Origin of the sequence: Acinetobacter sp. V89_4 (assembly GCF_029967875.1) — a bacterium.
GTDB classification, from domain to species: domain Bacteria; phylum Pseudomonadota; class Gammaproteobacteria; order Pseudomonadales; family Moraxellaceae; genus Acinetobacter; species Acinetobacter oleivorans.
Genome location: NZ_JASCAI010000021.1, coordinates 1 through 115,343 on the forward strand (window position 1 = coordinate 1; position 115,343 = coordinate 115,343).

At 38.9% G+C, this 115,343-nt stretch carries 104 protein-coding genes and 7 tRNA genes (1 of these 111 running past the window's edge); 62 read left to right on the plus strand and 49 right to left on the minus strand.

Annotation, left to right across the window (positions count from 1 at the left end):
• Positions 1 to 446: SPOR domain-containing protein (locus QLG01_RS08605; protein WP_282496249.1), on the plus strand; the 446-nt coding region annotated here is incomplete at its 5' end.
• 28 nt (positions 447 to 474) lie between these two features.
• Here the strand turns inward: QLG01_RS08605 and QLG01_RS08610 are convergent.
• From QLG01_RS08610 to QLG01_RS08620, 3 genes are all read right to left on the minus strand, one after another.
• Positions 475 to 1,053, minus strand: coding sequence for a dual specificity protein phosphatase family protein (locus QLG01_RS08610; RefSeq protein ID WP_282496250.1), 579 nt, complete (start codon positions 1,051 to 1,053; stop codon positions 475 to 477).
• Positions 1,050 to 1,862 (minus strand): MBL fold metallo-hydrolase, encoded by an 813-nt coding sequence (locus QLG01_RS08615; RefSeq protein ID WP_282496251.1) that lies wholly within the window; start codon positions 1,860 to 1,862, stop codon positions 1,050 to 1,052. The genes QLG01_RS08610 and QLG01_RS08615 overlap by 4 nt, the downstream gene beginning before the upstream one ends.
• Before the next feature lie 315 nt (positions 1,863 to 2,177).
• Positions 2,178 to 2,819, minus strand: coding sequence for a peroxiredoxin (locus QLG01_RS08620; protein ID WP_002116558.1), 642 nt, complete (start codon positions 2,817 to 2,819; stop codon positions 2,178 to 2,180).
• Positions 2,820 to 3,224: 405 nt separating this feature from the next.
• Between QLG01_RS08620 and secA the strand changes: the two genes are divergently transcribed.
• The gene (gene secA / locus QLG01_RS08625) at positions 3,225 to 5,945 is read left to right on the plus strand and encodes a preprotein translocase subunit SecA (protein WP_013196872.1); all 2,721 of its coding nucleotides are present in this window, start codon (positions 3,225 to 3,227) and stop codon (positions 5,943 to 5,945) included.
• 132 nt (positions 5,946 to 6,077) lie between these two features.
• Complete coding sequence (locus QLG01_RS08630; RefSeq protein ID WP_004789183.1) at positions 6,078 to 6,521, plus strand: hypothetical protein; 444 nt, start codon at positions 6,078 to 6,080, stop codon at positions 6,519 to 6,521.
• 68 nt (positions 6,522 to 6,589) lie between these two features.
• Here the strand turns inward: QLG01_RS08630 and QLG01_RS08635 are convergent, their stop codons facing one another.
• Both QLG01_RS08635 and QLG01_RS08640 read right to left on the minus strand, forming a co-directional pair.
• Positions 6,590 to 7,900, minus strand: a complete 1,311-nt coding sequence (locus tag QLG01_RS08635; RefSeq protein WP_282496252.1) for an MFS transporter — start codon at positions 7,898 to 7,900, stop codon at positions 6,590 to 6,592.
• Positions 7,901 to 8,034: 134 nt separating this feature from the next.
• Positions 8,035 to 8,676 (minus strand): hemolysin III family protein, encoded by a 642-nt coding sequence (locus QLG01_RS08640; RefSeq protein ID WP_107881311.1) that lies wholly within the window; start codon positions 8,674 to 8,676, stop codon positions 8,035 to 8,037.
• 128 nt (positions 8,677 to 8,804) lie between these two features.
• On the opposite strand from QLG01_RS08640, the gene QLG01_RS08645 reads away from it, so the two are divergent.
• Positions 8,805 to 10,016: an SAM-dependent methyltransferase gene (locus QLG01_RS08645; protein ID WP_282496253.1), complete on the plus strand. Its 1,212-nt coding sequence runs from the start codon at positions 8,805 to 8,807 to the stop codon at positions 10,014 to 10,016.
• 12 nt (positions 10,017 to 10,028) lie between these two features.
• Positions 10,029 to 10,448 carry a GNAT family N-acetyltransferase gene (locus QLG01_RS08650; protein WP_282496254.1) on the plus strand — a complete coding sequence of 140 codons (420 nt, stop codon included), beginning with the start codon at positions 10,029 to 10,031 and terminating at the stop codon, positions 10,446 to 10,448.
• Between the two features lie 29 nt (positions 10,449 to 10,477).
• Here the strand turns inward: QLG01_RS08650 and QLG01_RS08655 are convergent, their stop codons facing one another.
• From QLG01_RS08655 to QLG01_RS08675, 5 genes are all read right to left on the minus strand, one after another.
• Positions 10,478 to 11,338 (minus strand): patatin family protein, encoded by an 861-nt coding sequence (locus tag QLG01_RS08655; RefSeq protein ID WP_282496255.1) that lies wholly within the window; start codon positions 11,336 to 11,338, stop codon positions 10,478 to 10,480.
• An 11-nt stretch (positions 11,339 to 11,349) separates the two neighbouring features.
• Positions 11,350 to 11,607 (minus strand): hypothetical protein, encoded by a 258-nt coding sequence (locus QLG01_RS08660; RefSeq protein WP_017392457.1) that lies wholly within the window; start codon positions 11,605 to 11,607, stop codon positions 11,350 to 11,352.
• 164 nt (positions 11,608 to 11,771) lie between these two features.
• Positions 11,772 to 13,907 (minus strand): 3-hydroxyacyl-CoA dehydrogenase NAD-binding domain-containing protein, encoded by a 2,136-nt coding sequence (locus QLG01_RS08665; protein ID WP_282496256.1) that lies wholly within the window; start codon positions 13,905 to 13,907, stop codon positions 11,772 to 11,774.
• Between the two features lie 18 nt (positions 13,908 to 13,925).
• Positions 13,926 to 15,131 (minus strand): acetyl-CoA C-acetyltransferase, encoded by a 1,206-nt coding sequence (locus QLG01_RS08670; protein ID WP_282496257.1) that lies wholly within the window; start codon positions 15,129 to 15,131, stop codon positions 13,926 to 13,928.
• Positions 15,132 to 15,301: 170 nt separating this feature from the next.
• The gene (locus QLG01_RS08675) at positions 15,302 to 16,312 is read right to left on the minus strand and encodes an AraC family transcriptional regulator (RefSeq protein WP_004638954.1); all 1,011 of its coding nucleotides are present in this window, start codon (positions 16,310 to 16,312) and stop codon (positions 15,302 to 15,304) included.
• A gap of 209 nt (positions 16,313 to 16,521) precedes the next feature.
• Between QLG01_RS08675 and QLG01_RS08680 the strand changes: the two genes are divergently transcribed.
• The 5 genes from QLG01_RS08680 (at position 16,522) to QLG01_RS08700 (ending at position 23,898) form a co-directional block, all read left to right on the plus strand.
• Positions 16,522 to 17,640: a CaiB/BaiF CoA-transferase family protein gene (locus QLG01_RS08680; RefSeq protein WP_151821351.1), complete on the plus strand. Its 1,119-nt coding sequence runs from the start codon at positions 16,522 to 16,524 to the stop codon at positions 17,638 to 17,640.
• A 155-nt stretch (positions 17,641 to 17,795) separates the two neighbouring features.
• The gene (locus tag QLG01_RS08685) at positions 17,796 to 19,028 is read left to right on the plus strand and encodes a carbohydrate porin (protein ID WP_081399253.1); all 1,233 of its coding nucleotides are present in this window, start codon (positions 17,796 to 17,798) and stop codon (positions 19,026 to 19,028) included.
• Between the two features lie 174 nt (positions 19,029 to 19,202).
• Entirely contained in the window at positions 19,203 to 21,608 is a 2,406-nt protein-coding gene (locus QLG01_RS08690) for a glucose/quinate/shikimate family membrane-bound PQQ-dependent dehydrogenase (RefSeq protein ID WP_004789203.1), read from the plus strand.
• Between the two features lie 165 nt (positions 21,609 to 21,773).
• A complete protein-coding gene (locus tag QLG01_RS08695) occupies positions 21,774 to 23,417 on the plus strand; it encodes a nitrite/sulfite reductase (protein WP_192834357.1) in 1,644 nt (547 codons plus the stop codon).
• Positions 23,410 to 23,898 carry a DUF934 domain-containing protein gene (locus QLG01_RS08700; protein WP_013196886.1) on the plus strand — a complete coding sequence of 163 codons (489 nt, stop codon included), beginning with the start codon at positions 23,410 to 23,412 and terminating at the stop codon, positions 23,896 to 23,898. The genes QLG01_RS08695 and QLG01_RS08700 overlap by 8 nt, the downstream gene beginning before the upstream one ends.
• A gap of 51 nt (positions 23,899 to 23,949) precedes the next feature.
• Here the strand turns inward: QLG01_RS08700 and QLG01_RS08705 are convergent, their stop codons facing one another.
• The 3 genes from QLG01_RS08705 to QLG01_RS08715 all read right to left on the minus strand — a co-directional run bounded on the left by QLG01_RS08705 (position 23,950) and on the right by QLG01_RS08715 (position 26,323).
• On the minus strand, positions 23,950 to 24,393 hold the full coding sequence (locus QLG01_RS08705; RefSeq protein WP_282496258.1) for a VOC family protein: 444 nt from the start codon (positions 24,391 to 24,393) through the stop codon (positions 23,950 to 23,952).
• Positions 24,394 to 24,523: 130 nt separating this feature from the next.
• Positions 24,524 to 25,699, minus strand: a complete 1,176-nt coding sequence (locus tag QLG01_RS08710) for an acetyl-CoA C-acyltransferase (RefSeq protein WP_282496259.1) — start codon at positions 25,697 to 25,699, stop codon at positions 24,524 to 24,526.
• Positions 25,700 to 25,807: 108 nt separating this feature from the next.
• Entirely contained in the window at positions 25,808 to 26,323 is a 516-nt protein-coding gene (locus tag QLG01_RS08715) for a GspH/FimT family pseudopilin (protein WP_282496260.1), read from the minus strand.
• A gap of 379 nt (positions 26,324 to 26,702) precedes the next feature.
• Between QLG01_RS08715 and omp38 the strand changes: the two genes are divergently transcribed.
• The gene (omp38, locus tag QLG01_RS08720; RefSeq protein ID WP_056483428.1) at positions 26,703 to 27,761 is read left to right on the plus strand and encodes an outer membrane protein Omp38; all 1,059 of its coding nucleotides are present in this window, start codon (positions 26,703 to 26,705) and stop codon (positions 27,759 to 27,761) included.
• 124 nt (positions 27,762 to 27,885) lie between these two features.
• Here the strand turns inward: omp38 and QLG01_RS08725 are convergent, their stop codons facing one another.
• From QLG01_RS08725 to QLG01_RS08745, 5 genes are all read right to left on the minus strand, one after another.
• The gene (locus QLG01_RS08725) at positions 27,886 to 28,044 is read right to left on the minus strand and encodes a hypothetical protein (protein ID WP_005309734.1); all 159 of its coding nucleotides are present in this window, start codon (positions 28,042 to 28,044) and stop codon (positions 27,886 to 27,888) included.
• Between the two features lie 3 nt (positions 28,045 to 28,047).
• Positions 28,048 to 29,253 carry an RtcB family protein gene (locus QLG01_RS08730; protein WP_282496261.1) on the minus strand — a complete coding sequence of 402 codons (1,206 nt, stop codon included), beginning with the start codon at positions 29,251 to 29,253 and terminating at the stop codon, positions 28,048 to 28,050.
• A gap of 266 nt (positions 29,254 to 29,519) precedes the next feature.
• Entirely contained in the window at positions 29,520 to 30,980 is a 1,461-nt protein-coding gene (locus QLG01_RS08735; RefSeq protein WP_004789223.1) for an amino acid permease, read from the minus strand.
• A gap of 21 nt (positions 30,981 to 31,001) precedes the next feature.
• Complete coding sequence (locus QLG01_RS08740; RefSeq protein ID WP_013196891.1) at positions 31,002 to 32,015, minus strand: methyltransferase; 1,014 nt, start codon at positions 32,013 to 32,015, stop codon at positions 31,002 to 31,004.
• Positions 32,016 to 32,074: 59 nt separating this feature from the next.
• The gene (locus QLG01_RS08745; protein ID WP_049838089.1) at positions 32,075 to 33,433 is read right to left on the minus strand and encodes a uracil-xanthine permease family protein; all 1,359 of its coding nucleotides are present in this window, start codon (positions 33,431 to 33,433) and stop codon (positions 32,075 to 32,077) included.
• A gap of 176 nt (positions 33,434 to 33,609) precedes the next feature.
• Here QLG01_RS08745 and typA point away from each other — a divergent pair, with 176 nt between their 5' ends.
• The 3 genes from typA to QLG01_RS08760 all read left to right on the plus strand — a co-directional run bounded on the left by typA (position 33,610) and on the right by QLG01_RS08760 (position 36,624).
• Entirely contained in the window at positions 33,610 to 35,439 is a 1,830-nt protein-coding gene (gene typA / locus QLG01_RS08750) for a translational GTPase TypA (RefSeq protein WP_004789229.1), read from the plus strand.
• 258 nt (positions 35,440 to 35,697) lie between these two features.
• The gene (mscL, locus tag QLG01_RS08755; RefSeq protein WP_107881246.1) at positions 35,698 to 36,129 is read left to right on the plus strand and encodes a large conductance mechanosensitive channel protein MscL; all 432 of its coding nucleotides are present in this window, start codon (positions 35,698 to 35,700) and stop codon (positions 36,127 to 36,129) included.
• A 141-nt stretch (positions 36,130 to 36,270) separates the two neighbouring features.
• The gene (locus QLG01_RS08760; protein ID WP_282496262.1) at positions 36,271 to 36,624 is read left to right on the plus strand and encodes a gamma-glutamylcyclotransferase family protein; all 354 of its coding nucleotides are present in this window, start codon (positions 36,271 to 36,273) and stop codon (positions 36,622 to 36,624) included.
• A gap of 10 nt (positions 36,625 to 36,634) precedes the next feature.
• Here the strand turns inward: QLG01_RS08760 and QLG01_RS08765 are convergent, their stop codons facing one another.
• The gene (locus QLG01_RS08765; protein WP_005309756.1) at positions 36,635 to 36,925 is read right to left on the minus strand and encodes a peptidylprolyl isomerase; all 291 of its coding nucleotides are present in this window, start codon (positions 36,923 to 36,925) and stop codon (positions 36,635 to 36,637) included.
• Positions 36,926 to 36,944: 19 nt separating this feature from the next.
• Entirely contained in the window at positions 36,945 to 37,769 is an 825-nt protein-coding gene (gene mutM, locus QLG01_RS08770) for a bifunctional DNA-formamidopyrimidine glycosylase/DNA-(apurinic or apyrimidinic site) lyase (protein ID WP_282496263.1), read from the minus strand.
• 75 nt (positions 37,770 to 37,844) lie between these two features.
• Between mutM and QLG01_RS08775 the strand changes: the two genes are divergently transcribed.
• The 4 genes from QLG01_RS08775 to QLG01_RS08790 all read left to right on the plus strand — a co-directional run bounded on the left by QLG01_RS08775 (position 37,845) and on the right by QLG01_RS08790 (position 42,774).
• A complete protein-coding gene (locus tag QLG01_RS08775; protein WP_144735112.1) occupies positions 37,845 to 38,411 on the plus strand; it encodes a DNA-3-methyladenine glycosylase in 567 nt (188 codons plus the stop codon).
• Positions 38,412 to 38,545: 134 nt separating this feature from the next.
• Positions 38,546 to 40,675 (plus strand): TonB-dependent receptor, encoded by a 2,130-nt coding sequence (locus QLG01_RS08780; protein WP_282496264.1) that lies wholly within the window; start codon positions 38,546 to 38,548, stop codon positions 40,673 to 40,675.
• Between the two features lie 9 nt (positions 40,676 to 40,684).
• Positions 40,685 to 41,794: an NADH:flavin oxidoreductase/NADH oxidase gene (locus QLG01_RS08785; protein ID WP_282496265.1), complete on the plus strand. Its 1,110-nt coding sequence runs from the start codon at positions 40,685 to 40,687 to the stop codon at positions 41,792 to 41,794.
• 56 nt (positions 41,795 to 41,850) lie between these two features.
• Positions 41,851 to 42,774, plus strand: a complete 924-nt coding sequence (locus tag QLG01_RS08790) for an AEC family transporter (protein ID WP_151826583.1) — start codon at positions 41,851 to 41,853, stop codon at positions 42,772 to 42,774.
• Positions 42,775 to 42,805: 31 nt separating this feature from the next.
• On the opposite strand, the gene QLG01_RS08795 is transcribed toward QLG01_RS08790, so the two are convergent.
• The 3 genes from QLG01_RS08795 to QLG01_RS08805 all read right to left on the minus strand — a co-directional run bounded on the left by QLG01_RS08795 (position 42,806) and on the right by QLG01_RS08805 (position 45,393).
• Positions 42,806 to 43,630 carry a tetratricopeptide repeat protein gene (locus tag QLG01_RS08795; RefSeq protein ID WP_282496266.1) on the minus strand — a complete coding sequence of 275 codons (825 nt, stop codon included), beginning with the start codon at positions 43,628 to 43,630 and terminating at the stop codon, positions 42,806 to 42,808.
• Positions 43,631 to 43,813: 183 nt separating this feature from the next.
• Positions 43,814 to 44,524: a DsbC family protein gene (locus QLG01_RS08800; RefSeq protein ID WP_005309781.1), complete on the minus strand. Its 711-nt coding sequence runs from the start codon at positions 44,522 to 44,524 to the stop codon at positions 43,814 to 43,816.
• Positions 44,525 to 44,670: 146 nt separating this feature from the next.
• Positions 44,671 to 45,393 (minus strand): folate-binding Fe/S cluster repair protein, encoded by a 723-nt coding sequence (locus tag QLG01_RS08805; RefSeq protein ID WP_192834364.1) that lies wholly within the window; start codon positions 45,391 to 45,393, stop codon positions 44,671 to 44,673.
• 212 nt (positions 45,394 to 45,605) lie between these two features.
• On the opposite strand from QLG01_RS08805, the gene QLG01_RS08810 reads away from it, so the two are divergent.
• The 4 genes from QLG01_RS08810 (at position 45,606) to QLG01_RS08825 (ending at position 47,511) form a co-directional block, all read left to right on the plus strand.
• Entirely contained in the window at positions 45,606 to 46,058 is a 453-nt protein-coding gene (locus tag QLG01_RS08810) for an SRPBCC family protein (RefSeq protein WP_192834420.1), read from the plus strand.
• Positions 46,059 to 46,165: 107 nt separating this feature from the next.
• Positions 46,166 to 46,522 carry a DUF488 family protein gene (locus QLG01_RS08815; RefSeq protein WP_282496267.1) on the plus strand — a complete coding sequence of 119 codons (357 nt, stop codon included), beginning with the start codon at positions 46,166 to 46,168 and terminating at the stop codon, positions 46,520 to 46,522.
• 91 nt (positions 46,523 to 46,613) lie between these two features.
• A complete protein-coding gene (locus QLG01_RS08820; protein WP_250375191.1) occupies positions 46,614 to 46,958 on the plus strand; it encodes a zinc ribbon domain-containing protein YjdM in 345 nt (114 codons plus the stop codon).
• A 211-nt stretch (positions 46,959 to 47,169) separates the two neighbouring features.
• Positions 47,170 to 47,511 (plus strand): YegP family protein, encoded by a 342-nt coding sequence (locus tag QLG01_RS08825; protein ID WP_005309794.1) that lies wholly within the window; start codon positions 47,170 to 47,172, stop codon positions 47,509 to 47,511.
• A gap of 54 nt (positions 47,512 to 47,565) precedes the next feature.
• Here QLG01_RS08825 and QLG01_RS08830 read toward each other — a convergent pair whose 3' ends face one another.
• From QLG01_RS08830 to QLG01_RS08845, 4 genes are all read right to left on the minus strand, one after another.
• Entirely contained in the window at positions 47,566 to 49,281 is a 1,716-nt protein-coding gene (locus QLG01_RS08830; RefSeq protein ID WP_005309797.1) for a proline--tRNA ligase, read from the minus strand.
• A gap of 58 nt (positions 49,282 to 49,339) precedes the next feature.
• Complete coding sequence (locus QLG01_RS08835) at positions 49,340 to 52,438, minus strand: efflux RND transporter permease subunit (protein WP_282496268.1); 3,099 nt, start codon at positions 52,436 to 52,438, stop codon at positions 49,340 to 49,342.
• 15 nt (positions 52,439 to 52,453) lie between these two features.
• Positions 52,454 to 53,563 carry an efflux RND transporter periplasmic adaptor subunit gene (locus QLG01_RS08840; RefSeq protein WP_081402334.1) on the minus strand — a complete coding sequence of 370 codons (1,110 nt, stop codon included), beginning with the start codon at positions 53,561 to 53,563 and terminating at the stop codon, positions 52,454 to 52,456.
• A gap of 68 nt (positions 53,564 to 53,631) precedes the next feature.
• Entirely contained in the window at positions 53,632 to 54,267 is a 636-nt protein-coding gene (locus tag QLG01_RS08845) for a hypothetical protein (RefSeq protein WP_282496269.1), read from the minus strand.
• Positions 54,268 to 54,551: 284 nt separating this feature from the next.
• Here QLG01_RS08845 and pilG point away from each other — a divergent pair, with 284 nt between their 5' ends.
• The 6 genes from pilG to QLG01_RS08875 all read left to right on the plus strand — a co-directional run bounded on the left by pilG (position 54,552) and on the right by QLG01_RS08875 (position 63,159).
• Positions 54,552 to 54,935 carry a twitching motility response regulator PilG gene (gene pilG / locus QLG01_RS08850; protein WP_000389061.1) on the plus strand — a complete coding sequence of 128 codons (384 nt, stop codon included), beginning with the start codon at positions 54,552 to 54,554 and terminating at the stop codon, positions 54,933 to 54,935.
• 23 nt (positions 54,936 to 54,958) lie between these two features.
• Positions 54,959 to 55,321 (plus strand): response regulator, encoded by a 363-nt coding sequence (locus QLG01_RS08855; RefSeq protein ID WP_004789266.1) that lies wholly within the window; start codon positions 54,959 to 54,961, stop codon positions 55,319 to 55,321.
• 59 nt (positions 55,322 to 55,380) lie between these two features.
• Positions 55,381 to 55,917, plus strand: a complete 537-nt coding sequence (locus QLG01_RS08860; RefSeq protein WP_282496270.1) for a chemotaxis protein CheW — start codon at positions 55,381 to 55,383, stop codon at positions 55,915 to 55,917.
• A 43-nt stretch (positions 55,918 to 55,960) separates the two neighbouring features.
• Positions 55,961 to 58,042, plus strand: a complete 2,082-nt coding sequence (locus QLG01_RS08865; protein ID WP_267531437.1) for a methyl-accepting chemotaxis protein — start codon at positions 55,961 to 55,963, stop codon at positions 58,040 to 58,042.
• A 147-nt stretch (positions 58,043 to 58,189) separates the two neighbouring features.
• Positions 58,190 to 62,692: a hybrid sensor histidine kinase/response regulator gene (locus QLG01_RS08870; RefSeq protein WP_282496271.1), complete on the plus strand. Its 4,503-nt coding sequence runs from the start codon at positions 58,190 to 58,192 to the stop codon at positions 62,690 to 62,692.
• Positions 62,692 to 63,159: a hypothetical protein gene (locus QLG01_RS08875; protein WP_174743683.1), complete on the plus strand. Its 468-nt coding sequence runs from the start codon at positions 62,692 to 62,694 to the stop codon at positions 63,157 to 63,159. Before QLG01_RS08870 ends, QLG01_RS08875 begins: the two co-directional genes overlap by 1 nt.
• A gap of 37 nt (positions 63,160 to 63,196) precedes the next feature.
• Here QLG01_RS08875 and dapE read toward each other — a convergent pair whose 3' ends face one another.
• From dapE to QLG01_RS08890, 3 genes are all read right to left on the minus strand, one after another.
• Complete coding sequence (gene dapE, locus QLG01_RS08880) at positions 63,197 to 64,333, minus strand: succinyl-diaminopimelate desuccinylase (protein ID WP_151827400.1); 1,137 nt, start codon at positions 64,331 to 64,333, stop codon at positions 63,197 to 63,199.
• A 126-nt stretch (positions 64,334 to 64,459) separates the two neighbouring features.
• A complete protein-coding gene (locus QLG01_RS08885; RefSeq protein WP_003655297.1) occupies positions 64,460 to 64,603 on the minus strand; it encodes an entericidin A/B family lipoprotein in 144 nt (47 codons plus the stop codon).
• Between the two features lie 122 nt (positions 64,604 to 64,725).
• Positions 64,726 to 65,607, minus strand: a complete 882-nt coding sequence (locus tag QLG01_RS08890) for a DUF1853 family protein (RefSeq protein WP_282496273.1) — start codon at positions 65,605 to 65,607, stop codon at positions 64,726 to 64,728.
• Positions 65,608 to 65,710: 103 nt separating this feature from the next.
• Here QLG01_RS08890 and QLG01_RS08895 point away from each other — a divergent pair, with 103 nt between their 5' ends.
• The 8 genes from QLG01_RS08895 to QLG01_RS08930 all read left to right on the plus strand — a co-directional run bounded on the left by QLG01_RS08895 (position 65,711) and on the right by QLG01_RS08930 (position 67,718).
• Entirely contained in the window at positions 65,711 to 66,070 is a 360-nt protein-coding gene (locus QLG01_RS08895; RefSeq protein ID WP_282496274.1) for a YbaN family protein, read from the plus strand.
• A gap of 220 nt (positions 66,071 to 66,290) precedes the next feature.
• Entirely contained in the window at positions 66,291 to 66,794 is a 504-nt protein-coding gene (elsL, locus tag QLG01_RS08900) for a cell wall-recycling L,D-carboxypeptidase ElsL (protein WP_282496275.1), read from the plus strand.
• Positions 66,795 to 67,000: 206 nt separating this feature from the next.
• A tRNA-Val gene (locus QLG01_RS08905) sits at positions 67,001 to 67,076 on the plus strand.
• A 24-nt stretch (positions 67,077 to 67,100) separates the two neighbouring features.
• A tRNA-Asp gene (locus QLG01_RS08910) sits at positions 67,101 to 67,177 on the plus strand.
• A 47-nt stretch (positions 67,178 to 67,224) separates the two neighbouring features.
• Positions 67,225 to 67,301, plus strand: a tRNA-Asp gene (locus QLG01_RS08915).
• A gap of 86 nt (positions 67,302 to 67,387) precedes the next feature.
• Positions 67,388 to 67,463, plus strand: a tRNA-Val gene (locus QLG01_RS08920).
• Between the two features lie 36 nt (positions 67,464 to 67,499).
• Positions 67,500 to 67,576, plus strand: a tRNA-Asp gene (locus QLG01_RS08925).
• 66 nt (positions 67,577 to 67,642) lie between these two features.
• Positions 67,643 to 67,718: transfer RNA gene (locus QLG01_RS08930), tRNA-Val, on the plus strand.
• A 367-nt stretch (positions 67,719 to 68,085) separates the two neighbouring features.
• Here the strand turns inward: QLG01_RS08930 and QLG01_RS08935 are convergent.
• The 4 genes from QLG01_RS08935 to yccS form a co-directional block, all read right to left on the minus strand.
• On the minus strand, positions 68,086 to 68,871 hold the full coding sequence (locus tag QLG01_RS08935) for a YdcF family protein (RefSeq protein ID WP_282496276.1): 786 nt from the start codon (positions 68,869 to 68,871) through the stop codon (positions 68,086 to 68,088).
• Positions 68,872 to 68,985: 114 nt separating this feature from the next.
• Positions 68,986 to 71,568: a sulfite reductase flavoprotein subunit alpha gene (locus QLG01_RS08940; protein WP_282496277.1), complete on the minus strand. Its 2,583-nt coding sequence runs from the start codon at positions 71,566 to 71,568 to the stop codon at positions 68,986 to 68,988.
• A gap of 155 nt (positions 71,569 to 71,723) precedes the next feature.
• Positions 71,724 to 72,299 (minus strand): SdpI family protein, encoded by a 576-nt coding sequence (locus tag QLG01_RS08945; RefSeq protein ID WP_004789292.1) that lies wholly within the window; start codon positions 72,297 to 72,299, stop codon positions 71,724 to 71,726.
• Between the two features lie 100 nt (positions 72,300 to 72,399).
• Positions 72,400 to 74,574, minus strand: a complete 2,175-nt coding sequence (yccS, locus tag QLG01_RS08950) for a YccS family putative transporter (RefSeq protein WP_151827917.1) — start codon at positions 74,572 to 74,574, stop codon at positions 72,400 to 72,402.
• A gap of 127 nt (positions 74,575 to 74,701) precedes the next feature.
• On the opposite strand from yccS, the gene QLG01_RS08955 reads away from it, so the two are divergent.
• Positions 74,702 to 75,916, plus strand: a complete 1,215-nt coding sequence (locus tag QLG01_RS08955; RefSeq protein ID WP_282496278.1) for a multidrug effflux MFS transporter — start codon at positions 74,702 to 74,704, stop codon at positions 75,914 to 75,916.
• 25 nt (positions 75,917 to 75,941) lie between these two features.
• Here QLG01_RS08955 and QLG01_RS08960 read toward each other — a convergent pair whose 3' ends face one another.
• A complete protein-coding gene (locus QLG01_RS08960; RefSeq protein WP_282496279.1) occupies positions 75,942 to 76,649 on the minus strand; it encodes a nitroreductase in 708 nt (235 codons plus the stop codon).
• Between the two features lie 507 nt (positions 76,650 to 77,156).
• Between QLG01_RS08960 and QLG01_RS08965 the strand changes: the two genes are divergently transcribed.
• The 6 genes from QLG01_RS08965 to sbmA all read left to right on the plus strand — a co-directional run bounded on the left by QLG01_RS08965 (position 77,157) and on the right by sbmA (position 83,277).
• On the plus strand, positions 77,157 to 77,360 hold the full coding sequence (locus tag QLG01_RS08965; RefSeq protein ID WP_151767610.1) for a hypothetical protein: 204 nt from the start codon (positions 77,157 to 77,159) through the stop codon (positions 77,358 to 77,360).
• Between the two features lie 157 nt (positions 77,361 to 77,517).
• On the plus strand, positions 77,518 to 77,685 hold the full coding sequence (locus tag QLG01_RS08970; RefSeq protein WP_282496280.1) for a hypothetical protein: 168 nt from the start codon (positions 77,518 to 77,520) through the stop codon (positions 77,683 to 77,685).
• Positions 77,686 to 77,784: 99 nt separating this feature from the next.
• Positions 77,785 to 79,260: an alanine/glycine:cation symporter family protein gene (locus QLG01_RS08975; RefSeq protein ID WP_005309848.1), complete on the plus strand. Its 1,476-nt coding sequence runs from the start codon at positions 77,785 to 77,787 to the stop codon at positions 79,258 to 79,260.
• 169 nt (positions 79,261 to 79,429) lie between these two features.
• A complete protein-coding gene (locus tag QLG01_RS08980) occupies positions 79,430 to 80,404 on the plus strand; it encodes a patatin-like phospholipase family protein (RefSeq protein WP_282496281.1) in 975 nt (324 codons plus the stop codon).
• 203 nt (positions 80,405 to 80,607) lie between these two features.
• On the plus strand, positions 80,608 to 81,843 hold the full coding sequence (locus tag QLG01_RS08985; protein ID WP_013196924.1) for a threonine ammonia-lyase: 1,236 nt from the start codon (positions 80,608 to 80,610) through the stop codon (positions 81,841 to 81,843).
• 237 nt (positions 81,844 to 82,080) lie between these two features.
• Complete coding sequence (sbmA, locus tag QLG01_RS08990; protein ID WP_282496282.1) at positions 82,081 to 83,277, plus strand: peptide antibiotic transporter SbmA; 1,197 nt, start codon at positions 82,081 to 82,083, stop codon at positions 83,275 to 83,277.
• Between the two features lie 40 nt (positions 83,278 to 83,317).
• Here sbmA and QLG01_RS08995 read toward each other — a convergent pair whose 3' ends face one another.
• On the minus strand, positions 83,318 to 84,067 hold the full coding sequence (locus tag QLG01_RS08995; protein WP_282496283.1) for a DUF4850 domain-containing protein: 750 nt from the start codon (positions 84,065 to 84,067) through the stop codon (positions 83,318 to 83,320).
• 124 nt (positions 84,068 to 84,191) lie between these two features.
• On the opposite strand from QLG01_RS08995, the gene QLG01_RS09000 reads away from it, so the two are divergent.
• From QLG01_RS09000 to QLG01_RS09010, 3 genes are all read left to right on the plus strand, one after another.
• Positions 84,192 to 85,256 (plus strand): DUF1176 domain-containing protein, encoded by a 1,065-nt coding sequence (locus tag QLG01_RS09000; protein WP_282496284.1) that lies wholly within the window; start codon positions 84,192 to 84,194, stop codon positions 85,254 to 85,256.
• 63 nt (positions 85,257 to 85,319) lie between these two features.
• The gene (locus tag QLG01_RS09005; RefSeq protein ID WP_282496326.1) at positions 85,320 to 86,063 is read left to right on the plus strand and encodes a hypothetical protein; all 744 of its coding nucleotides are present in this window, start codon (positions 85,320 to 85,322) and stop codon (positions 86,061 to 86,063) included.
• A 109-nt stretch (positions 86,064 to 86,172) separates the two neighbouring features.
• Positions 86,173 to 86,691 (plus strand): hypothetical protein, encoded by a 519-nt coding sequence (locus tag QLG01_RS09010; RefSeq protein ID WP_004789310.1) that lies wholly within the window; start codon positions 86,173 to 86,175, stop codon positions 86,689 to 86,691.
• 80 nt (positions 86,692 to 86,771) lie between these two features.
• Here QLG01_RS09010 and QLG01_RS09015 read toward each other — a convergent pair whose 3' ends face one another.
• From QLG01_RS09015 to gatC, 4 genes are all read right to left on the minus strand, one after another.
• Positions 86,772 to 87,350 (minus strand): DJ-1/PfpI family protein, encoded by a 579-nt coding sequence (locus tag QLG01_RS09015; protein ID WP_216069923.1) that lies wholly within the window; start codon positions 87,348 to 87,350, stop codon positions 86,772 to 86,774.
• 168 nt (positions 87,351 to 87,518) lie between these two features.
• A complete protein-coding gene (gene gatB, locus QLG01_RS09020) occupies positions 87,519 to 88,988 on the minus strand; it encodes an Asp-tRNA(Asn)/Glu-tRNA(Gln) amidotransferase subunit GatB (RefSeq protein WP_282496285.1) in 1,470 nt (489 codons plus the stop codon).
• Positions 88,988 to 90,466 (minus strand): Asp-tRNA(Asn)/Glu-tRNA(Gln) amidotransferase subunit GatA, encoded by a 1,479-nt coding sequence (gatA, locus tag QLG01_RS09025; RefSeq protein ID WP_282496286.1) that lies wholly within the window; start codon positions 90,464 to 90,466, stop codon positions 88,988 to 88,990. Before gatA ends, gatB begins: the two co-directional genes overlap by 1 nt.
• Positions 90,467 to 90,519: 53 nt before the next feature.
• A complete protein-coding gene (gene gatC, locus QLG01_RS09030; RefSeq protein WP_000107699.1) occupies positions 90,520 to 90,834 on the minus strand; it encodes an Asp-tRNA(Asn)/Glu-tRNA(Gln) amidotransferase subunit GatC in 315 nt (104 codons plus the stop codon).
• A 133-nt stretch (positions 90,835 to 90,967) separates the two neighbouring features.
• Here gatC and QLG01_RS09035 point away from each other — a divergent pair, with 133 nt between their 5' ends.
• From QLG01_RS09035 to QLG01_RS09060, 6 genes are all read left to right on the plus strand, one after another.
• The gene (locus tag QLG01_RS09035; protein ID WP_004789315.1) at positions 90,968 to 92,008 is read left to right on the plus strand and encodes a rod shape-determining protein; all 1,041 of its coding nucleotides are present in this window, start codon (positions 90,968 to 90,970) and stop codon (positions 92,006 to 92,008) included.
• Positions 92,009 to 92,024: 16 nt separating this feature from the next.
• Complete coding sequence (gene mreC / locus QLG01_RS09040) at positions 92,025 to 92,882, plus strand: rod shape-determining protein MreC (RefSeq protein ID WP_004789316.1); 858 nt, start codon at positions 92,025 to 92,027, stop codon at positions 92,880 to 92,882.
• Positions 92,869 to 93,360 carry a rod shape-determining protein MreD gene (gene mreD, locus QLG01_RS09045; RefSeq protein WP_004789317.1) on the plus strand — a complete coding sequence of 164 codons (492 nt, stop codon included), beginning with the start codon at positions 92,869 to 92,871 and terminating at the stop codon, positions 93,358 to 93,360. Before mreC ends, mreD begins: the two co-directional genes overlap by 14 nt.
• Positions 93,348 to 93,908, plus strand: coding sequence for a Maf-like protein (locus QLG01_RS09050; protein ID WP_049838059.1), 561 nt, complete (start codon positions 93,348 to 93,350; stop codon positions 93,906 to 93,908). Before mreD ends, QLG01_RS09050 begins: the two co-directional genes overlap by 13 nt.
• A 113-nt stretch (positions 93,909 to 94,021) precedes the next feature.
• Positions 94,022 to 95,476 (plus strand): ribonuclease G, encoded by a 1,455-nt coding sequence (gene rng, locus QLG01_RS09055; protein ID WP_004789319.1) that lies wholly within the window; start codon positions 94,022 to 94,024, stop codon positions 95,474 to 95,476.
• Between the two features lie 139 nt (positions 95,477 to 95,615).
• Positions 95,616 to 95,789, plus strand: a complete 174-nt coding sequence (locus QLG01_RS09060; protein WP_002116397.1) for a PA1571 family protein — start codon at positions 95,616 to 95,618, stop codon at positions 95,787 to 95,789.
• Between the two features lie 27 nt (positions 95,790 to 95,816).
• Here the strand turns inward: QLG01_RS09060 and QLG01_RS09065 are convergent, their stop codons facing one another.
• A complete protein-coding gene (locus QLG01_RS09065; RefSeq protein WP_005309889.1) occupies positions 95,817 to 97,202 on the minus strand; it encodes a wax ester/triacylglycerol synthase family O-acyltransferase in 1,386 nt (461 codons plus the stop codon).
• Between the two features lie 171 nt (positions 97,203 to 97,373).
• The gene (locus QLG01_RS09070) at positions 97,374 to 98,108 is read right to left on the minus strand and encodes a phosphoadenylyl-sulfate reductase (RefSeq protein ID WP_004789321.1); all 735 of its coding nucleotides are present in this window, start codon (positions 98,106 to 98,108) and stop codon (positions 97,374 to 97,376) included.
• Between the two features lie 184 nt (positions 98,109 to 98,292).
• Here QLG01_RS09070 and thrH point away from each other — a divergent pair, with 184 nt between their 5' ends.
• Positions 98,293 to 98,910 carry a bifunctional phosphoserine phosphatase/homoserine phosphotransferase ThrH gene (gene thrH, locus QLG01_RS09075; protein WP_003655338.1) on the plus strand — a complete coding sequence of 206 codons (618 nt, stop codon included), beginning with the start codon at positions 98,293 to 98,295 and terminating at the stop codon, positions 98,908 to 98,910.
• A 58-nt stretch (positions 98,911 to 98,968) separates the two neighbouring features.
• Here the strand turns inward: thrH and QLG01_RS09080 are convergent, their stop codons facing one another.
• Complete coding sequence (locus QLG01_RS09080; protein WP_282496287.1) at positions 98,969 to 100,468, minus strand: outer membrane protein transport protein; 1,500 nt, start codon at positions 100,466 to 100,468, stop codon at positions 98,969 to 98,971.
• Between the two features lie 598 nt (positions 100,469 to 101,066).
• On the minus strand, positions 101,067 to 101,765 hold the full coding sequence (locus QLG01_RS09085) for an NAD(P)H-dependent oxidoreductase (RefSeq protein WP_282496288.1): 699 nt from the start codon (positions 101,763 to 101,765) through the stop codon (positions 101,067 to 101,069).
• Positions 101,766 to 101,922: 157 nt separating this feature from the next.
• Here QLG01_RS09085 and QLG01_RS09090 point away from each other — a divergent pair, with 157 nt between their 5' ends.
• Positions 101,923 to 102,948: an AraC family transcriptional regulator gene (locus QLG01_RS09090; protein ID WP_282496289.1), complete on the plus strand. Its 1,026-nt coding sequence runs from the start codon at positions 101,923 to 101,925 to the stop codon at positions 102,946 to 102,948.
• 48 nt (positions 102,949 to 102,996) lie between these two features.
• On the opposite strand, the gene QLG01_RS09095 is transcribed toward QLG01_RS09090, so the two are convergent.
• Both QLG01_RS09095 and QLG01_RS09100 read right to left on the minus strand, forming a co-directional pair.
• Positions 102,997 to 103,989, minus strand: a complete 993-nt coding sequence (locus QLG01_RS09095) for a fatty acid desaturase family protein (protein WP_151768645.1) — start codon at positions 103,987 to 103,989, stop codon at positions 102,997 to 102,999.
• Positions 103,990 to 104,093: 104 nt separating this feature from the next.
• The gene (locus tag QLG01_RS09100) at positions 104,094 to 104,894 is read right to left on the minus strand and encodes a PaaX family transcriptional regulator C-terminal domain-containing protein (RefSeq protein ID WP_151768646.1); all 801 of its coding nucleotides are present in this window, start codon (positions 104,892 to 104,894) and stop codon (positions 104,094 to 104,096) included.
• 347 nt (positions 104,895 to 105,241) lie between these two features.
• Between QLG01_RS09100 and QLG01_RS09105 the strand changes: the two genes are divergently transcribed.
• The 4 genes from QLG01_RS09105 (at position 105,242) to hchA (ending at position 109,241) form a co-directional block, all read left to right on the plus strand.
• Positions 105,242 to 106,060, plus strand: a complete 819-nt coding sequence (locus QLG01_RS09105) for an undecaprenyl-diphosphate phosphatase (RefSeq protein ID WP_016137097.1) — start codon at positions 105,242 to 105,244, stop codon at positions 106,058 to 106,060.
• A gap of 157 nt (positions 106,061 to 106,217) precedes the next feature.
• Positions 106,218 to 107,114: an AraC family transcriptional regulator gene (locus QLG01_RS09110; RefSeq protein ID WP_282496290.1), complete on the plus strand. Its 897-nt coding sequence runs from the start codon at positions 106,218 to 106,220 to the stop codon at positions 107,112 to 107,114.
• A 32-nt stretch (positions 107,115 to 107,146) separates the two neighbouring features.
• Positions 107,147 to 108,157, plus strand: a complete 1,011-nt coding sequence (locus QLG01_RS09115) for an NAD(P)H-quinone oxidoreductase (RefSeq protein ID WP_282496328.1) — start codon at positions 107,147 to 107,149, stop codon at positions 108,155 to 108,157.
• Positions 108,158 to 108,365: 208 nt separating this feature from the next.
• Positions 108,366 to 109,241 carry a glyoxalase III HchA gene (gene hchA, locus QLG01_RS09120; RefSeq protein WP_282496291.1) on the plus strand — a complete coding sequence of 292 codons (876 nt, stop codon included), beginning with the start codon at positions 108,366 to 108,368 and terminating at the stop codon, positions 109,239 to 109,241.
• A gap of 13 nt (positions 109,242 to 109,254) precedes the next feature.
• Here the strand turns inward: hchA and QLG01_RS09125 are convergent.
• Positions 109,255 to 109,327, minus strand: a tRNA-Arg gene (locus QLG01_RS09125).
• A gap of 312 nt (positions 109,328 to 109,639) precedes the next feature.
• On the opposite strand from QLG01_RS09125, the gene QLG01_RS09130 reads away from it, so the two are divergent.
• Complete coding sequence (locus QLG01_RS09130; protein ID WP_003655360.1) at positions 109,640 to 109,894, plus strand: TIGR03643 family protein; 255 nt, start codon at positions 109,640 to 109,642, stop codon at positions 109,892 to 109,894.
• Positions 109,895 to 110,010: 116 nt separating this feature from the next.
• Here the strand turns inward: QLG01_RS09130 and QLG01_RS09135 are convergent, their stop codons facing one another.
• The gene (locus QLG01_RS09135; protein WP_282496292.1) at positions 110,011 to 111,366 is read right to left on the minus strand and encodes an amino acid permease; all 1,356 of its coding nucleotides are present in this window, start codon (positions 111,364 to 111,366) and stop codon (positions 110,011 to 110,013) included.
• Between the two features lie 378 nt (positions 111,367 to 111,744).
• Between QLG01_RS09135 and prpF the strand changes: the two genes are divergently transcribed.
• The 3 genes from prpF (at position 111,745) to QLG01_RS09150 (ending at position 114,434) form a co-directional block, all read left to right on the plus strand.
• Entirely contained in the window at positions 111,745 to 112,932 is a 1,188-nt protein-coding gene (gene prpF / locus QLG01_RS09140; protein WP_282496293.1) for a 2-methylaconitate cis-trans isomerase PrpF, read from the plus strand.
• Positions 112,933 to 113,094: 162 nt separating this feature from the next.
• Positions 113,095 to 114,006, plus strand: coding sequence for a polyprenyl synthetase family protein (locus QLG01_RS09145; RefSeq protein WP_282496294.1), 912 nt, complete (start codon positions 113,095 to 113,097; stop codon positions 114,004 to 114,006).
• A 59-nt stretch (positions 114,007 to 114,065) separates the two neighbouring features.
• A complete protein-coding gene (locus QLG01_RS09150; RefSeq protein WP_282496295.1) occupies positions 114,066 to 114,434 on the plus strand; it encodes an MmcQ/YjbR family DNA-binding protein in 369 nt (122 codons plus the stop codon).
• Between the two features lie 68 nt (positions 114,435 to 114,502).
• On the opposite strand, the gene QLG01_RS09155 is transcribed toward QLG01_RS09150, so the two are convergent.
• Positions 114,503 to 115,343 carry the 3' portion of an SPFH domain-containing protein gene (locus QLG01_RS09155; protein ID WP_013196946.1) on the minus strand. The gene runs 14 nt beyond the window's last position, so the window shows 841 of its 855 coding nt (coding positions 15–855); the start codon falls outside the window, past its right edge; it ends in the stop codon at positions 114,503 to 114,505.

A 115,343-nucleotide genomic window follows, 5' to 3' on the forward strand; every position in this document is an offset into this window, starting at 1 on the left:
AAGCAGCTGAAGCAAAACGCCAAGCGGAAGCTGATAAGAAAGCAGCTGAAGCAAAGCGTCAGGCAGAAGCCGATAAGAAAGCAACTGAAGCAAAACACAAAGCAGAAGCTGATAAGAAAACCTCAGAGGCTAAACGTAAAGCAGAAGCTGATAAAAAAGCTGAGGCTGAAAAAGCGCGTGAATTGCTGGAAAATGGTGATAAAAAGTGGATGGTGCAAGTTGCATTGGCTGCTAACCAAGCAAATGCAGATGCAGTTGTTTCTAAATTACGAGCTAAAGGCTATAAGGTAACTACGAGCCAAACTAGTAAGGGCATCCGTATTATGGTTGGACCTGCGAAAGACCGTGATACAGCAGATGCCGCTCGTAAGAAAATTACTTCTGATTCAAGTTTAAATATGAAATCGGCTTGGGTCATTGATTGGGTACCATTAGATCAGCGTTAATCTGATCTAAGGTTTACTCAATATATAGTTAAGATGGATTCGACAGTTGCTGTTGAATCCATTTTACATTTTCAGGGGTGAATAAACGGTCAATGTTTTTCCAAATAATATGGTAGCCATAACCACCTTCCTTCATTTCTTTAACCGCATCATCAATTGCCCAATTTTCAAAAATAATGCGATACATGGCAACGCTGGCGCCTGTACGGTCTGAACCATGGTAGCAATGCAATAAAACACGTTGATTACTCTGTTTAGCAACTTTGATTTGCTGCATAACCTCTAATAGATCTTGGCGGTTAATTGCCCATGTGTTGATAGGAATATGCACAAGATTAAAATTTTCATTTTTAAAAACTAAAGTATCTGCGTCTTTGGCCCTTAAATTAATAATTGTTCCAATTTGATGATTCTTTAATTCTGAAATCATTGCAGCACTAGGTTGTTCACTGCGAAAAACATCATTACTAATTTGATAAAAGTTATGGCTCTGAGAGACTAAAGTGCCCCAGTCTTTTGGTCGTTGCTCATGAGCAATACTTTCATGCTGCATACATCCTTGTAAATTTATACAGATGAGAAGTGTAATGAGCGATAATTTTTTCATGTTTGATACCGATTAAGCTCATAAGGATCATGAGCACAAATTATTTCAATCGTTGGCTCATGTTGAGCTAAATGCTGTAAGCGTTTGAGATTAACAAGGCGTTGCTCATTATCTTCTGCAAATGTTTTTTCCAGCACACTGAGTGATCTTAATTTATTTTTAGGGTTTAACTCTAGATGTGAATAGTATGCATCCCCACAAAATAATAACCATTGATTTTGTTGCTTTATGGCAATACCACAATGACCAGCTGAATGCCCCAATAGAGGTACCATTAAAATTTCATCTTGGAACAGAGGAAAGCCTTTTACTTTTTCGAGGTTGAACCATGCTTCACCTTGCTGGTATTCAACAAAGTTCCAGTAGCGATGATCTTTATATTGATTGGTTCTATAACGAAGTTTGCCCTTAAAATTTGGAAGTTGGGCTGCGTTATATTCTGCAGCTAAAACATGCACAGTGGCATGTGGAAAATCTGAAATTCCGCCTGCATGATCAAAATCAAGATGAGTGACAAAGATGTGTTGTACATCCCTTGGATTAAACCCCAGCTTTTGAATTTGCTGAATGGCACTAAACTCAAGGTTAGGCTCAATTTTGCCTAAACGTTTAACTAATGAGCCTAGGCGCTGTTTCATATGTAAGTAATCTTGCAAGCCAAAGCCTGTATCAATAAGCACTAAGCCTCGATCAGTTTCAACCAGAAGACAATGGCAGACGACTTCAGCTCGAAAGCCTTTTTGTCCAAAGAGTGGGGCACAAACTGGGCACATGCTGCCACACTTTAAATGATGAATTTTATAGATCATGATTTTTATTTTTTATACCGAATCGCTTCGAGTTATAACTGATCTGAGCAGTAAAAACCATGTGTATTCAATACATAAATAAAAAAGCCATCACGTTGGATGGCTTTTTAAGGGTGAAAAATTTACTTATTTTGCTTACGATTTACTACGTGGTTGGCTTATTTAAAATCTTTTGATGCTTGCCTACGCGCTTGTTTTGCAAGGAACCTTTCAGATGCCTGCCTACGCGCTTTGCTTGTCTTGCAAGGAACCTTTCAGAGGCTTGCCTACGTGCTTCGCTTGTCTTGCGCTTCAATTAAAGCCTTTTTAAAGGCTTTAATCTTGCTCAGGCTGTGGTGTTAGGCGTAAATAAGGTTTAACCGCTGTATAACCTTTAGGGAAGCGTTGTTTAATTTCTTCTTCATCTTTAAGTGATGGCACAATCACTACATCTTCGCCTTGCTGCCAGTTCGCTGGTGTAGCGACTTTATGCTTGTCAGTTAATTGTAATGAGTCAACCACACGTAAAACTTCATTAAAATTTCGACCTGTTGAAGCAGGGTAGGTAATAATTAAGCGAACTTTTTTATTCGGATCAATAATCACTAAAGAACGCACTGTGAGTGTTTCACTGGCATTAGGATGGATGAAACCATAAAGCTCAGATACTTTACGATCTTTATCCGCAATGATTGGAAAATTTACCGTTGTGTTTTGTGTTTCATTAATATCGTTGATCCAGCCCTTATGAGACTCTACATCGTCTACTGACAAAGCAATCGCTTTAACATTACGCTTTGTAAATTCATCTTTTAATTTTGCTGTGTAACCTAACTCTGTTGTACATACTGGCGTATAGTCGGCTGGATGTGAAAATAAGATTCCCCAACTATCCCCTAAAAAATCATAAAAATTAATTGTGCCTTCACTCGATTCTTGTTGAAAATCGGGGGCAGTGTCTCCTAATCGTAGTGTCATGATATTTCCTCAATTGCTCATAATTTGTTATTCGATTGAATGAATATGCAGCATTTACTTTATGATTAAAATTATTGTTTTTATATTTTATTATGAAATTTTTATATAAGTGTAAATATATATGACTAAAACTCATTATTTTAAGTGCTTAATCAATGTAACTTTAAGGTAAATTTGCTAAATTAGATTTCTCGGAAGTTATGCTTAATAGATGAGCGTTAATGGTGCGTTTTAGGCGCCAAATACATTAAGGGGGACTAGATGAATGAAATACCATTCATCTAACTATCAGATTTTTTTTAGGGGTTTTGTGCAAACCCCTTGTACTTCAAATTTCTGGCACCATAATAAACGACTGAGAAAAAGTTTATTCATTTGACCAAGCAAGATTTAGAGAGTTTATCCATGTTGGCAAGTCTGATCGGAGGTATCTTCGGTACAAAAAATGAGCGCGAACTCAAACGAATGCGCAAAATTGTTGAGCAAATCAATGCGCTCGAGCCGACGATATCAGCTTTAAGCGATGCAGACTTATCTGCAAAAACTCCAGAATTCAAACAACGTTATAATAATGGCGAAAGTTTAGATAAATTACTTCCAGAAGCATTTGCAGTTTGTCGTGAAGCAGCCAAGCGTGTAATGGGCATGCGTCACTATGACGTTCAGCTTATTGGTGGTATTACCTTGCATGAAGGTAAAATTGCCGAAATGCGTACCGGTGAAGGTAAAACCCTGATGGGTACTTTGGCGTGTTATTTAAACGCATTAAGTGGCGAAGGCGTTCATGTCATTACGGTGAACGATTATTTGGCACAGCGTGATGCTGAGTTGAACCGTCCATTATTTGAGTTTTTAGGTTTAAGCATTGGTACGATCTATTCAATGCAAGGTCCGTCTGAAAAAGCGGAAGCTTATCTTGCTGATATTACCTATGGTACTAATAACGAATTCGGTTTTGACTACTTACGTGACAACATGGTGTTTTCTTTAGCAGAAAAGAAACAACGTGGTTTGCACTATGCCATTATCGATGAAGTTGACTCAATCTTGATTGATGAAGCACGTACACCATTAATTATTTCTGGTCAAAGTGAAGACTCTTCGCATCTGTATTCTGCAATCAATACGATTCCTCCTAAATTACATCCGCAAAAAGAAGAAAAAGTTGCAGATGGTGGGCACTTCTGGATTGATGAAAAGCAGCGTTCAGTTGAAATGACTGAAATTGGTTATGAAACTGTTGAACAAGAACTTATTCAAATGGGTCTGTTAGCTGAAGGTGAAAGCCTATATTCAGCAACGAATCTGAGCCTTGTTCATCATGTGTCTGCTGCTATTCGTGCACATTTCTTATTCCAGCGTGATGTTCACTATATTATTCACGATGGCGAAGTCGTGATTGTTGATGAACATACTGGCCGTACAATGCCAGGTCGTCGTTGGTCAGAAGGTTTGCATCAAGCAGTTGAAGCGAAAGAAGGTTTGGAAATTCAGCCTGAAAACCAGACACTAGCGACCACAACATTCCAGAACTATTTCCGTCTATATAAAAAGCTTTCAGGTATGACAGGTACTGCTGATACTGAAGCTGCGGAAATGAAAGAAATTTATGGCCTTGATGTTGTGATTATTCCAACTCACCGCCCAATGGTACGTAATGACCAAAACGATTTAATTTATTTAAACCGTAACGGTAAATACGATGCGATTATTCAGGAAATTACGAATATTCGTGAGCAAGGTGTTGCACCGATTCTGATTGGTACAGCGACCATTGAAGCCAGTGAAATTTTATCTTCTAAGTTAATGCAAGCTGGTATTCACCACGAAGTGTTGAATGCAAAACAACATGAGCGTGAAGCTGACATTATTGCTCAGGCGGGTAGCCCGAATGCAGTAACGATTGCAACTAACATGGCTGGTCGTGGTACGGACATTATCTTGGGTGGTAACTGGAAAGCAAAACTTGCCAAACTTGAAAACCCTACTGCTGAAGATGAAGCACGTCTGAAAGCACAATGGGAACAAGACCACGAAGATGTATTGAAATCAGGTGGTTTGCACATCATTGGTTCTGAACGCCATGAATCACGCCGTATTGATAACCAGTTACGTGGTCGTGCGGGCCGTCAGGGTGACCCTGGTGTTTCTCGTTTCTATTTGTCTCTTGAAGACGACCTTATGCGTATTTTCGCAGGTGATCGCGTAGTCGGAATGATGCGTGCGATGGGTCTCCAAGAAAATGAAGCGATTGAACACAAAATGGTGAGTCGTTCAATCGAGAACGCTCAGCGTAAAGTTGAAGCGCGTAACTTTGATATTCGTAAAAACTTATTGAAATACGATGATGTGAATAATGAACAACGTAAGATCATTTATTCACAACGTGATGAAGTGTTAGCTGAAAATACTTTAAAAGAATACGTTGAAGAAATGCATCACGAAGTGATGAAAGGCGTGATTGCTAACTTTATTCCACCAGAGTCAATTCATGACCAGTGGGATGTTGAAGGTTTAGAAAACGCTCTGCGTATTGATTTGGGTATTGAGTTACCAATTCAAGAATGGTTAGATCAAGATCGCCGTCTAGATGAAGAAGGTTTAGTTGAGCGTATTAGCGATGAAGTAATTGAACGTTATCGCCAGCGCCGCGCTCAAATGGGTGATGAATCAGCAGCAATGCTTGAACGTCACTTCGTTTTAAACTCTCTTGATCGTCATTGGAAAGATCATTTGGCTGCAATGGATTATTTGCGTCAAGGTATTCACTTACGTGGCTATGCGCAAAAGAACCCTGAACAGGAATACAAGAAAGAAGCTTTTAACCTGTTTGTAAATATGCTGGGTATTATTAAAACTGATGTTGTGACTGATTTGTCTCGTGTACATATCCCAACACCAGAAGAACTTGCAGAAATGGAAGCTCAACAGCAGCAGCAAGCTGAATCAATGAAGCTTTCTTTCGAACATGATGACGTAGATGGGTTAACTGGTGAAGTTACACTTTCTCAAGAAAGTGTGAACGAGTCTAATGATCAGCAAGCTTTCCCTGTTCCAGAAAGCCGTAATGCACCATGCCCATGTGGGTCTGGACTAAAATATAAGCAATGTCACGGTAAGATTTAATCTGCCTTAACGAAAAAAAGCAGAACAATTGTTCTGCTTTTTTTATGTTTGTAGTAAGCCTGTGAATAATGTTTGCAGTTTTAAGCATTAAATGCTATTTACTTCTCATCCAGAGTGTATGTTGGAAAGACAATGAAAAAAGTATTACAACCTTTATTTTTAACTGTTCTTGCTGTACCTAGTTTTGTTTTCGCAGCAGAAGCAGCTTCAGCCCCTCAAACGACAACGGTTGATAAAGTACTTGCAGCAAAAGGCCCAACTTCGGCTCAAGCTGTGGTGAAGCAAGAAAATACTACAGTGATTAGCCCGCGTACAGGCATTCGCTATACGTTGGGTAACACAGGTAATCGCCCAATTATTTTACAAACGACTGCGATTGCTCCGGCAAACTCAGCAAACATTAATCGTATTGTAGCAACTAATCCTGCTTTATCTGTGAAGAGCCAAGAAAAAGCAAAAGTTGCACTCATTGGTGAAGCTGCTGTTGCTGGACCAGCTGCTGTTGCAGCAAGTAATGTAACAGCTCCTGCTGTATCAAATAGCATTGCACCTTCGAATCCAGCATCAATAAATTAAGATCATATATTTATAAAAAAAGCCGGTTCAATTTTGAACCGGCTTTTTTATATAAGAATTTCTAATTTTTAGATCTGATTATTCACATCATCATTTTTCGTTTCACGAATAAGTAAGAAAGCGATGAGTGATAAAAGTGATGCTGCAGTAAGATAATAACCAACTGCATATAAACCATAAGTTTCAGCAAGCTTAGTTGCAATAAGTGGCGCAAATGATGCACCAAAAATGCCTGCTAAGTTAAACGTTAATGCTGAACCTGTGTAACGAACTGAAGTTGGGAAAAGTTCAGAAAGAACTGTACCAATCGGACCATAGGTCAAGCCCATAATCGCCAAGCCAGTACATAAGAAAAGGAAGACGATTAAGGTATTTCCAGACTCTAACATGCTAGAGAAGAACAAGCCGAAAATCGCAGCAGCAATACAGACGCCAATAGAGGTTGTTTTACGACCAAATTTTTCTGCAAAAATAGCAGATAAAGGAATGAATGCAGCAAAGCAAAGGGTTGCAAAGAGTTGAAGTTCTAAGAACTCACCACGTGCATAGCCAAGCTTAGTCGTTCCCCAGTTTAAGGCAAATACGGTGGTAAGATAGAACACGACAAACGTACAGATTGCTGCAATCGTACCAAGAATCAGCTTACCCGAATGTTTAGTGATAACTTCTTTAAATGGAATATTAACTTCTTTTTGCTTATCTAAAACTTTTTGGAATGCTGGAGTTTCATGTAGTTTTAAACGGATATATAAGCCCACAATCACTAATACAGCACTTGCAATAAATGGAATACGCCAGCCCCATTGCATGAATGCCTGCTCAGGAATAGTTGCGCTCAATAATAAAAATGAACCCGTTGCTAAAATAAATCCAATTGGAGCGCCAAGTTGTGGGAACATGCCATACCATGCTCTTTTACCTTCAGGGGCATTTTCAGTCGCGAGTAATACTGCACCGCTCCATTCACCACCTAAGCCTAGCCCTTGTCCTAAACGGCATACAGCCAATAGTAGGGGTGCGAAGATTCCGATGTGTGCATAGGTAGGAAGTAAACCAATACATACTGTTGAAATACCCATGGTCAGTAAAGCTGCAACCAATGTGGCTTTCCGACCAATACGGTCTCCTAAATGTCCAAATATTGCTGCACCGATGGGGCGGGCAATAAAGGCAATTGCGAAGGTTGCTAAAGATTGTAAGACTGCGGCGCTGCCACTACTAGCAGGGAAAAACAAGTGAGGAAAAATAATAACGGCAGCAGTTGCATAGATATAAAAGTCGAAGAACTCAATGGTTGTACCGACTAAGCTTGCAAACAAAACCCGTGTTTTTGAATTAGTGGCTACTGCCGGAGCAGCAGTCGCAGAGGTTGAATCCATATAAAACCTTATATCAGTTAAAATTTATTTTTAATTTACTATTCCTTTTAAAGACGTATTTTTTCTAAAAGAATAGCGTGAAAGAACATCATCCATGACTCTTTCAGGATCACTGAATAAGAGTGAAAAATGAACTAAACTATGTACCAATAGATAGCAAGAAAATGTGCTCCTGCACCTAAAAGCACAAAAATGTGCCAGATCGCATGGGTATATCTTACCTTTTTTAACGCGTAAAACAATGCTCCAACCGTATAAGCTAAGCCACCAATGATCAAGAAAATCAATGCATCTTTACTTAAATAAGTGCGCATGTCATCCATTACAAACACAGCAAGCCATCCCATTAAAATATAAGCGAGCAAAGAAATTTTTTGAAAACGGTGAATAAAAACTAACTTGAAAAGTGTACCAATTGCAGCGATGCCCCAAAGTGCAATCAACAGATAGTGAGCTTTTGTAGTAGGAATTGCGATGCTTAAGAAGGGGGTATACGTTCCAGCAATTAAATAATAAATGGCTGTATGGTCAAGTTTCTTATACCAGTAGCGTAGATTTTGTGTTTGAGCAAAGTGATAGAGTGTAGAACTGGTGAAAACCAAAATGAGACTAAATGAGTATACCCACAAACCTACCCACTGAGCAGTTGAAAGATAAGATCCCTTTATAATTAAAAAGATAGAAGCTATAACGGCCATAATAATACCAGCCCCATGGCTGTAGGCATTAAATAGTTCTTCTTTTGGATCGTAAGTTTCCAACACAGATTTACTCATAAGTTTAATTTTTTTTGATTAAAAATACGAATGTATAGAAATACAAAACAGTCGTAAAGTTATTTTATTTTTAATCCTAGACCCTTTAAACTTCTATTTTATATGAGTCTTCATTTTTAGGTATATCCGTGTCGGTTTTCTCCTTTGAGCAAGAACAGCAATTCTTTCATGAAATCAAGCAAATGCTTGACCAACAAGCTTTTGAGCGATTGATCTTGAGCCAATATAAAGGAGAGTTGGCGCAACTGGAAAAAATCACTTTCCGCGTTGTAGAGCTACATGGCCAAAAACAGCTTTCAGCTCTATATCACCATACTACCCAAGATGTGACTAAAAATTATTCATTTGAAGAAGGTTTGCAACAGATTGAGCAGTTAATCATACAGTGTAAGCAAGCAAACTTATTTTCAACTAATCAAGAAATTCAACTCAAGAAAAATAAGAAAAAAGCCCTAATGAATATGGGTAAAAAGCAAGCAGTAAATGCGACACAAACGATTCAGGCACATGATCGTGAAAAGCAACGTTATGTACAGCAGGGCAATGCGTTTTTAAAAGAGCTTGGTATTACCGATGAAAAAGGCCAAATCATTCCAAGCATGGCGCGTAAATGGAAACAGATTAATAAATTTATTGAAATCTTTGCGAGTGCTTATGAGCAAATTGATGCATCTCAACAAGAGTTACGGATTGTCGATTTTGGTTCGGGCAAAGGTTATTTAACTTTTGCGTTATATGATTATTTGCAAGAGCAGCAAAAAACACCATTGATCACTGGAGTTGAATTGCGCCCGAATCTGGTTGAGTTTTGCCAGAATGTTGCAGACAAAGTGCATTTTAACCACTTAGACTTTTTTGAAGGTGACGTCCGTAGTTATCAGCCAGAAAAACTGGACGTTATGATTGCCTTACACGCGTGTGATATTGCAACAGACTTTGCTATTCATACTGGAATTCGTTTAAACGCTTCAATGATTATGTGTGCGCCGTGTTGTCACAAAGAGTTACGCCCACAATTACATAGTCCTGAAGTGTTACAACCAATGCTACAGTTTGGTATTCATGCGGGGCAACAAGCCGAAATGCTGACCGATACGTTACGTGCATTACTTTTAAAAGCGTATGGCTATGAAACTAAAGTTTTTGAGTTTGTATCACTTGAACATACCAGCAAAAATAAAATGATTTTGGCGACGAAACGCAAAAACGTTTCTGGACCTGATGCCAAGATTATGGCTCAAATCCAAGCATTGAAAGAAATGTACGGTATTAAAAAGCAAACGTTGGAATTGTTGTTACAAGATCAATTGCCGATCGAAAATATTGGCTGCAAGTGCTAGGGCGGTGAGCGGATGTATAAAATTGTAGAGGGTGGTTGGGAACAGCTTGAGCAAGATGCGAAATACATCCGTGAACAAGTCTTTATCCAAGAACAGGGAATTGCACCTGAAGATGAATGGGACGACTTGGATGCCACAGTTTTGCATTTTATTGTTTATGACAAAGAACAGCCTATCGCTACAGCACGTCTGTTGCCACAGCATAGCGTAGGGCGTGTTGCTGTTTTAGTGTCTTATCGAAAGCAGGGTATTGGTAAAATTTTAATGCAGCATATTATTGACTATGCACGTCGTCATAAACTGCCTTATTTAAAGCTTTCTGCGCAAACTTATGTGACAGCTTTTTACGAAGCTTTAGGTTTTCATGTGCAAGGTGAGGTTTACAAAGACTGTGGCATTCCACATATTGATATGATTTTAGAGTTAAATTGAGACTTCTTTTTAGAAATCTCAAGTTGGATTTATTTCATTGCATTCCAGCTTTCAATTGCCTGTAGCCCTGTTTCTAAGCCGACTTCATAGCTGTAACGAAGCTTTTTCGGGTTAGTAGTTAAACGGCCAGCCATATTTTTAAGTGGCGGTGGGCAAACTTCTAAAATTTGCTGTTCTGGATTTTCACCACGAACAAAATCGACCGAAGCGTTATAGCGAGCACAACGGCTACGTAAGCTGTTTGCAAAACCATAATGATGTTTAAACGCGTATTTAGCTAGGAATTGATCGCCTCGACTACTCGCCTTAAAGTAATTTTTCGGGCGTGTGCGTAAAACCAATAGTTTTTTTACATCACTTTGCTGAGCCGTCCAGCGAACGGGTAGGGCATCTGCAACACCACCATCAAAATAAGGTTCCCCCATAATGTCGACGGGATGACGCGTTAAAACTGGAATTGAGCTAGAAGCACGAAGCGCATTTAGCAAATTGTCTTTACCCGCACGAAGATATTCTGCATGACCTGTTTTGGCATGCGTCAACACCATATAAAAATCTGGATTTTTAGCGAAAAGACTTTGTTGGTCAAGTGGGTGCTCTTGCTCACCAATTTCCCACATCCATTTTAAATCAAGTAAATCACCACCTTTAAAAAAGCGTTTGTAATCGATAAATTCAGGACGGAGGGAGTGATCAGTGTAAAATGTTAAAGTGCGGCCTTGTTGACCTGCTAAGTAGTTTGCAACGTTGGTTGAACCAGATGATACTCCAACGTATAGATCGAAAGGATTGAACTGTTGCTGTAAAAAAGCATCAAGTACGCCACTGGTAAAGGCACCACGCATGCCTCCACCCTCTACAACGAGTGCATTACGGGAAAAATCTGTCATTTGATATCTAATTACTGAGTTGAGTGCTGATGTTCTTTCATATCCATTTCAGGCATGTCGTCACTATGTTGAGCGTGTTGCTCTGTGGAATTTTCAGCTTTTTGCTGCATTTGCTCTTGTTGTGCTTTGCGCTGAGCCCCTGGCATATAGTCAGGTTCATTACTCATCGCTAAATAGAAAAAGCCAAGGAAAATCGCACTCAAAACACCAACGATCAGAACAAATTTCCAACCTAAAATTGCTGACTCGGAAGAATTTTTATCGGACATAAGGATTTCTCGAATGTGCTTTAGAAGCACAAAAATGAAGTCTATTTATAGCATATTTAGGCAGGAGGCTGAAATCTTAAAGGTCATAAAGAAAAACCCATATAAATAAAATATATTTATATGGGTAAGGTTTATGCAGTTTTTAAATATCCAATAAGTCTAAGTTATTGAATATTTTGTTTCTGCTCAGCGTTTGTTTTTAGCAAAGTTGGAGGTGTAAAACGTTCACCATATTTGGCAGCTAATTCTGCAGCTCGTTTTTGTGCTTTATCAGTACCGTATTGATTCAGGAACTGGATCGCACCTCCGGTCCAAGGAGCGTAACCAATACCAAAGATTGAACCGACATTGGCATCAATAACTGACTCTAAGACACCTTCCTCATAACAACGTAGGGTATCTAAAGCCTGTACAAACAGAATGCGATCGATCATATCTTGTTCAGAAATATCGTGATCTTTTTGCCAACGGTTTAAACCTTCCCATAGGTGCTTTTTACCATTTTCTGGATATTCATAGAAACCTGCTCCAGCCGCCTTACCTTTACGGTTTAACTCATGAATCATGGTATGAACGACCTCATCGACAGAGGTCTTAGGCAAATCTTTCCCTTCAGCTTGTAGCGCTTTACGTGCTTCACTGGCAACATGTTCGGTTAAGGTTAAAGATACTTCATCTTGAATAGCGAGGGGGCCAACAGGCATGCCTGCTTTAAGCGCTGCCATTTCAATACGAGCTGGATGAACGCCTTCGGCAAGTAAGCGCATACCTTCTTGAATAAAAGTACCAAATACACGACTGGTAAAGAAGCCACGGCTATCATTGACAACAATTGGCGTTTTTCCAATTTGTTGTACAAAGTCGTAGGCTTTAGCAAGTGTGTCGCTTGAAGTGTTTTTACCTTTAATAATCTCGACTAACTGCATTTTGTCGACTGGGCTAAAGAAATGTAGTCCAATAAACTTCTGGGCATCTTTACTCGCCGTTGCCAAACCTGTGATTGGTAGGGTGGAAGTATTTGATGCAAAGATTCCACCTTCAGCTAAATATTGTTCAGCTTCTTGAGTAACTTTGGCTTTGAGCTCTTGGTTTTCAAATACAGCTTCAATAATGATATCACAGCCTTGTAAGTCTTGTGCTGAGGCAGTTGCTGTAATGAGGGATAATACTTGGTCACGTTTTTCTGCGGTCATACGGCCTTGAGAAACGCGTTTATCTAGAAGTTTTTGCGAATAGGCTTTGCCCTTTTCAGCATTTTCAACAGACACATCTTTTAGTACAACAGGAATGCCTTTAATTGCGGTTGAATATGCAATACCAGCGCCCATCATGCCTGCACCTAACACACCAACTTTGGTGGCTTGCCATTTTGCAACATCGGCAGGGCGGCTAGCACCAGACTTAATTGCATTTAGACCGTGCCAGAAAGTACCGATCATATTTTTAGAGATTTGACCCGTGGTGAGTTGGGTGAAGTAGCGAGATTCGATGCGTAACGCTGTATCGACATCGACCTGAGCGCCTTCGACTGCTGCCGCCATAATTGCTTCAGGAGCAGGGTAACAACCTTTGGTTTTGTCTCTTAACATGGCTGGAGCGATAGCAAGAACTTGAGCAACAGCTGGAGTCTTTGGATCGCCGCCCGGAATTTTATAACCCTTCACATCAAAAGGTTGTTGAGACTTAGGATTGGCTTTTACCCATGCGATCGCTTTATCTAAAAGCTCTTGTTCGTTTTCGGCAGTGTCATGGATTAAACCTAAAGATTTTGCTTTATCGACACCAAATTGCTTGCCTTCCATTAAGAAAGGAAATGCATTTTGTAAGCCAAGTAGGCGTACCATGCGGACAATACCACCGCCACCCGGTAACAGGCCTAAAGTGACTTCAGGTAGGCCGAACTTACTTTTGGGGTCATTGATTGCGATACGATGATGGCAGCTTAATGCAATTTCCCAACCGCCACCAAGGGCTGTGCCATTTAAGGCCGCAACGACTGGAATACCTAGAGTTTCAATCGTACGTAAATGGCCTTTTAACTTTTCAACCATGTTGAAAAAATCAGTGGCATGTTCAGGCTGAACTTGAATAAGCTCATCTAAATCGCCCCCAGCAAAGAAAGTTTTTTTGGCTGAGCGGAAAATAACGCCCGCAAGTGCTGTTTCTGCTTTAAGTTTCTGCGTTGCCTCATCAAGCGAGTCACGAAACTCGGCATTCATGGTGTTTGCAGATTGACCAGTTGAATCAAGCGTTAAAATGACAATGTTATCTGCATTTTTTTCGTATTGGATTGCACTCATCTTTTATATCCCTAATCTTTATATGCGTTCAATAATGGTGGCAATACCCATACCACCACCAACACAGAGCGTCGCTAAACCGCGCTTTTTATTTTGACGTTCAAGCTCATCAAGTAGCGTGCCTAAAATCATGGCACCCGTTGCACCCAATGGATGGCCTAAAGCAATCGCACCGCCATTTACGTTAACTTTTTCTGGTGGAACATTGAGTTCATTGATAAAACGCATTACAACTGCTGCAAAGGCTTCGTTGACTTCAAACAGGTCAATATCATCAATGGTTAGACCTGCTTTTTCTAACGCTTTACGTGCAGCAGGAGCAGGGCCAGTCAGCATGATCGTAGGATCTGTACCGACGAGTGCGGTAGCCAAAACTTTAGCACGTGGTTTTAAGTTTTGTTCTTTCACGGCTTTTTCTGAGGCCAATAAAACAACAGCAGCTCCATCAACAATGCCTGATGAATTACCTGCATGATGAACATGATTGATTTTTTGTGCTTCAGGATATTTTTGTAAGGCAACAGCATCAAAACCCATTTGTCCCATCATTTCAAAACTTGGGTTGAGTTTAGTCAGTCCTTCAACTGTCGTATTTCCTTTAATAAATTCATCTTTTTCTAAAATCACCACACCAGAATGATCTTTTACTGGAACCACTGATTGATCGAAATAGCCATTTGCCTGAGCTGCTGCGGCTTTTTGCTGAGAGTTTACTGCAAATGTGTCTACATCTTCGCGGCTATAACCATCTAAGGTTGCAATGAGATCAGCCCCCACACCTTGTGGAACAAATGATGACTTAAGGTTTGTTTCAGGGTCTAACGCCCATGGCCCACCATCAGAGCCCATTGGAATGCGTGACATTGATTCAACACCACCAGCAACCACTAAATCTTCCCAGCCCGAACGAACTTTCATTGCTGCCATGTTGACTGCTTCTAAACCTGAAGCACAAAAACGATTGATTTGCACCCCAGCAACATCATCATTCCAACCTGCTGCAATCGCTGCTGTTTTAGCAATATCACCACCTTGATCACCAATTGGCGTTACGCAACCTAGAACAATATCGTCGACTTTAGACGTATCGAGTTGATGACGCTGCTGTAATTCATTTAATAAAGTGGTGAGTAAGGTAATTGGTTTTACTTCGTAAAGAGAGCCGTCTTTTTTTCCTTTTCCGCGTGGTGTGCGAATGGCATCAATAATATAAGCCTCGCTCATAACAGTTCCTTTTTTATTGCTTAAAATTTATTTGTGTTTTGAGTGTACTAGTTTTAATAGCGAGTGCAATGACGATAAGCGCACCAGTCAGGTGATGATTTTTGCCAATAGAGATACAAAAAAGCCCAAGTTGAACTTGGGCTAAATGTGAAACTAAAGAGATTTAAGAATTAGTGGTAACCGTGTAGCTGACGGTATAAACCAGGGGTCACACCTGTCCATTTTTTAAATGCGCGATGGAAAGTACTGGTTTCACTAAAGCCAACTTGTTGTGCAACATCTTCAAGTGTTAATTCAGGATTGAGTAACAAATGAATAGCAGCATCTCGGCGTAGGGCATCTTTCACGCCTTGGTAGCTTTTACCTTCAGCAGCCAAGCGGCGGCGTAAGGTTTGAGGAGATAAGTACAACATTGATGCAACGTCATTAAGCGTTGGCATTTCTTCACCAATCTGACTTTTGAGTACGTCACGAATACGAGAAGTCAGCGAGTTGGTGTTTTTGAATTTTACTAAAAGCTGAGCAGGAGCTGCTTTTAAGAACTCTTCTAGCGTTTTTTCATCTTGGCGGATTGGTAAGTCAAGATAATCGGCTGCAAAAGTAATTTCAGTACGCGGTGCATCAAACTGCATGACCGGTGCAAAAAATAATGCATCATATTCATCTGCATGGGCAGGACGTGGATAGCTAAAATGAACACGTTCTAAAGGTAAACGACGTTCAATCAGCCAAGATGCCAAACCATGCCAAATCATTAACATACTTTCAGTAATGAAATGGTCCGGATCTAATGTTTTTGGAATGAGTGGAACTAAACGTGCTTCATGTTTGTCACGCTCTAGGCTTACAGACCATTCATCACCGAATAATTTGTAAAATTGAGATGAGAGTTCAAGGGCTTGGCCCAAGGTTTTTGCATGAATAATCAACTGACACATAATGGCAAAAGTGCCCAAACGACGTGGCTGTACATCAAAACCAACGTGTTCATCTTGTGTGACCATCCACAACATTTTTATAAAACGAGTGTATTGTTCTGGCGAGATTCGAGCTTTAGGTTGACGTAATAGTTCCGCTTCGATACCCACATGTGAAAGTAACGTCTCGACATCCATGCCAAGGCGTTTTACGCCTGTCAAAGCCGCATTCACGAAGTGGATGCTAATCGTATCGCGACTCATATTGAATCCTTCAGTCTCTTTGATGTTCACTTTAAATTGACCTAAATGACCGTCTAAAAAAATAAATTGGCGATTTACAACAGTGTAAAAGCACTTTTTACATGTTAAATTGCCGAAATGATCAAGGTAAATGGCTGAACATGACATTGTTTTAGAATATTTGCTTAACTAATATAAAAGAAAATATGAATAATAGTGGTTAAAAAACGATGACGACAGCATTAAATGGACTTAAAGTTCTCGATTTCTCGACACTCTTACCCGGACCTTTTGCCACAATGTATCTAGCCGATATGGGGGCAGAAGTCATCCATATCGAATCTCCATCGCGTCCAGATTTAATTCGGATCATGCCGCCCTATGCAAATGGGCAAGCAACAGCACATAGTTATTTAAACCGAAATAAACAGTCGATTGTTCTCGATTTAAAAGATCCGGCAAGTATCGAATTAATTAAAGCCAAAATTTCCGAGTTCGATATTGTCATAGAGCAGTTTCGACCTGACGTCATGCGCCGTCTAGGATTAGATTATTCAACACTTGCCGAAATTAATCCGCGCTTAATTTACTGCTCAATTACAGGTTATGGACAAACAGGAAGCTATAAAGATAGAGCAGGGCATGACATTAACTATTTAGCTTTAGCTGGTATTGCTGGGTATAGCGGCCGACAAGACAGTGGTCCACCGCCACTCGGTATTCAAGTTGCAGATATTGCAGGTGGTTCACTTCATGCAGTTATTGCTATTTTAGCGGCGGTGGTTGAACGCGGGCGTAGTGGTATGGGGCAATATATTGATATTTCCATGACCGATTGTGTTGCTAGCTTAAATAGTATGGCTGCATCAGCCACACTCGCTGCACAAGTCGAGCAGGCTCCAGAGCATGGCATGCTCAATGGTGGGATTTTCTATGACTATTATATGACCCAAGATGGTCGTTATCTTTCAATTGGTAGTCTTGAACCACAATTTATGTCAGGGTTATCCATAGCGCTTGATCTGCCCCTATTATTACAAAAGGGTGCTTCATTAGATGCCGAAGATCGGAAAGAAGTTAAACAAGCAATTCAAGAAAAAATTAAAAGCAAAACATTTAAAGAGTGGCATGAAATTTTTGCAAACATTGATGTGTGTGTAGAACCTGTTTTAAGTCTCACTGAGTCATTAAATTCGCCCTTAGCACAACAACGTGGATGGATTGTGGATGTTCCTTTGCAGAATAATACAGCAGATACAGAACCACAGTTGGCTTGCCCAATTAAGTTTTCAAGATCAAAAATGAGATATTCCTTTATAGGTCAAAAACTTGGTGAAGGGCAATGGTAAAGAGGTGAGGCCATTTCTTAGACACTGTGTATTAAGATTATTATTAGATTAATCAATTGATTAACATTTTGAATAATTTCTTTACATAAAATTAGCGTACCCTTTATAAACAAAGACATAAAAGGTATGTAAACATGAAAACACATAAATCCTTGATGGCTTCCTGTTTATCCGTTTTATCAATTACTCTTTTCATACAGCACGCACAAGCTGCTGCTGCATTCGACCCAAATAGTCCGTGGATGTTGGGTGATTGGAACGGTCAACGCACCGCGTTACAAGCACAAGGTTATGATTTTTCTTTTGGATATACCGGCGAATATGCCGGTATTTTAGATTCAAAAAATACATCAACGCATGGTAGTGCTTATACGGGGCAACTTGCTTTAGGAACTCATTTTGATTTAAACAAAATTTTAGGGTGGCAAGATACTGAAGCTCAAATCACATTAACTTATCGTGATGGGCAATCACTTTCTGAACATTCACCAGCTTTAGCGGGGCATTTAAGCTCGGTACAAGAAGTGTGGGGGCGTGAGCAAACTTGGCGTTTAACCGATTTGTGGATCAAGAAAAAATTTCTTGATCAGAAGTTAGACGTGAAAGTCGGTCGTTTTGGTGAAGGTGAAGACTTTAATAGTTTTGACTGTGATTTCCAGAACTTGGCGCTTTGTGGTTCGCAGGTTGGTAACTGGGTTGGTGATCAGTGGTATAACTGGCCAGTCAGCCAATGGGCAATGCGCGTTAAATATAACTTGCAACCCGACTTATATACCCAAGTTGGTGTATATGAATATAACCCAGAAAATCTGGACCGAGGAAAAGGTTTTAACCTAAGTACTGATGGTTCACATGGGGCAATTATTCCTGCGGAAGTAGTTTGGTCACCTAAATTAGGCGCTCAAAGTATGGCTGGTGAATACCGTTTAGGGTATTACTACAGCACTGCTGATGCCGAAGAAATTACAAATAAGGCTCAAACATCTCATAAGCAAGGTGTATGGGTAACTGCAAAACAAAAATTATTCCAGCCTGCTGATCAAACAGACCGTGGTTTGACTGGATTTGTGAACCTGACGTTCCACGACTCTGATACCAACAAAATTGATAACATGCAAAATGTAGGCTTAGTCTATAAAGGTTTGCTCAATCAACGTCCTCAAGATGAGTTGGCATTAGGTGTTGCGCGTATCCATATCAACGATGATTGGAACGATGTCCAAAATAAAGAATACGACACTGAATACAATACCGAGCTTTACTACGGTATTCATGCGACAAACTGGCTAACTATCCGTCCAAATGTGCAATATGTTCGTCATGTTGGTGCATTAAAAAATGGTGATAACACTTGGGTAGGCGGTATTAAATTCTCAACTGCATTCTAAGCGTAATTACTCTGAAAAACGGATTGTCGAGGGCTAAATCATTGATTGAATAATCCTGACCTTCCGTTTTTTCTTTATGCCTGAGTTTTGTTTTAGATGTATCGATAGGTCGATTTTTGATGAAAAGCTTGGCCTATCTTTCCGATAAAAATGATGATTGATAAGAGGTGGTTTATGACTCAACCTACTTCAAGATCAGGTTTAACGACTTTTACCGTAATTATTATTGGGTTATTAGCGTTATTCCTGTTAATTGGAGGTATTTGGCTCGCTACATTAGGCGGTTCAATTTACTATATTATTACTGGTGTATTACTCCTGATTGTTGCATGGCAACTCTATAAGCGCGCATCTACAGCATTGTGGGTGTACGCTGCTTTAATGCTAGGTACCATTATTTGGGGTGTCTGGGAAGTTGGAACAGACTTCTGGGCGCTTGCACCTCGTTTAGATATTTTAGGTATTCTTGGTTTATGGTTATTGGTTCCAGCCGTAACTCGTGGAATCAGCAACCTTGGATCAAGTAAAGTTGCCTTATCTTCAACTCTAGCAATTGCAATCTTGTTGATGGTTTATTCTATCTTCAACGATCCGCAAGAAATTAATGGTGAAATCAAGACACCTCAACCAGAAACTGCTCAAGCCGTGCCTGGTGTTGCTGAAAGTGATTGGCCAGCGTATGGTCGTACTCAGGCAGGTGTACGTTATTCTCCGTTAAAACAGATTAATGATCAAAACGTAAAAGATTTGAAAGTTGCTTGGACTTTACGTACTGGCGATCTTAAGACAGATAACGATTCTGGCGAAACAACCAATCAGGTTACACCGATTAAAATCGGTAATAACATGTTTATCTGTACAGCTCATCAGCAATTAATCTCGATTGATCCTGCTACAGGTAAAGAAAAATGGCGTTTTGATCCGAAGCTTAAAACGGATAAATCATTCCAGCATTTAACTTGTCGTGGTGTGATGTACTACGATGCAAACAACACAACTGAGTTTGCAACGAGTCTTCAAAGCAAGAAATCTGACTCTACACAATGTCCGCGTAAAGTCTTTGTTCCTGTGAATGACGGCCGTTTAGTTGCGGTGAATGCTGACACTGGTAAAGCATGTACTGACTTTGGTAAAAATGGTGAAGTGAACTTGCAAGAGTTTATGCCATATGCTTACCCAGGTGGTTACAACCCAACATCTCCTGGTATCGTGACTGGTTCAACAGTTGTTATTGCTGGTTCGGTAACAGATAACTACTCAAATAAAGAACCATCTGGTGTAATTCGTGGATACGACGTTAACACTGGTAAACTTCTTTGGGTATTTGATACAGGCGCAGCAGATCCAAATGCAATGCCGGGCGAAGGTACGAATTTCGTTCATAACTCACCAAATGCGTGGGCTCCTTTAGCATACGATGCTAAACTTGATATCGTTTATGTTCCAACAGGTGTAGGTACTCCAGATATCTGGGGTGGTGACCGTACCGAGTTGAAAGAGCGTTATGCGAACTCGATGTTAGCGATTAATGCTTCAACTGGTAAATTAGTGTGGAACTTCCAGACAACCCATCATGATTTATGGGATATGGACGTACCGTCACAACCATCTTTAGCTGATATCAAAAACAAAGCTGGTCAAACTGTTCCTGCAATCTATGTATTGACTAAAACAGGTAATGCCTTTGTTCTTGATCGCCGTAATGGTCAACCAATTGTTCCTGTAACTGAAAAACCAGTTCCACAAACAGTTAAACGTGGACCACAAACTAAAGGCGAGCATTATTCTAAAACTCAGCCATTCTCTGACTTGAACCTAGCTCCACAAGATAAATTGACTGATAAAGATATGTGGGGTGCTACTATGCTTGATCAGCTCATGTGTCGTGTATCTTTCAAACGTCTAAATTACGATGGGATTTATACTCCACCATCTGAAAACGGTACTTTAGTTTTCCCTGGTAACTTGGGTGTGTTTGAATGGGGCGGTATGTCAGTTAACCCTGACCGTCAGGTTGCTGTAATGAACCCGATTGGTTTGCCATTCGTCAGTCGTTTAATTCCTGCCGATCCAAACCGTGCACAAACTGCAAAGGGTGCGGGAACTGAGCAGGGCGTACAACCGATGTACGGCGTACCTTATGGTGTTGAAATTAGCGCATTCTTATCTCCGCTTGGTTTACCTTGTAAACAACCAGCTTGGGGCTATGTAGCTGGCGTTGATTTGAAAACTCATGAAGTGGTATGGAAAAAACGTATTGGTACAATTCGTGACAGCTTACCGAACTTGTTCCAGTTACCAGCTGTGAAAATTGGTGTGCCTGGTTTAGGTGGTTCAATTTCTACTGCCGGTAATGTCATGTTTGTTGGTGCAACTCAAGATAACTACTTACGTGCGTTTAACGTTACTAATGGTAAGAAACTTTGGGAAGCACGTTTACCAGCGGGTGGACAAGCAACACCAATGACTTATGAAATCAATGGTAAGCAATATGTTGTAATCATGGCTGGTGGTCATGGTTCATTTGGTACAAAAATGGGCGACTATTTAGTGGCCTATGCCTTACCAGATAACAAATAAAAAGTTTTTATAGAAAGGGCCTGGATTTATCCGGGCTTTTTTATGTCGATTTATATTAAAGCTTATCAATAAAACCGTTATTAAATATGCAAAAAAAGCATTTTATTGATGAATGAAAGCTCGCTATGCTATCCGCCTTAATAATGAATCTACTAGCCATACGCCATGTATTTATATACCGATTTCGACCAGCAGCTGGTTAATGAACGAGTTGCTCAGTTCCGCGATCAGACTGAACGCTATTTAGCTGGCAAACTTTCTGAAGATGAATATCGTCCGTTACGTTTGCAAAATGGTTTATATGTGCAACGCTATGCGCCTATGCTGCGTATTGCTGTGCCGTATGGCTTAATGAATTCTAAGCAATTACGTAAAGTTGCTGAAGTTTCAACTGCTTATGACCGTGGTTATGCACACGTATCTACACGTCAAAACATCCAGTTGAACTGGCCTGCACTTGAAGATGTGCCAGATATTTTGGCTGAACTTGCAACTGTACAAATGCATGCTATTCAAACTAGTGGTAACTGTATTCGTAACACAACAACTGACCAATATGCAGGTGTAGTTGCTGGTGAAATTGCAGACCCACGTCCAACATGTGAATTGATTCGTCAGTGGAGTACATTCCACCCAGAATTTGCATTCTTGCCACGTAAGTTCAAAATCGCAGTTTCTGCGCTTGAAGAAAAAGATCGTGCGGCAACTGCATTCCACGATATTGGTGTTTACATCGTGCGTAATGAAGCGGGTGAAATCGGCTATAAAATTATGGCTGGTGGTGGTTTAGGCCGTACTCCAATCATTGGTAGCGTTATTCGTGAGTTTTTACCGCGTGAAGATTTAATTGCTTACTTAGAAGCTGTTTTACGTGTTTATAACTTGCATGGCCGTCGTGATAACAAATATAAAGCACGTATCAAAATTCTTGTTAAAGCATTAACTCCTGAAGTGTTTGCACAGAAAGTTGAAGCTGAATTTGAACATACACGTGAATCATTAAGAATTCAGCCAGAAATCTTGAAAAAATTGGATGAAGAGTTCATTCCATTTGACTATCAAGATTTGGCAGATGAAGACTTCACTGCTTTATTTGCTGAGCATCCAAAATTCAAGCAATGGTTCAATATCAACACGCACGCGCATAAAGTGAAGGGCTATCGTATTGTTACGATTTCTCTAAAACGTGCAGGTATTGCACCGGGTGATATGACCACCGAAGAAATGAACTTTATTGCAGACCTTGCTGATAAATATACTTTCGGTGAACTTCGCACGACTCACGAACAAAACATTGCTTTGGCAGATGTGCCTCAAAAAGATTTGTTCGATGTATGGCAAGCGCTTGAGCAACAAAATATGGCACGTGCACATATTGGTTTTATTACCGATATTATTAGTTGCCCGGGCGGTGATTTCTGTTCACTTGCAAATGCGAAATCAATTCCAATTGCTGAAGCGATTACACGTCGTTTCGATGACTTAGATAAAGTTTATGATCTTGGTCATTTAGATCTAAATATCTCTGGTTGTATGAATGCTTGTGGTCATCACCACGTAGGTAACATCGGGATTTTAGGTGTAGATAAGAAAGGCGCTGAATTCTATCAAATTACATTAGGTGGTAATTCTGACCATGATGCATCAATCGGTGACATCTTAGGGCCATCATTTGCAGCAGATGCTGTGCCAGATGTAATCGAAGAAGTATTAAATACTTACCTTGATTTGCGTACTGAAGGTGAGCGTTTTGTTGATACATATCGCCGTGTAGGAATTCAACCATTTAAGGAGCGTGCATATGCTTAATACAGCTCTACCAGTGCTTTATAAAGATGGCACGATTGCAGATAATACTTATCAAATCATTGCTGAAGATGGTGTAGTTCCTCAAGGTGATGTTGTGGTAACAACAGCTCAACTAGACCAATTAGCTAACGTTCAAGGCAAAAAAGCTTTGTATGTAACTGTGAATGATTCACCTGAAGATCATACATTTCCATTAAATGAACTTGATGCAATCTTTATTGAATTTGCTGGCTTTGGTGATGGGCGTGGTTACTCATTTGCTGCACTATTACGTCGCCAAGGTTTCCAAGGTGAACTGCGAGCAATAGGTGATGTGTTTAAGGATGTTTTAAACTACTTAAAGCGTTCTGGTTTTGATAGCTTTGTCGTAAAAGAAGGCAAAGACGTACAAGAGGCTGCGGCAGGTTTGCAAGACTTTACCAATCCGTATCAAGCTTCAACTGGTGTGCCAGAAGCGAGTTATCAAACAGGTGCTCAATAAATCCTGAAATAAAAAAATCCCGCAATTTGCGGGATTTTTTTATATTGAAAATTATGTATCAAGTTGGCAGTTAACCATCCACTTTATACCAAATTGATCGGTAAACGCTCCGTATAATGCCCCCCAGAACGTTTTTTCTAGAGGCATTTCAATTTGACCATTTACAGATAGAGCATCAAAAAGTTGTTTAGCTTTTTCTTGCTCGTCCTTTTCAAGATTAATTGCGATGTAGTGATTATTGCCTTGGGTAAAAACACTGTTAGGCGCACAGAATTGATCATTTGTATCTGATGCCATAAGTACAGTGTATTTATTGATAGGTAGAGAAACATGAAGAACCAGATTTTTGTCCGCTTCAGATAATGTCACACCTTCTGACGGTGGCATATCACCATAGCGACTCAACATGGCGAACTCGCCACCAAAAACTGATTTATAAAAATTAAAGGCTTGCTCTGCCTGACCTTGGAAATTGAGGTAGTGATTGAGTTGCATTGTTATTGTCCATTGTTGTTTTCGTTTAAAAGAATAAGTTAAAACTTAAAAGTGATTTTGTGGGTCATTTTTTGTAGTTTTTTCATAAAAAAATCCCACCGAAGTGGGATTTTAAAATAGTTAATTTTAATTAAATAAGTTCAATCGCAACGGCTGTTGCTTCACCACCGCCAATACAAAGTGCTGCAATACCTTTTTTTCCACCAGTACGTTTCAGTGCATGAATCAGCGTGAGAATAATACGAGAACCTGTAGAACCTACTGGATGACCTAGGGCACAAGCACCACCATTGATATTGACTTTTTCAGCATCAAGTTTGAAATCATCAATTGGGCACATGGTAACCATGGCAAAAGCTTCGTTAATTTCCCATAGGTCAACATCTTGCGCATTCCAACCCGCTTTTTTAAGAACTTTTTCAATAGCACCAACAGGGGCAATTGTAAATTCTGAAGGATGTTGAGAGTTTGAAGCTGTTGCAATAATTTTTGCCAGTGGCTGTAAACCACGTTGAGTAGCAACCTCACTTGAAGTTAATACTAATGCAGATGCACCATCTGAAATAGAGCTTGCATTTGCTGCGGTAATTGTACCGTCTTTTGCAAAAGCTGGTTTAAGCGAAGGAATTTTGTCAATTTTTGCATTTAGAGGTTGTTCATCTTGATCAACAACGACCTCACCTTTGCGACTAGGCACGGTAACCGAAACAATTTCATCTTTGAAATAACCTTCGGTAATTGCTGTTTGAGCACGTTTCAAAGAGCGAATTGCAAAGTCATCCATTTGCTCGCGTGTATAGCCACGAGTATTGGCCATATCTTGAGCAAAAGAACCCATTAAGCGACCAGTTTCAGCATCTTCAAGTCCATCAAGAAACATATGATCCTTAATTTCACCATGGCCCATACGATAGCCGGCACGTGCTTTTGGTAAAACATAAGGTGCATTTGTCATAGACTCCATACCGCCGGCAACAACAATTTCAGCACTGCCTGCTTTAATCATGTCGGTTGCTTGCATCACGGCTTTCATGCCAGAGCCACAAAGCTTATTAATCGTCACAGCACCTGTAGAATCAGGTAAACCAGCTTTGCGCATTGCTTGACGAGCAGGACCTTGTTTTAAGCCAGCAGGAAGAACACAACCCATAATGACTTCTTCGACATCAGTAGGTTGTAAACCTGCTCGTGCGATTGCTTCTTTAATCGTTACAGCACCTAATTCAGGCGCTGTAAGTCCTGATAGTGATCCTTGAAAACCACCCATGGCAGTACGAGCACCATTAACAATTACGATATCAGTCATTGTTGTAATCTCCGATTGTTCTTTATCTCAAATTAAGAAAACATTAAAACTTAAGCAGTATATTGCAAAATGGGGGATGGCTTGGATTCTGTATTAGACTGTAGAGTTCTAACAATTTTGAAGTTCTTCTAGGCGTACATGCCCCATTTTGCTAAGAACTAATTTAAAATTTTTAAGCTGATTATAAGAACAATAAGTAAAACTGCCGTTAGACTCACGTGGAAGTCCGGTATCTCCCTGAAATACGATACTATTTAATTTTTTGCCGAATTTTTGAAATTTCAAAGAACCATAATGATGATTAAGTTCAATATTGGTTAATATTTCTTCGTTGCTTTCTCTTTGTAGATTATGATTTGTGTCTACAAAGCTTATAAGCCTTGTATCCCAATTACTATTACATATAGACAAATCAACACTTGGGCAAAGTACGACACTCTTATGTCGTAGAATTGCGTCGTATTTGGCTTTTTGTATATGAATTGTGAGTAGTTGAGGCGTGTTTTTTAATTCCATTGAAGCCATAAATTGGTGGTATAAAGGAAGGGCTAGGGCGAACATAATCATAAGAATTGCGAGCGTTATAATGAGTTCCATCAATGTGAAACCGGGAGATTTAAACATTAAAATTCCTTAATATATAAAGAAATATTTTGATTTTATGCGTTCTATCAATGATTTATATGAATTTTTATAATGAGGAAACACAAAATTAAATAAAGGTTATCAGGACGCTAGAATACTGGTAAAATCACCCTAAGCGAAAGAAAGAAGTTGTTCATATTTGCTAGTTGAGTAAAAAATTACCGAATTACAACGGAAATTGTAAGTAATTTTGTCAATAATTTACTTGATTAAAATTATCAAGCACTTGGAAAGTCTATCAAGTGTTTGTATGATTCAAATGTGAATAGCTTAAAAATAATACTGGGGTAAAAATATCTCAGGGGCCAATAAATTTAGGCTGAGCTTGAACAACAATTGTTATCTCTGGAGGATATCCATGAAATTGAGTCGTATTGCACTTGCTATGCTTGTTGCTGCTCCATTAGCTGCTGCTAATGCTGGCGTAACTGTTACACCATTATTGCTTGGTTACACTTTCCAAGACACTCAACACAACAATGGCGGTAAAGATGGCGAGTTAACTAACGGACCTGAACTACAAGACGATTTATTCGTTGGTGCAGCTCTTGGTATTGAGTTAACTCCATGGTTGGGTTTCGAAGCTGAATATAACCAAGTTAAAGGTGATGTAGACGGTCTTGCTGCTGGCGCTGAATACAAACAAAAACAAATCAACGGTAACTTCTATGTTACTTCTGATTTAATCACTAAAAACTATGACAGCAAAATCAAGCCATACGTATTGTTAGGTGCTGGTCACTACAAATACGAGATTCCTGATCTTGCGTACCATAACGATGAAGAAGGTACTTTAGGTAATGCTGGTTTTGGTGCTTTCTGGCGCTTAAACGATGCTTTATCTCTTCGTACAGAAGCTCGTGGTACTTATAACTTTGACGAAAAATTCTGGAACTATACAGCTCTTGCTGGTTTAAACGTAGTTCTTGGTGGTCACTTGAAGCCTGCTGCTCCTGTAGTAGAAGTTGCTCCAGTTGAACCAACTCCAGTTGCTCCACAACCACAAGAGTTAACTGAAGACCTTAACATGGAACTTCGTGTGTTCTTTGATACTAACAAATCAAACATCAAAGACCAATACAAGCCAGAAATCGCTAAAGTTGCTGAGAAGTTAACTGAATACCCTAACGCTACTGCACGTATCGAAGGTCACACAGATAACACTGGTCCACGTAAGTTAAACGAACGTTTATCTTTAGCTCGTGCTAACTCTGTTAAATCAGCTCTTGTAAACGAATACAACGTTGATGCATCTCGTTTGTCTACTCAAGGTTTCGCTTGGGATCAACCGATTGCTGACAACAAAACTAAAGAAGGTCGTGCTATGAACCGTCGTGTATTCGCGACAATCACTGGTAGCCGTACTGTAGTTGTTCAACCTGGTCAAGAAGCGGCAGCTCCTGCAGCAGCTCAATAATTTGGGTTCTTGAACAGTAAAAAAGCGACTCGTTAGAGTCGCTTTTTTTATTGCGATTTTTAAAATATTTAGTCATTTCTATATCTCCTTAATAATAATTACTTTCGATCTTGGTCTAAATTATTTACCAATCACCTTTTCTTAATTGCTGTTTAGCATCTTGTCTATCTCTACGATGTTGAGCACGAGGTTTCTCCGTTTCATGCATTCCACCTTTGTGCAGTAAAGGGGAAAGAGCTACTTGATTACGGACTTTGATTTTTGGCATTTCTTTAATTTTCATGTTTTAACCTTTAATACATAAAACTTGTTTAAGTGTGTGAACAACTTCAATGAGGTCAGCCTGATTTGCCATGACTTCATCAATATCTTTATAAGCACTTGGGATTTCATCGACAACACCACTGTCTTTGCGGCATTCAATACCTTGGGTTTGTTCAATAAGATCTTGCTGGTTAAAAAGAGTTTTTGCCTTGCTTCGACTCATCTTGCGACCGGCTCCATGAGAACAAGAACAAAATGACTCGGGGTTTGCTTTACCTCTGACGATATAAGAGCGTGCTCCCATTGAACCTGGAATAATGCCTAATTCATCTAAGCCTGCTCGAATTGCACCTTTTCGGGTAATCAATAAACTTTCACCGAAATGTGTTTCACGGCTTACATAATTATGATGACAATTAATAGCCTCTTTGGTCATTTGAAACGAGGGTAGAAGTGGGCGAATCGCTTCTAAAATTAAACGCATCATTTCCTTGCGATTTTCAAAAGCATATTCTTGGGCCCACTCTACAGCTTCTACATAATCATCAAAACTGTTTGAGCCTTCGGTAAAATAACTTAAGTCTTTATCTGGTACGTGACCAAAACGATGTTGTGCTTCTTTCTTGGCTAATTCAATAAAATAAGTGCCAATAACGTTACCCAGTCCTCGGCTACCTGAATGTAGCATTACCCATACGTCTTGATTTTCATCAATACATAGCTCGATAAAGTGGTTGCCACCACCTAAAGTACCAAGTTGCTTTTGCCATGTTGCATCAAATTGTCGAAGCATTCGAACAAGTCCAGGATGCTTTTTGATAATAGGCTCTAAGCGTTTTTCAAGTGGAATAATGCTAGAAGCTTTTGCTTTAACTTGTTTATGCAAAGCAAATCCGACTGGTACTTTACGTTCGATTGCATCGCGTAAACGACTTAAGTTATCAGGCAATTGCGAGGCCTTTAGACTTAAGCGAATTGCATTCATTCCACAGCCAATATCTACACCTACAGCAGCTGGGATAATGGCATGTTTAGTTGGAATAACACTGCCTACAGTCGCACCTTTTCCTACGTGAACATCTGGCATAACAGCAATATGTGAATATATAAATTGCAGCTGTGCTATTTTCTTGAGTTGTTCGATACTTTCACTATCTATATCTTGAGTGAAAATTTTAACGGGAACACCGTAAAGTGCTTCCTCATTTAATATTTTTTGTATGCCCATAATTTTTCTCTTATTTTTGTCCGAGCAGGCATAAAAAAACCTAGCGAATGCTAGGTCTTAAATTTGAGCATTCGGACAAGTGAAGTGAATTTGTACACTTGTCCGTGAGCTGACATCGTGCCAAATTATTTAATCTGTTTTACCTTGTAGTGTTGGCATGATGTCCTCCTTATTTAAAAGCGCCGTTGAAAATCTGAACGGCATTTTACGCTTTTTTAATCAAAGATCAAGCTTTTGATCTCTGATTTACTTTTAATTACCGATTCTTAGTCTTGCTCTGGCTTCACATTCATTTGATCATAAGCGATCAGTTTAGTTTTATTTTTCCACTTATAGCCTAACCAAATAATTAAGAATAATGGCAAACTAATATAAGTTGAAAGTAGGCCTAACCAGTCAATTTTTCCACCTAAAATGGCTTGATAGTTCTGTCCTAAGATGATGATTGAACAGAGAATAAATGCAAACCAAGGAGCAAATGGGAAAAATTTGGCGCGATATGCTAAATCTTCTAATTTATATCCTTGAGCAATATAACCTTTACGGAAACGATAGTGTGAAATAGCAATGCCCAGCCAGACAATGAAACCACACATCCCTGACATATTCAGTAGCCAGTTAAAGACTTGTTTTTCACCAATAAACGTTGTCAAGAAACAAAAAGCGGCAATAAATGTGGTGGCATATAGTGCATTCATTGGAACGCCACGACCATCAAGTTTTGCAAACCACTTTGGTGCACGACCTTCCTGAGCCATTTTAAATAACATACGAGTTGATGAATACATGCCTGAGTTACCTGCTGACAAAATAGCAGTAAGAATGACAGCATTCATTAAACCAGCTGCAAAAGCAAAGCCAACTCTTTCATAGAGCAATGTAAACGGAGAAAGTGCAACATTTTCAGTGGTAGCAGCTTGTAATAAATTTGGGTCATCATAGGCAATTAGCGTACCGATAATGAAGATACATAAGATATAAAATAATAAGATTCGCCAGAAAATCTGTTTGATTGCAAGTGGAATCGTTTTCTTTGGATCTTTAGATTCACCAGCAGCAACCCCCACCATTTCAGTCCCTTGGAAGGAGAATCCGGCAATCATTGCTACACCGATCATGGCCTGTAAACCACCAACAAAAGGTGCTTCTTTATAGGTCCAGTTTCCAAAAGCTGCGACACCTGGAGTTAGCATAATTTTAATGATCATGGCTAAGCCAATGATAATAAAGGCAACGATTGCGATCACTTTTACCATTGAGAACCAGAATTCGCTTTCGCCGAATCCTTTTACTGTCATGGCATTGATTGCAAAAATTACGATGAGGAACAGGGCACTCCAGTAAAACCCTGGAATATCAGGGAACCAGAACTTCATAATAAACTGAACCGCAACAAGTTCGAATGCAACTGTAATTGCCCAGTTATACCAGTAGTTCCAACCTAAAGCGAAGCCAAAGCCTTCTTCGACATAACGACTACCATATGTAAAAAAAGCTCCAGAAGTTGGATTGTGGGTTGCAAGCTCACCTAGACTGGTCATTAAGAAGTAAATCATAATACCAATAAGAGAATAGGCGAGTAGTGCTCCACCCGGGCCAGCATTTGCAATGGTCGATCCAGAAGCAAGGAAGAGGCCTGTACCAATGGAACCACCAATGGCGATCATATTCAGATGACGAGCTCCAAGCTTACGCTGGAGTTTTTCAGGAGCATGTGTTTCGCTCATGGAGATTCCTTACATAGTTTGTTATGCACAGGCATATAACACCTTAAAGCCTTGAAGATCAGTTTTAATCTGGCACTGACCAAAGTGCTTCTCAATTAAGATCGGATAGTTTAAAAAACGGTTTGCTACAATCCATAGCTCACCTGATGCCTTTAAATGTTTTTTAGCGTTTTGGCAGAGTCCTTCACTTGCATCATAGTTGGTATGAATACCTTGATGGAAAGGAGGATTACTGACAATGGCATCGAGTTCTGTTGGAGCGTCTGCAATACCTATGACAGGCTGCAATCTCAACTGGTCTGAACCTATTCCATTTCGACTAAAAGTCATTTCCGTTGACCGTAAAGCGAAAGCATCAATATCTAGGGCATGAATAATATTACTTGAATTTATTTTTGCCAAATAGCAACTGATAATTCCAGCACCACACCCGAAGTCGGCAATTCTACCTGATTTCACCTGATTAAGATAAGGGAGTAAAACAGCAGTTCCGACATCTAGATGATTTTGGCTAAAAACACCGGGGAGGGCACAAATCGTAAGCTCTTGTTCATTAACCTGAACAGTATAGGTTTTAAGCCATTTTTCTAGAGGTTTAATTTGTTCTGTTTTCTCAATCTTTAAGTGCCATAGCTGACAGTGACGTGCACTATCAAGTTTTAGTACTTTGCCAAAGCTTTGTAATTGTTTGGCGGCTCTTTCTACGCCACCTTTTTTTTCACCGACTAAAAAAACAGATTGATTGGTTTTAAGATGGCTCATCACTACATGTAATATGTAATTTAAGAGTTCTTTAGATTTTGGAACAAAAATAATTGCTTGGTCGAATTCTTGTGAGGGAAACTCAACTGAGAAGTGAGCTTTTGTTCCACTATTTATAAATCCTTGATAGTCGGCATGGTTCCATGTCCAGACTGACGCATCAGTCCCAGCTGGTAATTGACTGACTAAGGCATCATTCGGTGCATTAATTAACAAGATACTACCTTTCAAATAGTCTTGCTGTCTTAATACCACTTCACTTCTAGGATCCATGTACATCTCTCATGAAGAAGAATGCCCAGTGGGAGCTGGGCAGTAATCAAAATTAAAAGTTATTTATGCGTTTCAGGAAGCACAACATTTAAAATTAATGCTGCTATACCACCTGTTGCCACGCCAGAGCTAAAAATATTTTTAAATAATTCTGGAAGATGCTCTAAAATTTGGGGAACTTGAGCAACACCCAAACCTAATGCAAGTGAGATGGCAATAATTAATAATGCTCGGCGATCAAGGTGAATAGATGAAAGAATATTAATGCCTGATGCAGCTACGGCACCGAACATCACCATAACAGCGCCGCCTAAAACTGCTTGAGGAACTGCTTGTATAACACCAGCTACCGCAGGAAATAGACCTAATAAAATAAGTAATCCAGCAATCCAGATACCTACATAGCGGCTAGCCACTCCAGTGAGTTGAATTACACCATTATTTTGAGCGAAAACAGAACTTGGGAAAGTATTAAATAATCCAGCGAGTAAAGAGTTTGCACCATTTACTAATACACCACCTTTAATGCGTTTCATCCATTCAGGACCATTAACGGGTTGGTTAGAAAGTTTACTGGTTGCTGTCACATCACCAATGGCTTCTAAAGAGGTCACCAAATAAATGAATGCCATTGGTATGAATAAGCCCCATGAGAAGCTCAAACCAAAGTGCATTGGTGTTGGAATTTGTACGAGGGGTGCATCTTTAATACTAGAGAAATCTAGATGTCCCATAAATCCAGCAAGAATGTAGCCAATCACTAGCGCGATTAAAATAGCTGAGCTTTTAATCCAAACCACTCGAATACGATTCAGAACGATAATAATCGCAAGTACGGTACATGACATAATAAGGTTGTCTGCACTTGCAAAAGTATGGTCTTGCATGGCTTGGTAGCCACCACCCATACTAATCAAGCCTTCTTTAATAAGCGTTAAGCCAATTAATAAAACAACAATACCTGTCACCAAAGGGGTAATTAGTCTTTTTACCCATGGAAGAATTTGCGAAACACCCATTTCAATAAAGGAGCCAGCAATTACTACACCGAAAATTGCAGCCATAACTTGGTTGACTGGTGTTCCTGCGGCAACCATTGCACTACCAATACCAATAATAGGACCAATAAAGTTAAAACTTGTGCCTTGAACAATAAGAAGACCTGCACCAAACGGACCAACTTTTTTACATTGTAGAAATGTAGCAATACCCGAAATCACCAAAGACATCGATAGAATCATGTTGGTTTCAGTGCGTGAAACGCCTAAAGCTAAGCAAATTAAAAGGCCAGGTGTAACAATTGGTACAATAATCGCAAGCAAATGCTGGAAAGCTGCTAAAAAAGCGATCAAAGGTTTTGGTCGATCATTTAAACCATAAACAAGGTCTAAATGGTCTTGAGAGTGTTGATTGGACATGGGTGTAGGTCTGCCGCAATTTTGCAAATTGGCGCTATTCTAATCGAGATAACTATCTTTACAAAACGAAATACAGGCTATTGGAAATTTTTTTGTCAATGTCAATAAACTGTCACTACTAAAATCTATAATTTTTCTGTATAATTTGCCCTCAAGTTTCAGGCTTATCGAATTCTATGTCAGATATCAAAAATCTCCGCAATATTGCAATTATTGCCCACGTCGACCACGGGAAAACCACACTTGTCGATAAATTACTTCAACAATCAGGTGCTCTTGGTGATCGCGCTGGTGAGATTGAGCGTGTCATGGATTCGGGCGCTATTGAAAGTGAACGTGGTATTACCATTCTTGCAAAGAACACTGCAATTAAATGGACCGATGCTCGTACGAATACAGAATACCGTATTAATATCGTCGACACCCCGGGACACGCCGACTTCGGTGGTGAAGTTGAACGTGTAATGTCGATGGTTGACTGTGTATTGTTATTGGTTGACTCTCAAGAAGGTCCAATGCCACAAACTCGCTTTGTAACTCAAAAAGCGTTTGCTCGTGGTTTAAAACCAATCGTAATTATCAACAAAGTTGACAAGCCAAGCGCGCGTCCAGACTGGGTTATTGACCAAGTATTTGACTTGTTCGACAACCTTGGCGGTTCTGACGAACAGCTAGACTTCCCAGTTGTTTATGCATCTGGCTTACGTGGTGTTGCTGGTCCTTCTCCAGAAGAATTGGCTGATGACATGACGCCATTATTCCAAACAATCGTTGACATTGTTGAACCACCAGCAGTTGATGCAGATGGTCCATTCCAAATGCAGATCTCTTCACTTGACTATAACAGCTTCGTAGGTGTTATCGGTGTTGGTCGTATTCAACGTGGTTCAATTGGTTTAAATACACCTGTAACTGTTATTGATAAAGACGGTAAGACACGTAACGGCCGTATCTTAAAAATTATGGGTTACCACGGTCTAGAGCGTGTTGATGTTGATTCTGCTCAAGCAGGCGATATCGTATGTATTACAGGTATTGATGAACTTCATATTTCTGACACGATTTGTGATCCGAAAAATGTTGAAGCTTTACCACCATTGTCTGTAGATGAACCTACAGTAACAATGACTTTCCAAGTAAACAACTCGCCGTTTGCAGGTAAAGAAGGTAAATTCGTTACTTCACGTAACATCCGTGAACGTTTAGACCGCGAATTAATTCACAACGTAGCATTACGTGTAGAAGACACTGACAGTCCAGACCGTTTTAAAGTATCTGGTCGTGGTGAACTTCACCTTTCAGTTTTAATTGAAAACATGCGTCGCGAAGGTTTCGAAATGGGCGTATCTCGTCCACAAGTAATCTTGAAAGAAGTTGACGGTGAAAAACAAGAACCTTACGAAAACGTTACATTTGACGTTGAAGAACAGCACCAAGGTTCTGTAATGGAACAAATGGGTAACCGTAAAGGTGAAATGACAAATATGGAAGTTGACGGTAAAGGCCGTATCCGTATTGAAGCAACTGTACCTTCACGTGGTTTGATCGGTTTCCGTTCTGAATTCTTGACCATGACTTCTGGTACAGGAATCATGACTTCAAGCTTCTCTCACTACGGTCCGATGAAACAAGGTACTGTTGCGAAGCGTCAAAACGGTGTGTTGATTTCTATGGTTCAAGGTACTTGCCTTGGCTATGCATTGTTCAGCTTGCAAGACCGTGGTCGTCTATTCGCTAAACCACAGTTAGAAGTTTACGAAGGTATGATCGTAGGGATTAACTCACGTTCAGACGATATGGTGGTTAACCCAACTAAAGCTAAACAGTTAACTAACGTACGTGCTTCTGGTACAGATGATGCTTTAACTTTAGTACCTGCAATTGAATATACGCTTGAACAAGCGCTTGAGTTCATTGAAGATGATGAATTAGTTGAAGTAACACCTAAGTCAATCCGTATCCGTAAGCGCTGGTTGACTGAAAACGAACGTAAGCGTAACAAATAAGTTATTCTTATCTTCGGATGATAAAAACCGCTGATTTCGATCAGCGGTTTTTTTAATCGTTCTATTTAAAATTAAACTAAGCTTAAAATCATATTTTTCTTATCAGAGAATATGTTGTTAAAGTGTGAGATAGTTTTCTTTTTTTTGATAAAAATATTAAATTATCAATATCATGGCGAGTACTATCTAAATCGATAAGATGCCATTGAAAAAGAAAAATATGACGTGTTTCGGCCCCCGACATCTGGAGATGTTTAGATGAGTATTATTCAAGAATTTAAAGAATTTGCCATTAAAGGCAATATGATGGATTTAGCCATTGGTGTGATTATTGGTGGTGCTTTTGGCAAAATCGTGGACTCTTTAGTAAAAGATATTATCATGCCAATTATTAGTGTGATTACTGGTGGTGGTGTTGATTTTTCGCAGAAATTTATTGTGCTAGGATCCAACCCTACCAATCTGCAATCTTTAGATGCTTTGCAAAAAGCAGGTATCAATGTTTTAACTTATGGTAATTTCCTCACCATTTTAATTAACTTCCTAATTTTGGCTTGGGTAGTGTTCTTAATGGTGAAATTATTAAATAGACTTCGTCGTGATAAGAATGAGCCAGAAGCTCCAGCTGCAACTCCTGAAGATATTCAGTTATTGCGTGAAATTCGCGATGAGTTGAAAAAGCAAGCTTAACAATATTCTGAATTAATAAGAAACGGTACCGAAAGTGCCGTTTTTTATTGCTTAGTATTTTATACTGGACTAAAGATATTGATAAAATAAAAAGGCTACCGATAGGCTCAACTACGTACAATGTGAAAAGGATATAAATAAATGAATCAGCTTTTTGTGTATGGTACTTTATGTCCGAATAAAGCAAATGCTCATATTTTAGAGCAGATTGGTGGAAGCTGGACAAAAGCTAGTGTGCAGGGTGTGATTCATATTTTAGATTGGGGTCCTGACAAAGGCTTAAAAGCGCTTGAGTTAGATTCGCAAGCGGATTGGGTAGAGGGTTATTTGTTTAGTACGGAAAAACTTGCTGAAAAATGGCAAATGCTTGATGACTTTGAGGGTTTTCAATACCAGCGTGTCATCGCAGATGTGAAATTAGAATCGGGTGAGTGTGTTAAAGCCTGGACATATCAACTGAATGAACAGGCTCAAGCTTCTGAAAAAAATAATTAAAATAATGGAATCAACGTAAGCTGCCCATTCGGAATTTAACTTCTAAAAGATGATAGCCAAACTGGCTTTTGATTGGGCCTTGTAAAACACGTTCAGCAGCTGTAAAAACAACTTTGTCGATGACTGGCACAAGTTGTCCTTTTTTGACTTCGCCAAGTTCACCGCCACGTTTTGCCGAATTACAGGTAGAGTATTGCTTGGCAATTTTTGCGAAGTCGGCACCATTTTGTAACTTCTTTTTTAGCTGCTCAGCTAAGTCTTTATCTTTGACTAAAATATGACGGACAATTGCTGTTTGCATGTTGTCTTTCTCCAAAAAATTAAGGCTTTCTCAGCTTTTTAAGTGGTTGGCACTGTGGGCAAAATACGCTGGCACGCTGACCAAGTTTTAAGTTTTCTAATGTGGTTTCACAGTTAACACACATTTCTCCAGCACGACCATAAGCAAGTAGAGTTTGCTGGAAATAACCATTTTCACCCATGGCATTGCTGTAATCTCGTAAAGTCGAACCACCTAAATCAATTGCTGACTTTAGAATTCGTTTAATCTCAACCACCAACTTTTCAATCTGATGCATGCTTAAATCACCAGCAGGTTGTGCTGGGTGAATGCCAACATTAAATAAGCTTTCAGTTGCATAGATATTGCCTACACCGACGACTACATGATTATCCATGAGTGCAATTTTTATGCCGACAGCCTTATTCTTGAGTTTGGAAGCTAAATATTCTGCATGAAAGTCAGCACTTAAAGGCTCAGGTCCTAAAGTGTCAATGAGTTTGCCTTGAGTTTCCGTATTAAGCCAAAGAATACAACCGAAACGACGCGGGTCATGATAACGTAATTGCTGATCTTCAAATTGAATAATTAAATGATCATGTTTTCTCAGCTCATCATTTGGTTGGCACAGGCGAAAACTACCCGACATGCCTAAATGCCAGAGCATTTGATCTTGTTCAAACTCTGCCAAAATATATTTTGAACGTCGATTTAACCCAATGAGGCGTTGCTCAACGAGTTTTTGAACATCATCTGGGATAGGCCAACGTAAGCTCGGATTACGCACTTCAATACTTAGAACTTTTTGATTCAATAGAGGAAATAAACTAGTTTTGGTTGTTTCGACTTCGGGTAACTCAGGCATGCCAACTCGCAGAATTAACAGATATACTGGATTAATCAAGTATAACGTGTGGTATCTAATATTTCAGAGATTACTATGTCAGATATTTTACCATTAAGCTGGTTTCAACGTGAAACCTCCGAAGTGGCTTATGACCTAATTGGCTGCGTATTATGTAAGCGACAACCTGATGGTCAAGTCATCCGTTGCACAATTAGTGAAACAGAAGCTTATTTGGGTGTTCGTGATAAAGCTTGCCACAGCTACAATGACAAGCGCACAGCACGAACAGATGTAATGTATCGCTCTGGCGGTACGATTTATGTCTACTTAATTTATGGCATGTATGAAATGCTCAATCTGATTACTCAGACAGAAGGCATCCCTGAAGGGGTCATGATTCGTTCTGCATTTTTAAATGGTGCTTCAACAAAAAAAGAATATAAGCTTCTAGCTGGACCCGGCAAACTGACACGCTATTTGGGTATTGATCGGACTTTAAAAGGTCAAACCTTGGGAGAGGAGTCTGGACTATGGATTGAAGCAGCTTCAACGCAGCCAGAAGTGGTATTGACGCCACGGATTGGAATTGATTATGCCGAAGAAGCAAAAGATTGGCCTGAACGTTATTGTTGGAAAGATCATCCATCTTTGAGTCGATAATTCTAATCTGGAAATCAATTTTTAGATATTGATGAAGAGTGTTCTAGATTTACAACAATGCAGATCGAATTCTATATCCAGACAAGACACCGCTTTTTGTTATGATAACTACAATATAAATAAAGGAAATAAGCATGTCCTTATTACGCTTAGACCGACTTCATTACTGTATTTTGATGAGTATGGGCTGCATTTCTAGCCCACTTGTTTGGGCAGAAGACTTAACCCAAGACGTGACTGTATTGCCAACGTTACATGTGGAAGCAACCCGTACCGATACCACCTATTTGCAGACGCCGGCTTCGGTTTTTCGAATAGATGCACCTCAAGTCGATACTTCTTCACAAGTAAATTTAACCGAAGTTGTAAAGGGTATACCGAGTTTACAGCTTCGCAATCGTGAAAATTATGCACAAGATTTACAGTTATCTATGCGTGGTTTTGGTGCACGTTCAACTTTTGGTGTCCGTGGTATTCGCCTATATGTGGACGGTATTCCTGCAACGATGCCAGATGGACAGGGTCAAACGTCTAATATCGATTTAAGTAGTTTGGACCATGTTGAAGTTCTAACGGGACCTTTTTCATCGCTATATGGAAACTCATCTGGCGGGACAATTTTAACTTCTACTAAAGAAGGACAAGGAAAAGATGCAATTGAGCTGAGCTATTCGGGAGGCAGTCACGATAAAAGTCGAGCTGGACTCGTGCTACAAGGCGGGGCGAAGGGTGCGAATGAACCAAGCTATGTTATTAGTTCATCATACTTCGACACAGATGGTTACAGAGAACATAGTGGTGCAGAAAAAGTATTAAATAATGCAAAGCTCAGTTGGGACCTTGATGATGGTAGCAAAATTAACTGGATAACTAACTATGTCAAAATTCATGCAGACGACCCGCAGGGTTTAACGCGTGACCAGTGGAATGCTAATCCAAAGCAACAAGTTCCATTTTTAAAGCAATTTAATGTCCGTAAAGATATTGAGCAAACTCAAACGGGTGTGACTTGGTCTAAACCGATTAATGATAAAAATGAACTCTATGCCATGGTATATTTAGGTAATCGCCAAGTCACTCAATATCAATCTATACCTAAATCAACACAAGATGCCAGTATCAATCATGCAGGCGGGGTGATTGATTTTGAACGGGATTATTATGGTGCTGATTTCCGTTGGACGGGCAAAGAGTTACTTCCAAATACTACTCTAAGTGTTGGTGTTGCACTCGATGCAATGGATGAAGATCGTAAAGGTTTTGAAAACTTTAATTTAGTAAACGGACAGCCTTCTTATGGGGTCAAAGGTAATTTGCGCCGTGATGAAGATAATACTTTGTGGAATATTGATCCCTATTTACAAGCATCATGGCAGTTTTTACCAACGTGGCGTTTAGATACGGGTGTACGCTATAGCAATGTCCATTACAAATCTAAAGATAACTATTTAAGTAATGGCGACGATAGTGGTAAGACTGATTACAGTAAAGTTTTGCCTTCGGCTGCTTTAAGCTGGCAAATTTTACCTGAACTCATGGTCTATGTGAGTTATGCCAAAGGATTTGAAACGCCAACTTTTACTGAAATGGCATATCGTCCAGATGGAGAAAGTGGTTTTAATTTTGATTTAACCGCATCCACAAGTGATACCTATGAAACAGGCTTAAAATCACAAAACCAATTTGGTGATTTTACTTTGGCAGTTTTTCAAACTAAAACCAAAGATGACATCGTTTCTGCCGGCAACTCAAATGGCCGATCAACGTTTCGTAATGCAGATAAAACCTTACGTGAAGGCGTAGAGTTTGCATGGAATAAAAAGTTGTGGCGAGATTTAACAGCGACTGCTAGCTATACATATTTGGATGCAACTTTTGATGCTGATATTCCAGCTTTGGGAAGTATTGCTCAAATTCCATCGGGTAATGCCATTCCCGGAATTGCTAAAAACCAGGCTTATGCCTCTTTAGCTTGGCAGCCATCGCACGGTCTATATGGCGGTGTAGATGTACAGTATATGGATAAAGTATACGTGAATGATACCAACAGTGACGCAGCGCCAAGCTACAGTGTAACCTCAGCTAATGTGGGTTATGCATGGGTAATCGGTGACTGGAAAGTGAATAGCTTTGCCCGTGTAGATAACCTATTTGATAAAAACTATGCAGGTTCAGTGATCGTAAATGATGGTAATGGACGCTACTTTGAACCAGCGGATGGACGTAACTGGAGTGCAGGTTTACGTGTAATTAAGCAATTCTAGGAATTAAAAATGGCAAAATTATTTGAAACGGTTAACTTTGGTTCACTACAACTGGTCAATAGAATTGTAATTGCTCCAATGTGCCAATATTCGGCAACAGATGATGGTGAAATTACCTATTGGCATGAACAGCAATGGGCAAATTATGCATTGTCTGGCGCTGGGCTTTGTATTGTAGAGGCGACTGCTGTACAACCTGAAGGTCGGATTAGCTATGCTGACCTTGGGCTCTGGAATGATCAGCAACGTGACCAAATCAAAACGTTGTTAGCTAAGGTTCATACACTTTCACCAATGCCATTTGGAATTCAGTTAGCACATGCAGGGCGTAAAGCATCTACTGAAAAGCCATGGTTAGGTAAAGGTCAGATTGCAAAAGATCAGCCTCATGGTTGGCAAACGGTTGCACCAAGTGAAAGTACTTTTTCTGTTCATGATGCAGCACCCCATGCTTTGACTATTGCTGAGATTAAACAGGTTCAACAAGACTTTGCAGTGGCTGCAAAACGTGCTGTAGAAGCTGGGTTTGAGTTGATTGAAGTTCATGCTGCGCATGGTTATTTATTACATCAATTCTTATCGCCAATTGCCAATCAGCGTACTGATGAATATGGTGGTTCTTTAGAAAACCGTATGCGTATGACTCTTGAGGTTCTTCAGGCAATTAAACTCGCTGTACCTGAAGGTTATCCAGTTGGCGTTAGACTCTCTGCGACTGATTGGTTAGAGAGCATCGAGCACTGGGATGTTGAATCTACAGTGGGTTTATCAAAAGCTTTAGAGCAATTGGGTGCAGCCTATGTGCATGTGTCTAGTGGTGGTTTGCACGAGCATCAATCTATTACGATTGGGGCAGGTTACCAAGTTCCATTTGCTGAACAAGTCAAAAAGCATGTGTCTATTCCAGTTATTGCTGTAGGGTTAATTACTGAGCCAGAACATGCCGAACAAATTTTGGAAAACCAGCAAGCTGATGCTATTGGTCTTGCTCGTGCAATGTTGTACGACCCAAGATGGCCTTGGCATGCAGCAGCGGCTTTAGGGGCAGAAGTTAAAATTGCACCTCAATATTTACGTTGCCAACCTCATGGATTAAAGCAGCTTTTTAACTCTTTTTAATTGTATTGGGCAAAGTCATCTTTGCCCATTTTTCTTTTGCTAAGTGAGGACGGTCGGTGGTTTTTCAGGTTATTTTACCTATCTTGATATTGCTATTGATGGGCTATGTTTGTGTCCTCATCAAATTGGTAACACCTGAACAGATCAGGGCTCTTAGCGCATTCGTGATTAAAATTTCCTTACCAGCTTTTTTAATTCACTCATTGGCAAATAAAAACTTACAAGACATTTGGCACCCAGCTTATTTTCTTGCTTATGGCGGTGGGTCTTTAATTTTATTTTTCTTGGCTTTTATTCTCTATCGAAAATATTTTAAAAATAGTTTAACTCATAGCGCCGTGATTTCGATGGGCGCATCTATGTCCAATACTGGATTTATGGGAACAGCTATTTTAACCATGTTGATAGGTAATCACGCAGCTATTTATATTTCTTTAACACTCATCATTGAAAATTTATTGATTGTGGCGCTGATGCTCATTCTGGCCGAAGCTGGTTTACATCAACAACAAAATCTTTTACCGCTTTTAAAACAGACTTTTTTAAACTTACTCAAGAATCCTGTCATTATCGCGATTTTGGTTGGAATGGGATGCATTCTTTTCGATGTTAATCTTCCTACGACTCTTGATCAGTCTCTAGAGTTACTTGGACGTACAGCTTCGCCCTTGGCTTTGTTTGCAATCGGCGGGAGTTTAGTGGGTATTGGAATCACAGCAGTAAATACAGAAAGTATTTTGTTGGCGATATTTAAAGTTATCCTCATGCCATCTGTTATTTTTTCTCTCTTTTTAATAACTCCAGATGTAAGTCGTGAGATGCTTTATGCAGGAACATTAATTGCTGCTTTACCAATGCCGATTGCTTTCGGAATTTTTGGACAAGCCTATGGCTTAAATGAAAAAGCATTAACGCCGCTTATGATTAGTACAGTTGTTGGTTTTATTGGCGTTAGCGGGCTTATTGCTTTGTGGTGGTAAAAGAAAAGCCCCTTACGGGGCTTTTCATTGACTATTTCTTTGGTGCTGGCTGTCCGGGAGCATTTGCAGCCTGTTTACTTTTTTCTGCAATAATCTTATCAACCGAGGCTAAAGACTCTTTAGCGTTAGGAACATTTTGATTGGCAAGTTCAGTAAAGATCTTTTTGGCCTCAGGTAAATTTTGCGGAATGATATTACCATTCGCCATCATGGTCGCTAAAGCCATAGACGCAGGAGCGTAACCTTTTTGAGCAATCGATTGTAAAGCTTCGATACCTTGGCGTTTCATTAACGGATTTTTATTTTCCACACCTTGGCTAATATCATAAAGTGCTTTCACCTGAGTCGCTGGATAGTTACCCTTTCTAATTAAAGGCGCTAACTTTTGAAGGGCAATTTGATGTGACTGCGGTTTCTTTTGAGCAAATAAAATCGTCGCAATTTTCACAGTTGCATCATCAGAACCTTGAGCTGATGCTTTTTGAATATATTGACTGAATTTGTTACTGTCTTTGGCAACCCCTAATTCACCAGTCTCATAAATTTGTGCCAGCGTGTAACTCGCTTGGGCGTAACCTTTATTTGAAGCATCTTCATAATATTTGAGGGCTTTAGAAGAATCTTTTGCTGTACCTTGGCCCATTTGAGTCATATAGCCTAAGTTATAGATGGCTTGGGCATTCCCTGTTTGGGCTAGGCGTTGCATTTCTTGAAATGCGGCAGAGTAATTTTTTGCTGCGTAGAGTTGTTCAGCTTGTTTGAAAACATCGGTTTTAGCAGAAGTCGCTGTGTTGTCAGCTGCAAAAATTGATGCACTTGAAAGGGTGATTAGGCTTGCGATTAGTAATTTCTTCATTTCTTTTTAACCTTTTACTTCGTAGCTACATCATTCCATTGATGCATTAAATAGTTTCATTTCTCATCATAAATATTGATTGCTGAAAGTAAACAGCCGATTTGTATATAAAGCGCTGCACTTTGGGCAAATTGTGGAGAAAAAAGACCCACTCACATTCATACAACGGAGTGGGTAATATTATTATTTTGCTGACTGAAGTAATGCTTCAATTTGCTTGGCATCACTTGGAACACCAGAGAGTCTTTGACCATCTTGCAAGAACAGGGTAGGTGTTCCATCAATATTTAATTTTTGACCTAAAGCGATATTTTTCTGAATTGGGCTTGAGCAACTTTTGCTATTAGTCGGCAATTTGCGGTTAAGCATGTAATTTGTCCACGCTTCTGCCGGGTTTTTTGAGCACCAGATTTGATTTGAAACTTTTTCAGCATTTGGATGCAAACTAGTAAGAGGATAAAGGAACACATATACCGTTACGTTATCAACACCAACCATATTTTGCTCTAAGCGCTGGCAATATGGGCAATCGGGGTCACTAAAGACATAGATCGTACGTTCGCCTTTACCTTTTACATATTTAATAGCCTGATTTAATGGCAAACTTTTAACGTCAATTTTACCCAGTTCGGCAATACGTTCTTCAGTCATATTTTTTTGTTGTTTGATGTCGACTAGGTTACCAACAAAAAAGTACTTAGCATCTTGGTTGGTATAGACAATGCGGCCGCTTGTGTACACTTCATAGATGCCTTGCACAGGAGATTGATAAACACCTTTTACAGGCAAATCTGGATAATTCGTCTTAAGATTTTGTTCAAGTGCTTTAACATCAGCATGAGCAGAACCGAAAATAGCCAGACTCAACATGAGTGTAGCAAGTTTAGTTTTCATCTTTTTTCTCTTTAATTTCAACAGGGCTAATGATGGCATATAAAACTTAAAAAATTGATGTTCTAATCTAATGAAATCATTAGTGTTTTGTATCTATAAAAAAGCCCACTAACTTAGAAGTGGGCAGTTCGAGCTAATAAAAATTATTATTGTGGTCTTGCAACATCGCCACTTAAAGCTTCAGGTAACTCAAGAACTTGAAGCCCCAACTCTTGTAGAGCAGCAGGTTTAGCAACAACTAAAGCAAGATAGCCTTCATCATTTGCAATACTATTAACGACTTCAACATCGTTATTTAATTGAGTTGCTGAAGCAGGCGCTTCACCTGTACCTTGTACGAGATGTAACCAATGTTTTGGTTTTGCTTTAAACCAAAGACGCGCCACAATTTCCTGACCTAAGTAACAGCCTTTATCGTAATTGACACCTTCACGTTGATGTAAACGCAATTCTTGGGGCTGGAACTCATGTTCAGTTGCCTGTGTAATCCACGCTTGACCAGTCATAATGGCTTGTTTTTGCCATTCAGAAATATCAGTTTCAGTCGTATTGAACTCAGTTTGATGATTCACAACTTTTGGAAACACAGCGCCTTGTTCACTTAAGGTCATTTTCGAAAAAGCACCAAATTTTTTAACATGTTTGGCAAACTCTTCAGCTTGATCTTGAGCAACTACAATTTCAAAACTTTCAGGATTAATCTTCTTTAGCCACAAGCCAAAATGAATACGACCTTTAAGATCACAAATGGCTGTATAGCGAGTTTCATTTTCAGCTAAACGTTCAGTATCTACAGTAACTTGGCCTTGTAAAAACTTCTGTGCATCTACACCGTTTAAAGCATATGAGGAGAAAGCGAGCAGACTCATGATTAATCTCAAATTCAATATGTTTCTTTATGATTGCTGACTATTTTGCTCCATTTTTACTAAAAAATCAGCCCTAGTTTTCGTAATTTGATTTCACCTGAAAAAAGTATTTTGTTTGAAAAAACACCAAAAATATACGTTCGGATAAATCGGAAGGTTTAAGCTAATAAGCATAATTTCGATAATTTAAAAGAAATTAAAATAAGGAGAATATAATGGCAACAGGAACAGTAAAATTTCATCGCGTATTTAAGGCTCCAGCCGAGCGAGTTTACCGTGCATTTTTAGATCCAGATGCTTTAGTCAAGTGGTTACCACCGCACGGCTTTACTGCAAAAGTTCATAGTTTTGATGCAAATGTTGGTGGCTCATACAAAATGAGTTTTACCAATTTTTCGACAGGTTCAACACACGCTTTTGGTGGAACATATGTTGAACTCATTCCAAATGAATTAATTCGATATAACGACCAATTCGATGACCCAAATTTACCAGGTACTATGCAAGTTACCATTACGTTAAAAAGCGTATTGGTAGGCACGGAAGTACATATTACGCAAGAAGGCATACCTGAAGTTATTCCTGAGGAAGCTTGTTATTTGGGATGGCAAGAATCCTTATCTTTGCTTACTTTATTGATTGAAGCTGAAATTCCAGATCAATAAAGCTTCTAAAATTTTGATGAAATATTTAAAAAGTGAGTGGAGCTAAATCTGCTCACTTTTCTTTTATAAGATCTATCTAAAATGTAAAACTTACGCAGAGAAAGATTATGGATATACACATTAAAAGAATTTATGAAAATGCTGACCTTAATGATGGGAAGAGAATTTTGGTTGACCGCCTATGGTGTAGGGGAATTAGTAAGGAAAAGGCTCATTTAGATTTGTGGTTAAAAGAAGTGGCACCTTCAACTGAACTGCGCAAGTGGTTTCATGCAGCAACGCCAGATCATTGGGAAGAATTTAAGCAGCGTTATTTAAAAGAGCTTGAAACCAACTCCGCAGTTGAAGAGCTACATCGCATCGCAGTAGAACATATAGTTACGCTTTTATATTCAGCAAAAGATGTTGAAAATAACCATGCAATTATTTTGAAAGAATATTTATTAAGTAAAAACTCAAAATGAATGTATAAATTTTTTTTTGGTAAAAGTCTTTTATTTAAAACTTTAAAAAATGAGTCATATCTCGCATAATATACTTTTTGAGATTTTTTTCATGTCTTTGCCAAACTGCCCAAAATGCCAATCAGAATATACTTACCAAGATGGCGACTTATTGATTTGTCCTGAATGCTCAAATGAGTGGAAAGAAGGGGATACATCGCTTACTGAAGAACAAGAAATTATTAAAGATGCTAATGGAAATGTATTAGCTGATGGCGACAGTGTAACTGTCATTAAAGACTTAAAAATTAAAGGTTCATCTTCAGTCGTAAAAGTAGGCACGAAAGTAAAAACGATTCGTTTAGTTCCAGATGCAAGCGATGGCCACAATATTGATTGCAAAATTGATGGTATTGGTCAGATGAAGTTAAAATCTGAATTTGTAAAAAAAGCTTAAATTGTTAATTTTAATTACATTTCAGTAGGGATATGCACTTATATCTCTACTTTTTAAATTTCTAACATCATTATAATTTTATTACGAAAAAGTATAAAAAATGGGCTATTCAAAGAATGATAGCCCATTTATATTGTCATAAATAACAAATAACTTTCGTCCAGAATAATAACGAAAGTCATACCCACACCAACAAAAAAATGAGGTTTTTATGGCAGGATGGTACGAAATTTCACTAGCGAGTGATGGACAATACCGCTTTATTTTAAAGGCAGGAAATGGTGAACCTATTCTAAATAGTGAGCTATATAAGGCTAAAGCTTCTGCGGTAAATGGTATTGAATCAATTCAGAAAAATAGTGGTGATGACGCACGATATGAGCGTTTAACTGCAAAGAATGGGAAACCTTATTTCAATTTAAAAGCTGCAAATCATCAAATTATTGGCACAAGTCAATTCTATGCGAGCGAAGCTTCACGTGATAAAGGAATTGAGTCTGTTAAAACCAATGGTTCATCGACAACTATTAAAGACTTAACGGTTCAGGCATAAAAATTGAGTTAAAAAAAGCAGCTTCTAAAAGCTGCTTTTTTATTTGTCTATTTATTAACGCGCTAACTTAGCTAAAAGTTCTTCTTTCGTTAAATTGCTCGCTTCAGCATCGCGGCGGCCTTTATATTCAAAAGTACCAGCATCAAGACCTTTTTCACCAATCACAATACGGTGCGGAATACCCATCAATTCAAGGTCAGAGAACTTAACGCCTGGACGTTCGTTACGATCATCAAGCAACACATCAAAACCTTGAGCTTGAAGTTCTGCATAAAGTGCTTCTGCTGCTTCAAGAGTGCGTGGTGATTTGTGCGCATTCATTGGAACAATTGCAATTTCAAAAGGTGCAATGGCTTGTGGCCACATAATACCTTTGTCATCGTAGTTTTGTTCAATTGCAGCTGCAACAACACGAGTTACGCCAATACCGTAGCATCCCATGGTTACTGTAAATGGTTTGCCATCTTCACCTAGAACTTTACAGCCTAAAGCTTCAGAGTATTTAGTACCAAGCTGGAAAATATGGCCTACTTCAATACCGCGTTTAATTTGTAGTGTGCCTTTACCATCTGGAGATGGGTCACCTTCAACGACATTACGCAAATCAAAAACTTCAGTAATTTGTGCATCACGTTCCCAGTTTACGCCAACAGCATGTTTATCAGCTTCATTTGCACCAGCAACGAAATCTGAAAGAACAGATGCAGCGCGGTCAACAATTACAGTTAAGCCTTTTTCAACTAAACCTTGTGGACCTGTAAAGCCAGCAGTTAAACCAAATGCTTGAAGTTGTGCTTCAGTTGCAAAAGTAAGAGGGGCAGCCACTAAAGGATGCTTCTCAGCTTTAATCTCATTCAGTTCGTGGTCACCACGTACAAATAGAGCAACAACAGGAACATTACCTTTTTCGTCAGCAACACCTTGAACCAATAAAGCTTTAACCGATTGCTTTGGATCAGCATTTAAGAACTGACATACATCATCAATCGTTTTCTGGTTTGGTGTTTCAATCAATTTGAATTCTTGTGTCGGTGCTGCACGTTCACCCACTAAAACAGCCTCAGCCATTTCAACGTTTGCTGCATAATCAGATTCAGTTGAAAATGCGATGTCATCTTCACCACTAGCAGCCAATACGTGGAATTCGTGTGAAGCTGAACCACCAATAGAACCTGTGTCGGCTTGTACTGGGCGGAAGTCTAGACCTAAGCGGGTGAAAATACGGCTATAGGTGTCGTACATTACGTCATAAGTTTCTTGTAGCGATTCTTGAGTTGCATGGAAAGAATAAGCATCCTTCATGATGAACTCACGTGAACGCATTACACCAAAACGTGGACGAATTTCATCACGGAATTTGGTTTGAATTTGATAGAAATTTACAGGAAGCTGCTTATAACTTTTAAGTTCGTTACGTGCCATATCTGTAATAACTTCTTCATGCGTTGGCCCAAGTACGAATGGGTTCGTATGACGATCTTTAAAACGTAATAACTCAGGACCATATTGTTCATATCGACCCGATTCTTCCCAAAGACTTGCGGGTTGAGTCACGGGCATGAATACTTCCATTGCGCCTGAGCGGTTCATTTCTTCACGAACAATCGCATCTACTTTTTTAAGCACACGTGTTCCCATCGGCAGCCATGTATATAAACCAGATGCCAATTTACGAATCATCCCCGCACGTAACATGAGCTGGTGTGAAATCACTTCAGCATCATTTGGGGTTTCTCTCAACGTTGCAAATAAAAAGCGGCTTGCGCGCATGGAAAAAGTCCTAAAAGTTAAGCGTTATAAAAACGCAGATTATACGATAATCGCTGCATTATGACATGAATCGTCGAGTTTGACGCAGCATAAAGTTTTTCAAGTCATCTAGATAAGTGAAAATGACGGGTACAACCACAAGAGTCAATAGGGTAGAGGTAATTACTCCCCCAATCACAGCGTGAGCCATTGGTGCGCTTTGCTCACCGCCTTCGCCAAGACCTAAAGCTAAAGGAACCATCCCCATCACCATGGCACTTGTTGTCATTAAAATTGGACGTAAACGTGTTTTGCCTGCTTGTAAAATAGCATCATAACGGCTTACACCCTGATCCATTGCTTTCTTAATAAAGTCGATAAGCAAAATCGCATTTTTAGTGACGAGTCCCATCAACATAATAATGCCGATAATCGAAAATAGATTTAGGGTACTTTTGAATAAGAATAGGGCAAGAAAAACACCAATGAGTGACAATGGTAAAGAGGTCATAATTGCAGCAGGATGAATAAAGCTATTAAACTGAGAACCTAAAACAATATAGATAAACACAATTGAAAGGGTGATAGCTGTTAATGCATATCCAGCAGATTCAGCCATGTCAGCATTTGCCCCTTGGGTATCAAATGTATATCCAGCAGGTAGTTTAAAAGCCTTTTGCATTTTATCGATGTCTTGACCAATGTCGCCGCTAGGTCGTCCTGAGGTATTTGCCTCAATCAATACTTCACGCTCAAGATCACGTCGGTTAATTTGTGAAGCACCGAGTTTTTCTTCGGTTGTTGCAACTGCGCTAAGTGGAACTAATATATTTTGCCCAGTCGCATTGGTCTTATTGGAGTTGAGATATAGGTTCTGCACATCTTGCGGAAGCATACGTTTATTTTCATTTAAACGTACATTCACATCATAATTTTCGCCATCGCGATCTTCCCAAGTTGTGACATTATCACCCGCAATTAATGGGCGAATCGCATTGGCAATCTGAGAAACAGATAAACCTAAGTCACTTGCCAGTACACGATTAATGTGGACACCCAGAGTCGGCTTTGGTTCTTTCAATGAACTTTCTAAATCAACTACACCTTTAATTTTTTCCATTTCAGCAATAAAACGATCTGAAATTTTCTGTAGCTCATTTAGGTCAGATCCTTTAATAGAGATCATGATTGGCTTTTGTCCGCCAGAGACAGAATCTTGCGCTGCTGCAACAGAAGTCACTCGAATACCCGCTACACTTTGCAAACGATCACGGAACTCATTGTTGAGTGTATTCAGATCTGAGCTACGTTCTTGTTTTGGCTTTAAGGTCACACCTAAACCTGCATGGTTTTTACCTGAGTCTACTTCACTGTTGACCACGCCATAAGTAGAAACCACATCGGGAAATTGTCTAATAATTTTATCGACTTGATGTAATTTCGCTTGGGTATATTCCAAGGATGCATCTACAGGAGTTTCAAACTGAATACGAACTTCACCTTTATCTGGGGTAGGTACAAATTCAGTTCCAATTAGTTTAGACAGTCCTAATGCAGCAAATAGTGAAACAATTGCAATAATGACTGTGATGAAACGGAAACGTAAAGCCAGCTTTAAGAGCTTTTCATAAACATGAGTCAGTCGATCTAACACATTAGAAATATGATTAAAAAAGCGTTGTAGCCAATTATCTTTTTTCTTGACTGGATCTTTCCAGTGAGCAGAAAGCATTGGATCGAGTGTAAAACTAATAAACATTGAAATTAAAACGGCTGTACTCACCGTTACGCCAAACTGATAAAAGAACCGTCCAATCAACCCGCCCATGAAGGCGACAGGTAAAAATACGGCCACAATGGTAAGCGTAGTTGCGAGTACAGCTAAACCAATTTCTTTTGTGCCTTCTAGGGCAGCAGTCACATGATCTTTGCCAAGTTCAGTATGTCTTACAATATTTTCCCGAACCACAATCGCATCATCAATTAAGAGACCAATACTGAGCGATAGGGCTAATAACGTCATCATATTAATACTGAAGCCAAAAGCCCAAATGAACGTTAAGGTTCCTAGCAAAGTAATTGGTAAGGTTAAACCTGTAATGACGGTAGAGCGGAAAGAGCCTAAAAATAATAGAACAATTAAAACTGCTAAGGCAGCACCTTCAATAATGGTACGGGTCACATCTTTAATTGAAGCGCGAATTCCTTTGGAGCTGTCGGCCACAACTTTGTAGTTTAAACCCGCAGGCATTTGTATTTTTAATTTCTCTAAAGTTTGGTAGGTTTTATCGACAACCTGAATTACATTGGCATCAGAACTCTTTAAAATATCGACAGAGACTGCTGTTCTTCCATTATAAAATGCGCTTGATTGTAGTTCGGCTTGTGTATCTTCAATCGTTGCAACTTGCTTTAGAAAAATTGGTGAACCATTTTTATTGGCAATCACCAAATCACCAAAAGCAAGTGGATGAATAACCTTTGATTGAATCTGTACAACTAGTTCAGAATTCTTTTGTTGTAAGGTTCCTGCGGGAACTTCAATATTTTCATTTTTTAGCGTATTGATGACCTGATCAATACCAATCCCGTAACTTTGCAATTGTTCAGGAAGAATTTTTATTCGTATTTGCCGTTTGGCATCCCCCAATAAATTCACATTACCGACACCAGACACTGTTTTAAGCTGAGGCACAATTTTTTTATCTACATATGAACTTAATTGAGCCAAGCTCATCGTATCTGATTCAAATACCACCGACATAATCGGGCTAGAAGAGGGGTCGTAGCGTTGTACAATCGGTGTATCAATTTCATCACGAAATTGGGCTGTGACAGGAGCAATTTTGTCACGAACATCTTGTGCTGCAAGGGCCGATGAAGTATCGAGATTGAACTCAGCCACAATCATTGAAAAGCCTTCACTTGAGCGTGAAGTGATTTGTTTAATCCCAGAAATTGTATTGATCTGATCTTCGAGTTTTTTTGTAATATCTGATTCGACAGCTTCAGGTGAAGCACCAGCATATTGCGTAGTCACTACTACGAATGGGAAATCGACGTTCGGAAACTCTTCAACCGTCATACGTTTCCAAGAAGCTAACCCGAGTACCATTAAGCTGATCATCATCATAATAGTAAAAACGGGGTATTTCACACTGATTCGAGTAAACCACATATGCTATTTGCTACCTTATTTATTTTTTTCGGTTGTAACCGTCACTTTTTTATTAATGTCGGAATCTTCAAATTGAATACGGCTTACTAGATCTGTGCGTTGTAGGCCATCAATTAAAGCAATATTGTCGTTATAGCGCTGTTCAATTACTCGAATTTTAACTTTTTGAATGGTGTGATTACGTACCACCCATACAAAAGGATCATGTTGCATATTTTGAATGCTGTCTAAAGGAATCGTTTGGCCTTGCTGAGTGTCATTACGGAGAATATTTCCATTAATGAAAGCACCAATGCTTAACGAATCAATTTTTTCTTTAGGAACGGCAAAGAATTCGATTTGTCGGCTGTCTTGATCAGCAACAGGTGAAATACGCGTAAGCGTCGCATTTAATTGCTTAGAATTTCCTTGAATCTGATATTGAATGCTGCTACCGACTTTAAGAGCAGACTGCTGTTCAATTGGTAGCTTGGCTTGTATTTCAAGTTGGTCTGGATTTACGATTTCAAATAAGGTTTGACCAACTGATACGGTCTGACCAGGTTCGACTTGTCGTTTAGTAATGACGCCTGAAATTGGGCTGGTAATAATGCCGTCTTGATCAGCCTTACGAGCAATATCAACATTCGCTTGTTGGGCCTTTACACTTTCAAGTTGTCCTTTATAGTCAACCTGACTCTGTTCAAACTCGACACGAGCAATAAACCCCTGATTAAAAAGTCGTTGCTTTCGGTTCATTAAATTGCGTGCAAGTTCAGCTTGTGACTGAGCTGATGCGAGGTTGGCGCGCGCTTGTGCTAAACGTGCAACATTGTCCTGATTATTCAATCTCACTAAAACTTGGCCTTTTTGTACCTGTTGACCAACATTTGTAGTTACAGTCGTCGCTGTGGCGCTCACTTGAGCCTGAATTGAACTTTGCTGAACCGCACGGATGGTTCCCGTAAATGCAGTTTGAGAGTCAAGTGCTCCTTCTTTAACTGCAATTAGGTCTTGGGGAATGAGTTCAATTTTTGCTGGAGCTGATGCCGTTGTTTTAGTCGTTTCTTGCTGATTACATGCAGCTAAAATCAAACATAAACTAATAATACTCAGTTTAAAAATAGTGGAAGGGGTGAGATGCATCTTGTGCATACAGCATCATCCTATAATTCAAATTTTATTTTGCCCCTATTCTTGATAAACCTTTACAGTTATTCAAGCTTTTTTAAACGCTCGATAATGTTTTCATACTCGCTATTGGTACGTTTGTAAGTCCTGGAAAGTGTTTCAAGTGTCTGTTTGACTTTGTAAATATTATTTAGATTGTTTTCAATCAAAGTCTTATGTCGTTCAGGAATGACTTCTCGCTTTCTGAAATATTCCATTTCTTGACGCTTAAATAAAATTTTGTCTTGTTGTAACTGGTCGAGTTGTTCCTCTTGATAGTTAATTTGCTTCTTTATAGCAAGTAATGCTTGATCTCTTTTAAGCATGGCTGTCTTACTATTGCTATAAGCATTTTTTAATTTGATATCTAGTTCTCTATGCCGTGCCGATAATGCTCGTTGACCTGATTGATTTAAATCAGCCTCGGCACTATAAGAGTGATTTCTTTTAATCACTTGCATATTTTGATCTAGAACTTCATAACCGTAACGAATGTGAGCAGGAGTGACAGATGTACTGATATTGGCAGTACCGTGTTGATCATAATAACGATACCAGACCACTTTAGAAGTATCTGCTAGAGCCAAGGTTGTTGAAAAACAGAGCGAACCGAAGGAAATAATGCCTATAGATACAGACAAGCAGTTCCTATAAAAGGCATATTTCATCCGATTATTCATTGAATATCCCCAAAAAAAGAAAGCTAAATTGCTTATTTTTAAATAATTAATCTTTAATATATTAGTTATTATTTAGCTGAATAAAAATATAGTCATTATAAAAAAAATGATAATTTTAATTAAAGTGTGATGAGGTTAAAAGTTATTGTTTATAAATGAGAAAGTAGACAAAAATGCCTCATTGAAAATAGACTGTGAGATATGTTAAAAATGCGTATAAATGCGTAAAACAAATTTAAGTTAAATTGCATTTATATTTTATATTTATGGGGATGGAAGATTAAATGGAAGATGCATTCCAAAATCTGAAAGTAATGGTAATTGATGACTCAAAAACCATTCGCCGAACAGCCGAAACTTTATTACAGCGAGAAGGCTGTGAAGTGATTACTGCGGTGGATGGATTTGAAGCTTTGTCCAAAATTGCAGAGGCAAATCCAGATATTGTTTTTGTCGATATCATGATGCCTCGTTTAGACGGTTATCAAACTTGCGCTTTGATTAAAAACTCTCAAAATTATCAGAACATTCCCGTTATCATGCTCTCTAGCAAAGATGGTTTATTTGATCAGGCAAAAGGGCGTGTTGTAGGTTCAGATGAATACTTGACGAAACCTTTTAGCAAAGACGAATTGTTAAACGCGATTCGTAATCATGTAAGTTCATAATTAAGTAATTTAAGGGCAAAGAAATGGCACGTATTCTTATTGTTGATGATTCACCAACAGAAACTTATCGTTTTAGAGAAATTCTAACCAAGCACGGCTATGATGTACTTGAAGCATCTAATGGTGCAGATGGTGTAACTTTAGCAAAAGCTGAACAGCCTGACTTAGTGTTAATGGATGTAGTTATGCCTGGTGTAAATGGTTTTCAGGCAACACGTCAGATTACCCGCGATGAAGACACTAAGCATATTCCTGTTGTTATTGTGAGTACTAAAGATCAGGCAACTGACCGAGTATGGGGCAAGCGTCAAGGTGCGATCGATTATCTGATTAAACCTATTGAAGAAAAGCAATTGATTGATGTAATTAAACAATTTCTAAATTAACTCATCCATCCATAAAAACATAAATAACGGGATTATCTGCCCGTTTTATAGGATCGAGTATGGCAGCGAATGGATTTATCGAGTTACTTCGTTTGTCTAAACGGGGTAATAAGAATTACGCTTCAGTTCAAAATGAAGCACAGCGATGGTCAGGGATTGCTTTTGAAATGAGAGGGCAATACTTCGTCGCACCACTTGGGGAAGTGTCAGAAGTTATCTATCCACCGAAATATACGCCAGTTCCAAATGCTCAAAGTTGGGTAAAAGGTTTAGCGAACATTCGGGGAAGGTTGCTTTCAGTTTCTGATTTGGCTCATTTTATTTCAGGGCAACGAAGTACATTTTCGTCTGCCCAAAAAGTGTTATGTATTAGCTATCACGACCAGTATGTGGGGTTGGTTGTGGATCAGGTCTTGGGGATTCAGCACTTTAATAAAAAAAGTTTTTTTTCTCAAAGCTTAGACTTAGAGGAAAACCTAAAAGATTATTGCCAAGGTTATTTTCACCAACATAACCAGCATTGGCATGTCTTTTTATTTAGTCGTTTATTGCAAAATCCACATTACATGAATGCATCGACAAAATTTATAAACTAATTTTTTACGCTGTGAAAAACAGAGTATTTTCTGGGGAGAAGCTATGGGCTTTAAGCTTAAAAAGAAAGGCGGCAATCGTGTTGCGTCCGAAAAATCGGGTCTCAATTTTATTGCAAAAATCCAGTCAGGAATTGAGCAATACGCCAGTTTATTTGGGGAAAGTGAAAAGTCCAAGCCTATCCTTTATGTAGCGTTGTTATGTTTGGTATTTGCTTTAACTTCGCTCGTTTATTTATTTTATAGCGTACCTCGACATAACGAATTAACACGTAGTTTGGGTGAGTTGCGTTTATTGTCACAAACAATTTCTAGACAAGCTACTGAAGCAACGGCTTCTGGTTCACCTAAAGCTATGAAAGAGTTAGCGGAATCAAATAAACTTTTTGCAGAAAATATCAAAGATGTTGAAAATATTCATGGTACATCTTCAAAAGAATACAAAAAGGTTGCGGCTCTGTGGAAAGCTTTGTCTTATGACATTAACTTAATCTCGTCACATCAAGACGTAATTAATCAGTTATATAACATGAATATCTCGATTAGTGATTCTATTCCAGAGATTCAAGCTGAATATAACTTGATGGTTGATAAGATGGTTCGCGAAAAAGCACCAAGTAGTCAGGTGATTATTGCTAAGAACCAAGTATTTATTGCAGAACGTATTTTGCGCTCTATTAACACTGTTTTGGTTGGTACAGAAAATTCTCAGACCTCAGCACATGACTTCGGTGTGGATATTGAGACGTTTGGTGTGTATTTAAATGCACAGCTAAACGGAAATGCTGAATTGGGTGTTGCTAGAGTTGAGTCTCCGGAAGTACGTGAGTCTTTGGAAGGTATTAAATCTGAATATGATAAAGTTTTAAAATCTGCAGCGGCATCAGTTCTTCAGCATACAGATCAGATTGTAAACGTACGTCAGTCATCAGGCGAGATCTTATCGGAATCTGATGAAATGTTATCTGTATTGGGTGATCTTTCTAAGCAAACACAATATGGTTGGAAAGCATTTGCTTTAGTTGCACTTCTTACATTATCACTTCTTGGTTTAATTAGTTCAGTCTTAAAGCTTTTATCACTTCGTAGTAAAGCAGATAAACAACGTGTAGCTACCTTGCAAGAAGAATATGACCGTAACCAAAACGCGATTTTACGTTTACTAGATGAAATCGCTGACTTGGCAGACGGTGACTTGCGTTCATATGCAACGGTATCTGAAGACTTTACGGGAGCGATTGCCGACTCGATTAACTTTGCGATTGACCAATTACGTGATCTTGTATCCCGAATTCATGAAACTTCTCAGGAAGTTGCCCGCTATACGCATGATACACAGAATATTACTAACCAGTTGGCAGAAGCATCAGAGCATCAGGCACAAGAGATTGCCGGCGCATCAACCGCAATGAATGAAATGGCGCAGTCAATTGACCAAGTATCTTCAAATGCATCGGAATCTACCGAAGTAGCAGAACGTTCGGTACAAATTGCTTCTAATGGCGCACAAGTGGTAAACCGTTCAATTGAAGGTATGGACACGATTCGTGAACAGATTCAGGAAACTTCTAAACGTATTAAACGTTTGGGTGAGTCTTCACAAGAAATTGGTAACATCGTATCGTTAATTAACGACATTGCGGACCAAACAAACATTCTTGCATTAAATGCGGCAATTCAAGCATCTATGGCAGGTGAGGCAGGACGTGGTTTTGCCGTGGTTGCAGATGAAGTACAGCGTCTTGCAGAACGTTCAGCATCGGCAACTAAACAGATCGAAACTCTGGTTAAAACAATTCAGACCGATACTAACGAAGCTGTTATTTCAATGGAACAGACAACAACTGAGGTCGTACGCGGAGCGAACTTGGCAAAAGATGCGGGTATTGCCTTGGACGAGATTCAAAAAGTATCTGGTGACTTGGCAAACTTAATGGCCAGCATTTCTGATGCAGCAAAACTTCAGTCTGCATCTGCGAGTCATATTGCGACAACGATGACCGTCGTACAAGAAATTACTTCGCAAACCACAACTGCAACATTCGATACAGCACGTTCGGTTTCTGAATTAGCAAATATGGCAGAGTCATTACGTGAATCGGTAACGGACTTTAAATTACCTGATTAAATTGGGGATGAGGATAGCTGTTTTTATAATAGCTATCCTTTTAAAAGTATTAACAACGCTAGGTAAATATTGGGGACACAGCTATTTATCTGGTGTTGACTCTGTCGTTTTTCTCCATTTAGGAGACAAGCAAAAGAAGCCTTTGCTATGAAAGAAATATTAAAAACTTTAACTGAAGCAATGATGCTACCGGAAGATAGCTATTCTCAACAAGATGCTGAATTTCTTGATATCTTCGTTGAAGAAATTGAAGAAATTTTTGTTGAATTGCAATCTCTGATTCATGAATGGATGCAATCTAAAAATGTTGCTACGCTGACTGAGATCCGTCGCCATTTTCATACCTTGAAAGGTTCAGGGCGAATGATTGCAGCGAAATCCTCTGCTGAGCTTGCTTGGACTGTAGAAGATACGCTTAATCGGATCATCAATGAGAGTCTGACATTAACTCCTAACATCCAACAATATGTTCAGTTGGTATTTAAGTTCTATTTCTTTAAATTAGTAGATGACTTTAAATCTAAAAAGGAACATGCAGTAGATTTTAGACCTCTTATTTTATTGGGACAACAATTACAACAACAGCAAAGTTTAGAGCCTGCTTTAGAAGAACTTTTATTATTGTCTGATACTCTCACTGCGGAAACTAAGACTGGTTTAGAGGTGAATGATTTAGAGTCGGTGTCAGATAATTTAACCCTAGAAACCACGATAGAAAGTGAACATAATCTTGCTGAAACCTTAGTTTTATTTATGGAAGAAGCGGAAGAGCACTTAGCGACCATTGATCAATTTTTAGAACAAGAAATACATCAGCACGAAAGTTATAATGCGCTCATTCGTGCATTACATACATTGCGCGGTAGCTCGGCAATGGCTCAGGTCGAAGCAATTTTTGATGCTAGTACGAAGGTTGAGCATTTATTCAAAATCTTATTACAAGAAGAGCTTTCTTCTCATTCAGAAGAGATATTACTACTCCGTGATTACAGACAGTTTATTCGAAATTGTTTAGATCTATTAGCTGCGCATTGCTCTAATGACCAATTAGATTCTAATCTGAAACAGTTTAACCAAGTTTGGGATGCTTATATGGAGCAGCATGGGGAGCATTCAAGCCCACTCATGCCTCCACATGGTCTGGTATCTCAGCTGTTACAGCTCAATGTTTCAGAATTACTTGATGCAGAGTTAGATTTTGAGAAGGGAATTCGTTCTGAGTTTCCTCACTATCTTGAACGATTAAGTGAACAAGCTAACTTGTTACTGCAACATACTCAGTCTCAGGCCATGGTTGGTTTATATGAATATACGAACCAGCTGAAAGATAGCTATGACGTATTGCTTGATCGACCTGATTTATTGCAATCAGATTATGTTTTTGAAATTTATCAGAAAGCACATCAACAATTAATTCAGTTATTTGACGCATTAGCTGCGGGTCAACGAGTTAGTATTATTGAGCAACACCAAAATGTTTTGGAAGAGCTAAAACTATATACCCAACATATTCCGAGCCTTAATTCTGAACCATTAGATAATCAGGATGTTGGTGAGTCATTATTTAGTGTTGATGTAGAACAAACATCACATGAATCTCCGGCATCTATCGAAAATGTATTAACTGATCATGTAACAATGAGTCAGAGTATGCATTTAGATCGCCAATTCATGACTACTGAGCACGTAAATCGTTATTTTGATCCAGAACTGTTAGATATTTTTCTTGAAGAAGCCGATGAGTTGCTTGAAGGAATGGATACAGATCTTAATATTTGGGTTAATGATCAAGAGAACTTTGCTGCTCTTAATAACCTGATGCGTTATTTGCATACCTTAAAAGGTGGGGCAAATATGATTCAGGCAAATTATATTGGTTTAATTGCACATGAATTAGAAAGTATTTATGAGCGCATCATTCAAAGACAGTTGGTTGCTTCATCTGCTCTTATTGATTTTATCCGTCTGGTTCAAGATGATTTAGCTGACCGTCTACAAATAGTACGTGAGCAGCACCTAGATTATGCGGCTTCTCATACTATTCAAGCGCTTAAGAGTGCCGGTAAGGTATATGAGTCACTTGGCTCTGTTGTTAAAGAGATGCAAGCAGAGTCTGAAACAGATGTTATACCAGAATTAAATGTTGAAGTATTACAGCAAGAAGCTATAAACGATACTGCGTTAAATCTCGATGAGTTAACTTCTAATTTTGAGCAGATTGTTGAGTCTAATACTCGACTTGTTGAGCACACAGAATTACAAATTTTTGATGCAGAAGGCTATACAGACAGTATCCAAGATCAGGATATTGATTCTGTTGTCGAGCAGACATTTATGGAGGAAGCGGCCGAACTGTTAGAGATGGCCGATCATCTGTTAAAGCAATGGTTTGAACAGCGTACCAATCGTAGTATCTTGCTTCAGCTACAAAGAGCAGTGCACAGTTTGAAGGGTGGTTCCCGTATGTTGGGACTAGAAACTGTGCAAGCAATTGCTTATCAACTTGAGAATGCTTTTGAAAAATTTGCGCTTTATCATTTTAGCTCAAATATTTATGACAACTTATTAGAGAGTGCGATTGTCTGGCTAAAAGAGGCAATTTTTAAGCAAAATTATCAACATTTCGATGGATTACAGCATAGTCTAGAAAATATTCAGTTTATTGAAACGGCAATTCAAATTCCGAGTAAATTGACTAGAACTGATCTATTTGGCACGGAACCTGTAATGAGTTTTGTGCAAGGTGATGGTACAGAACCACCGCCAATGATGGGTGCATGGGAACAAACGCAGCATCTTGAACAAAACAATGAGATGATTCGTGTTTCAGCAGATTTAATCGAGAAAATGATTGATTTATCTGGTGAAAATTCAATTAACCGTTCACGAATTGAAATGGATCTAAGTCAATTTGGTCATACGCTCGTGGAAATGGAATTAGCCATTCAACGACTTGCAGACCAGTTGCGTCGAATGGAAGGCGAATTAGAAACTCAGATTATTGCAAAACACGGTATTGAGCATTCTCGTTATACAGAATTTGATCCTCTAGAGATGGATCAATACTCTTCATTGAATCAATTATCGAAATCTCTTGCCGAATCTGCATCGGACTTAGTGGATTTCAAAAATACATTATCCGAAAAAATCAGAGATACCGAAAGTTTATTGGTACAGCAATCGCGTATTCAGGCCGAAATTCAAGAAGGTCTAATGCGAACTCGTCTAGTACCATTCTCTCGATTGCTACCTCGTTTACAACGAATTGTGAGACAGACCTCTACTGCATTGGATCGACCAGCAGAGCTTTTTGTTAATAATACTGAAGGTGAGCTAGACCGGACAATGCTAGAGCGTTTGGTTACACCGCTTGAGCACATGCTTCGAAATGCAATTGACCATGGTCTAGAAGATCGTGTGCAACGTGAACAAGCACAAAAACCAGAAACTGGACGTATTGAACTAAATATTCACCGTCAAGGTACCGATGTTGTTGTTACGTTTAAAGATGATGGTCGAGGTATTGATATCGAGAAGGTTCGTCAAAAGGCTCTCTTATCTGGTTTGATTAATTCTGAACAAGTATTAGAACATCAAGATATTTTGCAGTTGATTTTCCATCCAGGGTTAAGTACAGCCGATCAAGTCACTCAGATTTCAGGTCGTGGTGTAGGGCTTGATGTTGTACAAAGTGATATTAAAGCTTTGGGCGGACATGTGACTGTTGACTCTGTTTATGGGCAAGGAACAATCTTTACCATACGTGTTCCAACCACAGTAGCTGTTAGTGATGCCTTAATGGTTAAAGTTGCTGATCAACAATTTGCAATTCCGTTAGCTCAAATCGATCGAATTGTTCGAGTTTCACCAACATCATTAGAACAGTATTTTGGAAGTGCACAAGAGTTCTTTGAATTTGAAAATAAACGCTACCCATTACGCTATTTATCTGAGTTTGTTGGTAATCAACCTATTCCACGTTTAAGTGGGATGATGTATTCACTACCAGTATTAATGATTAAGGCCAATAATGGACAAACCATTGCATTATTGGTCGATCAACTTATTGGTTCACGTGCACAGATTGTAGTTAAGCCAATCGGGCAGCAGTTCTCTAGTATTGGTGCGATTGCAGGTGCAACTATTTTAGGTGATGGTCAAGTTTGTCTCATTTTAGATGGACAAAATATTGCTCGCCAAATTCAGTCTACTCGTCGACATAAGTCGCTCAATGAGACTGTCTATAGACAACGCGAGTCTGACGAACGCCGTCTCATTATGATTGTAGATGACTCTGTTACAGTCCGTAAGGTGACGACTCGTTTACTCGAACGCCAAGGCTATGACGTAGTCACTGCTAAAGATGGTATTGATGCAATTGAGCAGTTGGAAAATATTAAACCAGATCTGATGTTGCTTGATATTGAAATGCCACGAATGGATGGTTTTGAGGTACTTAACCTCGTACGACATCATGATCTACATCAACATATGCCAGTCATTATGATTACATCAAGAACTGGCGAAAAACACCGTGAACGAGCATTTGCTTTAGGGGTTAGCCAATACATGGGTAAACCTTTCCAAGAAGAAGACTTACTTCACAATATTGATGCTTTTTTCACGAAACGTGAAGAGGAACTTGCCTAATGAAGAGTCAGATAAGTACATCATTAATTAATGAAATGGATCAGCAAGAACTTCAGCATTTAATTACTGTTTCAACTGGTTTTATTGATGCATATATTATTGAATGTGATCAGCAAGTGCCGATGCTATTGCCACAAAACATCGTGTTATCAGCGATGGATGTCAAAAATGGCATTAAGCATATTGAATGGCATGACGTAAAGCTTCCGGTCTATTCATTGCATAATGAAGTTGACTCGCGAGCGGTGGCATTGGTTATTGAAAGTGAAGATATCAGCCAACGTTTTGCACTCATCTGCAAATCGATGCCAGCTTCAGTTCGTTTACGTATTTCTGAAGTCGTAGATGAAAATGAAGATATACAAGATACTTTACAGAATCCAAGTGTATTTAAATATGTGCGAATGGAGAATCAGCGCTACCACGTTCCTAATTTGCAATATATCCAAAACTCGCTTCATCTATAAAAAAAAAAGGAACTCATTTGAGTTCCTTTTTAATTTTTTATTTAGCTAATAAATTTTCTAAAATTTGCTCATAAATATCAGTCAGGGGATCGAGGTCATGCACGTCAACATGTTCATTAATTTGATGAATTGTTGCGTTAAGAACCCCTAATTCCAATACCTGTGCACCTGTCGGAGCAATAAAACGACCGTCAGAAGTACCACCACTTGTTGAAAGCTCAGTTTCAGTGCCAGTTACATTTAAAATAGCAGTTTGAGCCGCATTAACAAGTTCACCGATTGGAGTCAGGAAAGGTAAACCAGACAAATTCCAAACGATTTCATATTTTAAACCGTGTTTATCTAAAATCTCATGAACACGTTGTTTAAGCTGTTCAGCTGTCACTTCTGTTGAATAACGGAAGTTAAAAGTAACGTCTAAAGTACCCGGAATTACGTTGGTTGCACCAGTTCCAGCATGAATATTTGAAATCTGAAATGATGTTGCTGGGAAATATTCATTTCCATTATCCCAAACAGTTTGGCATAGCTCTGTTAAAGCGGGTGATGCCTCATGAATTGGGTTAAGTGCTAAATGTGGATAAGCAACATGGCCTTGTTTACCTTGGACCTTTAATACTGCATTAAGTGAACCACGACGCCCATTTTTAACAATATCACCTAATTTATGAGTACTTGAAGGTTCACCTACCAAACACCATTTAATTTTTTCGTTACGTTCTTCAAGAGTCTCAATAACCTTGACCGTACCATTAACAGCAGGGCCTTCCTCATCTGAAGTAATCAGAAATGCGATAGAACCTTTATGGTTTGGATGTTTTGCTACAAAACGCTCAGATGCGACAACCATAGCTGCCAAAGCTGTTTTCATATCTGCCGAACCGCGACCATATAATTTTCCATCGCGGATTTCAGGTGCAAATGGATCTGAATTCCAAGCTTCTAATTTACCTGTTGGAACGACATCAGTATGACCTGCAAAACAAAATACAGGTTCTTCAGTTCCGCGACGTGCCCAAAGATTATCTACATCACCAAAACGCATTGGTTCAATATGAAAACCAACTTGGCGTAAGCGGTCTGCCATGATGGTCTGACAAGTATGATCAACTGGAGTAACAGAAGGTTGTTGTAAAAGTTCTAGGCTAAGCGAGAGAGTATCTGAATGGTTCATACCGGAAATTGCGTGCTGATCAGGTGAAATATAGTCCGATATAATAGGCGAATCTCTACGTGATGGGTACGTAAAAAATAAAAAAACCTTATCGGAACGATAAGGTTTTTTAGTGATAACTCTAACTTACATTTTATCTTGTGTTTTTTCAGCAGTATTTGTTACAGCATCACCTGCTTTAGAAACATCTTTACCAAAACCCTTAAACGTATTACAGCCTGTTAAAACAACAGCAATCATGACAGAAGCAGCTAAAACTTTTTTCATCATTTTCTCCGTTTAAATTTAATAATGAAGTAAATTTAGATTAAAAAACAAACGGAAAAAGAAACATGACTGTTTAATAGTAAAAACGTTATAAAATGTTTCTAGAATCTTAAATTTATTGTTAATTATTTAAATTTCTGGAAGTTGGACTTAAATTTTAAATATGAAGGATGTCTAAACATATAAAACAGAACTTCCTGACCATTTTTACAATATAAACCGTCTGTCCACCAATGTGCTGGGGCGGAACTAGGTTGATTATTTGGACACAGCCATTCCTGTCTTTCTAATCGATAAAAAGAAGAATGAGGAATTGTGGTCCCCCAATACCCTAAACGACGCTGTAAATTTATCCAGTCAGGTAGCAGCTGTTGTAAATTTAAATCTAGAGGAAGATAAAGCTGACCCTTTAAAACCGAAAAACGTTGTTGAATTTCAAAGTTTAAGGCTTCAGAAAACTGAAATTGTTTGTTCGTAAAATGATAAAGCTTTTTGCTTAAAGTATCCTGACGGTTTAAGCCAATCCATTGTTCTAAATGTAAATCTGCCTCACCGAGATAATATTTTAAGGCTACTTCCCAGTGTTCAATTTCTTGAGTTTCTTTATTTAAAATTAAAAAATCTAGTTCTCCTAAAGTTTTTGCTCCCTCAATTTTTTGAATACTATGTCCTAATAGTTGATAGGGGTGATACTGATCCTCTTGCAACCAAAACCAGAGTAGATGTTCAAAGCGTAAACCTAGACGTGTACTTTTAAGCTGAGATAAAAACTGAATTAAAGGCTCTGGAGTTTGATCAAGCTCTTTCAAACGCGGTAAATAGTTTTGAAAATGAACCTCCCAAAACTCACTTGGATGCAGCTTGAAATGATGTTGTATACATAGACTTTTTGGTATTTGACAAAGTAAATCTGGACTAGCAATACAAAAGGCGAGTTGTCTAACTATAGGATGTTGAAATTGAAGCCATGGTTCGAAATAGGACGCTTTAACTGAGGCAATATTCATACATTTAATACTCGAAGTAATTCATCCTAATTTCATAACGGATCAACAAAAAATATTAGAAAAACACTTTATACTAACGCTAACAGCAGGTTAAGGTTTATATATGCGAACATTGTTCTGGCGCTCTTTAGTCGTGATTTTTATCACGCTAGGCATTATTGGAGCAATTTTACCAGGTATGCCAACAACAGTGTTTTTGATTCTGGCTGCTTGGGCTGCGTCAAAAGGCTGGCCACAAATGGATAATTGGTTGTTAAATCATCCTAAATATGGTCCAACGCTACGTGATTGGCGAGCCAATGGAACAGTGCCTCGTAAAGCGAAGTGGATTGCAAGCATAATGATGGCGATTAGCGGAATTGTCATGCTATTCACTTCAGCACCACTTTTAGTCAAGGTTTTTACTGATCTTACTATGTTCATCGTTGCAGTTTGGTTATGGCTACGGCCTGAGCCAAAATAAAAGATTGATAATCTTTTATTTTTGGCGCAAGACAAGTGGTGAAACTGCGCGTAGGTAAAAGAAGATTGATAATCTTTTATTTTTGGCGCAAGACAAGTGGTGAAACTGCGCGTAGATAAAAGAAGATTGATAATCTTTTATTTCCAGTGCAAGACAAGCCCTTACAACAATTTTTTAATTAAACTCAATCTATTTGAGTTGATATAAGAGAATAAGTTCAATGTCTCAATTTAAGCTCGAAGATGCGGATGTTCTTATCGATTTAGCGAACCAAACATTAACTTTGCCTAAACATAATAAATTCTATGTCATTTCTACAGGAAAGAATGGAATTGGTGAGCAGGAAAACACGGGTAGAACACCGCGCGGATGGCATAGAGTAGCAAAGAAAATTGGTGCCGAGTCCCCACAAAATGCAGTTTTTATTGCAAGGAAGCCAACAGGGGAGGTTTATAGCACTGAGTTAGCTACCCAATATCCTGAACGAGACTGGATACTTTCTCGTATTCTTTGGTTAGATGGCCTAGAAGAAGGTTTTAATAAAGGCGAAGGCCACGACACCATGCAGCGTTACATTTACATTCATGGGACTCCAGACACACAACCAATGGGGATGCCAATGTCACATGGCTGCGTTCGAATGCGTAATGAAGAAATCATTGAGCTATTTGATTTAGTTGCTGAAGATGCGTTAGTTTACCTGTCTGAACAATCTTTAACCTGAGAGCGAGTTTAATCTAATCTTGATGAGCTGTGTAAAGGTGGTAAATATTGAAATAAGTGTTTAAATAAAATACAAAAAATTGTTTTTTACTTAATAATGACTTATTTTTAATCATTCATTCGCATTTTTTTAAAAAGAAGTCGAAAAGCGTTTGACACCTGTTAAAGATTCTCTATAATGCACCTCACAAACGATGAAGACGTTAAGGGCGCTTAGCTCAGTTGGTAGAGCGTCTGCCTTACAAGCAGAATGTCGGCGGTTCGATCCCGTCAGCGCCCACCAAGCCTTTACGTTAAGCTCTCAAGTGCAGCGGTAGTTCAGTTGGTTAGAATACCGGCCTGTCACGCCGGGGGTCGCGGGTTCGAGCCCCGTCCGCTGCGCCACTTAAGACTTAACATCGTTTACCCCACAATTTCGATATTGTGAAAGTGCAGCGGTAGTTCAGTTGGTTAGAATACCGGCCTGTCACGCCGGGGGTCGCGGGTTCGAGCCCCGTCCGCTGCGCCACTTTTCAGTTCGGGTTGTGTTTGGAAGAAGGTTTGAAATGTAAAAATTTTAAATCAAAAAATTAATGAATAATTAGTTTTCTTCTAGGGCGCTTAGCTCAGTTGGTAGAGCGTCTGCCTTACAAGCAGAATGTCGGCGGTTCGATCCCGTCAGCGCCCACCATATATGTGACCATACTTTATTTTAAAGTATTGTAGTGCAGCGGTAGTTCAGTTGGTTAGAATACCGGCCTGTCACGCCGGGGGTCGCGGGTTCGAGCCCCGTCCGCTGCGCCATTCTCTTGATTCCCTTGTCTAGAGAATGTAGAGTATAAAGATACATTCGCTATCTTTTCTCATTAAGGGCGCTTAGCTCAGTTGGTAGAGCGTCTGCCTTACAAGCAGAATGTCGGCGGTTCGATCCCGTCAGCGCCCACCATTATTTCTTTCAGAAAATTTAATTTCCTAAATTAATTCTTCCATAAATATCTTTTGCTTACATGTAAACATATTTACTATGTGACTAGATATATTTTTCAATTTTCTATTCTAAAAAAATAAAGTTTTACTCCTTTGAGTTATTTTTCTATTGATTTCAATTTTTTAACTTTAGTACTTCTATACTTATGCCTTCGATGGGTTCCTGATCCTCATTAAATTTGTTTCATTCGAGACTAAATATAAGAATTTAATCTGCAATTTATTATCTTCAGTTTAGATCGACTTTATATTTGTACTGATTGCTAATATTTTGGCAAATAAAAAACTGCTATTTTTTGAATAGCAGTTTTTCGACTAAATTACTTTTAATATTCGTTTAGAAGCCATCCGCTCGCATACGCGAAATATTCACGTAACCATGCATTGTAGCGAGTAGCTAATGGTGTTTCGGCTGCTACTCCATAAACTTGGGTATAGCCCTGTTTCTTTGCAATTGCTACTGCTCTAGGAATATGAAAATCACTTGTCACAATAGCAATTGATTGGTTTAAGTTAATGTGCTGCTGTGCTAATAGTGGTTTACTATTTTTTAAATTAAGTTCAGTGCTGGTACTTTTATCTTCAAGAATCATTCGTTCTTTTGCAATATGATACTTTTGCTGAAGATAACGAGACATAACTAATGCTTCACTTTCTTTTTCTGAAAAATCTAAACCACCTGTTAAAACAACTTTTGCTTGCTGTTGTTTAAGTGCTAAAGGGGCGGCTGTATCTAAACGTTTTGCAAGAATTGTAGATGGTTGACCATTTTCGACACCGCTTCCTAAGACGATAATTGCTCTTACTGTAGAAATATTATCTGAAGTATCTTTATTTTCTTTAATAAAGCTAAAAAAATAGCCTAAGCCAATTAGCCATATCCAGAAGCATAGCCACCCAAAACGCCAAAATGTATGTAAGCGATAGTGGTAGAAGAAAAAGCGTTCTAAATGATAATAAAATAAAGAATATAGGCAGAAGAAAGTACCTAAAATGAAGGGAATAATTGTGCCTACATTAATTTTATTGAGACAAATTAAAACTAATCCATCTAGAAATAAAATCGAACCAATGATTGCTAGGAAAATACGGATCCACTTACTGACTTGCATTGTGCTTAGAGTTGCAATTTAAATTGCAGACAGTGTATGCAAAATCATTCTGAATGCAATAAAAAACCGAGTAAAGCATTTAAGCTGTTACTCGGTTTTTGTTTTTATCGATCTTTAATAGACATCACGGCGGTAACGGCCTTGTTGTCTTAACTCATCTACTTGTTCTTCACCTAGAATTTCGATAAGTGCTTGATCGACTCCACTTGCCATACCATCAATACTACCGCATACATAAAGAACCGCACCGCGTTCTATCCAGCTTACTAATTCTGCTGCATTCTGACGGATTACATCCTGAACATACACACGTTTTTCTTGATCTCTTGAAAATGCTAAATCAAGGCGTTTTAACATTCCTGTGGTTTGCCATGCTTCAATAGTTGATGCATAGAAGAAATCACATGCTCTTTGACGCTCACCAAAGATTAACCAGTTTTCAGTGTAATCATGACGAGTACGGGTGTGTAATAGGCTCATTAAACCAGCAATACCAGTTCCGTTACCAATACAAATAATAGGGCGGTTGTCATCAATAAGATGGAATGATTCATTGGTACGAATACGCAAAGCAATTTCATTATTAACTTGCGTATGTTGAGTAAGCCAACCCGAACCTAAACCTAAGTTACCAGACGCATCATATTGTTGGCGTACAACCAAACGAAGGACTTGCTGAGAAGGAATACTCGCAATCGAATACTCTCGCGTTGGTAGAGTAGGGAGCTGCTCTAATAAATGGTCCAGATTCGCAAATGGTTCAATTTCGCCCGTTAAATCTTTATTCCAAAGAGCTTTTTCGATTGAAATCTGTAAAGAATCAACTTTTGTATTTTTAAGAATATGATGCTTCTGCAAAAAGTCGTGAATACGTTCAGGGCTATTCCCTGATTGAATTTCAGCAATATCACCCGCTTGCCATAGTGCTTCGTGCTTTGCATTAAGCTCAATATTATAAGCAGGTTGACCTAAGCTATTTGGATTGAGTAGGTCGCGTTTTTGCAATATCCATGTATCAAATACTTTTTCTAAATTTACCGCATGCAAATCTAATTTAGTTGCTTTCGCGAGTGCCTGATTCCAGTTTTGAATATCCGCTAAGTTTGCATTATCAACTTCAATTGTACTAAAGAGGGCATGAGCACCATTAGTTTTAAGCCAGAGGTCTACCGCATGTCCAAAGCTACAATAAGTATCAGGATATTCTTTAGAACCCAATGCCAAAACAGCATAGTTAATGTGTTTAAGATCTAGATTTGCTTTTAAAAGCTTTTTAGCAAAGCTTGTGGCGAGATCTGGTGCATCACCAGTACCATAAGTACTGATTACAAATAAAACCTGCTCATGCTGCTCTAAATCAGACTGTGTGAGCTGCTGTACAGGTTTAACCTGAACAGGTTGATGAGCTTCTTGTAAACTTGTTGCCGTACTCCAAGCGAGTTGTTCAGCTACACCTGTTTGAGTTGCATAGGTAATAAGCCAAGGTTTCGCATTTGGATCAATGTATTGTCCAGCTAAAGACTGACGAGCCGCCTGTGTTAATTTTTTCTGTTTACGGCGTTTAAGATAAAGCATCCATCCTGTAACCAAGAACAAAGGCATTGCCAATGAAGCAAGCATGGCAGCAAACTGATAAATTGGTCCAAAGAAACTACCACGATGCACTGGTAACATGCTGCTCATGATCTTTTGATTAAGCTTTTTATCTTCGTAAAGCTCCATCTTTTCGATATTACCAGTTTGATAATTATAGATGGCTTGGTTACGTGCACGCTCATGTTGTGGCGTAGCATCGACAAAGCTTAACTCAACTTTTCCATCATCTTTTTTCGGTAAGTTCAATGTTAGTGTCGAATAATCACGTCCGACCTGACTATTGAAGCCACTCCATGTTTGATTAAGTGCTGTAATGAGCTGAGTATTATCTAATTGAGGTTCTGATTTTTTATCTTTATTGCGGTCAGAGTGTTTACCTTGTTGCATTCCGCGATTTTGAGGAGTAGCACCATGACCTTGTGGTTTAGGTTGTTCAACTCCCATCACTTTGAACATGCCACTACGCCACCAGTCATAAGACCAATATAGACCTGTACATGCGAAAAGCAGATAAAAAACAATGACCCACGTACCCACAACAGCATGTAGATCCCAAATAAAATTTCGGCCTTTGAGTTTCGGCTTCACAGCGAGCCATTGACGAGCAGAATGCTTTTTAGGCCAGCGTAAATATAACCCACTGAGTACAAAGTAAATTAACATGAGTGCGCAAGCACCAGTAATTTGTTTACCAACTTCGCCAGCTGTTAAATTACGGTGAATTTGTTGTATGAGTAACAACAACTTTCGGCCTTTCACATCTGGCAGAACTTGAGCGTTATATGGATTAACCATCATATTGTAGCCACGACGTTCACCTTCTTTTTCAATATTTACAACAGAAGAAGAGGTGGGGTCCTTGGCAATCGTAATGCTATTAATTTTAATTTCAGGCTGAGTTGTATTGAAATGTTGATATAGCTGAGCAGGGGTTAACTTTGGAGTGTTTTCAGCTTGAACAACATAACTATCAGAATTCACCCATTTTAAAATTTGTTGATCATAAGAATAAATTGCACCTGTTACACCCATAATGGATAAGATGAGGCCAGCAGTAATACCCAGAAACCAATGAATTTGAAATAAAATTTTTTTAAACATGGTCGAAAATGTAAATATGATGGAGATCTTGTAACGAAGTATAGCCGAAGATTGAGTAGATAATATGGATTTTGGAGATAATATTAATTTTCATTATCATTTATTTTTACTTTAATAAAAAACCTCCATCAGGAGGCTTTTTATAGAATCTAGAATTACAAGGTTTTTGGTTCACCTACAGACTCTTTTAAGTGAGTGCGAATTGTATTGAACGAAAAGTTCTTAGAATCCATGCGCTTAGGTAGAATATAAGCACCTTGCTGCTCTTGACCTTTGGGATCTTTTACTTTGAAATTGACCAAAATAAAATCAGGTGCGTTGTACCATTCGTAGATATTTTTCCATCCAATTGTACCAACGCCTTCTTGATGGCCCATTTGCTGACGCATCACGATGCCATGAGGTTGTACACCTAAGCGGATACCTTTGATTTCCTGTACCGGAAATTCATTCATTTTGCGTTTAACGTACCATTCTAATCCGTATTTACGACCTAGGTAGTAAAGTACTACAGCGACAATAGCAACCCAGCAAAAAACAGTAGAGTAGTTCTTAATAAAAATAAGACCTAATATAGCTAGGGCTAAAACGACACCCATAATTGCCCAAATTTTTGTGCTGATTTTATTAGTGCTGCGCCAGATAAGAAGCTGTGCATTACGTTGTTCAGCTTCTGACACATCATATGGAACAGGCTGAAGCGTATAAGCGTATAAAGTTTTCGCGGTCATAGTGCAAATAACAAATTGTAAACTGTTTTAAGTTTAGCACTAATTGGCATAAGTCAGGAAAGGATATTATGCCAATTTAATACTAAATTCCGAGGCAAATTTATAATGATGCAAGCTCACTGGCATCATTATCAAGATCATGACTTAGCCGTTGTTTTAACATACTAAATCGGTTCAATACACCAAGCATGAGCGAGAGCTGTTGTAAAATAATGAGTGATTTTTGGTCATCCTCATCATTTTGGCTTAAACGTTGACGTATCGTTTGGAGCATATTTTGTGCTGTAAGATCAGGCATTTCGTCTCTTAATAGTGCACCTTGAATATCATCAAGGGCTTGGTCTAATAGTTTAAGGACAGCTTGATCCTGAATGTTTTCTCGATGTGCTCCAAGTGCAGCGATATAACTTAAAAATGTATGGTTTAAACATAAAAATTCAAAAATATCGGATTTACGAGTCGGGTCAAAGTCTGGTTCAGTTGCTAAAGTTGAAATAAGTGAAGCAACTTCAGCATCTGTATTATGTGCAGCTCGACGTACAATTCGGTAATTTAGCGCATGATTACGACCTTCATGATATTGTTTGACGACTTCAGCTAAATAATTACATTGAGCTTGTAGTGAGCGTCTGATGTTGCGAGGCAAACGTCGAAACTTCCAGTCAGGCCAAATGAAGGTCACCCCAAACCAAGCTAAAGCACATCCCATTAAAGTATCTACAAATCGAGGAATGGCAGCAGCCATTGCTGAACCGTCTAGATTAAAGTTAATTAATGCCAAAATGGTGATAAAGGCAGTTGCCTGTGCATATTGTTTACTGCGTAATTCAAAAAACAGGACTCCACTTAATATCAACATGAATAGTTGTCCTTCTGTCGAAGGAATTAAGAAGATAATTGCAAGTCCAACGAGAATACCAACTAATGTCCCAACAATTCGTAAACGTAAGCGGCGCTTGGTCGCGTTAAAGTTGGGTTGGCTTACAAATAGAGCTGTAAGCATAATCCAGTACCCATATTCAATATGGGTCATTTGAATAAAGACATATCCAATAAACAAAACAATCGAGACACGAATTGCGTGGCGGAACAGCACAGATTCAGGAGTTAGGTTCTGTTTTATTCGGATGACAATATCATTCCATCCTTGTAAATCATCATCTTTCAGCTGGTTCTCGGCTTGTTTTACTTTATCAGATTGAATGTGTTGTTCAGTTTCCAAGTTGAGTAACTGGGAATCGATAGACTTTAAATTTTGGTATAAAGCGAAAAGAGCATTTACCCATAAAAGGTCATAATGCTGATCACGACGTAACTTTTCTAAAGAGAGGCGTAGGTTTTCAAAGCTTTGTTTAAACCTTTTATTGTGGTTATAAGGTTTACGTTGCAAAATACATTCGTTTAACTCTTGGCAAGCTTTACCTTGAACTGCCAAAATTCGTTGGAATCTAAATAAAATATCACTGTGTTGAAAAATTTTGGCTAATTTTTGATAGTCAATATGGGCTGAGTCAGCACGTTCATGAATATCTTGAGCAACAAAATAATAATGTAAGCTTCGGCGGGTATCTTTTTGTCCACGGTCGCCTTTTAAGCGAGTCAGTAAAGCTGTTTTTAAGTCATTAAAAATCGTAATTAACTTACCGTTTTCTAACGACAGCTCAATCATACTTTGCTGATAGCTGGCAGGAGTCATATCTACATCAAACAAATTTGATTTTGCAAAAAGAAAATCACCTAAAGATGCATAAGACGCAGCCAATTTGTCTTGTAGTTGTCGAACCGGAAATAATAAAAAGCTAATAGTAGCAATGAGGCCGTACCACGCAGCACCTGCAACTAAAAGGGCAGGTTGGATGTACCAATGATCAAAAAGGTGAACACCTAGCATGGTATATACTGAAACAACTAAACAGCCATAAGAGATGGTTGCGTAACGACGTCCTAATGAACCGAGTAAAATCCAGCCAATACATGATGCAATTAACCCTAAAGCAAAAGCCATTGGGTAGGGGAAAAGTAGTTGTACGGAAGCAGCGGTAACGAAGAACCCAATATAAGTATAAATCAGGTTCATGATTCGCACGGAAAAGCGATCATCAATATCGCTTAAACCTGCTGCGACTACACCTAAAGTGAGTGGAATGGTTGCTAATTGATAGCCTAAAAAATAAGGCACGAAAGCAGTTCCTGAAAAGGCTATCAGCATTCGTACGTTATACATAAATGTTGTGTTATAAGTCGCTCTTTTTAGGCGTTTAAACCAAGATTTCAAAGGAAGTCCTTGCTGATCAACCTGAGTGATAAAGGATTTGTGTATTTCTACACCAATGTTGCACAAATCATACGATAGACAGTGTAAGCTTGTCTGTATGCAAATGATTGAAAAATGAAATATCGTTATGTCTGAACAAACAGCCCAGCGTCAATACTCTATTGGCTGGATTATGCTGCTCGCTTTGCTTACGGCTTTAGGGCCATTATCCATCGATATGTACTTACCTGCTTTGCCACAAATGGCTCATGATTTTGGGGTAAGTACGCAAATGGTGGCAAATACATTACCAGCTTACTTTTTTGGTTTAGCTGTTGGGCAATTAGTTTATGGTCCTCTAAGTGATCGTATTGGTAGAAAAAAACCACTTTATTTTGGTCTCGCACTTTACGCAGTCGCAAGCTTATTTTGTGTATTGGCAACAAATGAATGGGGCTTGATTGCTGCTCGTATTTTGCAAGCTTTAGGTGGCTGTGTGGGCGTGGTCATGGCTCGTGCAGCAATACGCGATAAACTCGATGTTCAAGGCTCGGCACAAGCTTTTTCAAGCATGATGATTGTAATGGGACTTGCACCAATTTTGGCACCTATGATTGGAGCATGGATTTTAATCTGGTTTCCTTGGCAAGCTATTTTTATTGCCCTTTCAATTGTCGGCGTCATATGTTGGTTGTGTGTACATTTCTTCTTTAAAGAGACCTTAGCCACTGATAAAAGGCTTAAGCTTTCACCATATCAAGTAGTGACCCTCTATGTGGCTATTTTCAAAGATACGAGCTTCCGTTTACCTATGTTTGCAGGGTGTTTAACAGGAGCAGCGCTATTTTGTTATATCAGCTCGGCACCAGCAGTTTTTATGGATCAGTACGGACTCAATCAGCAAGAGTTTGCTTACGTATTTGGACTAAATGCTTTTGGCATTATGTTGATGTCATCTTTAAATAAGCACTTAACAACACGTGTTGAAATCACTAAACGTTTAAGAGCTGGTTCAATGGTACAAGTAACAGGGGCAAGCATTGTATTAATTGCTGGTTTAATTCCTGCGGCACCTTTATGGCTTGTTATGTTAGGGTTATTTTTAGCGATTTCAGGGATTGGTTTAACAGGACCAAATGCAATGGCGTTGGCAATGTCCAAACAAGGCGCTCGCGCAGGGACAGCGAGTGCAATCATGGGAAGTATGCAATTCGCTTGTGGCCTGTTAGGTGGTGTATTACTTAATTTCCTTATTTGGTCTGCATCGCTCAATATGGGCGTGATGATGGTGTTATTTACACTAAGCGGTTTTATTGTCGTATTAAAAGCGACGAAACAGGTCGCAATAAAGCCATTCTCATAGTTTTAAGAGAATGGCCACTTATATATTATTCGTCTAGAAAAACTGCGAAATTTTCAACGGGTTCTCTAGGGGTAATAAAGGTATTTACAATGTGGTTGGGATCAGCATGACCTAACGCAATTGCACATACCAGCTCTTCTTCATCTGATGCACCCAAGATATTTAAAACAACAGGGTGAAAATGGTTCCAAGCTGCTTGTGGGCATGTATCTAAACCACGTGCTTTGGCAGCAACCATCACGTTCTGGATCATCATTGCGATATCCATTTTAGACCCGATTCCCATTGTTTTATTGACAGTAAAGAAAAGGCCGACTGGAGCATCGAACAGTTTAAAATTACGTAACTGCTGTTCCGCCATTTTTTCTTTTTCGCCTTTTTTGATTTCGAGTAGACCATAGAGTCCCCAACCATTTTCACGGCGGCGATCAATAAAAGGCGATATCCATTTTTCAGGATAATAGGCAAAGGTTTCTTTATATTTTTCTGCAAGCTCTGGGTTTTTTGAAACTTCAATTTGTGCTGCACAAACACGCTCTACCATTTCATCACGCTTGTTGCCTGTTACCACATAGACTTTCCATGGTTGAGTATTTGTTCCAGAAGGTGCTCGACTTGCGACTTGTAATATATCTTTAATGACTTCTGACTCAATTGGAGTATTTAAAAAAGCGCGGACAGAATGTCGAGAAGTGATAGCTTCATCAACGAGACGAACTTGTTCCAGATTCATGAGTACTCCTACATCTTTTTCTTAAATATTTCATACTTTTTGAAGCTTACTTTCATATTTTGAAAGTACTTCATTTATAAGCAAAAAATATTAGAAAAGAGATATCCTTACAGGTATGATAATTTAATTAGTCTAGACATATTGTCTGATTAATTATAATTCGAATATGCCACTTTAGATTTAAATAGACAAAATAGGGTGATTTTGTCGGTTATAAAAATAAAAGCATAACAGTGAGTGGGTGAAAAATATTCAATTGAAATAAAGGTATAATATGTTTAAAAACAGTACAAAACGGATAGTTTTATATAAAATATGACCATTTTTTATATAAAATTTTAATGAAAAATATACACAAAACTTTAAATTTCTGCATAATACCGACTTTTTTACGCAGGTATGATTTCTCCATACTCACGTTAGGAAATGCTGGCTGCAAACAAAATTCTTTTACAAAAAGGATTTAGATGCAGAAATGGAGAAATACACGAGGTATAGGAGCTTTACATGAGTTTACCACTCATCAACAAGCAGTTCATGAAACAAGGATTGGCGATTACCATTGCAACCATGAAAATGAACGTAACTCAAGCAGCTACTGAGCCACAAAAAATACAACAGCTTAGTACAGGTCTAAACGCACTCTTCTTTGATCATGAAGAAAAGGGCGCAGATAATCGCGTTATGGCGATGGCTCGTTACAGTCTTTGAAATTTATATCCAGTTTAGACATTTGTTCAAAAGTATATGTAAATATGCTTATTGGCTTAAATCCAGATTTTGTAAAACTCGCTTAACTGATGGGAATCATTAGACGAGTTTATTTAGCGGTGGTCATTTGTTAGTTTCCAAGTTTGTAGCTGAGTCGATGCATACTGTTTTTCCGAAAGCGGAAAAGTTCAGTAGCGCAATGATATTATTTTATCTGAAGGTCGCTTTCTCTCATGCAACCTTCAAAGGCTTAGCGTTGGGCATGATGTTGCTTAAACTTGTGACGGTAATTGCTATTCAATTGACATTAAAAGTTTTTTCTTGAATTTACTGAAAAGTCCCGGTTTCTAGGGGCTTTTTTGTTTATTGCAGTATTTTGGCATGTGCTTTTAGCACATTAGCAAGGAACGTAAGCGGACCGAGTATGAATGAACAACTCAATGCCACACTGATGTCGTGGGTAAAATTTTTTAATGACCCTTTATGGGACTTTTTGGTTATTTTCTTGCTAGCTGTAGGTATTTTTTATACGGTCTTAACAGGAGCTGTGCAAATTCGCATGTTCTTGCAAAGTATCCGAGTGATGAAAAGTAGTCGTACAGAAGGGGAAGATGAGCATGGTCTTACACCTTTTCAGGCGTTTGTAACTGGCCTTGCGAGCCGTGTTGGGGTAGGTAATATTGCTGGTGTAGCAATTGCTATCGCAATTGGCGGTCCTGGTGCAGTTTTCTGGATGTGGGTAACAGCTGTTCTTGGTATGAGCTCTGCTTTTATTGAGTCTACGCTTGCTCAGCTATTTAAAGTTAGAGACAGTAAGAGTAAACAGTTCCGTGGTGGACCAGCCTACTATATTACTCAAGGTTTACGCAGTAAAACCTTTGGTGTGGTCTTCGCACTTGCATTGATCTTTACCTACGGTTTCGTATTTAACTCAGTTCAAATCAACGCGATTGCTAATGCATCTTCACATGCTTGGGGTTGGGATAAAGCAAATGTTATTGCTCATTTAGGTGGCGTTGATCTAGAAATTTCATGGGTTGGTATTGCGCTTGTCGTTATGGTTGCATTGGCAATTTTTGGTGGTATTAAGCGTATCGCTAAATTTGCAGAGATGTTTGTACCTTTAAAAGCAGGTCTTTACCTATCTGTTGCTCTCTATATTGCAATCAGTAACTATGCGATTTTACCTGATATTTTAAAGCTGATTGTGACTGAAGCTTTCAATTTTAATTCTGCAGCAGGTGGTTTCTTTGGTGCAGCAGTGTCAATGGCAATGATGCAAGGGATTAAGCGTGGCTTGTTCTCTAACGAAGCCGGTATGGGTTCTGCACCAAACGCAGCAGCAGCGTCTGATGTAAAACATCCTGTAAACCAAGGTTTGGTACAAATGCTCGGTGTATTTGTAGATACTTTCATTGTATGTACAAGTACTGCAATTATTATTTTGGTTTCTGGTGTTTACCAAGATGCAGGTTTTGTCGGTGTTGAATTAACTCAACGTGCTTTAGAAACTCAAGTTGGGCATTGGGGATCGGACTTCCTTGCTGTTCTATTATTCTTATTCTGTTATTCAGCTGTACTAGGTAACTATGCCTATGCAGAAGGTAATGTGCAGTTTATTAATAACAACCCGAAAGTCATGTTCATCTTCCGTATTTTTGTATTGGTGATGGTGTACTTTGGTGCAATTGGTAGTGTTCCACTTGTTTGGTCTATGGCTGACTTGTTTATGGGTATCATGGCAACCATTAACTTGATTGCAATTTTACTGTTAACACCGATGGCACGCACATTGTTGAAAGATTACCGTGAACAATTGAAAAAAGGCATTAAAGAGCCTGAGTTTAAAATTGATAAATATCCGGAATTGAAGAAAAAAGTTGATTCAGATATCTGGTAAGTTACAAAAGGCCTCTTATAAATAAGGGGCCTTTTTCATAGGGGGATAGATAAAATACTTGAGTCTAAATTTCAAACATGACAAATTAAATAAATTCAATACAGCTTTTAACGAGACTAACAACTAAAATTGCAATCCGAACTTAAACCTCATAGTGCGAAGATAGGCCATGAAACAGCTTAAATTGTGGGTTCTCGGACTCTCTATGGTGTTGGCAGGATGCCAGACCACTACACACTTATCTGCTGCGCTCAAAACACCAACAGCAGAGGCTTATGCTCGCTCTGTTGATCAGCCATTTGCACGAATTAAAAAACAGCAAAAACGTCCTATCGTTGCACTCGTATTGGGTAGTGGTGGAGCACGAGGTTATGCTCATATCGGTGTCATTGAGGTTTTGGAACAACATGGTATCCGACCAGATTTTATTGTAGGTACCAGTGCGGGTAGTATTGTTGGAGCACTTTATGCCAGTGGCAAAAGTCCTGCTCAATTACGTGATACTGCTTTAAAAATGAAAGCTGGCGATGTACGTGATATTAGTATCGGACTAAAAGGTTTTTTTGATGGTAAAAAAGTAGAAAACTACGTTAACCAGCAAGTAAACAACATCCCACTCGAAAAAATGAAAATCCCAATGTATGTGGTTGCAACCGAATTAAAGCATGGCACTAAAACCGTATTTAACTATGGTAATACTGGGCAAGCCGTAAGAGCATCTGCTTCAATTCCAAGTATGTTTGTACCTACTAAAATTGGTAAATCTGAATATGTAGATGGCGGCTTGGTCAGTCCTGTACCAGTTGAGGTTGCACGTGACTTAGGTGCTGATGTGATTATTGCTGTTGATATTTTAGCTCAGCCTATTTATACAGAAACATCGAATGTCTGGGGACTGTTTAACCAGAATATTAATATTATGCAAGGTCGTTTGGCGGCAGAAGAATTACAATATGCGGATGTTGTTATTCAGCCAGATTTAAGAGAAAAAGCGCATATTTTTGATGTGAAAGGCCGTGAAGCTACCATGAAATCTGGTATCGATGCAGCCAATGCCAAACTTTCTGATATTCAGTTTGCTATTGATGAAAAAATAGCTGAACAGAATATGTCTACTGAAGGGTTAAGTGCACAAACTCAATAATTTGACGTTAATTATTTGAAAATTAATTAAAAAGCCTGAGTAGGGCTTTTTTTATGTGAATTTAAATCCTTAATTTTTGGAATAAAAATTTTTGTATATTAGGTATATGTTGGATATGCTGAAAACTCTGATGACCAATATAAAATATTGATGTCATTTTTAAAAAATAATTGATTTGTAATGTATTGAGGCTGACTAGATAAATGATACAGCAACAGGTTAAAAATGGGTTTCCAACATTAGATGATGTTCATGCTGCCGCAGAGCGTTTAGAAGGTTTAGTCGTAAAAACTCCTTTTGTTTTCTCAGAAACCATTTCTAAAACCTTAGGGGCTGAGATGTGGCTGAAATTTGAAAACTTACAATTTACAGCTTCTTTTAAAGAACGGGGTGCACTGAATAAACTGTTGTGTTTATCTGACCAAGAAAAACAACACGGTGTTATTGCAGCTTCGGCAGGAAATCATGCGCAAGGCGTAGCGTATCATGCTCAGCGCACAGGCGTAACAGCAACTATTGTAATGCCGAAATCGACACCTAATGTAAAAGTACAACGAGTGCGAGAATATGGGGCACGAGTCATTTTACATGGACAAGACTTTTCAGAAGCTGCTGCTGAAATGCACCGCGTTGCACAAGAAGAATCTTTAACAATTATTCATCCATTTGACGATGCAGAAATTATTGCAGGTCAAGGAACCATTGCGCTCGAAATGCTCGCAGCTGTTCCTGAACTAGACATTTTAGTTGTGCCAATTGGTGGTGGTGGTCTTATTTCTGGTATTGCGATTGCTGCCAAAGCCATAAATCCCAAAATTAAAGTGATTGGGGTGCAATCGGTTGTATATCCAAGTATGGCGAAACTTCTGTGCAATTATCAGCATGCCGTTTCAATGGGCTCTACAGTTGCAGAAGGTATTGCGGTAAAAACTCCGGGTGAGCTTACAACTCAAGTTGCTAAACAATATGTTGATGACATTGTTGTTGTCACTGAAGACATGATTGAAGAGGCAATTGCGCTGTTACTCAATATTGAGAAAACAGTATGTGAAGGGGCCGGTGCGACAGGTATTGCTGCGATTATGTCTCGTCCTGATCTATTTTTAGGTCATAAGCTTGGTGTAGTGCTTTCTGGTGGCAATATTGATACACGCGTTATGGTCTCTGTATTGCAACGTCATTTAACGCGTACAGGGCGTATGGTTCGTATTCGTGTTGAATTACCAGATAACCCAGGTGCTTTAGCCCGTTTAACAGCAATCATTGCTGAGCAAGGCGGCAATATTTATGAATTGCGTCATGAACGCTTTGCAGCGACAAGCCGTGCCAAAGAAAGCGCCGTGAGTGTTGATGTTGAGCTTAAAAGCGCTTCAGATCTAGATTTGCTGATTCAGGCAATGCAGTTGGAAGGTTATATTGTTCGTAAAGAAGAGATTTAATCTCTGATATTGCTATGTTATAAAAGCCGTATATGGCTCTATCAAGAGTCATATACAAGGTAATTTAAATGGATTAAATTGCCAAAAAGGGATGAATTTACAAAAAAACGATCAAATCCTTCAATGAAACGGGAAAAATTGACAATTCTCTAAACTTTGCCCTTCACAATTTTAAGGTTTAGGTTTTAGTATTCCTTCCATTGTAAATTTGAAGAAATATAAGGATATCCACGCTCAATGTTCAAATCATTCTTTCCATCACCACGGTATTTTTTTATATCTGTGGTTGTTTGGATCGCACTCAATATGGTGCTCTGGTACTCAGGTGGAAACACGTGGGGAACTTTTATCGGGTTTGCTAAGGGCTATCATGATGCACAACTCCCTGTGGGTGTGAGTCGTTTTTGGTCTCCAACTTTCTTATGGTTTTATCTCTGGTTTTTAGTCTCTACTGCTCTTTTTGCTGGCTTTTGGAAAGTTATTTCTAATAATCCATGGCAGCGTTGGTCTATATGGGGCTCTGCATTTATTTTATTTAACATCTGGTTTGGTGTTCAGGTCAGTGTTGCGATTAATGCATGGTATGTACCATTTTGGGATTTAATTCAAAAAATGCTTTCGAGTGGAGGTGGGGACCTCTCGGCACTATATAGTGAGACAATGGTCTTTCTTTATATTGCTATGGTTGCTGTGACTCTTGCTGTAATTAATGCTTTTTTCACAAGCCATTATGTATTCCGTTGGCGTACAGCAATGAATGAATACTACACAGAACATTGGGAACAACTGCGTCATATTGAAGGTGCTTCGCAGCGTGTGCAAGAAGACACCATGCGCTTTGCAACTATTATGGAAGACTTAGGTGTTGAACTGGTAAAAGCAGTCATGATTTTAATTGCCTTTTTACCTATTTTATTTCAACTATCTAAACATGTTCCCGTTTTACCAATTGTTGGTGAACTAGAACATTCTCTAGTATGGGCCGCAATTGTATGGGCTGCTTTTGGTACGATTCTTTTAATGGTCGTTGGTATTAAATTACCGGGACTACAATTTAATAATCAAAAAGTAGAAGCAGCTTATCGTAAAGAATTGGTCTATGGTGAAGACCATGCAGACCGCGCAAAACCGGCTACGTTACGTGAGTTATTTAGTAAAGTCCGTAAAAACTACTTCCGACTCTATTTCCATTATGCTTACTTTAACTTGGTAGCAACTTGGTATAAGCAGTTAGACATTTTATATAGTCTAGTCGTTTTATTCCCTGCAATTGCAAGTGGGAAGATGACGTTAGGTTTGATTAACCAAATTGGCGGTGTATTCGATAAGGTTCGTGAATCCTTCCAATATTTAATTAGTTCATGGAAAACAATTATTGAATTACTTTCAATTTATAAACGTTTAAAAGCTTTTGAGTCGATACTACATAAATAAATGAAAACCCGTGAAAGCGGGTTTTTTTATAAGCATTGGATTAATGGGTTGTATTATAAAAATTAAGGATAGGGCCAACCAATGACTGTTGTGATTTATCTAAGGTGACTTGAATCTCTTTATAGTTAAAAGTGTCCTCATCATCATATTTAGCAATGCCATGTGTTTGATTGTTCACTTGTGGAATTTGATAACTAAAAAAAGCCACTTTCTTAGAAGGATGAACAATATTGATTAGTTTTTTAGGGTCTTTATAACCACCGAATTCATTTTCAAGACTTTCTTTTAACAGCTCAGGAAAATAAAGCGTTGCATTTGGTAGTCCACAGCCAACACAGAATGAAGAATCATAGAGTTCTATGGCTTGTTTTTGATCTGTACTCATTATTAGAGCAAAACCAGTCCCGTTAGCACCTGCATTTGCTTGCACATCTTGCCAGTTTTTGGGAACAAGTACTAAACCTGTTTCAGGTAACGCCAGAAGCTTGAGTTGTTTTGCATGTTGAGCATCGAGTTTAAAATTAAAATGGCAGCTTTTAGGTGTACAGGTTTCAAAATCTTTAAGTAAACCATTCTCTGTTGGGCTTTGTGCTGTAACCCCATAAAACGGGATTGTAACGCCGTTTAAAAACTTTGCCTCTCCTAGAGCGTAGAATTGATTATCTGCTTTGCGGGTTGCAGCAGAGCTATAAAACTTTGGGAAATGGGGCGTAAAGCTTTTTACTTCTGCATAAGCGGTTGAAGTTAGACTGATCAATGCTGTGCTTAATAAAAAATTTAATTTTTTCATTTTTAGAAAGTAATCAATTTAAATCTTATATAAATCTAACATATTCTTTTAAACTATAAGGCAATTCAAAATTTAAAACTGTTTTTAACCTCATAATAAAACAGACCAGCAGAGACATGAAAAAATGAAAAAAATCCTTTCAATTTGCTGTTTATCAGTTATCAGTTCTTATGGTTTTGCTCAAGACATAAAAGGTATTTCATTTTCTCACCAAGAATGGGAAATCTCTTGTAGCAATACGGGTACATGTAAAGCCGCAGGCTATCAAAGTGAAGAAAATGGCGATAATCCAGCATCGCTTTTATTAGTGCGTAAAGCAGGGCCAAAACAAGCTGTGCAAGCCGAATTTGCTTTATCAGACTATGAGCAAAGCTTGCCAGCCAATCAGCTTAAAAATATTCATTTTTATGTAAATGGCAAAGATTTAGGCGCTGTGACTATAGATGGTACCGATTTGCCATTGATGGGGAAATTGAATAATTCACAAGTCAACGCTGTACTACAGCAGTCTAAACAGAAAACTGAAATTGTATTTAAAAATGCGCAGCATGAATGGAAAATTTCCGATGCAGGAATGACCGCTGTGTTATTAAAAATGGATGATTTTCAGAAGCGTATTGGGACTGTTGGTGCTTTAGTTAAAAAGGGCAGTGCCAATGAAGCTAAAGTACTTATGCCTGAGTCAAAACTACTTGTTAAACGCATTAAAACTACAGCCAAACCTTATTTAACGCTACAACCGAAAAACAAGCAGTATCAAACAATATACCGTAGCTTAATGGCAGCTAATCCGAATTCTAAAGAAGACTTTTGTGAAGGAATTTATGGTGGTAATAGTGATGGAGCTGAACCACAAAAAATTGAGCTATATAAACTAACCAATAAGAAAGTTTTGGCGACTACGTTGTGTTGGAGAGGGGCTTATAACGAAGGGTATGGGGCTTGGGTGCTAGATGAGTCTTTAAATGGTAAGGCAACGTTTGTGACCGAGTCTGCTTCAGATTTCGATAGCGGTATTATTAGTAGTGCTCAAAAAGGAAGAGGCATAGGTGATTGCTGGGCAAGTGAAGAATGGGTCTGGGACGGCAAGAGTTTTGTACATACTAAGGATATGTGGACAGGGATGTGTAAAGGTTTGGCAGCAGGTGGGGTGTGGGAGCTTGATCGAATTGAAGCTATTGTAAAATAATGCATTGAATATATAAGAATAGTCTAAGGAAATAAAATTTTGAATTATAAAATTAATTTAAAAATGGTTGCTTTAGCAGCTGTATTAAGTTGTTCGACTATATCTGTTTTTGCTGCGCCATTCCAAATTTTGGAATTTAAGAAAGGGCAACTGAGTTCAACAGAACAAAGTCAACTTTGTAAACAAATAAAAGATTTATGCCAGCAAGGCGCGCAATGGCGTAGTCTAAAAACTCCAGACCAAAATTTATGGATATTATCGAGCCGTAATGATATCGCACAGTTTAAACCTACATCTACAGGTTTTAAATTAGTCAGCAAATGGAATATTGTGACAACAGGAAGCGAAAATGGCTTTCATAAACAATATATATTTCCTAAGCTTTTTCCACTCACTCAACAGCGTTATGCAATTGCTGTAATTGATTCATTTTCTGAAATGTACTCAGGAGGTGGTGCAAATATTGAACGAGCTAGTTTTTATGAGTTAACAGAGTCTGGAACGACACATCAATTTATTGCGAATTATCCATTTAGTTTTAGTCGGATGATCAGAGCTTGTTTTTCTGAGCAGGATTATGAAAGTTCTCAAGGAAATTGTCATGATGAGGATTCTTTAAGTTTGGATATTCGTCCAGTCAAACCGCTAATGTGGCAATTCCGCTATCGTTATAGTTTAAGCGTATCACCTGCCTCAGATTCAGGTGAGAAATCATATCAGGGCAGTAGAAACTTAAATATTGATTTAAATAAAGCACCAGAACAGCCCAATATTCCAGAAGCATGGAATTATGCGGGAATGGGCTAATATTAAAGTAATTGTTAAATTTGAAGAAATAGACGATTTACAGAGTCATAACAGGTAACACGACTAGCTCTGTGATACAAAGAACAGATTGTTTATTGGAGCTAGACCCATGTCACGTCAAGTTTATGCGATTGCCCGCCGTAAGTTTTCACATTTGAGCCGTTCAGTTTGTATGGCAGTTGCTGTACTGGGTACAACACAAATTGCGATGGCGGGTCCCACGGTTGATCAGTTAAGTGACTGTTTAGTTAAGGCTACAACGGCTTCAGACAAGACCACTGTGCTTCAATGGACATTTACGGCTTTAGCTGCCCATCCTGATTTAAAAGCATTTAGTAATGTAACGCCTGAGCAAAAGGATCAGTTAGATCAGAAACTGGCGCAGGTTTTACAACGTGTGATTGTGGAGCAATGTTCTACCCAAACTAAAGCTGTGATTCAGGCTGAAGGTGTGAAGGCAGTTGGGGAGGCTTTTCAGCAGTTAGGTCAAAGTGCTGGCGAAGATATTGTTAAAGACCCCGCAGTTAAACAGCAGTTGCAGGGCACATTGCGCTATATCGATTTAAATAAATTGGTGACGACGTTTTTAACACCAGAGATTTGGAATAAGTTGGGAATCACAAGATAAAAAATCTAGTTTTCTATTTTAGTAATAAAGCCTGCTATTTAATCAGCAGGCTTTATTTTAATTGGGACGAAGAGATCTATTTAGATCGTAATCTTAGCGCCTAAAACTTTCACAAATTGCGCTAACCAAGCTGGATGTGCAGGCCAAGCTGGGGCAGTCACTAAATGACCATCTGTAACTGCTTCAGTCACAGCAATATCTGCGTATTGTCCACCTGCCAATTTTACTTCGGCGGCACATGCTGGATAAGCTGAGCAGAGGCGACCTTGTAATACATCTGCCGCCGCGAGTAACTGAGCGCCATGGCATACGGCTGCTATTGGTTTTTTCACTCGATCAAACTCACGTACAATTTCTACAACACGTTCATTCATGCGCAAATACTCTGGTGCTCGACCACCCGGAATAACTAGACCTACATAGTCTTCGGTATTAACGGCATCAAAATCAAAGTTAATGGCGAAGTTGTGGCCACGTTTTTCGCTATAAGTTTGTTCACCTTCAAAATCATGAATAGCCGTCGCAATATGGTCACCATTCTTTTTATTTGGGCAAACAGCATGCACGGTATAACCTAAACCAGTTAAGAACTGAAAAGGAACCATGGTTTCATAGTCTTCTGCATAGTCACCGACCAACATTAAAATCTTTTTAGACATGATTTATCTCTCTTTTTAAAATATAAGTTATCTAAATTCTTAATTTAAATTAGCACAATGAAAGTATGATTTTTAGCAAAAAGTGCATTCTTTAGTCGAAGGGTGTTTCGTAAGTGATATAAAAAAGCCTCGATAAATCGAGGCTTTTTGTTGAGTTGGCTAGTCAAATTAACCAATCAACTTCTTCATTAATTCATTTACTTGAGCAGGGTTAGCTTTACCCTTAGAAGCTTTCATGACTTGACCAACAAGACCGTTAAAAGCTTTTTCTTTACCAGACTTGTACTCTTCAACCATTTTTTCATTGGCTGCAAGTACTTCTTTAATGATTGCTTCAATTGCACCGGTGTCAGTTTCTTGCTTTAAGCCTTTTTCCGCAATAATGTCATCGGCAGATTTACCTTCCGATTCCCACATAAAGCCAAAGACTTGTTTTGCAATCTTACCGCTAATGGTGTTGTCAATAATACGTGCAATCATGCCGCCAAGTTGTTCAGCAGAAACAGGAGAGTCTGCCAAATCTAAGTTTGCTTTGTTTAACGCGCCTGAGAATTCGCCCATCACCCAGTTTGCCGATACTTTACCTTGTGCAGCACCGCCCGCAGCAGCCACAACAACCTCATAGAAGTCTGCCATTTCGCGTGAGAGCGTAAGTACATGTGCATCGTACTCAGTTACACCAAAGTCTGCGATAAAGCGTGCACGGCGAGCTGCAGGAAGCTCTGGAAGCGCAGCACGAGCAGCTTCGATCTGTTCATCTGCAATAATTACAGGTAACAAGTCTGGATCAGGGAAGTAGCGGTAGTCATTCGCTTCTTCTTTAGAACGCATAGAGCGCGTTTCCATTTTGTTTGGATCGAACAAACGAGTTTCTTGGTCGATGCTTCCACCGTATTCCAAAATTTCCATTTGGCGTTCAATTTCAACATTGATTGCTTGTTCAATGAAACGGAATGAGTTGAGGTTTTTAAGCTCACAGCGCGTACCAAACGGCTGACCCGGACGACGTAAAGACACGTTACAGTCTGCACGGAATGAACCTTCAGCCATGTTACCGTCGGAAATGCCTAACCAACGCACAAGTGTGTGGATTGATTTGATATATGCCACCGCCTCTTCAACTGAACGCATGTCTGGCTCAGAAACGATTTCAAGTAAAGGTGTGCCAGCACGGTTTAAGTCAATGCCAGACATGCCTTCAAATTGGTCATGAATAGATTTACCCGCATCTTCTTCAAGGTGAGCACGAGTTACGCCAATGCGTTTTGTTGTGCCATCTTCAAGCTGAATGTCGATATGACCCAAGCCAACAATTGGATTATCCATTTGGCTAATTTGATAGCCTTTTGGCGAGTCAGGGTAGAAGTAGTTTTTACGTGCAAACACAGATGCTTGATCGATGTATGCATCGATACCCAAACCAAAGCGAATAGCAAGATCAACCACTTTTTCATTCAAAACAGGGAGTACACCAGGCATTGCCAAGTCGACAAGGCTCGCTTGTGTATTTGGGTCTTGACCAAATTCAGTCGATGAACCTGAGAAAATTTTAGAATTGGTTGCAAGCTGAGTGTGAATTTCGATACCAATAACGACTTCCCAACCGTCAATCAATTTCAACTTTTGAGCTTCAGCCATTATGCATTCTCCTCAGCAATTGCCGCACGTTGAGTATGGAAATCGGTGTTTTGTTGGTATTGATGAACAATCGACAACAATTGTGATTCTGACCAGTAGTTACCAATTAATTGTAAGCCTACAGGTAAGCTGTCTTTATCAAAACCAACAGGAGCATTAATCGCTGGTAAGCCTGCTAAGTTCACTGCAAGTGTATAGATATCGCCTAAATACATTTCAGTTGGACTTAAGTTCGCACCAATTTTATAAGCAGTTGTTGGCGCAGAAGGAGCAGCAATCACGTCTACATTTTCAAATGCTTTTAAGAAGTCTTGTTGAATTAAACGACGTACTTTTTGTGCTTTCACATAGTAAGCATCGTAATAACCCGCAGAAAGCGCGTAAGTACCAATTAAGATACGACGTTGAACTTCAGGACCAAAACCTTCCGAACGTGAACGCTTGTAAAGATCCATCAAGTCAGCTGGGTTTTCACAGCGGTAGCCGTAACGAACGCCGTCATAACGTGACAAGTTAGATGATGCTTCTGCTGGCGCAATCAGGTAATACGTTGGTACATAGGCTTCAGTCATGTTGAGGTCAATCTCAACAAGCGTTGCACCCATTTCTTCAAGCTTTTTCAAAGATTCTTCAACACGAGCTTTTACGTCTGCATCTAAGCCTGCAACGTTAAAGTACTGTTTAGGAATACCAATACGTAAGCCTTTTACAGATGTGCCATTTAAGTTCGCAACGAAGTCATCAACTTCTTTTTTAACCGAAGTCGAGTCTTTTGCATCATGGCCTGCAATTACATTCATCAGGTAAGCACAGTCTTCAGCAGAGCGTGCCATTGGACCTGCTTGGTCTAAAGATGATGCGTAAGCAATGATACCGAAGCGAGATACACGACCATAGGTTGGTTTTAAGCCTGTTAAGCCACAGAAAGAAGCAGGTTGGCGAATTGAACCACCTGTATCTGTACCCGTAGCGAAAGGCGCTAAATCAGCCGCTACAGCCGCAGCAGAACCACCTGATGAGCCACCAGGAACGTGGTCAAGCGCCCATGGGTTACTCGTTGCACCAACATATGAGCTTTCAGAAGTTGAACCCATCGCAAACTCATCCATGTTCACTTTACCTAAAGTGACAAGACCAGCTGCTTTAGTTTTTTCAACAACAGTTGCATCGTAAGGAGAGATGAAGTTGTCTAGTATTTTTGAACCAGCAGTTGTTTTAATGCCTTTAGTACAAAAAATATCTTTGTGTGCCAGAGGAATACCCGTTAGAGCAGTTGCATTACCTGCTTTTAAAGCAGCATCGGCAGCGTCAGCTTCTAAAAGCGCTTGCTCAGGTGTAACCGTCACATAGCTTTTTACTAATGGGTCAATTTTAGCAATACGTTGCAAATAATGTTCAGTCAGTTCGCGAGATGAAAACTTCGCTTGGCTTAAGCCCTCAGCAAGTTCACGAATTGATAAGCGATGTAAATCAGTCATGAGTAAAATTTCTTTACATTCAAAATAGGGAAGATGGGTTAATTGAGTAAAAGTTATTCAATCACGCGAGGAACAAGATACAAACCATCTTGAGTTGCAGGTGCAACTGCTTGGTATTCATCTCGATGATTGCTTTCCGTTACCACATCAGCACGTAAAGGTTGAGGATTGTCAAAAGGACTTTTCAAAGGTTCTACGCCTTCCGTATCAATGCCTTTTAAGGTTTCCATCATGCCTAAAATTTTATTTAGACTTTGAGCATATTCAGCAGATTGCGTATCATTGAGCGACAATCGAGCAAGATTGGCGATTGCTGAAACTGTTTGTGCATTTAAATCTGCTGAATGCTGTGCATCCGATGTAGACATAACATCACCTAATCAGTATTAAAAATTTTCAAAATATCGTGCGTTATAATAAGCGATTGACTTGTTCAAATCATCACATTTAGTTTAAAGTTGCCACCTTGCATCCACATGAAAGTTTAACTGAGAACGAACCGTGATTCTAAAACGACTAATTGGCTTGTTTTCGCCGGATCTAGCCATTGATTTAGGTACAGCAAATACACTTATTTATGCACCAGGCCGCGGCATTATATTAAATGAACCAACAGTTGTGGCAATTCGTCACAGTGGTTCACAAAAAATTGTTGCTGCTGTAGGTCTAGATGCTAAGCAAATGCTGGGCCGTACGCCTGCGAATATTTCTGCAATTCGTCCAATGAAAGACGGTGTAATTGCGGATTTTGAAGTGACTGAAACCATGTTGAATCAGTTTATTGGTAAAGTTCACGAAAAACGTTTGTTCCCACCTGCACCTCGTGTAGTTGTATGTGTACCATGTAAATCAACTTTGGTCGAGCGTCGTGCGATTCGCGAAGCAGTATTTAATGCTGGTGCCCGTGATGTTCGTCTCATTGAAGAACCTATGGCTGCTGCAATTGGCGCAGGTATGCCAGTTGAACAAGCATGTGGTTCTATGGTTGTGGATGTTGGTGGTGGTACAACTGAAATTGCAATTATTTCATTGCAAGGTTGTGTCTATGCTGACTCTTTACGCATCGGTGGTGATGTTTTTGATGAGCAAATCATCAATTATGTTCGTAAAGCTCACGGTTGTGTAATTGGTGAAACCACTGCTGAAATTATTAAAAAAGAAGTAGGTATGGCTGTTTCTGATGGCACAACATTAGAAATTGAAGTACGTGGCCGTAACCTTGCAGAAGGTGTGCCTCGCGCAATTACTGTAACTTCTGACGAAATTACTCAAGCAATCTCTGATCCATTACAAAATATTGTAAGCGCAGTAAAATCTGCACTTGAGCAAACTCCTCCAGAACTTTCTTCTGATATTGCTGAGCGCGGTATTGTGTTGACAGGTGGTGGTGCATTACTTCGTAACCTCGATAAATTATTAGCTCAAGAAACTGGTTTACCAGTTGTGGTTGCTGAAGATCCTCTTACTTGCGTGACCCGTGGTGGTGGTAAAGTATTGGAATTCTTCGACAACCCGAACCATGACATGCTTTTTGTTGGTTAAGTTTAAGGATTAGGCGGTGCAACCGAATATTTTTTCAAGACAGCCGCCATCTTTCCGCTCGTTCATTATTGCGGTCATTACATGTTTGGTTGTGCTGTTTTTTGATTGGCGCATGCCGTATGTAATTCAGCCAGCAAGGGATGTCTTGTACGCTGCATATAACCCAATTTATGCATTGGCCAGTTATCCAGTACTGTCGAGAGAATGGCTGAATCAACAAACAAAATCTGAAGCACAACTGCGTCGTGAAAATACTGCGATGCAGGCTGAGCTTTTACAAGCTCAGGTTCGTTTACAGAAGCTTTCTGAACTGTCAGCTGAAAACACCCGTTTGCGAGGTCTTCTTGATACTCCATTAATTATTGATGGACGTATGGAGATCGCCGAAGTAATTGGGACAGATGCAGACCCATTGCGTCATATCATCATTGTTAATCGTGGATCTATGGACCATCTTAAGGTTGGTCAAACGGTTCTGGATGATAAAGGAATTATGGGACAGATCATTAATGTATATCCGCATAGCTCACGTGTAATGTTGTTATCAGATAAAGAACATTCACTTTCAGTACGTCTTGAACGCACTGGAATGCGGGCGATTGTTTCTGGTACTGGTGATTTGGGTCGTTTGAAAATGGAATATGTCCCGACGAGTGCGAATATTCAAGTGGGTGATAAAGTGTTTAGCTCAGGTTTGGGTGAACATTTCCCAGCAGGGTACGCAGTGGGTACAGTTGCCAAAATAAGACGTCATAATTCGGGTGAGTTTGCAGAAATTGATGTTACACCAGCCGCACAATTAGCAACAGGACATCATGTAGTCGTACTTTTCTCTGATTCTTTAGCGAAGGAGCAACCATATGCCGATCGCTAAATTGAAACGAGAAAAACGAAACGATCCATTATGGGGAATTATCCTCTCTGTAATTGTAGGCTCCGTGCTCATGGTTTACCCGCTATCCTACGATATTTCAGGTTGGCGCCCATTATTCATGTTAATGATTATGCTATTTTGGGTAGTATGTCAGCCAACATGGTGTGGAGTCTGGTTTGCATTTGGAATGGGAATTTTTACAGACCTTTTGCTTGATGCGCCTTTAGGCCTTAATGCTTTAAGTTTTGTAATTGTGACTTTTCTTACCCGTTTTTTAATTCGCGAGCGCCGTATTTTAACCTTTGGTAATTTATGGACAATTGCAACTCTGGTCATTATTGCTCATTTAGCGTTTATGTGGGTAACGCAGACCATGGGTGGAATTCATTTTTCGATTGCTAGACATTGGCAACCATTAATGACAAGTATCATCACTTGGCCAATCGTCTATTATTGTTTGGCAAAATGGCGCATATAGTTTTAGCATCTAGCTCTCCTCGTCGGAAGGAGTTATTGCAGCAACTGGGTTTAGATTTTGAAATCTATAGTCCAGATATTGACGAGTCCGTTCATGAAAATGAGCTGGTTCACCATTATGTTGAACGGTTAGCTAGAGAAAAAGCACAAACTGTATTGAAGCTTTTTCCAGACGCAATCGTTATTGCTGCCGATACAAGTCTTGGGCTTGATGGCCAAATTATTGGTAAGCCTGAATCGAAAAATCATGCCTTTGAAATCTGGAAACAATTATCTGGACGTTGGCATGATGTGTTTTCTGGATTATGTATTGCTACGCAACAAAAGATGTTAAGTCAGGTGGTGCAAACACAAGTTGAGTTTCAGCCTCTGACTACGCAAGATATGGAAGATTATTGGGCTACAGGTGAGCCTGTGGGGAAAGCGGGTGGATATGCAATTCAAGGAATTGCTTCTCAATATATTCCCCAAATTCAAGGAAGTTATAGTAATGTGGTAGGACTTCCTTTATACGAATTTGCACAGTTATTAAAAAGAGTAAAGACATAAGAGGTTGTTATCATTCTTAATTGAATAGCATTGTCGATGAACACTAGGCAAAGTTAAAGTTAACAGCTTCTCTGACTCTTTAATAAAAATTTTATAATGCTTTGAGTTTATGTATGTCAGAAGAATTACTTATTAATGTCACGCCTATGGAGTGTCGGGTGGCATTAATCGAAAATGGAACTGTTAATGAGCTGTATGTCGAACGTACAGTCAAACGTGGTCTAGTCGGCAATATTTACAAAGGTAAAGTCGTGCGGGTGCTTCCGGGCATGCAAGCTGCCTTCGTTGATATTGGTTTGTCTCGAACAGCCTTTTTACATATCAATGATATGGTTTGGCCTCGTTCACAGCCTACCCCAAATGTTTTTGAACTTTTACATCCCGGACAAACGCTTACTGTCCAAGTAATGAAAGATATGTTGGGAACAAAAGGCGCGCGTCTGAGTACTGACCTTTCAATCCCTTCTCGTTATCTGGTTCTCATGCCATATGGAAATCATATTGGTGTGTCTCAGCGTATCGAGTCTGAAGAAGAGCGAGAGCGACTACGTAATATTATCGAAGGTATTCAATCTGAACATAATTTGCCGGGTAGCGTGATTGTACGTACAGCTGCTGAAGGTGTAGATGAGGCAGAAATTGCACAGGATATGTGCTATCTGAGTAAATTATGGGAATACATTCAACGAAAACAAATTGATGTTGCTGTCCCTTCCTTAATTTTTGAAGAGCTTCCATTACCTCAACGTATTATTCGAGATTTGGCTAGCGACGAAACTGCAAAGATTTATGTCGATTCGAGAGAGATTCACGCCAAGCTTCTTGAGTTTGTTGAAGAATTTGTCCCGAATATGCAGAGTCGACTCATTCATTATCCGGGCGAGCGACCACTATTTGATCTTTATAATGTCGAAGAAGATATTCAAAAAGCCTTACAAACCCGCGTAGCTTTGAAGTCAGGCGGCTATTTGATGATCGATCAGACTGAAGCCATGACCACGATTGACGTTAATACGGGTTCATATGTCGGTGGTCGTAGTCTGGAGGACACCGTTTTTAAAACCAATATGGAAGCGACTCAAGTTATCGCGCGTCAACTTAGACTGCGTAATTTGGGGGGTATTCTCATTATTGATTTTATTGACATGCAAGAGGCAATTCACCGTGAAGAGGTGATGCGTCAGTTTGAAAAAATGCTTGAGCGTGATCACGCTAAGACCAAAATTACTCAAGTGTCAGAACTTGGGTTGGTTGAAATGACGCGTAAACGCACACGTGAATCGTTAGAACATTTGCTTTGTGAGTCATGTCCAACCTGTCAAGGACGTGGTTTTGTCAAAACAGCAGAGACAGTGTGTTACGAAATATTTCGTGAGATATTACGATATACCCGTGCATTTGAGTCAACGAGTGGCTTTACTGTTGTTGCCCATCCTTCAGTGATTGACCGATTATTAACAGCAGAAGCGCCAGCAGTGGCTGATTTAGAGCATTTCATCAACCGTGTCATTAAATTTCAGGTCGAAAATTTATATACGCAAGAGCAATACGATATCATTTTAAGTTAAAGTTGTAACAAGATATCGCTTAATCCTTGTTACAACTGAAATTTTACTTTCATTCATGAATTTTAAATACTACTTACATACAGTAGCCGTAGACGTTCTCCCTATTTAACGTCTTAGCAAACAATAAGAGGTATAACCCATGAATGTAAGTGAAAACTTAATTAGCAACGGTCTTAAACATGTTTTAGAAAGCACGCCAGTAAATAGCTGCTATATGTTGAATGACCAAGGTAAAGAAGTACCGATCACAACTGCAATGATTCGTTCAGTATGTCATCAGTTGCTTAACCAGTGCCGCACAATCAAAAAATAAGGGGCCAATTTAAAGCCCCTTAGTTTTCTAACTTGCTGAATGATGTTTCAGCTGCTTTTCTGCAATAATTTCTTCAAATCGTTGAATCTCATCTTCTAAGTGAGTCAAAAGGTTTTGCATTTTTGGCAAGGCATTTCGACAAGCTGTTAATCCAACTTCAAGCTTATCTAAATAACTGGTCATAGTAATATTTAGAGCTTGTCCATCCATGACAATTGAAGCAGGGTAGAGCGCATCTAATTTCGCACCATTCCAATAAAGCGGCTCACGTGGTCCAGGTACATTGGAAATGACTAAATTGAACGCCTGACGCTTAGGAAGCATTCCTGACATGATGTTTAAACCTGCCGGACCATAAACAACCGCACTATAGTTTAAAATTTCATTCGCAGTCATACGGCTAAAGCGTTGCTTTGAATTTTGCATGCTGCGACGAATAATTTCTAGGCGTTCTAACGGTTGGTCTTTATGAGTTCCTAAATTTGCCAGAATCATGGTAATTCGGTTACTCATATCAGAATCATCGGTGCGTAATGAAGCTGGCACCATGGCAATAAGTGGTTTTTTAGGTAAGCTATTTTGACTAATCAAATATTCACGTAAAGCACCAGAACATACTGCAAGTACAACATCGTTAATTGTTACACCTAATACTTTTGAAATTTTTCTAAGACGACTCAGTTCAAATGATTGGGCCGCAAATCGACGTGAAGCACTCACTCTTTGGTTCAAAATCGACACTGGCGCCTGAAAAGTAGAAACATAATCAGGATTTTTGCCCATTTCTTTAAATATAGTCTGAGATAGCTCTTGCATGACTTTAGGAGCGATATCGAGTTGAGACTTAATGCCTCCTAAAATACTCTTAATTTTACTGGTACTTGGAGTCGGTACTTTTAGTCGTTTAGTTCTTTTGCTCTCAACACACCATAAAGGAACAACGTGTTTTTCTTCTGGTGTCTTTGAAAGTGATTTCTCAATCAAACGCATACCTGCAACGCCGTCGACCATTGCATGATGGATTTTAAAATACATGGCAAAGCGATTGCCTTCGATTCCTTCAATAATGTCACAAGTCCAAAGAGGCTTAGCACGATCAATTAACGAACTATGTTGCTGTGAAATATAAACCAGAAGTTCGCGAATACGGCCAGGATGAGGCAGAGCAATATGGCGAAAGTGATGATCGATATCGAACTCTTCATCTTCATCCCAAAATAAGCCATTTAAACGGTTATTGAAGGGTGGGATAGGAATGCTTTTTGAGCGTTTAATATCTTCAACTAAATCATGTACAAAAGTTTCAGGTGCATTTTCAGGAATTTCAAATAAAAATAATCCACCGACATGCATGGGTTGCTGTCTTTTTTCAAGTGACAGAAAAATGAAATCAATTGGGTGTAATGGACGCATAAATCATTGTGCCTCATGCATTTTTCTAAGAAGCCCTTATCTGAGCTCTTATTAGAATTATAGAACCGTAAAATTAAGTATATAGCGTTTAGAGTAGATAAAATATGACTTTGTGTACGGAACATGACATAAAAAAAACCACTGATTTAGCAGTGGTTTTTTGATAACAAATTACTTTTTCATATTGCCAGCATGTAATCCACACTCTTTTTGAGTCGCTTCTTCCCACCACCAGCGTCCTTCACGCTCATGTTGGTTCGGTAATACAGCACGTGTACATGGTTCACAGCCAATAGAAACAAAACCACGTTCGTGAAGAGGGTTATATGGAATCTCCATCATACGGATGTAGCTCCATACTTCAGCACTTGTCCAGTTTGCTAAAGGATTATATTTAATGAGTTGCTTACCTGGACCAGAGAAACCTGCATCAGCTTGTACTACTGGAATTTCTGTACGTGTACCAGGGCTTTGATCTTTACGTTGGCCAGTAATCCAGCCATCTAAAGTCGCAAGTTTCTTACGCAAAGGCTGAACTTTTCGGATGCCACAACATTCTTGGTGCCCATCTGTAAAAAAGCTGAATAAACCTTTTTCGTTTACCATGTTTTGAACAGCTTCAGATTCAGGGAAACAAATTTCGATATTGATATTGTAGTGTTTACGGACAGTCTCAATAAATTGATAAGTTTCGGCATGGAGGCGACCAGTGTCGAGACTAAAAACACGGAACGGCTTACCCAAACGTGAAGCAATATCAATTAAGACAACATCTTCTGCTCCCGAAAAAGAAATTGCAATTTCACCTTGCTGGCTTAAGGCAAGCTCTAAAATTTCTCGTGGGCTTTTGGTCGCATATTCGGCTGCAAGAGCATCTACGATATCAATAGTCGGAATAACGGTCATGTGTGTTCCTGGCAAAAGGCTTGGGCGCATTGAGTTATGAAAAATATTCTAATGGATAGTGAATAAAGTGCTTAGCACTTTAATTTCGATCCTTATGAATAAAATTGATTTGATCAATAACAACGCAAAACTGAAAATCTTAGTGGTATGATACAGCAATTTTTAACCAACGTTGGAAGCATTCATGGAAATCGTATGCCTAGATCTTGAAGGGGTTTTAGTTCCTGAAATCTGGATCAATTTCGCAAAAAAAACAGGGATTAAAGAACTCGAAGCAACAACTCGTGATATTCCGGATTATGATGTTTTAATGACTCAGCGTCTTAATATTTTAAAACAACACGGTTTAGGCTTAAATGACATTCAAGAAGTTATTGCCGAGATGGGGCCATTACCAGGTGCAAAAGAATTTGTTGAATGGGTGAGCACACATTTCCAACTTGTGATCTTGTCAGATACGTTCTATGAGTTTGCACATCCATTAATGAAGCAATTAGGATGGCCAACAATTTTCTGTCATAAATTAGAGACAGATGAAGAAGGAATGATTACAGCTTATAAATTGCGTCAACCAGATCAAAAACGTGAATCTGTTAAAGCACTACATGGTTTAAATTTCCGTGTAATCGCAGCGGGTGATTCATATAATGATACAACGATGCTTGGAGAGGCTGACCACGGTTTCTTATTTGATGCACCTGCAAACGTGATTGCTGAGTTCCCGCAGTTTCCAGCTATCCACGGATATGATGCCTTGAAAGAAGCAATCCGTTCAGTTTCAAAGCGTAGCATTCCAGCATAAGAGATAAATAATATAAAAAGGCGCTTTAAGCGCCTTTTTATATTAATGAGTTTTGAACTTAGAATTTATAACCAAGTTTTAAACCATAAGCAATTGCGTTGTTGTCAGAGAACTCCGCAACATATTCATCACCACCAGCTTGTGCGCCAGTTTGAGCCTTAGCATCGCCTAACCAGAAGTATTTTACGCCGCCAGCAATAAACGTTTGTGGGGTAGGACTATATTGAAGACCTAAACCTACGTTCCAGTAACCTTCTGTTGGACCTAGAGTTGTGATTGGGTCACCTGCACCAGAGTCCCAACCTACAGAAACGTTACCAGCCCATTTGTCATTAAGTTTGCGGCCAACACCTGTAGTCACTGTCCATTGGTCATCTGAATAGCTAACTAAATCAAAACCATTTGGACGGTTGACAATCGGGCCTACAACTTTTGATAGTTGTCCAAATTTGTATGGTTGAACAGAGAAATCTTTCCAGTTCACCCAACGTATGTTAGCAAAGGCAACAGTGTCAGCCATGATTCCCGTTTGGAAATCAAAGTTAACTGATTGAGGTGTAGTAATTGTGGTATCTGCTGAGCTATTTTTAATTGCTTCACCAGCTGCAGCTTGTCCTAATAATGAAAGAGCAGGAAGTGTAGGCAAGTTTTCGCGAATATTGACATCGTGGTCAATTTCTGAGCGATACGTTAAAGATGCTTTTAATGCAATTTCAGGAATTTGATAAGCGAAACCTGCTAGCCAACCTGCACCACCTGTTTCTTTAATATCTGCGTCATAGCCATTGTAGATACTGTAAGCTTGACCACGGAGATTGATGTTTCCTTTAATTGTTTGATATACACCGCCCGCATAGAAGTTCCAATTTTGATTTGGTTGAAAACCAAAAACCATTGCAAGGTTCTGGGTATCAACTTTAACCTTAGTGGCACCTTTACCAAGCAAACCATTGACTTGAGCTAAACCGGCGTCAACCTTTGCAGCCACCCCTTGTTTAACACCTGCATCGATAGCAGCTTTAGTGGTTGCATCATTATTATAAGCTTTTAAAGTAGCAGCAAATTGTGCTTTTCCAGCAGCAGAGGTTAAGTCAACTCCTTGGGCTTGTAGAATAGCACCTACACGTTGGTCAGCAGTTAATCCATTAAATGTTGTATCAATAGTGCTGGTACGAATAGCATCTAATTTTTCAGGAGCTAAAATTGTATTGGTGCTCTCTGATACAAATACGTTTTTTCCAGAATATTCAGCATCTGCGCCGAATGGTTGATCGTATAGTATACCAAATGAGAATTTATCATTAAGTTGCAGTTTTAATGCAGCATTTGGGAAATAATAATCATTACCCATATCACCAATATCACGGCGTGTTGCACTTGTACCAGCTTCTTTACCTGCTACATCAGGGTCTAAAACAGAAATACCAGCTTCAAAGTAATTATTAGGCTGCAAAAATGCAGACATTGATTGTCCAGAGCGATCCAATGCTGCTGCAAAAACCCCAGTTGCAGGCAGCGTTGCTAAAATCATTGCAGTGCTCAGATGTTTTAATTTCATTTTAATCTTTCCTTGAACTTCAAGACATTTTTTTAAAAGTAACAGAGTTAAACCGTTTAAACTGTGTTGCCTTCAAAGCTTCTAATTACAACTTATAAAAGCTTTGATAACTCCATGTAACAAAAATAGCATAATTACAATAAGAGTAAATCTGTTATATGAACTGAGGAGTACTCACTTTTTATACAAATAGTGCCAATAATGAATGAAATATGAAGGAATATTTCCATTGGTAAATTATTTTAATTGATTGATATTTATATTTTTAATCTATTAGTAAAGAGGTTCGTTTTAGTGACATTTTTGTCACAAATCCAAGAAAAATGGTCAAAGATTTTTTTGTAAAAATATGAATTAATCGATTATGAAATGAGTAATAGTTGTCATTTTTAGTTGATAAGTCTAGTTTCTCTACATCTGTATATTATTGATTAACTTTTATATTCTTAATTTTATAAAAAAGTTTACCTTGATTTTTTTACCGTTTGATCTATTTTTTGAACGAATTTAGATTTCTATTTGAAAGTTATGAGCAAGAAAATAACCGAAAATAATAAGCTAAATTCGGCTATTTAATTTTTAGAGCTCAAACACAGCATTAGAGTGGATATAGTTTTTCATCAAATTGCTCAAGCTTAGGAAATTTTAATGGTTCAAGCTGGTCCAAGTGAGAGAGATAAATCTCATAGTCTTTGAGAAGGGTTTCTCGTGCTTCTTGGCTAATATAAGGTACGTGATAAGCAATGAATGGTGGTAAAACTTCAAAACCGGCATATGCCAAAGTACCACGTTGAATCGGTGATAGATAATGCTCTATTGGTCCGTGAATAGAGTTCTCGCCAAACATATGTGTTCTACCACCGAGTGTTAAGCACAACATCGCTTTTTTACCTGCCATGCCGCCGTGGTTATAAAACCGCTTACCACCATAAAACAAGCCAGAGACGAACACACGATCAATCCAGCCCTTTAAAATTGCTGGAACAGATGTCCAATAAAGTGGGAAATTTAAAATAACTAAATCAGCTTTTTTTACTTTTTCAATTTCTGCTTGAATATCTGGAGCTAGAAGTTGATTTTTGCTGGCATTTCTTTGTTCGAGAGCATAGTTAAAATAATCAGGTTGGTTGAGCTCTAGAAAATCCTCTTTGGACGCAACAGGGTTAAATTGCATCGTATATAAATCTGAAATCTCTACTGTGTGCCCCAATTTTTCTAAGGTTTGTTTAGCTGTACTTTTTAGAGCAGCAGTAAAAGACTGTGGTTCTGGATGAGCATGGACAATCAGAATGTTCATAAGGTGACCTGTGTTCTTTTCAGAAATTGTGCTGTCTCGTGCAATTCAGCGGATTTTGTTTTGAATCACTATGCATCAATTTAAAAGCATGGCATAGTTCATGAACTGACAGTTTTTTACCATTTCGCGCCATTTTATTTTGCTCAATGGGTTGCTCATGAATCCAGAATTACCCGGAACTTATATTAATTTAATCGTCGAGACTGTTAAGCGATGGGACGTCTCTGGCGAGCAACTTTTAGATGGAAGTGGAATAGCTTTAGACCAATTAAAAAAGCCTTATTGGTATGTTGAGTTCAACATCTTAAATGAGCTTATTGAACGGGCCACCGAATTATGCAAAGAGCCAGCATTAGCTGGGCATTTAGCTTTAAGTATGACGGCTTCATGTTATGGTTCAGTCGGAATGGCTGCCATAGTTTCTCCAAATTTAGGGGACGCGCTGAAAATTCTTGAACAGTTCATTGGCTCACGTTGTAAGGTTTTTAAACCAGAATTAAAACAAGAAAATAATTATGCATGTTGGTCAATTCATCAGCCTGTTGATGCATTTCAGTTGAGCTCAAATGCCAACTTTTTTTTGTTAGTCGGTTTTGTTCAAATTGCAAAAAAATTAATAGGACTTTCTCATTTAGGAAAAGTTGAATTACAAATGCAAGAACCGATAGGTTTTTCACAAATAGGTCATCAACTGGCTGTCACTTGTTTATTTAATCAAAAGTGTAATCGTTGGATATTTCCAAAAGAGTATTTAGCACAGCCTGTATTAACGGCGGACCCAATGCTAGCGCCGTTGTTAAATGCACAATGCAAGCGGGATATAGATAAATTAAAATTAAAAAGTGGCTGGAAAGGGCGAGTCAAACAAGTTGCTGAAAAATTGCTTTTGAATGGGGAGATTGGGGCATTGAAAGTCGGGCAAGTTGCTCAAATCATGAATATGTCAGAGCGAACCCTGCAACGCTATTTAGCTCTTGATCACACTAGTTTTACCTTTTTAGTAGACTCACTGAAAAAAGAGCAGGCCCAGAAACTTTTAGCTCAAAATAACATGTCGATTGAAAAAGTGGCTTTAATGCTGGGTTATGCCGAGACTTCTCACTTTACCCGTGCATTTAAGCGCTGGATGGGTGTTACGCCTAAATATTTCCAAACCAAACATAAGATGGATGATTTAAGTTAAAAGGCCACAAATTTAATTTCATGGCCTTTCATTTATTATTTGAGTTAATTAAGTAGATTGTTCTGGCTTAGATGAGAGTGATTCAATTACTTCAAAATAGCTAGGTGGTGCCGGAACATGTCCTCTGTCTCTCAATAGACGGTGCATACGCGGCAATTTGAAGTAGGGCACCGAAGCCATTAAATGATGTTCCATGTGGTAATTGACATGAATAGGGGCCACAAAGCTTCTAGCAATCCAACCTGCACGTGTTGTACGGGTATTGGTTAAAGCGGTATTGCTCGTTTGCATCCCTGCATGTTCGGCCATGGAGCGAATTCTTAAAAATAATGGGAAGGGTGTTAAGTAAGCTAGGGGCCATAACCAATAAAACCGTTGTTGACCAAAAGCTTTTAAAACCCCATAAAGAGCTACATTGGTTGCAATAGCTCCGCTACTGTTTTTTATAATACTTTTAGCATAGTCAACGAAGTCTTTATTACTTCGGTCTAGCCAGACTTGATCATTTGCAACCGTCCATTTCATTAAATCGAGATCCATTAACACTCGACCAAAGCTAAACTTTAATCCGGTCATACCCGTTAAGTCGCGTAAGAATTTACGAGTAAGAGATTTCTTGCTCACAGGAAAACCAGAAACTAAAGAAAGGTCTGGGTCATCTGGAGTAGATGTTTTTGCATGATGACGCACATGATGTACGCGATATTTTTGTAGATCATTCCAGATGGGACGGGCGCATAGCCACTCACCGACAAAGTCATTTATTTTTTTATTTTTGAACAAGCTTTTATGCGATGCATCATGCATCAAAATCGCTAGGCATAACTGGCGACCAGCCAATATTGCTAAGGCAAGCATACAAGCAAGTAATTTGCCCCAGCTCGGTAAATAATCCCACATCATGATTAAACTGGCAAATGTTCCGCCAATAACAGCCCACGTACTTGCAACAGCCCAAGCACCATATGCATCTGAGGGTTGTGTGAGTTCCTGTATTTCTTCTCTGCTAAAGAGATCGGTCACACTGACTTGTGCATTCATTTTTATTCTCCCAAATCAGATTTTGGTATCTATATTATATATTACCAATATAATCATAAAATTTTAAAAAGTGTAATATTGTTTGTAAAAAAATAAATCGCCCTTTAATGGGCTAATTCATTTTCATAAAGTTTCTGCCAAAGTTTTTGTCCAATCGAATCGAGCTGCTGTACATTCTGAGCAAACTGATTGCGGGCATGTTCGTTAACAAATGGAGGGGGCAGCAGAGGATCATTCATGAGTAAGGTAATCGTTTCACGTCCTAATAACAAAGCTTGAGTGGCGGCCTCGTTTAAGGATAAATTTTTATAATTCAAAAGCCATTCCTGAATATCTTGACTATACATCTCATAATTTTCTTCAAGCTGCTTCGTATTCCATAAAGAGGGAATTAAAGAAACTGTTTTTGAGTCAAATTTTTGAATAATAGAAATTTTGGCTTCATTTTCAAGGCCTGCTAAAACGAGTTCTTCACATGTTTTTTCAAAGCTATAGGCTAAATTGTCTGGACGTATATAAATTCCAGTTTCGAGCTCTCTAAAGCCAAATTGATGTAAAGCGTGTTCTCTCTTTTTTAAAGCGGTCCGATCTATACGCCCTAATGTCCCCGTAAATACCGCCAGATAATTCTGTTGCCATTCTTTGGTCTGTTTAATGCCATTTTTACGATTCAAAATGACTTTTGCCCATTCTTTTGTTGATGGCGAAAGTTGATAAATACCGCGCTCGACGCTTTCTATCATGCCTTCATTTAATAGCCGAGTCGTAGCAACACGAATACCGTTGTCACTCATATTAAAAAGTTTAGCGGCGATCAATATTTGTTTAATGGTGAGCTGAGGATAAGCGGAGGAAAGAAATAAATCGATAATAAGATGACGTGCATTAATTTTGGTGTTTTTCATTCAGATAGAATTTTTGATATGAGTTGCATGTAATAAAAATAATATCATGTTTTTGTAATGTCTTTTTAAGATCATTTTTAGGGTCAATAAGCGTAAAAATCTTAGCTATAGAATGAGAAATTTTGTAGTTCTTAACCAAGTTCATCTTTTTACGATAGTTAACCTAAGATTGTCATGATGATGTGATACATTATTCCCCTTTAAATAAACCGCCTTTTGCTAAGGGCAATAACCACAAATGCTAGAAATGATCTGATATTGGGCATGAACTAGGCCAAAATTATGGTTTGTACATGATATAAAACAAATTTTTAGACTTTTCTGGTGATTAACTTTTTGAGCAAGTGATGGAAAATTTTGAAGTTATAAAAGCACTGTTTTTAGGCTTTGTCGAAGGCTTAACTGAATTTTTACCAATCTCGAGTACAGGCCATTTAATTTTATTTGGTCATATTATCGATTTCCATTCAGACGGCGGTCGTGTATTTGAGGTCGTAATCCAGTTAGGTGCTATTTTGGCAGTGTGCTGGTTATACCGACAAAAAATTGTTAACTTGATTAAAGGCTTCTTTAGTGGTGATGTGGAATCACGTCATTTTGCTATCAGTGTGCTTATCGCATTCTTCCCAGCAGTTATTATTGGGGTTTTGGCAGTAGACTTTATTAAAAGTGTTTTATTCAGCCCAATTGTGGTGGCGATTGCCTTAATTGTCGGGGCGCTTATTATTTTCTGGGTTGAATCTAGACAATTTGAACATAAGACACTCGATGCAACCAAAATTACTTTTAAACAAGCGCTTTTAGTTGGACTTGCTCAGTGTGTTGCCATGATTCCGGGAACTTCACGTTCAGGCGCAACAATTGTGGGCGGAATGTTTGCGGGCTTATCACGTAAAGCTGCTACAGAATTCTCTTTCTTCCTTGCTATGCCAACCATGTTGGGGGCTGCAACTTTTGACTTGGTTAAAAATGCTGACGTACTGACTGCCGATAATATGATTAATATTGGGGTAGGTTTTGTTGCTGCTTTTATTGCCGCGTTGTTTGTTGTAAAAGCATTGGTTCTGTTTGTAGAGCGTCATACGTTACGCGTATTTGCTTGGTATCGAATTGCACTCGGTGTAATCATTTTGATTGCAGCAATGTTCTTTAATTTATCGGCTTAAATAATCTGATGAAGTGAAAAACCTAGAATGCTCTAGGTTTTTTTATGCCTAAAAATTGATTTGAATTGCCTATTTATACAAAGTAAACGTAAGACAGATGTTTTCATTTTAGGTTCATTGTTATATTGATTATTAGATAACTTCTCACAATAAAACTATGCCGCAAAATCATCTTACAGAACATTTGGTCGATGCATTTTTGCACTTGGCTCCCGCAGAAGGTCTCTATCCTACTTTTATCTCTAACATCACTTTGATGCGTGTAGATCATTCCACACCACCTGTTGCCGTGCTGCAAGAACCCTCAATTGTTTTAGTGATACAGGGATTAAAGCGAGGATATATTGGTAAAGAAATTTTTCAATTTCAACAAGGGCAGTGCTTATTCATCTCAATTGCAATACCGTTTGATTGCGATACTGTTGTTGAAAATAATGAACCAATGTTGGCGATTGCAATAAAATTTGAACCACAAATGATGGCTAATCTCATTACTAAAATGGATAAACAGCAACAAGTGATTACTGAAGATGCTCACTCGGAAGATTTAAAATTAAGCTGTGGGCTTAGAGTGATCGACATGAATGCCACCATTTCAGAGGTTGCTCTCAGATTGCTCAATTTACTTCGCTCTAAACAAGATACTTTTATATTGGGTGAGCAAGTCAAAAGAGAAGTGGTTTATCGTGTGGTGCAGGCCTCAGGTGGCAATTTAATCGAGAGTTTATCGGCTATAGCAAGTCGAAATGGCGTGATTTACACCATTTGTGAAATTATTCAGCGTGATTATTATCATAACTTAACGGTTCAAGAGTTGGCGAAACAAGCGGGCATGAGCATCTCGCTTTTTCATCAAGCTTTTAAAAAGGTGACGAATTATTCGCCCTTACAGTACATCAAAATTACTCGGCTACATAAGGCTCGTGAGTTGATCATGAACAATAAAATGGGTGTAGCAGAAGCAGCCTATGAAGTGGGTTATGTCAGTGCTTCGCAATTTAGCCGAGAATTTAAGCGACTGTTTGGCGTTCCACCCAAGTCCTCAATTATTTAACGTAGATTAGTATTTTGAAATATAAATCAAACATGGAGCATTTTATGACCCTTCCAACAACCATGAAAATTATTGAAATTACGGCTCCGGGTGGACCAGAGGTTTTAAAAGTTCAAGATGCTAGTCTTCCAGTACCTCAAGCAGATGAAGTCTTAATTGAGGTAAAGGCTGCTGGAATTAACCGTCCTGACGTTTTGCAGCGTATGGGTTTATATCCTATGCCCAAAGGTGTTACTCAAATACCGGGACTTGAAGTCGCGGGTGTCGTGGTTGCTGTAGGTGAACAAGTCGATCGATTCAAGGTTGGAGATAGAGTTTGTGCTTTAACAAATGGCGGTGGTTATGCTGAGTACTGTGCGGTAACAGCAACTCAAGTATTACCAATACCTGAAAATTTATCTTTTACTCAAGCTGCTGCGATTCCAGAAACATTTTTTACAGTTTGGGCAAACCTATTTGATATTGGCCGTTTAAAGAAAGATGAAACTGCATTGATTCATGGTGGGGCAAGTGGTATTGGAACCACAGCTTTAGCGATTTGCCAAGCTTTAGGAATTAGAAGTTTTGCTACCGTTGGTAGTGAAGATAAAGTTGAAGCACTCTCTAGTTTCACCACAGCAATTAACTATAAAACCCAAGATTTTGAGCAAGAAATTTTGAAACATACTCAAGATCAAGGTGTTGATGTCATTTTGGACATTGTGGGTGGTTCTTATTTCACGAAAAATTTAAATCTATTAAAACGTGATGGCCGACTTGTCATTATTGGTTTTATGGGTGGTCGAATCGCAAAAGAATTTGACTTACAAAAACTGATTTTAAAACGTGCCACAATTACGGGTTCAACGATGCGAGCACGTAATAGCCAAGAAAAAGCAGAGATTGCACAATCTTTGCATGAGCATGTATGGCCATTATTGGCACAAGATAAATGTTTACCGCAAATCTATAAAACGTATGCTTTTTCAGATGTACAAAGTGCTCATACATGTATGGAGCAAGGTGATCATATTGGAAAGATCGTTTTAGAAATGAATGCGTAACGCTGTAATCATTGAAGTTTGGGCGAACGACAGGTTTGCCTAAACTGAATTTTATAATTCTAAATTCTGCCTATTTCTCTATAAAAATTGCCAAATTCTATTGGCAGATTGCACCAGTTCCATAACTTCACCTATAAATTGAGTAAGAAATAAAAATTGGTTCTTACCTTATTATTTCTTTCCATACTGATGAAAAAGGATAGTAACAATGAATACCGCAAATATTGATGATAAAAATCCTACTCCAGATTTGGCTGAAGATAATGCCTTTTTCCCATCACCTTATTCACTGAGTCAATATACTGCTCCTAAAACCGATTACGACGGCACGACTTATTCAACGCCGTATGTGGGCAATAAAAAAGTTTTAATGATTGCAACTGATGAACGTTATATCCAGATGCAAAATGGTAAGTTCTTTTCAACAGGCAACCATCCTGTAGAAATGCTTTTACCGATGTTTCATTTAGATAATGCAGGCTTTGAAATTGATGTTGCGACACTTTCTGGGAACCCTGCCAAACTTGAAATGTGGGCAATGCCAAAGCAAGAAAAAGTTGTATTAGATACCTTTCAGAAATATGCAGAAAAATTAAAAAATCCATTAAAGCTAACTGATATTTTAGAAAATGCGGTGGGGGAAAACTCACCATATGCGGCTGTATTTATTCCGGGTGGGCATGGTGTATTAGCTAAAATTCCACATAGCCTTGAGGTGAAAAAAGTTCTTAAATGGGCGGTTGAACAAGATAAATTTATTATTACTTTATGCCATGGTCCAGCTTCATTACTGGCTGCGGCAGTAGACGAAGCGCCTGAAAACTATATTTTTAAAGGCTATCAAATTTGTGTATTCCCTGATTCATTAGATAAGGGAGCAAATATTGATATTGGTTATATGCCGGGGGCTTTACCTTGGTTGGTGGGTGAAAACCTTGAAAAACTCGGTGTAGAAATTTTAAATAAGGGCATTACAGGTCAATGTCATAGAGACCGTAAATTGCTAACTGGTGATAGTCCGCTTGCTTCTAATAATTTAGGAAAACTTGCAGCTGAAATATTGTTGGCTGAAGTGAAGGATTAAGTGATGAAATATGTACGCCCTGCGGGACTCGAACCCACGTCGGTCGCTTAGGAGGCAACTGCTCTATCCAGTTAAGCTAAGGGCGCATAATTTTATGATTATAAACAAAAAAGCTATTGCGAAGGCAATGGCTTTTTTACGTTTTAGTTATTAAAAACTTTTGCCATAGTGAGCAATAAAGATAAAGTTGGAACATTCAATGGTTTTGAACACTTATGTCTTATAAAAAAACAGTTTAGAAAGCTAAAAAAATCACAAAAAATTCATGTTGATCTTTCTATGATCTGAAGCAAAACACGAAAAGGTTTAAGACAAGCAATCGGGTAGGTGAAGTTATTCCCAGAAGGTTGTTTGTTAAAAATCAGATTTGACTATCGTATAATTCAAAAGGGCATAACATGAAAAAAATTGATGAACAGGACTTATCTAGAATTATTGAAATGGCATGGGAAGATCGCACTCCATTTGAAGCAATTGAGCGAGAATATGGCTTAAGTGAAAGCGAAGTTATTCGTTTAATGAGATATAACCTGAAAACCAATAGTTTCAAACTCTGGCGCAAACGTATGGCAGGGCGTAAAACTAAGCATCAGCAATTACGTTCGCCAGAAATTGAACGAGCTTACTGTTCGCGTCAGTATAAATATGCATAACATCTAATTTTATTGTCGATGAAATTTTAATTTTATAGCGCTTAATTTTCTGATTATGAACTAAAAAGCCCCTATCGAAATAGGGGCTTTTTAGTGTTTAGGTACGAAATATAATATTATTGTTTTTTAGAATTCAATAATTTAAATAGTATAAACATGAGAACGATCCAGATAGGAATCATCATCACAGATTCTTTGAACCCTTGGCTCCACATAATGTAGAGAACAACTGCAATAAAGCCTAAAACCAAATAGTTACTAAATGGTGCCCAAAGTGCAGGGAAGTGAGTTGTTTCACCTTTTGCTTTCATTGCTGATCTAAATTTGAGGTGAGTCAAACTAATCATTGCCCAGTTCAATACTAATGCACCAACGACGATATACATTAAGTGACTTAATGCATCTTCGGGTACAAAGTAGTTCAACAGTACACAACCAAAAATTAATAATGCAGAAAGTAATACGGCTGGAACAGGTACACCTTGTTTGTTTACTTTTTTGAAAACTTTTGGAGCATTACCTTGTTGAGCTAGACCGTATAACATACGGCTATTTGCAAACATGCCACTGTTATAAACAGATAATGCAGCAGTTAAAATAATAAAGTTAAGAAGATGTGCAGCCCAACCAATTCCCATTTGGCTAAAAATCATGACGAATGGGCTTTTGTCGAGACCACCAAGATCTAACTGGTTCCATGGCACTAATGAAAGCAAAATTGTTAGTGAACCGATATAGAAAATCAATATACGGAAAACAACTTGGTTGATTGCTTTTGGAATAGTTTTTTTCGGATCTTTTGCTTCTGCTGCTGCCATACCAATTAGCTCAATGCCGCCAAAAGCGAACATTAAGAAAGCTAACATATAGAACAGACCACTAAAGCCATTTGGAAAAAATCCACCATGTGTCCACAGGTTACTAAATGAAATGCTTGAACCCACATCTGCTGTAAACAACAAATAAAGGCCAAAAATAATCATCGAGATGACCGCAGTTACTTTAATAATGGCGAGCCAAAATTCAGATTCACCATAAAACTTAACATTGGTTAAGTTTACGGCTGTAATAACGACAAAGAAAAATAAGACAGAAGTCCACGCTGGAATATGAGGCCACCAATAATTAATATATTTGGCAACAGCGGTGAGTTCACTCATCGCAACCAGAACATAGAGTATCCAATAATTCCATCCAGCTAAAAATCCGGGAAATTTCCCCCAATATTTATAAGCAAAATGGCTGAACGATCCTGCAACAGGTTCTTCAACAATCATTTCTCCCAAGTGGCGCATAATCAAAAACGCGATTAAGCCACCAATGGCATATCCTAAAATAATGGATGGTCCCGCAGATTGAATCACTTGCGCCGAGCCTAAAAATAATCCGGTACCAATTGCTCCACCCATAGCAATTAATTGGATATGTCGATTTTTTAGTCCTCGTTGCAGTGTAGAAGATTCGTTGGTCAAAGGTCTTCACTCACAATGAATAAGTAAATTATTCTAATAGATGGAGTTATTTTAGCCTAGACTACAAATTAATAAGCTGTGACTGAAAAGTAATATTAAAATATATTTAAAATCATTGGTTTACTTTTAATATTTCAATATAGAGTGAAAAGTGCTCTAAAAAATATAATTTCATATAGACTTTTTTTCATGGATTTTGCTTAGATTAAGTCATTGCAAGCATATTGCTAAATTCTCAAAATATGCTCGCGTCAATACGATTGATGTATAAAGCAGATCGCTATCTCTTGGCCTTAAAACAATTTAAGATGCAGAGAAGGGTAAACAAGAATGCTTGTTTTGATATAGAAGAACATAATAGTAAGGATAACAGTTGATATGAGCTCAGTACCGCAAATTAAAATTCCAGCAACTTATATGCGTGGTGGAACCAGTAAAGGTGTCTTTTTTAAGGTTGATGATTTGCCGGAAAAAGCCCAAGTTGCAGGACAAGCAAGAGATCAGCTCTTACTACGTGTCATAGGTAGCCCAGACCCCTATGGAAAACAAATTGATGGGATGGGCGGAGCCACTTCGAGTACCAGCAAAACAGTTATTCTCGCTAAAAGTACTCAGCCAGATCATGATGTTGATTATTTGTTTGGTCAGGTTTCAATTGATCAGGCTTTTGTAGATTGGAGTGGTAACTGCGGTAATTTAACTGCTGCTGTTGGTTCTTTTGCGATTTCAAATGGTTTAGTAGATGCAGATCGTATTCCAGAAAATGGCCTATGCACTGTTCGAATCTGGCAAAAAAATATTCAAAAAACCATTATTGCGCATGTACCTATCACCAATGGTCAAGTTCAAGAAACTGGTGATTTCGAGCTTGATGGGGTCACATTTCCCGCCGCTGAAGTTCAAATTGAGTTTTTAGACCCAGCCGATGATGGCGAAGAAGGCGGTGATATGTTCCCTACAGGGAATATTGTTGATGAATTAGATGTTCCTGATATTGGTCGTTTCCAAGCGACTTTTATTAATGCCGGAATTCCAACCATTTTCTTAAATGCAGAAGATTTGGGTTACCAAGGTACAGAATTACAAGATCATATTAATAGTGATGCAACTGCGCTGGCACGTTTTGAAAAAATTCGTGCGTATGGTGCGGTACAGATGGGTTTAATTAAAGATATTTCAGAAGCGGTTGCACGTCAGCACACACCAAAAATTGCTTTTGTTTCTAAACCTAAAAACTACACGGCTTCAAGTGGTAAGTCAGTTTCAGAGAGTGATGTCGATTTACTGGTTCGCGCTTTGTCGATGGGTAAATTGCACCATGCAATGATGGGAACTGCAGCGGTTGCGATTGGCACTGCGGCTGCCATTCCGGGAACGTTAGTAAACCTTGCGGCTGGTGGCGGCGAACGTGAAGCAGTACGTTTTGGTCATCCATCTGGAACATTACGTGTTGGTGCTCAAGCAGAACTTATTAACGATCAATGGGTCGTGAAAAAAGCCATTATGAGCCGTAGTGCACGTGTGTTAATGGAAGGCTGGGTACGCGTCCCAGGTGACAGCTTCTAAAAGTCATTAAGTAAGAAAAAGCCTCTCAATCATGTAGAGGCTTTTTTACAGTTACCTTCAAAAACTCATCACCCACTTTTCACAGTGAATCGTGTATGATGTAGCACATGAATGCTTCATTACATTCAATAAAATTTCTCTACTGATTTTATCGAGGCGACTGTGTCATCACTCTCTCAAGTTAATGCGGATGTTTTAAAACAAGCTCAACAACGTATTCAACAAGATTTATTGACGACACTGGCCGCGTTCTCAATTCCAGAGCCTTTAAAAAGTGCAGTACACCATGCAGTCATGCTTGGTGGAAAACGTGTGCGTCCAGCTTTGTGTTATGCCACAGCTTCTTTACAGCCTAATCCAAATTTTGCTGCGGCTCGCCGTGCTGCGGTTGCAGTCGAACTCATTCATTGTTATTCGCTAGCGCACGATGACTTACCTTGTATGGACAATGATTTATTACGTCGTGGTCAACCGACATGTCATGTTGCATTTGGTGAAGATACTGCTTTACTTGCAGGCGATATTTTACAATCAATGGCTTTTGAAGTTTTAGGTAGTCGTTTGTTCGATGAACAAGGGCAGGGTACCGATGCTGCAATTGTATTAAAGCAAATTCAGATTTTAGCAACAGCCACTTCTAAAATGGTCTGTGGACAGGTGTTAGACCTACAAGCTGAAGCTAAACAAATTGCTCAAGACGAACTTGAAAATATTCATCGTAATAAAACTGGTGCGCTTATTCAGGCTGCCATTATGATGGGTGCAGTCACTATCTTTTCTGGAACAGATCAAGCAATTCCAAAATTACGTCAATATGGACAAGCGATTGGCCTGGCTTTTCAAGTATTAGACGATATTCTCGATATTACTTCGAGTACCGAAGCTTTGGGCAAAACTGCTGGTAAAGATGAGCAAGTTCAAAAATCGACATATCCAGCTTTAATGGGCCTCGAACAAGCACAGATTTATGCCAAAGAATTGCATGATCAAGCTTTTGAAGCTTTAGCTCATTTTGGTGACAATGCAAAAGAGTTAGTGGAGATTTCACAATTCCTTTTAGCACGTACCAACTAATAAAAAATTAAATCAATATTGATGCTTCTATTCATGTGAAATGCATAAGGGAGAAGAGAATGAATGGTGAACAACTCCATCAAAAAGCAATTGAAATTGCACATAATCTTCCTTTTAGCCAACACGTTCATCCATTTGGGCCTGAATATGAAGTTTTTAAGATTTTAGAAAAAATATTCATGCTGACAGCGGAAGTAGCTGGCGTCAAAATGATTAATCTCAAATGTGATCCCTATAAAAGTCAGGAATATCAGGAGCTCTATTCATTTATTATTCCGGGTTACCACATGAATAAAAAGCACTGGATTTCGATTACACCGGATAAGAATTTAACAAGCGATTTACTTCAAGACTTGATTCGCGACTCTTATGACTTGGTCGTAAAAAAGCTACCTTTGAAAGATCAAAAAAGATTAAACAACCAATAATACCCAATATAAAACGGCGACATGATTGTCACCGTTTTTATTTCAATAACTTATTTCAAGCAATTAAATTAATTATGCTTTCCCATAATGCCACGAATTGTGTTTAAAACATCGGCAGGTAAAACTACGGTTTTAGCATTGCTTGATTTAGCCATATCTTGCATCGATTTAATGTACTGCTCACCTAGCAAGTAAGCCACCGGGGTTTCTTTATCACCAACTGCACTTGTCACCATTTCAATCGCTTTTTGTGAAGCTTCAGCTAAAACAACTTGTGCTTCTGCATCACGACGAGATGCTTCTAAGCGACCGTCAGCTTCTAAAATGGCAGCTTGTTTTTCACCATCTGCTCTCGTTACTGTAGCACGACGTTGACGTTCTGCCGCAGCTTGAGCTTCCATGGCAGCTTGCATTGTTGTAGAAGGCTGAATATCTTGAATCTCAACCGTTTTTAAGGTGATGCCCCAATCCGAAATATCATCAGAAATTGCAGCTTTGAGCTTCGCTTTAATATGATCACGTGAAGACAATGCATCATCTAGATCCATTTCACCGACAATAGAACGCAGTGAGGTTTGTACAAGGTTTTGAATCGCCCATGTATAGTTTTCAATACCGTAAACTGCTTTTTCTGGTGTGGTTAAATTAATATATGCCACAGCATTCATGAGCAATACAGCATTGTCACGTGTAATGACTTCTTGCGATGGAATATCTAACACAATATCTTTTGTGGTAATTTTATAAGCCACATCATCGATGTAGGGAATCACAAAATTAAGTCCCGGGTTAAGGGTGGTGTGATATTTACCTAAACGTTGGACAATCCATTTGTAGCCCTGAGGAACAATTCGAACCCCTTTAAAAATGGTAATAGCCACAAAAGCCAAAAAGGCTAAAACAATAATA

Coding starts and splice junctions, on each gene's coding strand:
- QLG01_RS09010 (WP_004789310.1), top strand. CDS start 86,173: ATGTCACGTCAAGTTTATGCGATTGCCCGCCGTAAGTTTTCACATTTG.
- QLG01_RS08740 (WP_013196891.1), bottom strand. CDS start 32,015: ATGGATCCTAGAAGTGAAGTGGTATTAAGACAGCAAGACTATTTGAAA.
- typA (WP_004789229.1), top strand. CDS start 33,610: ATGTCAGATATCAAAAATCTCCGCAATATTGCAATTATTGCCCACGTC.
- QLG01_RS08700 (WP_013196886.1), top strand. CDS start 23,410: ATGCTTAATACAGCTCTACCAGTGCTTTATAAAGATGGCACGATTGCA.
- QLG01_RS08955 (WP_282496278.1), top strand. CDS start 74,702: ATGTCTGAACAAACAGCCCAGCGTCAATACTCTATTGGCTGGATTATG.
- mutM (WP_282496263.1), bottom strand. CDS start 37,769: ATGCCTGAGTTACCCGAAGTCGAAACAACCAAAACTAGTTTATTTCCT.
- QLG01_RS08835 (WP_282496268.1), bottom strand. CDS start 52,438: ATGTGGTTTACTCGAATCAGTGTGAAATACCCCGTTTTTACTATTATG.
- QLG01_RS08670 (WP_282496257.1), bottom strand. CDS start 15,131: ATGAGCGAGGCTTATATTATTGATGCCATTCGCACACCACGCGGAAAA.
- QLG01_RS09080 (WP_282496287.1), bottom strand. CDS start 100,468: ATGAAATTAAAACATCTGAGCACTGCAATGATTTTAGCAACGCTGCCT.
- QLG01_RS08805 (WP_192834364.1), bottom strand. CDS start 45,393: ATGAGTCTGCTCGCTTTCTCCTCATATGCTTTAAACGGTGTAGATGCA.
- QLG01_RS08665 (WP_282496256.1), bottom strand. CDS start 13,907: ATGAGTGCAATCCAATACGAAAAAAATGCAGATAACATTGTCATTTTA.
- QLG01_RS08690 (WP_004789203.1), top strand. CDS start 19,203: ATGACTCAACCTACTTCAAGATCAGGTTTAACGACTTTTACCGTAATT.
- QLG01_RS09105 (WP_016137097.1), top strand. CDS start 105,242: ATGGAAAATTTTGAAGTTATAAAAGCACTGTTTTTAGGCTTTGTCGAA.
- QLG01_RS08620 (WP_002116558.1), bottom strand. CDS start 2,819: ATGACACTACGATTAGGAGACACTGCCCCCGATTTTCAACAAGAATCG.
- QLG01_RS08885 (WP_003655297.1), bottom strand. CDS start 64,603: ATGATGAAAAAAGTTTTAGCTGCTTCTGTCATGATTGCTGTTGTTTTA.
- QLG01_RS09005 (WP_282496326.1), top strand. CDS start 85,320: ATGGTTGCTTTAGCAGCTGTATTAAGTTGTTCGACTATATCTGTTTTT.
- QLG01_RS08945 (WP_004789292.1), bottom strand. CDS start 72,299: ATGACCGCGAAAACTTTATACGCTTATACGCTTCAGCCTGTTCCATAT.
- QLG01_RS08985 (WP_013196924.1), top strand. CDS start 80,608: ATGATACAGCAACAGGTTAAAAATGGGTTTCCAACATTAGATGATGTT.
- QLG01_RS09060 (WP_002116397.1), top strand. CDS start 95,616: ATGAATGTAAGTGAAAACTTAATTAGCAACGGTCTTAAACATGTTTTA.
- dapE (WP_151827400.1), bottom strand. CDS start 64,333: ATGAACCATTCAGATACTCTCTCGCTTAGCCTAGAACTTTTACAACAA.
- QLG01_RS08965 (WP_151767610.1), top strand. CDS start 77,157: ATGAGTTTACCACTCATCAACAAGCAGTTCATGAAACAAGGATTGGCG.
- gatA (WP_282496286.1), bottom strand. CDS start 90,466: ATGACTGATTTACATCGCTTATCAATTCGTGAACTTGCTGAGGGCTTA.
- thrH (WP_003655338.1), top strand. CDS start 98,293: ATGGAAATCGTATGCCTAGATCTTGAAGGGGTTTTAGTTCCTGAAATC.
- QLG01_RS08785 (WP_282496265.1), top strand. CDS start 40,685: ATGGCAAAATTATTTGAAACGGTTAACTTTGGTTCACTACAACTGGTC.
- QLG01_RS08795 (WP_282496266.1), bottom strand. CDS start 43,630: ATGAAGAAATTACTAATCGCAAGCCTAATCACCCTTTCAAGTGCATCA.
- QLG01_RS09050 (WP_049838059.1), top strand. CDS start 93,348: ATGGCGCATATAGTTTTAGCATCTAGCTCTCCTCGTCGGAAGGAGTTA.
- gatC (WP_000107699.1), bottom strand. CDS start 90,834: ATGTCTACATCGGATGCACAGCATTCAGCAGATTTAAATGCACAAACA.
- rng (WP_004789319.1), top strand. CDS start 94,022: ATGTCAGAAGAATTACTTATTAATGTCACGCCTATGGAGTGTCGGGTG.
- QLG01_RS08715 (WP_282496260.1), bottom strand. CDS start 26,323: ATGTTTAAATCTCCCGGTTTCACATTGATGGAACTCATTATAACGCTC.
- QLG01_RS08705 (WP_282496258.1), bottom strand. CDS start 24,393: ATGCAACTCAATCACTACCTCAATTTCCAAGGTCAGGCAGAGCAAGCC.
- QLG01_RS08685 (WP_081399253.1), top strand. CDS start 17,796: ATGGCTTCCTGTTTATCCGTTTTATCAATTACTCTTTTCATACAGCAC.
- QLG01_RS09100 (WP_151768646.1), bottom strand. CDS start 104,894: ATGAAAAACACCAAAATTAATGCACGTCATCTTATTATCGATTTATTT.
- QLG01_RS08710 (WP_282496259.1), bottom strand. CDS start 25,699: ATGACTGATATCGTAATTGTTAATGGTGCTCGTACTGCCATGGGTGGT.
- prpF (WP_282496293.1), top strand. CDS start 111,745: ATGAGCTCAGTACCGCAAATTAAAATTCCAGCAACTTATATGCGTGGT.
- QLG01_RS09095 (WP_151768645.1), bottom strand. CDS start 103,989: ATGAATGCACAAGTCAGTGTGACCGATCTCTTTAGCAGAGAAGAAATA.
- hchA (WP_282496291.1), top strand. CDS start 108,366: ATGAATACCGCAAATATTGATGATAAAAATCCTACTCCAGATTTGGCT.
- QLG01_RS08745 (WP_049838089.1), bottom strand. CDS start 33,433: ATGTCCAATCAACACTCTCAAGACCATTTAGACCTTGTTTATGGTTTA.
- QLG01_RS08775 (WP_144735112.1), top strand. CDS start 37,845: ATGTCAGATATTTTACCATTAAGCTGGTTTCAACGTGAAACCTCCGAA.
- mscL (WP_107881246.1), top strand. CDS start 35,698: ATGAGTATTATTCAAGAATTTAAAGAATTTGCCATTAAAGGCAATATG.
- QLG01_RS09130 (WP_003655360.1), top strand. CDS start 109,640: ATGAAAAAAATTGATGAACAGGACTTATCTAGAATTATTGAAATGGCA.
- QLG01_RS08980 (WP_282496281.1), top strand. CDS start 79,430: ATGAAACAGCTTAAATTGTGGGTTCTCGGACTCTCTATGGTGTTGGCA.
- QLG01_RS09090 (WP_282496289.1), top strand. CDS start 101,923: ATGAATCCAGAATTACCCGGAACTTATATTAATTTAATCGTCGAGACT.
- QLG01_RS08630 (WP_004789183.1), top strand. CDS start 6,078: ATGAAAAAAGTATTACAACCTTTATTTTTAACTGTTCTTGCTGTACCT.
- QLG01_RS08725 (WP_005309734.1), bottom strand. CDS start 28,044: ATGAAAATTAAAGAAATGCCAAAAATCAAAGTCCGTAATCAAGTAGCT.
- QLG01_RS09065 (WP_005309889.1), bottom strand. CDS start 97,202: ATGCGTCCATTACACCCAATTGATTTCATTTTTCTGTCACTTGAAAAA.
- QLG01_RS08830 (WP_005309797.1), bottom strand. CDS start 49,281: ATGCGCGCAAGCCGCTTTTTATTTGCAACGTTGAGAGAAACCCCAAAT.
- QLG01_RS09085 (WP_282496288.1), bottom strand. CDS start 101,765: ATGAACATTCTGATTGTCCATGCTCATCCAGAACCACAGTCTTTTACT.
- QLG01_RS08780 (WP_282496264.1), top strand. CDS start 38,546: ATGTCCTTATTACGCTTAGACCGACTTCATTACTGTATTTTGATGAGT.
- QLG01_RS09015 (WP_216069923.1), bottom strand. CDS start 87,350: ATGTCTAAAAAGATTTTAATGTTGGTCGGTGACTATGCAGAAGACTAT.
- QLG01_RS09000 (WP_282496284.1), top strand. CDS start 84,192: ATGAAAAAAATCCTTTCAATTTGCTGTTTATCAGTTATCAGTTCTTAT.
- QLG01_RS08845 (WP_282496269.1), bottom strand. CDS start 54,267: ATGAATAATCGGATGAAATATGCCTTTTATAGGAACTGCTTGTCTGTA.
- QLG01_RS08680 (WP_151821351.1), top strand. CDS start 16,522: ATGACGACAGCATTAAATGGACTTAAAGTTCTCGATTTCTCGACACTC.
- QLG01_RS08610 (WP_282496250.1), bottom strand. CDS start 1,053: ATGAAAAAATTATCGCTCATTACACTTCTCATCTGTATAAATTTACAA.
- QLG01_RS08975 (WP_005309848.1), top strand. CDS start 77,785: ATGAATGAACAACTCAATGCCACACTGATGTCGTGGGTAAAATTTTTT.
- QLG01_RS08800 (WP_005309781.1), bottom strand. CDS start 44,524: ATGAAAACTAAACTTGCTACACTCATGTTGAGTCTGGCTATTTTCGGT.
- QLG01_RS08615 (WP_282496251.1), bottom strand. CDS start 1,862: ATGATCTATAAAATTCATCATTTAAAGTGTGGCAGCATGTGCCCAGTT.
- QLG01_RS09070 (WP_004789321.1), bottom strand. CDS start 98,108: ATGACCGTTATTCCGACTATTGATATCGTAGATGCTCTTGCAGCCGAA.
- QLG01_RS08935 (WP_282496276.1), bottom strand. CDS start 68,871: ATGCAAGTCAGTAAGTGGATCCGTATTTTCCTAGCAATCATTGGTTCG.
- QLG01_RS08840 (WP_081402334.1), bottom strand. CDS start 53,563: ATGCATCTCACCCCTTCCACTATTTTTAAACTGAGTATTATTAGTTTA.
- QLG01_RS09115 (WP_282496328.1), top strand. CDS start 107,147: ATGGAGCATTTTATGACCCTTCCAACAACCATGAAAATTATTGAAATT.
- QLG01_RS08960 (WP_282496279.1), bottom strand. CDS start 76,649: ATGAATCTGGAACAAGTTCGTCTCGTTGATGAAGCTATCACTTCTCGA.
- elsL (WP_282496275.1), top strand. CDS start 66,291: ATGTCTCAATTTAAGCTCGAAGATGCGGATGTTCTTATCGATTTAGCG.
- QLG01_RS08735 (WP_004789223.1), bottom strand. CDS start 30,980: ATGAGCGAAACACATGCTCCTGAAAAACTCCAGCGTAAGCTTGGAGCT.
- QLG01_RS09110 (WP_282496290.1), top strand. CDS start 106,218: ATGCCGCAAAATCATCTTACAGAACATTTGGTCGATGCATTTTTGCAC.
- QLG01_RS08695 (WP_192834357.1), top strand. CDS start 21,774: ATGTATTTATATACCGATTTCGACCAGCAGCTGGTTAATGAACGAGTT.
- QLG01_RS08815 (WP_282496267.1), top strand. CDS start 46,166: ATGGATATACACATTAAAAGAATTTATGAAAATGCTGACCTTAATGAT.
- omp38 (WP_056483428.1), top strand. CDS start 26,703: ATGAAATTGAGTCGTATTGCACTTGCTATGCTTGTTGCTGCTCCATTA.
- QLG01_RS08895 (WP_282496274.1), top strand. CDS start 65,711: ATGCGAACATTGTTCTGGCGCTCTTTAGTCGTGATTTTTATCACGCTA.
- QLG01_RS08820 (WP_250375191.1), top strand. CDS start 46,614: ATGTCTTTGCCAAACTGCCCAAAATGCCAATCAGAATATACTTACCAA.
- QLG01_RS08890 (WP_282496273.1), bottom strand. CDS start 65,607: ATGAATATTGCCTCAGTTAAAGCGTCCTATTTCGAACCATGGCTTCAA.
- QLG01_RS08970 (WP_282496280.1), top strand. CDS start 77,518: ATGCATACTGTTTTTCCGAAAGCGGAAAAGTTCAGTAGCGCAATGATA.
- secA (WP_013196872.1), top strand. CDS start 3,225: ATGTTGGCAAGTCTGATCGGAGGTATCTTCGGTACAAAAAATGAGCGC.
- QLG01_RS08660 (WP_017392457.1), bottom strand. CDS start 11,607: ATGTCCGATAAAAATTCTTCCGAGTCAGCAATTTTAGGTTGGAAATTT.
- QLG01_RS08865 (WP_267531437.1), top strand. CDS start 55,961: ATGGGCTTTAAGCTTAAAAAGAAAGGCGGCAATCGTGTTGCGTCCGAA.
- QLG01_RS08635 (WP_282496252.1), bottom strand. CDS start 7,900: ATGGATTCAACCTCTGCGACTGCTGCTCCGGCAGTAGCCACTAATTCA.
- QLG01_RS08995 (WP_282496283.1), bottom strand. CDS start 84,067: ATGAAAAAATTAAATTTTTTATTAAGCACAGCATTGATCAGTCTAACT.
- QLG01_RS08655 (WP_282496255.1), bottom strand. CDS start 11,338: ATGACAGATTTTTCCCGTAATGCACTCGTTGTAGAGGGTGGAGGCATG.
- QLG01_RS08855 (WP_004789266.1), top strand. CDS start 54,959: ATGGCACGTATTCTTATTGTTGATGATTCACCAACAGAAACTTATCGT.
- sbmA (WP_282496282.1), top strand. CDS start 82,081: ATGTTCAAATCATTCTTTCCATCACCACGGTATTTTTTTATATCTGTG.
- QLG01_RS08860 (WP_282496270.1), top strand. CDS start 55,381: ATGGCAGCGAATGGATTTATCGAGTTACTTCGTTTGTCTAAACGGGGT.
- QLG01_RS08650 (WP_282496254.1), top strand. CDS start 10,029: ATGTATAAAATTGTAGAGGGTGGTTGGGAACAGCTTGAGCAAGATGCG.
- QLG01_RS08760 (WP_282496262.1), top strand. CDS start 36,271: ATGAATCAGCTTTTTGTGTATGGTACTTTATGTCCGAATAAAGCAAAT.
- mreD (WP_004789317.1), top strand. CDS start 92,869: ATGCCGATCGCTAAATTGAAACGAGAAAAACGAAACGATCCATTATGG.
- QLG01_RS08640 (WP_107881311.1), bottom strand. CDS start 8,676: ATGAGTAAATCTGTGTTGGAAACTTACGATCCAAAAGAAGAACTATTT.
- pilG (WP_000389061.1), top strand. CDS start 54,552: ATGGAAGATGCATTCCAAAATCTGAAAGTAATGGTAATTGATGACTCA.
- QLG01_RS08825 (WP_005309794.1), top strand. CDS start 47,170: ATGGCAGGATGGTACGAAATTTCACTAGCGAGTGATGGACAATACCGC.
- QLG01_RS09150 (WP_282496295.1), top strand. CDS start 114,066: ATGAATGGTGAACAACTCCATCAAAAAGCAATTGAAATTGCACATAAT.
- QLG01_RS08730 (WP_282496261.1), bottom strand. CDS start 29,253: ATGGGCATACAAAAAATATTAAATGAGGAAGCACTTTACGGTGTTCCC.
- gatB (WP_282496285.1), bottom strand. CDS start 88,988: ATGGCTGAAGCTCAAAAGTTGAAATTGATTGACGGTTGGGAAGTCGTT.
- QLG01_RS08870 (WP_282496271.1), top strand. CDS start 58,190: ATGAAAGAAATATTAAAAACTTTAACTGAAGCAATGATGCTACCGGAA.
- QLG01_RS08875 (WP_174743683.1), top strand. CDS start 62,692: ATGAAGAGTCAGATAAGTACATCATTAATTAATGAAATGGATCAGCAA.
- QLG01_RS08940 (WP_282496277.1), bottom strand. CDS start 71,568: ATGTTTAAAAAAATTTTATTTCAAATTCATTGGTTTCTGGGTATTACT.
- QLG01_RS08675 (WP_004638954.1), bottom strand. CDS start 16,312: ATGAGTCGCGATACGATTAGCATCCACTTCGTGAATGCGGCTTTGACA.
- QLG01_RS08765 (WP_005309756.1), bottom strand. CDS start 36,925: ATGCAAACAGCAATTGTCCGTCATATTTTAGTCAAAGATAAAGACTTA.